This is a genomic window from Vibrio nitrifigilis (assembly GCF_015686695.1).
Taxonomy (GTDB): domain Bacteria; phylum Pseudomonadota; class Gammaproteobacteria; order Enterobacterales; family Vibrionaceae; genus Vibrio; species Vibrio nitrifigilis.
Window position 1 is genome coordinate 2191518 of record NZ_JADPMR010000001.1, and the last position, 115343, is coordinate 2306860.

At 42.5% G+C, this 115343-nt stretch carries 97 protein-coding genes and 1 riboswitch (1 of these 98 only partly in view); of the genes, 50 read left to right on the forward strand and 47 right to left on the reverse strand.

All coding sequences use genetic code 11. The annotated features are described in order from the left end of the window. The 3 genes from I1A42_RS09725 to I1A42_RS09735 all read right to left on the reverse strand — a co-directional run. Positions 1 to 312, reverse strand: the 5' end (the start) of a protein-coding gene (locus tag I1A42_RS09725; protein ID WP_161157777.1) for a response regulator transcription factor. Its footprint begins 354 nt before the window's first position; only the first 312 of its 666 coding nucleotides appear in the window; its start codon is at positions 310 to 312; the stop codon falls past the left edge of the window. A 463-nt stretch (positions 313 to 775) separates the two neighbouring features. Then, a complete protein-coding gene (locus I1A42_RS09730) occupies positions 776 to 2146 on the reverse strand; it encodes a hypothetical protein (protein WP_196123354.1) in 1371 nt (456 codons plus the stop codon). 252 nt (positions 2147 to 2398) lie between these two features. Then, positions 2399 to 3037, reverse strand: a complete 639-nt coding sequence (locus tag I1A42_RS09735) for an HAD family hydrolase (RefSeq protein WP_161157779.1) — start codon at positions 3035 to 3037, stop codon at positions 2399 to 2401. A gap of 373 nt (positions 3038 to 3410) precedes the next feature. Here I1A42_RS09735 and I1A42_RS09740 point away from each other — a divergent pair, with 373 nt between their 5' ends. The 6 genes from I1A42_RS09740 to I1A42_RS09765 all read left to right on the forward strand — a co-directional run bounded on the left by I1A42_RS09740 (position 3411) and on the right by I1A42_RS09765 (position 9589). Next, positions 3411 to 3695, forward strand: a complete 285-nt coding sequence (locus I1A42_RS09740) for a putative quinol monooxygenase (protein ID WP_161157780.1) — start codon at positions 3411 to 3413, stop codon at positions 3693 to 3695. A 237-nt stretch (positions 3696 to 3932) separates the two neighbouring features. Further along, positions 3933 to 5219, forward strand: a complete 1287-nt coding sequence (locus I1A42_RS09745) for a paraquat-inducible protein A (protein WP_196123355.1) — start codon at positions 3933 to 3935, stop codon at positions 5217 to 5219. Beyond that, positions 5182 to 6837 (forward strand): intermembrane transport protein PqiB, encoded by a 1656-nt coding sequence (gene pqiB, locus I1A42_RS09750; protein ID WP_196123356.1) that lies wholly within the window; start codon positions 5182 to 5184, stop codon positions 6835 to 6837. The genes I1A42_RS09745 and pqiB overlap by 38 nt, the downstream gene beginning before the upstream one ends. Next, positions 6837 to 7451 (forward strand): PqiC family protein, encoded by a 615-nt coding sequence (locus I1A42_RS09755; protein WP_196123357.1) that lies wholly within the window; start codon positions 6837 to 6839, stop codon positions 7449 to 7451. The genes pqiB and I1A42_RS09755 overlap by 1 nt, the downstream gene beginning before the upstream one ends. Before the next feature lie 93 nt (positions 7452 to 7544). Next, positions 7545 to 8870 (forward strand): DASH family cryptochrome, encoded by a 1326-nt coding sequence (locus I1A42_RS09760; protein WP_196123358.1) that lies wholly within the window; start codon positions 7545 to 7547, stop codon positions 8868 to 8870. Continuing rightward, positions 8867 to 9589, forward strand: a complete 723-nt coding sequence (locus I1A42_RS09765; RefSeq protein WP_196123359.1) for an SDR family oxidoreductase — start codon at positions 8867 to 8869, stop codon at positions 9587 to 9589. The genes I1A42_RS09760 and I1A42_RS09765 overlap by 4 nt, the downstream gene beginning before the upstream one ends. A 52-nt stretch (positions 9590 to 9641) precedes the next feature. Here the strand turns inward: I1A42_RS09765 and I1A42_RS09770 are convergent, their stop codons facing one another. Continuing rightward, positions 9642 to 10568, reverse strand: coding sequence for a LysR family transcriptional regulator (locus I1A42_RS09770; protein WP_161157786.1), 927 nt, complete (start codon positions 10566 to 10568; stop codon positions 9642 to 9644). A gap of 87 nt (positions 10569 to 10655) precedes the next feature. Between I1A42_RS09770 and I1A42_RS09775 the strand changes: the two genes are divergently transcribed. The 8 genes from I1A42_RS09775 (at position 10656) to I1A42_RS09810 (ending at position 23606) form a co-directional block, all read left to right on the forward strand. Then, the gene (locus I1A42_RS09775; protein ID WP_161157787.1) at positions 10656 to 11570 is read left to right on the forward strand and encodes a DMT family transporter; all 915 of its coding nucleotides are present in this window, start codon (positions 10656 to 10658) and stop codon (positions 11568 to 11570) included. A gap of 340 nt (positions 11571 to 11910) precedes the next feature. Next, positions 11911 to 12357 carry an ArsC/Spx/MgsR family protein gene (locus I1A42_RS09780; protein WP_196123360.1) on the forward strand — a complete coding sequence of 149 codons (447 nt, stop codon included), beginning with the start codon at positions 11911 to 11913 and terminating at the stop codon, positions 12355 to 12357. Between the two features lie 233 nt (positions 12358 to 12590). Next, entirely contained in the window at positions 12591 to 14432 is a 1842-nt protein-coding gene (locus I1A42_RS09785) for a sensor domain-containing diguanylate cyclase (RefSeq protein WP_196123361.1), read from the forward strand. 219 nt (positions 14433 to 14651) lie between these two features. Then, complete coding sequence (locus tag I1A42_RS09790; protein WP_161157790.1) at positions 14652 to 16337, forward strand: sensor domain-containing diguanylate cyclase; 1686 nt, start codon at positions 14652 to 14654, stop codon at positions 16335 to 16337. Positions 16338 to 16911: 574 nt separating this feature from the next. Further along, entirely contained in the window at positions 16912 to 17484 is a 573-nt protein-coding gene (locus I1A42_RS09795; protein ID WP_196123362.1) for a sugar dehydrogenase complex small subunit, read from the forward strand. A gap of 39 nt (positions 17485 to 17523) precedes the next feature. Continuing rightward, the gene (locus I1A42_RS09800; protein WP_196123363.1) at positions 17524 to 19116 is read left to right on the forward strand and encodes a GMC family oxidoreductase; all 1593 of its coding nucleotides are present in this window, start codon (positions 17524 to 17526) and stop codon (positions 19114 to 19116) included. A gap of 3 nt (positions 19117 to 19119) precedes the next feature. After that, positions 19120 to 20550 (forward strand): cytochrome c, encoded by a 1431-nt coding sequence (locus I1A42_RS09805; RefSeq protein ID WP_196123364.1) that lies wholly within the window; start codon positions 19120 to 19122, stop codon positions 20548 to 20550. A gap of 341 nt (positions 20551 to 20891) precedes the next feature. Then, entirely contained in the window at positions 20892 to 23606 is a 2715-nt protein-coding gene (locus tag I1A42_RS09810) for an ABC transporter substrate binding protein (protein ID WP_161157793.1), read from the forward strand. 43 nt (positions 23607 to 23649) lie between these two features. Here I1A42_RS09810 and I1A42_RS09815 read toward each other — a convergent pair whose 3' ends face one another. Continuing rightward, positions 23650 to 24165 (reverse strand): TIGR00645 family protein, encoded by a 516-nt coding sequence (locus tag I1A42_RS09815; RefSeq protein WP_161157794.1) that lies wholly within the window; start codon positions 24163 to 24165, stop codon positions 23650 to 23652. A gap of 113 nt (positions 24166 to 24278) precedes the next feature. Next, on the reverse strand, positions 24279 to 24590 hold the full coding sequence (locus I1A42_RS09820) for a hypothetical protein (RefSeq protein WP_161157795.1): 312 nt from the start codon (positions 24588 to 24590) through the stop codon (positions 24279 to 24281). 176 nt (positions 24591 to 24766) lie between these two features. On the opposite strand from I1A42_RS09820, the gene I1A42_RS09825 reads away from it, so the two are divergent. Continuing rightward, positions 24767 to 25114 (forward strand): DUF4870 family protein, encoded by a 348-nt coding sequence (locus tag I1A42_RS09825; protein WP_161157796.1) that lies wholly within the window; start codon positions 24767 to 24769, stop codon positions 25112 to 25114. A gap of 147 nt (positions 25115 to 25261) precedes the next feature. On the opposite strand, the gene I1A42_RS09830 is transcribed toward I1A42_RS09825, so the two are convergent. Both I1A42_RS09830 and I1A42_RS09835 read right to left on the reverse strand, forming a co-directional pair. Continuing rightward, positions 25262 to 25768, reverse strand: coding sequence for a GGDEF domain-containing protein (locus I1A42_RS09830; protein ID WP_161157797.1), 507 nt, complete (start codon positions 25766 to 25768; stop codon positions 25262 to 25264). Between the two features lie 292 nt (positions 25769 to 26060). Beyond that, positions 26061 to 28076, reverse strand: a complete 2016-nt coding sequence (locus I1A42_RS09835) for a fibronectin type III domain-containing protein (RefSeq protein WP_202436526.1) — start codon at positions 28074 to 28076, stop codon at positions 26061 to 26063. Positions 28077 to 28748: 672 nt separating this feature from the next. On the opposite strand from I1A42_RS09835, the gene I1A42_RS09840 reads away from it, so the two are divergent. Then, on the forward strand, positions 28749 to 29321 hold the full coding sequence (locus tag I1A42_RS09840; RefSeq protein WP_161157453.1) for a hypothetical protein: 573 nt from the start codon (positions 28749 to 28751) through the stop codon (positions 29319 to 29321). Positions 29322 to 29404: 83 nt separating this feature from the next. Here I1A42_RS09840 and argC read toward each other — a convergent pair whose 3' ends face one another. From argC to I1A42_RS09865, 5 genes are all read right to left on the reverse strand, one after another. Continuing rightward, positions 29405 to 30334: an N-acetyl-gamma-glutamyl-phosphate reductase gene (gene argC / locus I1A42_RS09845; protein ID WP_161157454.1), complete on the reverse strand. Its 930-nt coding sequence runs from the start codon at positions 30332 to 30334 to the stop codon at positions 29405 to 29407. Positions 30335 to 30501: 167 nt separating this feature from the next. Then, positions 30502 to 31293, reverse strand: a complete 792-nt coding sequence (locus I1A42_RS09850; protein WP_196123365.1) for a CLCA_X family protein — start codon at positions 31291 to 31293, stop codon at positions 30502 to 30504. A gap of 169 nt (positions 31294 to 31462) precedes the next feature. Further along, positions 31463 to 32998 carry a DHA2 family efflux MFS transporter permease subunit gene (locus tag I1A42_RS09855; RefSeq protein WP_161157456.1) on the reverse strand — a complete coding sequence of 512 codons (1536 nt, stop codon included), beginning with the start codon at positions 32996 to 32998 and terminating at the stop codon, positions 31463 to 31465. Between the two features lie 16 nt (positions 32999 to 33014). Next, positions 33015 to 34205, reverse strand: a complete 1191-nt coding sequence (locus I1A42_RS09860) for an HlyD family secretion protein (RefSeq protein ID WP_196123366.1) — start codon at positions 34203 to 34205, stop codon at positions 33015 to 33017. A gap of 12 nt (positions 34206 to 34217) precedes the next feature. Further along, on the reverse strand, positions 34218 to 35669 hold the full coding sequence (locus I1A42_RS09865) for an AdeC/AdeK/OprM family multidrug efflux complex outer membrane factor (protein WP_196123367.1): 1452 nt from the start codon (positions 35667 to 35669) through the stop codon (positions 34218 to 34220). A gap of 106 nt (positions 35670 to 35775) precedes the next feature. Here I1A42_RS09865 and I1A42_RS09870 point away from each other — a divergent pair, with 106 nt between their 5' ends. Continuing rightward, positions 35776 to 36375, forward strand: a complete 600-nt coding sequence (locus I1A42_RS09870; protein ID WP_196123368.1) for a TetR/AcrR family transcriptional regulator — start codon at positions 35776 to 35778, stop codon at positions 36373 to 36375. A gap of 98 nt (positions 36376 to 36473) precedes the next feature. Here the strand turns inward: I1A42_RS09870 and I1A42_RS09875 are convergent, their stop codons facing one another. Next, a complete protein-coding gene (locus I1A42_RS09875; RefSeq protein ID WP_196123369.1) occupies positions 36474 to 37235 on the reverse strand; it encodes a DeoR/GlpR family DNA-binding transcription regulator in 762 nt (253 codons plus the stop codon). 255 nt (positions 37236 to 37490) lie between these two features. Here I1A42_RS09875 and I1A42_RS09880 point away from each other — a divergent pair, with 255 nt between their 5' ends. The 7 genes from I1A42_RS09880 to I1A42_RS09910 are packed head-to-tail and all read left to right on the forward strand — an operon-like array spanning position 37491 to position 45289. Beyond that, a complete protein-coding gene (locus tag I1A42_RS09880) occupies positions 37491 to 38588 on the forward strand; it encodes a DctP family TRAP transporter solute-binding subunit (protein WP_329604816.1) in 1098 nt (365 codons plus the stop codon). A gap of 23 nt (positions 38589 to 38611) precedes the next feature. Continuing rightward, positions 38612 to 39127: a TRAP transporter small permease gene (locus I1A42_RS09885; RefSeq protein ID WP_196123370.1), complete on the forward strand. Its 516-nt coding sequence runs from the start codon at positions 38612 to 38614 to the stop codon at positions 39125 to 39127. Between the two features lie 21 nt (positions 39128 to 39148). After that, positions 39149 to 40429 carry a TRAP transporter large permease gene (locus I1A42_RS09890; protein ID WP_196123371.1) on the forward strand — a complete coding sequence of 427 codons (1281 nt, stop codon included), beginning with the start codon at positions 39149 to 39151 and terminating at the stop codon, positions 40427 to 40429. A gap of 20 nt (positions 40430 to 40449) precedes the next feature. Then, positions 40450 to 41154, forward strand: coding sequence for a type 1 glutamine amidotransferase (locus I1A42_RS09895; RefSeq protein WP_196123372.1), 705 nt, complete (start codon positions 40450 to 40452; stop codon positions 41152 to 41154). Positions 41155 to 41207: 53 nt separating this feature from the next. Further along, positions 41208 to 42623 carry an NAD(P)/FAD-dependent oxidoreductase gene (locus I1A42_RS09900; RefSeq protein WP_196123373.1) on the forward strand — a complete coding sequence of 472 codons (1416 nt, stop codon included), beginning with the start codon at positions 41208 to 41210 and terminating at the stop codon, positions 42621 to 42623. Then, complete coding sequence (locus I1A42_RS09905; protein ID WP_196123374.1) at positions 42616 to 43854, forward strand: NAD(P)/FAD-dependent oxidoreductase; 1239 nt, start codon at positions 42616 to 42618, stop codon at positions 43852 to 43854. Before I1A42_RS09900 ends, I1A42_RS09905 begins: the two co-directional genes overlap by 8 nt. After that, the gene (locus tag I1A42_RS09910) at positions 43847 to 45289 is read left to right on the forward strand and encodes an FGGY family carbohydrate kinase (protein ID WP_196123375.1); all 1443 of its coding nucleotides are present in this window, start codon (positions 43847 to 43849) and stop codon (positions 45287 to 45289) included. Before I1A42_RS09905 ends, I1A42_RS09910 begins: the two co-directional genes overlap by 8 nt. Positions 45290 to 45526: 237 nt before the next feature. On the opposite strand, the gene ltrA is transcribed toward I1A42_RS09910, so the two are convergent. The 3 genes from ltrA to I1A42_RS09925 all read right to left on the reverse strand — a co-directional run bounded on the left by ltrA (position 45527) and on the right by I1A42_RS09925 (position 50177). Then, entirely contained in the window at positions 45527 to 46999 is a 1473-nt protein-coding gene (gene ltrA, locus I1A42_RS09915) for a group II intron reverse transcriptase/maturase (RefSeq protein ID WP_161154336.1), read from the reverse strand. 1136 nt (positions 47000 to 48135) lie between these two features. Further along, the gene (locus I1A42_RS09920) at positions 48136 to 49134 is read right to left on the reverse strand and encodes an ornithine cyclodeaminase family protein (RefSeq protein ID WP_196123376.1); all 999 of its coding nucleotides are present in this window, start codon (positions 49132 to 49134) and stop codon (positions 48136 to 48138) included. Between the two features lie 47 nt (positions 49135 to 49181). After that, the gene (locus I1A42_RS09925; protein ID WP_196123377.1) at positions 49182 to 50177 is read right to left on the reverse strand and encodes a threonine ammonia-lyase; all 996 of its coding nucleotides are present in this window, start codon (positions 50175 to 50177) and stop codon (positions 49182 to 49184) included. 200 nt (positions 50178 to 50377) lie between these two features. On the opposite strand from I1A42_RS09925, the gene I1A42_RS09930 reads away from it, so the two are divergent. Continuing rightward, the gene (locus I1A42_RS09930; RefSeq protein ID WP_230389372.1) at positions 50378 to 50818 is read left to right on the forward strand and encodes a LysR substrate-binding domain-containing protein; all 441 of its coding nucleotides are present in this window, start codon (positions 50378 to 50380) and stop codon (positions 50816 to 50818) included. 181 nt (positions 50819 to 50999) lie between these two features. Here the strand turns inward: I1A42_RS09930 and I1A42_RS09935 are convergent, their stop codons facing one another. From I1A42_RS09935 to I1A42_RS09955, 5 genes are all read right to left on the reverse strand, one after another. Further along, positions 51000 to 51536, reverse strand: coding sequence for a GNAT family N-acetyltransferase (locus I1A42_RS09935; RefSeq protein WP_196123379.1), 537 nt, complete (start codon positions 51534 to 51536; stop codon positions 51000 to 51002). Positions 51537 to 51677: 141 nt separating this feature from the next. Next, positions 51678 to 52352 carry a haloacid dehalogenase type II gene (locus I1A42_RS09940; RefSeq protein WP_161157471.1) on the reverse strand — a complete coding sequence of 225 codons (675 nt, stop codon included), beginning with the start codon at positions 52350 to 52352 and terminating at the stop codon, positions 51678 to 51680. A gap of 265 nt (positions 52353 to 52617) precedes the next feature. Next, on the reverse strand, positions 52618 to 53076 hold the full coding sequence (locus I1A42_RS09945) for a GNAT family N-acetyltransferase (RefSeq protein WP_196123380.1): 459 nt from the start codon (positions 53074 to 53076) through the stop codon (positions 52618 to 52620). 67 nt (positions 53077 to 53143) lie between these two features. Beyond that, a complete protein-coding gene (locus I1A42_RS09950; RefSeq protein WP_196123381.1) occupies positions 53144 to 53896 on the reverse strand; it encodes an SDR family oxidoreductase in 753 nt (250 codons plus the stop codon). A 127-nt stretch (positions 53897 to 54023) separates the two neighbouring features. Further along, a complete protein-coding gene (locus I1A42_RS09955) occupies positions 54024 to 54767 on the reverse strand; it encodes an SDR family NAD(P)-dependent oxidoreductase (protein WP_196123382.1) in 744 nt (247 codons plus the stop codon). A 372-nt stretch (positions 54768 to 55139) separates the two neighbouring features. Here I1A42_RS09955 and I1A42_RS09960 point away from each other — a divergent pair, with 372 nt between their 5' ends. The 6 genes from I1A42_RS09960 to I1A42_RS09985 all read left to right on the forward strand — a co-directional run bounded on the left by I1A42_RS09960 (position 55140) and on the right by I1A42_RS09985 (position 62315). Then, on the forward strand, positions 55140 to 56678 hold the full coding sequence (locus I1A42_RS09960; RefSeq protein ID WP_196123383.1) for an ABC transporter substrate-binding protein: 1539 nt from the start codon (positions 55140 to 55142) through the stop codon (positions 56676 to 56678). Positions 56679 to 56734: 56 nt separating this feature from the next. Then, a riboswitch (TPP riboswitch) is annotated at positions 56735 to 56832 on the forward strand. A 105-nt stretch (positions 56833 to 56937) separates the two neighbouring features. Further along, on the forward strand, positions 56938 to 57831 hold the full coding sequence (gene thiD / locus I1A42_RS09965) for a bifunctional hydroxymethylpyrimidine kinase/phosphomethylpyrimidine kinase (protein WP_196123384.1): 894 nt from the start codon (positions 56938 to 56940) through the stop codon (positions 57829 to 57831). Continuing rightward, positions 57828 to 58646: a hydroxyethylthiazole kinase gene (gene thiM, locus I1A42_RS09970; RefSeq protein WP_161157477.1), complete on the forward strand. Its 819-nt coding sequence runs from the start codon at positions 57828 to 57830 to the stop codon at positions 58644 to 58646. Before thiD ends, thiM begins: the two co-directional genes overlap by 4 nt. Positions 58647 to 58796: 150 nt before the next feature. Then, positions 58797 to 59492, forward strand: a complete 696-nt coding sequence (locus I1A42_RS09975; RefSeq protein ID WP_161157478.1) for a pirin family protein — start codon at positions 58797 to 58799, stop codon at positions 59490 to 59492. A 166-nt stretch (positions 59493 to 59658) separates the two neighbouring features. Then, a complete protein-coding gene (locus tag I1A42_RS09980; protein ID WP_196123385.1) occupies positions 59659 to 61092 on the forward strand; it encodes a 6-phospho-beta-glucosidase in 1434 nt (477 codons plus the stop codon). A 164-nt stretch (positions 61093 to 61256) separates the two neighbouring features. Further along, the gene (locus tag I1A42_RS09985; RefSeq protein ID WP_161157480.1) at positions 61257 to 62315 is read left to right on the forward strand and encodes a LacI family DNA-binding transcriptional regulator; all 1059 of its coding nucleotides are present in this window, start codon (positions 61257 to 61259) and stop codon (positions 62313 to 62315) included. 221 nt (positions 62316 to 62536) lie between these two features. Here I1A42_RS09985 and I1A42_RS09990 read toward each other — a convergent pair whose 3' ends face one another. From I1A42_RS09990 to I1A42_RS10005, 4 genes are all read right to left on the reverse strand, one after another. Further along, positions 62537 to 63727 (reverse strand): sugar transporter, encoded by a 1191-nt coding sequence (locus I1A42_RS09990; protein WP_161157481.1) that lies wholly within the window; start codon positions 63725 to 63727, stop codon positions 62537 to 62539. A 194-nt stretch (positions 63728 to 63921) separates the two neighbouring features. Then, positions 63922 to 64467: a glutathione peroxidase gene (locus tag I1A42_RS09995; RefSeq protein ID WP_196123386.1), complete on the reverse strand. Its 546-nt coding sequence runs from the start codon at positions 64465 to 64467 to the stop codon at positions 63922 to 63924. A 192-nt stretch (positions 64468 to 64659) separates the two neighbouring features. After that, positions 64660 to 65427, reverse strand: coding sequence for an ABC transporter ATP-binding protein (locus tag I1A42_RS10000; protein ID WP_196123387.1), 768 nt, complete (start codon positions 65425 to 65427; stop codon positions 64660 to 64662). Further along, complete coding sequence (locus I1A42_RS10005; RefSeq protein WP_196123388.1) at positions 65427 to 66479, reverse strand: FecCD family ABC transporter permease; 1053 nt, start codon at positions 66477 to 66479, stop codon at positions 65427 to 65429. Before I1A42_RS10005 ends, I1A42_RS10000 begins: the two co-directional genes overlap by 1 nt. 182 nt (positions 66480 to 66661) lie before the next feature. Here I1A42_RS10005 and I1A42_RS10010 point away from each other — a divergent pair, with 182 nt between their 5' ends. Beyond that, positions 66662 to 67771 (forward strand): ABC transporter substrate-binding protein, encoded by a 1110-nt coding sequence (locus I1A42_RS10010; protein WP_196123389.1) that lies wholly within the window; start codon positions 66662 to 66664, stop codon positions 67769 to 67771. A gap of 78 nt (positions 67772 to 67849) precedes the next feature. Here I1A42_RS10010 and I1A42_RS10015 read toward each other — a convergent pair whose 3' ends face one another. The 13 genes from I1A42_RS10015 to I1A42_RS10075 all read right to left on the reverse strand — a co-directional run bounded on the left by I1A42_RS10015 (position 67850) and on the right by I1A42_RS10075 (position 85607). Then, positions 67850 to 68629, reverse strand: a complete 780-nt coding sequence (locus tag I1A42_RS10015; protein WP_196123390.1) for a dimethyl sulfoxide reductase anchor subunit family protein — start codon at positions 68627 to 68629, stop codon at positions 67850 to 67852. Then, positions 68622 to 69251, reverse strand: a complete 630-nt coding sequence (locus tag I1A42_RS10020) for a DMSO/selenate family reductase complex B subunit (protein ID WP_196123391.1) — start codon at positions 69249 to 69251, stop codon at positions 68622 to 68624. Before I1A42_RS10020 ends, I1A42_RS10015 begins: the two co-directional genes overlap by 8 nt. 4 nt (positions 69252 to 69255) lie before the next feature. After that, the gene (locus tag I1A42_RS10025) at positions 69256 to 71673 is read right to left on the reverse strand and encodes a DMSO/selenate family reductase complex A subunit (RefSeq protein ID WP_196123392.1); all 2418 of its coding nucleotides are present in this window, start codon (positions 71671 to 71673) and stop codon (positions 69256 to 69258) included. Positions 71674 to 72358: 685 nt separating this feature from the next. Beyond that, positions 72359 to 72829 (reverse strand): YhcH/YjgK/YiaL family protein, encoded by a 471-nt coding sequence (locus I1A42_RS10030; protein WP_161157335.1) that lies wholly within the window; start codon positions 72827 to 72829, stop codon positions 72359 to 72361. 145 nt (positions 72830 to 72974) lie between these two features. After that, entirely contained in the window at positions 72975 to 74879 is a 1905-nt protein-coding gene (locus I1A42_RS10035; RefSeq protein ID WP_196123393.1) for a sensor histidine kinase, read from the reverse strand. A gap of 4 nt (positions 74880 to 74883) precedes the next feature. Beyond that, positions 74884 to 77130 (reverse strand): EAL domain-containing protein, encoded by a 2247-nt coding sequence (locus tag I1A42_RS10040; protein WP_196123394.1) that lies wholly within the window; start codon positions 77128 to 77130, stop codon positions 74884 to 74886. A 580-nt stretch (positions 77131 to 77710) separates the two neighbouring features. Next, the gene (locus I1A42_RS10045; protein ID WP_196123395.1) at positions 77711 to 78871 is read right to left on the reverse strand and encodes a M20 family metallopeptidase; all 1161 of its coding nucleotides are present in this window, start codon (positions 78869 to 78871) and stop codon (positions 77711 to 77713) included. Continuing rightward, a complete protein-coding gene (locus tag I1A42_RS10050) occupies positions 78868 to 80280 on the reverse strand; it encodes a M20 family metallopeptidase (protein ID WP_196123396.1) in 1413 nt (470 codons plus the stop codon). The genes I1A42_RS10045 and I1A42_RS10050 overlap by 4 nt, the downstream gene beginning before the upstream one ends. 84 nt (positions 80281 to 80364) lie before the next feature. Beyond that, the gene (locus tag I1A42_RS10055; protein ID WP_161157340.1) at positions 80365 to 81192 is read right to left on the reverse strand and encodes an ATP-binding cassette domain-containing protein; all 828 of its coding nucleotides are present in this window, start codon (positions 81190 to 81192) and stop codon (positions 80365 to 80367) included. After that, the gene (locus I1A42_RS10060) at positions 81192 to 82184 is read right to left on the reverse strand and encodes an ABC transporter ATP-binding protein (protein ID WP_196123397.1); all 993 of its coding nucleotides are present in this window, start codon (positions 82182 to 82184) and stop codon (positions 81192 to 81194) included. Before I1A42_RS10060 ends, I1A42_RS10055 begins: the two co-directional genes overlap by 1 nt. Positions 82185 to 82196: 12 nt before the next feature. Further along, a complete protein-coding gene (locus tag I1A42_RS10065) occupies positions 82197 to 83102 on the reverse strand; it encodes an ABC transporter permease (protein ID WP_161157342.1) in 906 nt (301 codons plus the stop codon). Between the two features lie 12 nt (positions 83103 to 83114). After that, positions 83115 to 84032 (reverse strand): ABC transporter permease, encoded by a 918-nt coding sequence (locus I1A42_RS10070; protein ID WP_161157343.1) that lies wholly within the window; start codon positions 84030 to 84032, stop codon positions 83115 to 83117. A 57-nt stretch (positions 84033 to 84089) separates the two neighbouring features. Further along, positions 84090 to 85607, reverse strand: a complete 1518-nt coding sequence (locus I1A42_RS10075; RefSeq protein WP_161157344.1) for an ABC transporter substrate-binding protein — start codon at positions 85605 to 85607, stop codon at positions 84090 to 84092. 313 nt (positions 85608 to 85920) lie between these two features. Here I1A42_RS10075 and I1A42_RS10080 point away from each other — a divergent pair, with 313 nt between their 5' ends. Beyond that, positions 85921 to 86856 carry a LysR family transcriptional regulator gene (locus tag I1A42_RS10080; protein WP_161157345.1) on the forward strand — a complete coding sequence of 312 codons (936 nt, stop codon included), beginning with the start codon at positions 85921 to 85923 and terminating at the stop codon, positions 86854 to 86856. 113 nt (positions 86857 to 86969) lie between these two features. On the opposite strand, the gene trhO is transcribed toward I1A42_RS10080, so the two are convergent. The 3 genes from trhO to I1A42_RS10095 form a co-directional block, all read right to left on the reverse strand. Beyond that, entirely contained in the window at positions 86970 to 87950 is a 981-nt protein-coding gene (gene trhO, locus I1A42_RS10085; RefSeq protein WP_161157346.1) for an oxygen-dependent tRNA uridine(34) hydroxylase TrhO, read from the reverse strand. A gap of 243 nt (positions 87951 to 88193) precedes the next feature. Next, positions 88194 to 89387, reverse strand: a complete 1194-nt coding sequence (locus I1A42_RS10090; RefSeq protein ID WP_329604817.1) for an amino acid aminotransferase — start codon at positions 89385 to 89387, stop codon at positions 88194 to 88196. 297 nt (positions 89388 to 89684) lie between these two features. Continuing rightward, positions 89685 to 90152 (reverse strand): Lrp/AsnC family transcriptional regulator, encoded by a 468-nt coding sequence (locus I1A42_RS10095; RefSeq protein WP_161157348.1) that lies wholly within the window; start codon positions 90150 to 90152, stop codon positions 89685 to 89687. Positions 90153 to 90630: 478 nt separating this feature from the next. On the opposite strand from I1A42_RS10095, the gene I1A42_RS10100 reads away from it, so the two are divergent. Then, entirely contained in the window at positions 90631 to 91410 is a 780-nt protein-coding gene (locus tag I1A42_RS10100) for a BUD32 family EKC/KEOPS complex subunit (RefSeq protein ID WP_161157349.1), read from the forward strand. Between the two features lie 55 nt (positions 91411 to 91465). On the opposite strand, the gene I1A42_RS10105 is transcribed toward I1A42_RS10100, so the two are convergent. The 3 genes from I1A42_RS10105 to ulaR form a co-directional block, all read right to left on the reverse strand. Beyond that, a complete protein-coding gene (locus tag I1A42_RS10105) occupies positions 91466 to 92080 on the reverse strand; it encodes a sugar O-acetyltransferase (protein ID WP_161157350.1) in 615 nt (204 codons plus the stop codon). Between the two features lie 324 nt (positions 92081 to 92404). Continuing rightward, on the reverse strand, positions 92405 to 93472 hold the full coding sequence (ulaG, locus tag I1A42_RS10110; RefSeq protein ID WP_196123398.1) for an L-ascorbate 6-phosphate lactonase: 1068 nt from the start codon (positions 93470 to 93472) through the stop codon (positions 92405 to 92407). A 156-nt stretch (positions 93473 to 93628) separates the two neighbouring features. Continuing rightward, a complete protein-coding gene (gene ulaR / locus I1A42_RS10115) occupies positions 93629 to 94384 on the reverse strand; it encodes an HTH-type transcriptional regulator UlaR (RefSeq protein ID WP_196123399.1) in 756 nt (251 codons plus the stop codon). Positions 94385 to 94748: 364 nt separating this feature from the next. Here ulaR and I1A42_RS10120 point away from each other — a divergent pair, with 364 nt between their 5' ends. From I1A42_RS10120 to I1A42_RS10150, 7 genes are all read left to right on the forward strand, one after another. Next, complete coding sequence (locus tag I1A42_RS10120; protein ID WP_196123400.1) at positions 94749 to 96509, forward strand: PTS ascorbate-specific subunit IIBC; 1761 nt, start codon at positions 94749 to 94751, stop codon at positions 96507 to 96509. A gap of 62 nt (positions 96510 to 96571) precedes the next feature. Continuing rightward, on the forward strand, positions 96572 to 97051 hold the full coding sequence (locus tag I1A42_RS10125; protein ID WP_196123401.1) for a PTS sugar transporter subunit IIA: 480 nt from the start codon (positions 96572 to 96574) through the stop codon (positions 97049 to 97051). A 9-nt stretch (positions 97052 to 97060) separates the two neighbouring features. Then, the gene (locus I1A42_RS10130) at positions 97061 to 97753 is read left to right on the forward strand and encodes an L-ribulose-5-phosphate 4-epimerase (RefSeq protein ID WP_196123402.1); all 693 of its coding nucleotides are present in this window, start codon (positions 97061 to 97063) and stop codon (positions 97751 to 97753) included. 6 nt (positions 97754 to 97759) lie between these two features. After that, positions 97760 to 98581: a Cof-type HAD-IIB family hydrolase gene (locus I1A42_RS10135; RefSeq protein WP_196123403.1), complete on the forward strand. Its 822-nt coding sequence runs from the start codon at positions 97760 to 97762 to the stop codon at positions 98579 to 98581. Between the two features lie 4 nt (positions 98582 to 98585). Then, positions 98586 to 99236 carry a 3-keto-L-gulonate-6-phosphate decarboxylase UlaD gene (locus tag I1A42_RS10140; RefSeq protein ID WP_196123404.1) on the forward strand — a complete coding sequence of 217 codons (651 nt, stop codon included), beginning with the start codon at positions 98586 to 98588 and terminating at the stop codon, positions 99234 to 99236. Between the two features lie 9 nt (positions 99237 to 99245). After that, positions 99246 to 100127 (forward strand): L-ribulose-5-phosphate 3-epimerase, encoded by an 882-nt coding sequence (locus I1A42_RS10145; RefSeq protein ID WP_196123405.1) that lies wholly within the window; start codon positions 99246 to 99248, stop codon positions 100125 to 100127. A gap of 199 nt (positions 100128 to 100326) precedes the next feature. Further along, positions 100327 to 100749, forward strand: coding sequence for a hypothetical protein (locus I1A42_RS10150; RefSeq protein WP_196123406.1), 423 nt, complete (start codon positions 100327 to 100329; stop codon positions 100747 to 100749). A 65-nt stretch (positions 100750 to 100814) separates the two neighbouring features. Here I1A42_RS10150 and I1A42_RS10155 read toward each other — a convergent pair whose 3' ends face one another. Continuing rightward, entirely contained in the window at positions 100815 to 103259 is a 2445-nt protein-coding gene (locus I1A42_RS10155; RefSeq protein ID WP_196123407.1) for a TonB-dependent receptor plug domain-containing protein, read from the reverse strand. Between the two features lie 140 nt (positions 103260 to 103399). Between I1A42_RS10155 and I1A42_RS10160 the strand changes: the two genes are divergently transcribed. From I1A42_RS10160 to I1A42_RS10200, 9 genes are all read left to right on the forward strand, one after another. Continuing rightward, positions 103400 to 106108, forward strand: coding sequence for a M16 family metallopeptidase (locus I1A42_RS10160; RefSeq protein WP_196123408.1), 2709 nt, complete (start codon positions 103400 to 103402; stop codon positions 106106 to 106108). A 75-nt stretch (positions 106109 to 106183) separates the two neighbouring features. Continuing rightward, entirely contained in the window at positions 106184 to 106801 is a 618-nt protein-coding gene (locus I1A42_RS10165; RefSeq protein ID WP_196123409.1) for a MotA/TolQ/ExbB proton channel family protein, read from the forward strand. Then, entirely contained in the window at positions 106794 to 107213 is a 420-nt protein-coding gene (locus I1A42_RS10170) for an ExbD/TolR family protein (protein WP_161157354.1), read from the forward strand. The genes I1A42_RS10165 and I1A42_RS10170 overlap by 8 nt, the downstream gene beginning before the upstream one ends. A gap of 1 nt (position 107214) precedes the next feature. Next, positions 107215 to 108042 carry an energy transducer TonB family protein gene (locus tag I1A42_RS10175; protein ID WP_196123410.1) on the forward strand — a complete coding sequence of 276 codons (828 nt, stop codon included), beginning with the start codon at positions 107215 to 107217 and terminating at the stop codon, positions 108040 to 108042. Positions 108043 to 108643: 601 nt separating this feature from the next. Then, positions 108644 to 109678 (forward strand): phosphate ABC transporter substrate-binding protein PstS, encoded by a 1035-nt coding sequence (gene pstS, locus I1A42_RS10180; protein ID WP_196123411.1) that lies wholly within the window; start codon positions 108644 to 108646, stop codon positions 109676 to 109678. Positions 109679 to 109754: 76 nt separating this feature from the next. After that, positions 109755 to 110675, forward strand: coding sequence for a phosphate ABC transporter permease subunit PstC (pstC, locus tag I1A42_RS10185; protein ID WP_161157358.1), 921 nt, complete (start codon positions 109755 to 109757; stop codon positions 110673 to 110675). Between the two features lie 2 nt (positions 110676 to 110677). Next, the gene (pstA, locus tag I1A42_RS10190) at positions 110678 to 111517 is read left to right on the forward strand and encodes a phosphate ABC transporter permease PstA (protein WP_196123412.1); all 840 of its coding nucleotides are present in this window, start codon (positions 110678 to 110680) and stop codon (positions 111515 to 111517) included. Positions 111518 to 111552: 35 nt separating this feature from the next. Next, positions 111553 to 112341 carry a phosphate ABC transporter ATP-binding protein PstB gene (gene pstB / locus I1A42_RS10195; protein WP_202436503.1) on the forward strand — a complete coding sequence of 263 codons (789 nt, stop codon included), beginning with the start codon at positions 111553 to 111555 and terminating at the stop codon, positions 112339 to 112341. Between the two features lie 199 nt (positions 112342 to 112540). Next, entirely contained in the window at positions 112541 to 113380 is an 840-nt protein-coding gene (locus I1A42_RS10200; RefSeq protein ID WP_196123413.1) for an aldo/keto reductase, read from the forward strand. On the opposite strand, the gene I1A42_RS25200 is transcribed toward I1A42_RS10200, so the two are convergent. Further along, entirely contained in the window at positions 113368 to 115230 is a 1863-nt protein-coding gene (locus tag I1A42_RS25200) for a sensor domain-containing diguanylate cyclase (RefSeq protein WP_196123414.1), read from the reverse strand. The two genes, I1A42_RS10200 and I1A42_RS25200, sit on opposite strands and share 13 nt — an antisense overlap. Positions 115231 to 115343 lie beyond the last annotated feature (113 nt).

Below are 115343 nucleotides of genomic sequence, written 5' to 3' on the forward strand. Positions count from 1 at the left end.
AAAAGGCTTAACTAAATAGTCATCCGCACCATGACTAAATCCTTGCAACTTATCATCTAGCGTATCGCATGCTGTTAACATTAATACTGGTGTTTCAACACCTTGAGCACGTATACGCTCACATACAGCAAGCCCTTTAATTTTAGGTAAATTGAGATCAAGCACGATCACATCGTAATTATTGCTGACAATTAAGTTATACCCGACTTGTCCGTCTGCCGCATAATCGCACTCAATGTCCTCTAAAGACATGTAGTCGATTAATGCCGTGGCGAGATCCAGATCGTCTTCGACTAAAAGGGCTTTAAACATAACAAGTTACCACTCAATTCACTGCTACCATGAGTCATGTTATCTCTGCGACTCAAACCTTAAAATGAAGTTGCCATAAAATAATATCCCTGATCATAGAACGCTTATGACAACCAAGCCAAGCCTATGATTACAAGTCTCACACTCATACAAAACAGATGAATGCGAGGTCAATTCAATGATGGGGAAGACAAGTAACGACGTTGCAGGTCATTTGAGTATAAAACGTTCGATAAAATGGGAGACAACTCTGCAGTCATTAATTCGTTCGTGTAACTATAAAAATAGCACGGTTAAACTAGGGTTAAATTGTCCGAGCCAGTGCACAAACTGAACCATAACGGGGCCACAATTGAACCATTGCTTTTCTATATAAGACGATATTAGCTACAAATGAATACCCTACCTAATAGTAAATACATTCCCGCTAAAACAACACCTTAAGATGAGTAAGGCTTAGATTCTATTCGGATGACTTAAGCAGTAATGATTGGAATTCCTGATTATTGACATTAAGTGCGCCATGAAACCAAAGATGTTTCTCATCACTCACACTCACGGTTAACTGAGGTTCGCTGTGCTTAGCGAGCTCGGGGGCAGAAAAAGGCATAAGGAGCGTTTTGTTTTCGCCTTTCTCGCTAAAGTGCATCATCAGTATGCTGTGCTTCATATCCGGATTAAAGGTCAAATTACCTTGTAATGGCACACCACTCACATGATGCCATTGCTCGGCGGTGTTCCCTATCGCATGGTAAGACGCATTAACCAGCGCCTTTTGCACTTCAGCCTGATAGCCTTGCAATGTATGTTTAATAAACTCTTGTTTTGCTTGCGCTGTTTTTACAAACTCCAGTTGTTCACTAACCGCATCATACCCTTGCTCTACCATGTGATAATTCATCTGCAAATTAGAGAGTTTACCAATAGTTTTTTGCGCGTCGAGCCTGGTGGTCAATAGGGTTTGCTCTGCTTGTGCTTTTGCTCCATATAAGGTGCCTTGCTGCGGTTGCTGCAGTGTACCGAGCTGCGTTTTTATCGTGAGATATTTAATCAGTAATGCTTGCCCTTGACGATAAGAAGGCTTGCCTAATAACGCCTTATCGGCAGGTTTTAGATAATAACAGTTGTGATTAAACAGCAGCCCTTCAAGACCACCTTGTCGCACTTTTTTGCACGAGCGAAACTGAACTAAGTCTTTTCGAGTATAAAAATCAAATTCTAGTGGATGACGGAATTCGTGAATCGACAGCGAATAAGTCAAAATATCGTGGTTACTTTCTTCGGTATAGTTTTTCTTTAACTCTTCCAATTGCTGTTTAGCGCGGCTAATCGCGTCTTGAACATCAATAAGATGTTGGCGCGCTGGGTAAACTTTCTGCTGATAGAGTGAAATCTGGTGGCGAGCTTGTGTTAATGCCTGCTCTTCAATCTCTAACTGAGCGGATAAAGATTCAATGTGTTGACTTTGGTAAGCCAACCAATCTGAATCGATCGATTGATAACGTTCTAGCCACTTAGCTTTCTGTTCTAAAGCCGCCTTTTGCAAAGTGTCATCGCTAATGTCGGTAAATTGGGTCGCCGCTAAAGTGTTTGGACTGGCGAAAGGGCTAACCGCCAATTTAACCATATTTTGAATAGATAAAATGGTGCGATAATTGGTGTTTGAAAGTTGGTATAGGTCACCACTTTTATAAGTTAACGCGTTGGTTTTTACTGCCTCGTAAACATAGTAGCTCGGTTTAACTTTTACGTCTTTATCACCGCATGCGGCTAATAGACAAGCTAACACCATAACGGAGATTAACTTTGCCCAACGAGTTACCCAACTGCTCATTACAATCCCTTTGCTCTACTGAAGCGATGTTATCGAAAGATGCTTCACCAACCGTTCACCCGCACCATCAATGTGATCGTTTTTTGGGATAAAACCGATTAGTAAAATTTTGCAAAGGCGAATACTACCTTAGCAAGAAGAAAAACTGTAGAGCATTGTGTTAAAAGAGATACTTGATGCCCAATAACAGCGCAAAACATCTTGACGAAGATAAATAAGAGCATCCTCCTCTTATTTAAACTATTCAATCATCTAGAAATGTAAACCTCGCTGTTTGAGCTCTATTTCAGCTTGCTCTGCACTATAAAACTGAATTGCATCCATGCCACACGCTTTTGAACCCGCGACATTGTGTGGCATATCATCCAGAAAAACACACTCTTGAGGTTTCAACTGATAACGCTCAAATAAGCAATGATAGATCTGCTCAGAGGGCTTCATACACCCTTCTTCCGCCGACACAATCGCACCATCAAACAGTGACCAAAAATCGTATTTATCTTTCAGATAAGCAACAATTTCATTGACGTTATCAGTAAGGGCATACACACCGTAGCCAGCGCTTTTGATTCTTTCCAATAATGCTTGTGAGCGAAATAAAGGAATCAGTGATTCTCTTACATAATAAAAAAGGCGCTCTGCGTCATCCGCACTCAAGCCAGACTGTTGCTGGTATAGCTGTTTGACTTTCTCTTCCGTTACCTGACCTTTGTTTAACGCGATCCAAAAATCTTCACGGAATAGTTTTTCGCGAAGCGCTGCTGGATCCGTATGTTCAGGAAATGCTAAGCGTGCAATTTCCACCGGTGACCAGCGAACCATTACATTACCAATATCGAAAATGACATGTTTAATGTCTGCCACATTGTGCTCCTTCCTTAGATGAGTCATTACCGGGGAATACTCCCCCTGCGATATTCAGAGTAAAACAAATAATTCACCCATAACGTGATATATACCCAATATCACCGCCCATAAAAGCGTATGATGGCTTGGTAAATAGGTGTGTTAACCTGCTGTAATTTAAAGCATACCCTTTGTAGATGTCCTAACAGGATGTTCGACGAGAGCCCTTCTTAAAGACCGACTCCCACCCAATCTTGTTTCTTACCACGAGACTTATGCCGAAAAGTCTGAACCGTACACTCTAGCAGTATTCACTGCCTTTAGAGTTTCAGGCTAGGTTACGACACGCTATTCATTCGTACAGGCCTTGTGTTGAACCATTATGGCCCTGTTTATTTATCAATTGGGGAGTAACTCTATGAGTAATAATACGGTGACTTGCATTGCAGTTTTAAGTGCTAAAACAGGTCAAGAACAAACATTAAAAACCAAACTTGATGATCTGGTCATTCAAACCCGCAAGGAACCTGGTTGTATTTCCTACGAAGCATTTGTAAGTAACGAAAGTAGTAAGCGTTTTCTTGTTCATGAAGTTTATAAAGATAAATCAGCCTTCGATCATCACTCCAGTTCCCGTTATTTGCGTGAGCTGAAATCAAAACTGAGCGAATATGCCGAAGAAGTCGACATTCGTTCTTATTAAGCGGCTATAGACTAATTATATGGCGCATTGAATGCGCCATTGCGCGACATCACTTTCCCCGGATATTTTCTTCCCTACCCCGCTTTAAAATATTAACCACAATTTAACTAACCTATCGTATAGTTAATACACTGAAAATGGGCACAACATCACTCACACACTACAGCTATATGTCCATTTTATGCGGATAAACATAAACTTGCGGATACAGACGCGAAATAAAGGTTTCAACGCACTATGAAAAAAGCCTCTACTACAGATAACAGTAGTGCACGTTACTTTGCTTGCCCTCATTGTGATTGGGTTACACACTCCCCTGTTCCTGAGGCAGGTGTTATTCGCTGCCAGCGGTGTCATCATCGCTTATCGACCCGAACGACAGACCAGACGATGGCACTGAAGTGGTATTCTCTATCGGCATTACTTTTGCTGAGCCTCTCTGTGGCGTATACCTTTATCGGTTTTTCCGCTAAAGGGATTGAACATAAAATTAACCTACTCGATACCATTACGGTCTTAATTCAATCTCACTTTCTGGTGCTGGCTATATTAATAGCTATCTTTGCGACACTGCCCGTCGTTTATTTGCTTATTGTCATTTATGTCACACAAGCGGTAGAAAAGCAGCGTCACTTCCCCGGCCTCAAAACCTGTTTACGAAGTCTCGAAGTCATCGAAAATTGGTTAATGGTCGATGTGTTTCTCGTCGGGATTCTCGTCGCATTAATAAAACTACACGGCATGGCCGAGGTAGAGATTGGCCTTTCATTCTGGCCATTTTGTGGATTTGTGGTCGTTCTGGTAAAAGTTCTTTCACTCTGCGACCGCATCTGGCTATGGGATACGTTATTCCCACCCACCGAAATCCGTCATTTAACCTCTGGGGTTGCACGCGCCCAAGGCGTATCAGTTTGTCATCATTGTGGCTGCATTAGCCATGGTTTAAGTGGCTTCTGTCCACGCTGCCATGCACGAGTTGAATCTCGTCAACCTGTACACCAACATACTACGGTTGCTTTGTTGCTAGCCTCATGTGTGCTGTTTTTCCCTGCTAACTTGTATCCCATTATGGATACCAGTTTTTTGGGAAGTGCACACCATTCAACAATTCTTGGCGGGGTAATCTTACTTTGGAGTACCGGCTCTTTCCCAATTGCGTTAGTTGTGTTTATCGCCAGTATCTTCGTGCCGATATTTAAAATATTGTTATTGAGTTGGCTCTGCTGGCAAAGCAAACACATTCAGACTCGATCAGCCAAACAATTACAACATTTTTATCTGTTTACTGAATTCATCGGCCGCTGGTCAATGATTGATATTTTCGTCGTTGCAGTACTGAGTGCATTAGTCCAATTGGGGGGATTAATGCGTATAATTCCAGGCCCAGCTATTATGGCATTTGCCGCTGTTGTTGTGTTAACTATGCTTGCTGCACAAGCGTTTGATCCTCGCGTTTTTTGGGATCAACAAGTCAAGGAGATTGCCGGTGAAAGAACCGACTCTACAACCGAATCAAACCGATAAATGGTCATTCAACCCAGTATGGATCATTCCTCTACTTGCGATTTTCGTCGCGGGCTGGATGCTATATCAAGATTGGAGTAGTCGCGGTCCAACGGTGACCATAGTGACGAATAATGCTGATGGGATAGAAGCGGGTAAAACTAAAGTCAAAGTGCACAACGTCGACGTAGGTGAAGTCTCTCAAGTGAAACTATCCAACGACTTCGAACACGCATTGATCACGATAGAAATGGAAAAAGGCACAGAAAAAATGCTGCGCCAAGATACCAAATTTTGGGTCATTAAACCTCGCGTTGGTACCGAAGGAATCAGTGGATTAGGTACGCTATTGTCGGGCTCATATATTGAAGTCGAGCCAGGTTCTAAAGGCGAGATACCGTCGCGCTATACCATGTTGAAGCAGCCGCCGCTATCCACTGCGGAAGACCAAGGATTACGCTTAAAGCTAGTCAGTAAAGACATTCCCAAAATGTCCGCGGGAACCCCCATCCATTTTCATGGCTTTGATGTCGGGCATATAGAAAGTGTTGATTTTGATACCCAAAATCAACGTATTACTTATCGTATATTTATACGGGCTCCGTTTAATTCATTGGTCAATTCATCAGTGCAATTTTGGGTTACGCCAGGTCTAGCTATCCAGAGTTCATCAAAGGGATTAGCGGTAAAAATGGACTCACTAGAAACCTTAATTACTGGTGGTATATCCTTTGGCGTGACCGCTAACGAAGATAACGGCCATGCAGTCTCTGATATGACACAATTCACGTTATATAGCTCAAAAGAACAAGCAACGGACAACCGCTATACGCAGTTTATAAACTATATGTTTTTGTTTGACGGAAATATCGGTGGATTAGAAGTCGGAGCGCCGGTTGAGTTCCGTGGTATCCGCATCGGTACTGTGACTCAAGTTCCCTATCATGGCCTGGGCTTTTCTGAGTGGAATAAAACCTTACATACCCCGTCTATTCCCGTGTTGGCACGCTTTGAGCCGCAACGTCTAACAGGCATCAGTGGTGATGATGATATGACGATTGATGACTGGAAAGCCATGTTTAAAAGCCAAGTTGAACTTGGCATCCGTGCCAGTCTATCCACTAGCAATCTGCTAACAGGTAGTAAAATAATTAGTGTTGATTATGTCGTCGATCCTAAACCTTACGCATTAACCAAGGTGGCGGGGTATCCGGTATTTCCTACAGTACCAAACGGATTAGCCAGCATCGGCCAAAAAGTATCAGCCCTGTTAGATAAATTAAACTCACTGCCATTAGATAAGACAGTTTCTTCACTCAATAGCACATTAACCAGCGCCGACAACACCTTAAAAACGTTGAACAAAGCGACGAAACAGCTGGACGACTTGCTCGCTTCAGACAGTACGAAAGCGCTACCTGACGATTTGGTATCAACCCTACGCGAACTTGAACGCACTCTGCAAGATTACCAAGAAGAAGGCAGCATCGGCGGAAAAATTAACAATAACTTAGCGACACTAGAGCGAACCTTGAACGAACTACAACCGGTAATTCGTCAGTTACAACAAAAACCAAATTCGCTTATTTTTGATACCAGTAATGCACCCGATACGATTCCAAGCAAAGGAGCCAAATAATGTTCAGTAAAAAAACACTTGTCACCTTGGCTTGCTGTGTCAGTGTATGGGGGTGTTCATCTGCTGTGCCAACAGCTAATGAATATTTAATGATGGGGCCTAGTGTTAAGTCCTTTTCGACCACCTATAACGCGACCACCGTTATCCCCAAAGTAGAAATCCCGCTCTATTTGGTAGGAACAGGAATGGTATTAGTGAGTGATAGCGGAGAAGTGACACGGGCACGCCAGCATTTATGGGCCGAACCTCTCGACAGCCAATTACAACGGATTACGCTAGCGCGATTACAGCAACGTTTACCTAGCGCCAACTGGTTAACGCCATTTGATTCTCAATCAAATATTCAGCCTCACCTGTTAATCAGTGTGGAGCGTTTTGATGCTAGCCCCAGCGGACACACCTTGATGGAAGGTCATTGGTTACTACGCAACGCACAAGGTAAGCTGCTTGAATGTGGCCGTTTTAAGCATCGTGAGCCGCTCAATAAAGAGGGATACAGTGCCATGGCTCAGTCATTGACCACAAGCTGGCTCAATGAAGTGGTCGACCCGATTGCTCAAGCGGTAAGCAGTACACCATCACATGGGGCGCTGCAAGACGCCGATTGCCAATAGTCAACACCATGCCAAGGTATTACGGTTGAGTACCTTGGCATTTTTCGACCTAGCGTCAATACTGTTTAAACAGTGTAAAACTAAGGTCATTCAGTGAAACGTATTGGGGTTTATTGGTTTACTCATGATTTACGAGTAAACGACAATCAATTGCTACATAAAGCAGCTCAAGAAGTGGACGAGCTCATTTGTGTGTATTGTGTCCCTAAGGTGGGTGCTTACCTCCAACGTTTTTCCCAGCAATCACAATTGAGTTCAGCACGGCAACATTTTCTCCACCAATCGGTTCACGACCTTGCTCTGAGTCTAAAACGTTACGACCAGACACTGCTCGTGATTGAACGCTCGCCTATCACCGTTCTTAAACACCTTATCGAAGCACATCATGTCACTCATCTTTATTGCGATCAGTTTGCCGGATATGATGAACAGCAAGTCTGCCAGCACCTAGCTCAAGATTATCCAAGCGTCAGCGTTTCCCAATTACCTAATAACACTCTGTTTGATGAAAGCCAATTGCCCTGCCAATTACACCATCTCCCGAGTACTTTTAGTCAATTTCGTCGCGAAGTCGAGTCCCTTGAAATCATGCTGCCATGCTCGCGACCGGTGCAACTACCTCCCCCTGAGCCTGTTCCATTAAGCTCTGTTCACTTGTCCTTATCCAACACAGAACACACCCTGTTTAAAGGTGGTGAACAAGCGGCTATTGCACATTGCCAACACTATTTTTCGACTCAAGCTGCATCATGTTATAAAGAAACACGTAACGCATTAGACGAGCCATTATCATCCACTAAGTTCTCCCCGTGGTTAGCACTCGGCTGCGTATCCCCCAAAACAATCATTGCCATGTTGCGCCATTACGAGCAGCAACACGGACAGAACGAATCGACCTACTGGATTCAATTTGAGCTGCTGTGGCGAGAATACTTTTACTGGTATGCCAGATGTTACCAAACGAAATTATTCCAGTTTGCAGGCATTAGTAAACACCGTCCTCTGACGAGTTTTTATGCCTCTCGTTTTCGGCAATGGCAACAAGGTCACACCCCCTATCCCATCGTTAATGCCTGTATGAAACAGTTAAATGCCACAGGTTATATGTCAAATCGAGGACGACAGTTAGTTGCAAGCTGCTTAATCCATGAACTTCAATTAGATTGGCGTTATGGCGCTGCCTATTTTGAAACTCAATTGATTGATTATGATGTGGCTTCAAACTGGGGCAATTGGCAATACCTTGCTGGTGTGGGTGCTGACCAAAGAGGTTCGCGGCAATTTAACTTAGATAAACAAACCGAAATGTACGATCCGAAGCAGAGCTTTATCAACTGCTGGCAGGGAAATACCACCACGACCTCTATTGATCATGTGGATATGGCAGATTGGCCTATTATGCCCAAGGAGAAATCATGAATAATAGCCCCCAAAATATTGTGTTAGTCGGTGGCAACGGAGGGATTGGCCTTGCCATGGTCAAACGCATTTTGAGGGTTTTTCCTTATGCTTGTATACACGCTACCTATCATCATAGGTGTCCACCATTACATTCTCCGCAGCTAACCTGGCATCAACTTGATCTCTCCAAACCCCATCAAATTGATGAATTTGGACGTTCATTCGATCACCTTGATTGGCTCATCAATTGCGCCGGGGTATTACACACTAGAGAACAAGGCCCAGAGAAAAATGTCGAATCAATCAACCCTCACTTTTTTATGCATAATATACAGCTAAACACCTTACCTACTTTGCTATTGGCCCAGTCTTTTTTTAATGCACTTAGAGCATCGCCAGCGCCCAAGCTTGCTGTACTTTCAGCGCGAGTAGGGAGTATTAGCGATAACCATCTAGGCGGTTGGTACAGCTATCGATGTTCAAAAGCTGCACTGAACATGGCGGTAAAAACGCTGGCAATAGAATGGCAACGACGACTAAAACAGGCTACTGTACTCGCTCTTCACCCTGGAACAACAGATACTCAGCTCTCAAAGCCCTTTCAAGCCAATGTTCCGACAGACAAACTGTTTCATGTTGATGAAGTTGCCACTGATTTATTGGCGTTGATTATAGCCAGTACCCCCAATGACAGTGGCTCATTTTGGGATTACTCTGGGCAAACGATCCCTTGGTAGAGATTTAGGTTATGGTTGAATTGATTATTTCTATTTAACAACACCATTAAAATCAAACGCTAGCTCGGTTTAATGGCGCACGATCACTCAAAAAATCTAAAAATCCCTTTATTTGCTGCGGCACATAACGAGACTGTACATATTGCGCAACAATATCGCCTTGATAACGTCCGCCTAACTGCCAATCCGGTAACACTTCCACCACTTTGCCATTCGCAATATGGTGTTGAATAGTAAAATCAGGAAATAATGAAATACCAAGGTGATTAAGAACGGCTTCTCGCCTTATTTCACTGTGATTAACGGTTAAGTGACCACTCACATTCACAGCAGCTTTTTCGCTATGTTTGGTAAAAGACCAAACACTGTCTTTAGGACTTTCTCCGAGACAGATGCAAGCATGTCGATTTAAATCACTGGGTACTTGCGGCATCCCATTTTGTTCAATATATCGAGAACTCGCACATAACCGCATTCGACACGGACCTAGCGACCGTGCAACCAGTCCAAGGATAGGTGTTTGCGTAATGTGAATAACGACATCCACATCATTACTCACCGGGTCAACAAAGTGGTCTTCAACCTTCATATGCACTTGAACCTGTGGATGAATACGCATGAATTCAAACACTAATGGCATCAAGACTTGCTTAGATAGTGCCTTTGGCGCAGCGACTCGCAAACTCCCGGACAAAGCTTGTTTATCTGCATAAGCCGCTGCGACTGCGAGATTGGCAGCCTGAAGCATTTCTCGACATAAAGCGAATACCGCCTCTCCCTCTGGAGTCAGCGACATTTGCCGTGTAGTCCTCTGCAATAAACTGATTTCTAATGTGTTTTCCAATCTAGAAATCGTACGACTGACTGATGATGGAGCTGTTCCCAAGTTTTCGGCCGCTTTAGAAAAGCTCCCTAACTCGACAACTTTAACGAAAGTGCCCATTTCAGACAGTAACGGCAACAGTTTATTTGTATCCATAACGCAAAAGTCCTGTGCGTGTAAGCCTATTTTTCCTTTCAAGTTACTAATCAATACTGATAGCGTCAACTCCAAGAGGAACAAACCATGGCCTTACCGACTCCAACACGTTCAATCCTTCAGCCTATACAACGTATGCCCTATATAGAAATGCTCTTGCTCTTAGTCGCGATATTTTGGGGGACCAGCTACGCTGTGACTAAACAAGGATTGAATTACACCGATGTCATGATGTTCATCGCATTACGCTTTTCCATTACCTTCATTTGTTTATTACCCGCACTGATTCGCGATATTCTCCAAGCCACTGATTGGCGCTGGGTAAACATAGTGCCAACAGGCGTCATCCTTGCCACTATCTTTTTCTGTGAGGTATATGGCGTTGCCCATACATCAGCATCAAAGGCCGCTTTTATAATCAGTCTCTGTGTTATTTTCACTGCCTTACTTGAGCCGATTATTAATCGCCAACGTGTCTCGAAAAGATTGATCGTCATGGCTTTAATATCAGTATTGGGCGTTGCATTACTGACCGGGATACAACCCTATTCAGCATTTGAACTTCAGCAAGGTGATGGATTTATTTTGCTGGCAGCGTTACTACGAGCATTGATGGTGACAACAACCAAACGTTTTTCGACCAAGCAAAGTCTTAGTAGTTTATCTATTACCGCAATTCAATCTGGTACGGTGAGCATGTTAGCCATCGTGAGTTGCTGGGTGGGCAATCATGACTTTTCTTTACCGGCAGCACCAAACTTTTGGTTTATTATTATCTATTTAGTGTTGGGCTGTACCTTATTTGCCTTTTTCATTCAAAACTACGCGATACAAAAGACCTCCCCAACAAAAGTCGCTTTGCTGATGGGCAGTGAACCTCTTTTTGGCGCTTTATTTGCTATGGCTTGGCTAAATGAAACCCTTACGATTAATCAAATCATTGGCGGGATACTTATTTTAATCAGCGTGTTAATCACGTCACGCGAGCAATCAAACCATTAGCGAATAAGAACATGTGATGATTAGCCACATAGAAACAGCAGGGATAATTACCGGGACGATTTAATCACAAATCCTTCGGTAGTCACGCAGACCCTTAAAGTGACAGCGTCACTACAAATTAAAACGTAGTCATCATTACAACCCAGCGGCTTAATCTTGTAACAAAGGTGACACTTCATGTCAGCTTGACCAGTACACCTTAAAATAAATAACCCTTTTAAACAAATAGTTAATAATACGACCCGCTCCAACCAATATAAATAAACCGGCATATATTTTGAAAGATAGAAACGCTGAGAGAACAATAATGTTTAGTCTGCGCAGGTAAGGATCAACGAGCATGGCACATATCCACTTTTTTCAGAAACCAGGGTGTATCAACAACGGCAAGCAAGTTAAATTACTTAAAGCCGCAGGACACGACGTCATTGAAGACGATCTGTTAACTCATGTATGGTCAGTTGAAATATTGAAAACCTTTTTTGGTTCACAACCATTAAGCGCTTGTTTTAATCAGCAAGCTCCAGCAATAAAGAGCCAAGAGCTCGATCCAACCAAATTAACCGATGAGCAAGCCCTAGAGCTTATGGTGAACCATCCCATTTTAATAAAACGCCCATTGATGATTATTAATGAAGAGCATTTTATCCAAGGGTTTGACCAGAATATGCTGGCAGAACTGATTGGCCTTGAACCAATGCACGGAAAAGAGACCGTAGTACAAAATCTTCGCCAACAAGATTTAGAGCACTGCCCTAACGACAAAAACATCACGACGTGTGATTAAACCTCTCCCCTAGCAGTTCTCTTTTCTCCTCTAAGGAAGAGAGCTGCGCCCCTCAATTTAGTACTACAATCCGACCCTTATTCCATAAAACGCTCACGATTCATTACCTTACAGATACAGACAATATATCTTGGTGGTAACTCGTCTAAAAACCGGTAACAAAGCTCTACTTATTACTGTTCTCAACTATATTTAAGTAATACTTTTCAGTATGGCGAGCCAAAGGAAACTGAATGAATGACAAGCTTATGGTAACGTCTTGTGAGATACGAGAGGTTAAAGAGCAAGCATTTAGCAAACTCAAGTCTACTAATATTGGCGAACTCAACGAATTAGATAGTTTACTGGCTGTCGTCTCTTTCCAATTTCAATCCTTGATGGTTCAAGTCACCCTGTTCGATGTGGATAATGATGTTCTTCAGCAGTATCCTATTGCCATTTATGGTCAAACTCTATTAGAGCCACCTCGCATATCCGCGTTCAATCAAACGGTGTTAAAAGCGAAAATACTGACCCAAGCAACGTTAGAACCAGGGCCAATCTATGCATTTGGACTACCGCTTCATATTACAGATTACGGTGATGTTGGCGTTCTCACTCTTATGCTCAGGACAAACATAGAGTTATCAGATCAACAAATCGAGTGTTTATCCCTATTCTCTCATGCCATTGAACAAATTTTAACGACACGCCTTAATCGATATCGTTCGGATATTATTTCACTTTCTATTGCCAAAAACGCCGAGCAAAAAGCCATCACTAGGCACATGCTATTACTAGAAGAAGTGGCGAAAGTATCCGGTGTGGGGGGATGGGAATATGACTATGCCACTCAAGAGCTTTATATAACTCAAAGGACACGTGAAATTCATGAGTTGCCAAACGATGCGCAAATTTCACTGGAAGATGCCTTTAACTTTTATGCACCAGAAGCTCAGGATGACATTCGCCAAGCTGTTGAACAAGCCGTCAACGTCACCGGAATTTGGTTTTGTGAATTACCCTTTATCACAGCAAAAGGGAATCGCATTTGGGTTCGCACGTCAGGGAAAGCAGTTCGAGAAAACGGCGCAGTGGTAAGACTTAATGGGGCATTCCAAGATATCACTGCTATTCGTGAACAAGAAAAACAGCTCAAAGAGAGCGAGCAATTAGCGAAAGAACGGAGCTCTGAATTACAGACTATTTTGGCAAACATGAGCCAAGGTGTAGCGGTATTTGATAAACACTCACGCCTTAAATACTGGAATACACCGTATGTCGATATCTTAGGCCACGATCCTAAACAAATACATCACGGCAAATTACATCTCGACTTGTTAAAAGAGACGGTGCGTGAACATGCTCAACACCTCGAACCTCAGCAACTATTTGATGAGATGCAAGATCACTTCCAACGAGGAGACCCCTTACGGACTAAGCGTGAATTACTCGATAACCGCATCGTGACTATTCTGTACTCTCCGTTACCTGATCAAGGCTGGATCATCACAGTAGAAGATATTACTGAACGAGAAATCGCCACATCCAAAATAGCTCATGCGGCTCATCACGACACCCTAACCGGCTTAGCGAATAGAACACTTTTCAATGAGTCATTGGAAAAAGTTGTTCTTTCTGAAGAGCATCATCAAAACAAGTGCAATACGGTGTTGATGTTGCTTGATTTAGATAAGTTCAAACAAATTAATGACACCCACGGGCATTTGGTTGGAGACAAAATATTAAAAGCCGTTGCTCAACGTCTCGTCCATGCCGTGAGATGTACCGACGTGGTAGCTCGTCTAGGTGGTGATGAATTTGCCGTTATTCTATCGGGTCACGACAAAATCTATGAGATAGCGATTTCAACGGCTAAACGCATCCAACAAACCATCTGTAAACCTTATCGAATTGATAAATTGCAGCTTAAAATTGGCATCAGTATCGGCCTATCTCTGGTTAAAGAAAGCGATGAATCCATTAGTGATGTGATTAATAGAGCCGATCTTGCCCTTTATGCGGTGAAAAATTCTGGCAGAAACCATTTTCTTTTTTACGATGAAACGCTAGAGCGAAAAACCAACACAAAATAGCCACACTCGCCCAATGATATAAGCGAGTAAATCTGTTGTTATTCTATATATGAATCTCTATTCTTATACGTAGCCGTACTCAAATAACCTACAGAGCTAGGATGCAACATTTTGCGGTGACATGAGTATGAAGAAAAGTCTGATTGGACAAGTTTATTACAAGGATTAAATAAGTGCTCAATCATTGGTCTTGGCGATTTTTACGTTGGCAGATAAGCAATGATGGTAAATAAATATCTCATAATCATGGTGATATTGTTATACAGCCAACTATCACATGCTTTACCTTCGATTCCCTCTTCAAGTGGAATGAACTCCCACCTCATCTCTGCTATCGAATACGTACAACTTCCCCAAGATAGCGACAAAGATATCAATAATATCGAGCAATATTTCGAGAGCCACTCGGTCAATCACGCCTCAAATAGTTTACTTTCACTTGGCATTAGCCACCAGATTACTTGGGTCAAACTATCACTACATAATCCGACGAAAGACACACTCACTCGTTATCTAACCGCAGGGAAAACGTGGATAGACAGTCTCGATGTATACAGTATTCAAGATCACCTTCCCCATCACCAACATGCTGGCGACTACGAATTTGCCAGCCATCATTTAGTTCCAGGTGTCGGCTTTGTATTTCCGGTTACGATTCCTCCAGGGAACAGTCACATATTCATTCGTGCTCAATCGCTGGATCCAATGACACTACCTATTGATTTACAGAATACCGGCGATGCGCGTGGCTATCATGCCTTAGTGCACATCACATCAGGCTGGGTATATGGGGTATTGATGGCACTGATTGGGTTCAATCTGGTGCTGTATTTCACTGTTAAACAAAGTTACACACTCTATTACTGCTGCTATATCGCTTGCTTTATCATTGTAAACCTCTCGTATAATGGCTTTGGGTTTGCTTGGTTCTATCCCCATTCGCTGTACATCCAAAACTATTGCACTCTGGTATTTATGGTGCTTCATGGCGTCAGTGGCTTAATATTTATCGCCAGCTTTCTCTCCATTAAGCGCAATATGCCATTCATTTATAAATTCGTCGCCGTGTATTGTACAGCGGGTGTGATTACAATGAGCATCCTTATAGTGCAAAAAGCACACATTATGGCGACCCACATAGCCTTTAACTATTTAACTCTTGCCACTCTCTTGATGATCGCTATCGCCGGATTAAGTATTGGTAAAGTGAAAGATGCACAATACTTTTTAGTGGCCGTGCTATGTAGCATGCTTGGTTTATTAGTGACAACTCTCTCTGTGAGGGGAAACCTTCCATATAATTACTTTACTTTTAACAGTGCAGTTTTTGGTGTGGTGTTAGAAGCGATTATTCTTGCCATTATCGTAAGTATACGATTAAAAGCGATAGACAAGGAACGTATTACTGCACAATACCTCTCCGCGTATGATCCACTAACCAATATTTTTAACCGGCGGTCATTTTTTAACGTCGGCCAAAAAATCATTAAAAACGCGACAAAAAATAAAACTCCGCTCTGCTTTGTCATGATGGATATTGATCACTTTAAAAATATTAACGATATTCATGGCCATTATGTCGGAGACCAAGCATTAACTCATATAGCATGCCTGTTAAAGAAAAATATTCGGGTAACAGATATCCTAGCGCGCTGGGGCGGAGAAGAAATAGCCATTCTGTTACCAAAAACCAACCTGGAGCAAGCTCTCGCTTGTACTGAACATTTACGCGCCACTATCGAAGACACCCCATTGATTGTTAATGGTGAAGAGGTTGTCATAACCGCTAGCTTTGGCATCGCTGTTGCTCATCATAATGAGCCGCTGGATGAATTATTCAAACGTGCTGACAAGCAGCTCTATAAAGCTAAAAATCAAGGCCGTAACCGCATCGGTTGTGAATAATTTACATCCCCAATAATTAACAATTACGTTATTTACATTACATCAATAAACTGTGATTTATATCTTATTTGAGCACATTAGGAATCATTAAATTATTTGAACCGTGCTTTTTATATGATGATTTTTCATTATATAACACATACTTATTCCTTATTTATATAAAATTAATCACTCCAGCTATGTTCTCACTAACCTCTCATAACAACTCGAATTATTATTCATTAATACTATCTACTTACCTCATTTTTATTCAAATTTAATATTAAAAGTTAACTAAAAGTTAATATATGATAACCAAAGATGTTACAAAATATTAATCAATAACAATATAAATTAACATGGTAACTCACCAAATCCCCCGTTACTACTGGCATTATCCGTCTGTTCTCGACTCAATGGTCCTATCACCACTGTGACTTAACAGTGTTGTTCATAGAGCGGTCTTTTTCATTTCGCGTTTATTTAGATACCTGACTATCGCTTGTTAGCGAGCTTGGTAAGACAGGAAATAACGGCCGATAAGTGTCATGTAATTACGTGTGCGGGTATAACAATAATCACTGGAGGTAACATAGTGAAAAATCGTGTTCACGTTCAGAACTCAAATTCATCTGAGCTTTCTGAATCTAATATGACCCGACGTCGTTTTTTATCGTCAGCCGTCGCTACCGCTGTCGGTGGATATGTCATGCTCTCGGTACCTAAGGTTAGCTTTGCAGCTGACTTTGGCTCCTTATCCCCCGAGTTACAAAAAATCGCGGCTTTGCTAACTGCGAAACCTATTGATCCCGCGCTGGCCGCTCGTGCTAGTGAGGCATTAGCGAAAGTTGATCCCCAGTTTCCCGCCCATTTTTCGGATCTCGCTACCTTTCTAAAGGATCACCACATTACCAGTTTGGAAGAGTTAAAAGTTCAACCGGCATTTACAGGCCAAATAAAGACGACCGCACAAAGCATTATCTCAGCGTTCTATCTTGGCTATGTGGGCACACCGGTCGCACATTCCTCTGAAGACAACGTCGAATTTGTCACTTACACCCAAGCGCTGACTTACCAGTTAACTAAACCGTATACCCCAATTCCAAGTTATTCACGCTGGCAAACCGGCTATTGGGAGCACGTGCCTAACACGCCATCATTCTCATAAAAATAAAACAAAATAACGCAGTATTAAGGAAGTATTATCGTGGCTAAACAGTATGATGCAGACGTCATTGTTGTCGGTTCTGGCGCCTGTGGTTCAAACGTTGCTAATGAATTAGCAATGAAAGGAAAATCCGTTATCTTGCTCGAAGCAGGACCCAATGTTCCCCGTTGGAAAATTGTTGAAAACTTTCGTAATTCCGGTCGTCACTACGATCATAATGATCCGTATCCAAATACCCCTTGGGCGCCCACCAGCTATCAACCCGGTTATTTGGCCAACGATGGTAATTTTGCCGAAATTCCCGGAATGTTGAAATTGGTTGGTGGTACAACATGGCACTGGGGTGGCGCGACATGGCGCTATATTCCAAATGACTTCAAACTAAATTCTCTCTACGGTGTGGGTCGCGACTGGCCAATCAGTTATGATGATTTAGAACCGTATTACGTACGAGCAGAATATGCCATTGGCGTTGCGGGCTCGGATGTGGAAGATCAATCGGGTAAGAATCCAGGGCTCTCATACCCACCGCGTTCTAAGCACTACCCTGTCACTTCAGAAGCCGACGTGTTCAGTACATCCCTGATTCGTGAAAGACTGCAACCCAAAGGTCACGTGGTCATTCATGAGCCCACCGTACGAACCCACAAACCTTATGATGGTCGCCCAGCATGCCAAGGCAATAATAACTGCGACCAAGTCTGTCCTATTGGCTCCCTATACAATGGATCTATCCATGCAGACAAAGCCGTACGCAATGGAGCCAAACTGATTTCAGAAGCTGTGGTGCATAAAATTACCAAAGGTGCTAATAACAAGATTGAGTCTATCAGTTATTTAACCCCAGAAGGCAAGGAACATACCCTTAAAGCAAAAGCCTTTGTATTGGCCGCACACAGTTTTGAGACGGCAAAATTGATGTTAATGAATGACATTGGTAACTCTTCTGACATGGTGGGTCGTAACCTCATGGACCACGTTGGGATGAGCTTTACCTTTCTTGCCGATCAACCGGTTTGGTCGGGTCGTGGCCCAGTTCAACAAGCCACTATTATGTCATGGCGCGATGGTCCTTCACGTGCCAAATATTCGGCCAACAAACACGCTTTTGCCAATAACAACCCACAAATCGATATCGCGAAACGAGCCATTGCCGAAGGCCTGATGGGGCAAGAACTGGACGACCGTATTATGGATTGGTCTTCTCGCTGGTTGTACATGTACGCCTTCTTTGAGCCATTACCGAATCCAGCTAACCGCGTGCAACCCAACCCAAATTGGAAAGACAGCTTAGGCATTCCTGGCATTAAAGTGCACTTCGATATCGACGATTACGTCAAAGTCGGTGGTCAACATGCGCTGCAGCAATACAAAGAGATTGCGGAACTAATGAACGGCAAAATTATCGATGTGAACTCAGACTTCGAAAACCACGATCACCTGATGGGCACCATGATCATGGGCGCAGATCCTAAAGATTCCGTGGTTAACGGCGAATGTCGTACATTCGACCACGACAATTTATTCGTGGCCTCCGTAGGGGTGATTCCAGCAGCTGGCGTGGTTAACCCAACATTAACCGCTGTCGCACTGGCTATTCGTACCGCTGACATCATTGCGAAGGAGGTGTAAATCATGAAAACATTCACCTTACTCTTACTGTGTGCCATGGGTATAACCACAGCAGCAAGCAGCGTCGCCGCCGATCAATCCAATCTCATTCAGCGAGGCCAATATTTGGCGACAGCCGGCGACTGTACCGCTTGTCATACATCAAACGAAACCAAACCCTATGCGGGCGGTTATCCGTTCAACATGCCGATGGGTAAAATCATATCCAGTAATATTACCTCTTCGAAGCAATTTGGCATCGGTAACTGGACAGAACAGCAATTTGCTGACGCGGTACGTAAAGGGGTTCGTCCTGATGGTTCTCAGCTTTACCCTGCAATGCCTTATACCTCTTATTCCAATATTACTGATCAAGACATGCAGGCACTGTATGCGTATTTTCAATCTGTTCCTGCCATTGATGAAGCGCCAAAACAAAAAACAGAGCTCTCATTTCCTTTCAATCTTCCTGGCTTAATGTGGGGTTGGAATTTAATGTTCGCTCATGGCACACCATTTAAACCTGATGATACGTTATCGGTCGAACAAAACCGCGGTAAATATTTGGTCGAAGGATTAGCACACTGTTCAACATGTCATACACCTCGTAACCAAATGATGGCCGAAGACAGCAGTGAATTTTTAGCTGGCGCGCATGTCGATGGTTGGTTTGCACCAAACATTACATCGGACAAAATCAGTGGCATTGGTGGCTGGAGCGACGCGGAATTAGCCAGCTATCTAAAAAATGGTCACGCCGTAGGTAAAGCGCAAGCAGGTGGTCCAATGGCTGATGCTATTCAGCACAGTTTCCGTTTTATGACAGATAACGATATTCATGCCATCGTATCGTATTTGAAATCCGTTCCAGCGCATCGCATTACAGGTCAAAGCGACGCATCGTGGTCTGTGAGTAAAGCAAAACCAGTGAGCTGGACTAAGTATGAACCTGGTAATTCAGCGAGTAATACCAAGGCATACACCGATTTCTCAACCACCAACGGAGCAAACTTATACAGCGATAACTGCGCGGCATGTCATGGAGCTAATGGCGAAGGATCAGATGATCACACTATCCCATCGTTAACCAACAATACGGCTGTGGGCGGTAGCGATCCAACCAACTTAGTGATGGCAATTACTCACGGTATTCACCGTCAAGGTGCTGATGGAAAAGCGGTTATGCCAGCTTTTGGCGAACAGCAGCAGGTGATTCACTCTTGGCTTACCGCCGGCCAAATCGCCGCCATAGCGAATTATGTCACCGACCACTTTGGTCAACGCAATGCGTCCCTAACTGCACAACAAGTAACAAACATTCAACAGGGCAGCGGCGATATTCCATTCTTGGTACAAAATGCTAAGGCTATCACTATCATTGCCATCGTAATCGTGCTCGTGATTATTGTAGTGTTAGTAAGAAAGTTAAAACGCAATAAAGAGCAAAACGGATAAAAGGCACGATGTTACTCTCGGTAGGTATCACTCGATACCTACCTTTTCAAGCCCTACCCTACTTCCATTACTAACAGTAAAAGACTCGCACATTCATTTACTTAATCAATCTGGTTGCATAAAACATTTTCACCTTCAACTGTTGAACTTATTAATTGCTGTCTATACTGCGTTATAGGTATGTTAAATTCAGAAGTTGATAACAGGTGGTTACTATTCGTTGTTTTAAAATCATGTGGATTGCAATACTGCTTAATTTGTTACCTTTGTGCAGTAGCGCCGCAGATCTTTCGAAAAAAAGGGTTCTGTTAATTAACTCCTATAACCCGACTTTTCATACCATGGCAAAAATCAATCTCGGACTCACTGAAGGGTTTGGTGATCAAAGTCCTGATATTGATATTGAATATATGGACAGCAAGCGTCTCATCAATCAACGCAGCATAGAACTTTTTTATCAGTTTTTATCCTATAAACTCGAACACCGCCCCCCCTATGATTTAGTCATCACCAGTGATGACAATGCTCTGCAATTTGCCATGCAATTTCGCCAGCAATTATTCCCTAATATTCCGATCGTTTTTCTTGGATTAAATAACCAAGATTTAGCGCAACAACTGGTTCAAAACCACGATGCAAATATTACAGGGACAGTCGAAGCAGTATCGATCAATGATAATCTTGCGCTTATTTCCAAACTACGCCCATCAATCAAGAATCTCTATTTAATTACTGATGGCACCACAACCGGTCAAGCTGATTTAAACAATGCGCTCTCTTATCGTGAACAATTCCCAAACTTCTCACTCAAAATATTAGACCTATCTCGGCTTACTTGGAAAGAACTCAGTGAGAAACTGAATGTTGCTGATGACACAGATGCTGCATTATTATTGTCAGCGTTTAATGACAAAAATAAAGTGAATTTAACCTTCAATGAATCGTTAAAACTTATTGTTTCAGCGTCTAAAGTCCCCGTTTTTCACCTCTATGATCAAGGTATAGGTAAAGGATTGGTTGGCGGTGTATTGGTGACTCACCAGGAACATGGACGTTTAGCCGCGTTACAAGCGACCAGAATTCTAGAAGGAACGCCGGTAAAACAAATCCCTATCGTTTTAAAAAGTCCCAATATTCCGATTTTCGACGAGCGTATCTTAAATAAGTTCAATATTGATGAGAGCTTACTGCCACCTAACTCTCACATAAGGTATAAAATCCGTAATAACTCATTGCTCTATGTTTATTGGCAAGAACTTCTGGGTATTGCCATCATTATTGGGCTGCTCATTGCTTTAGTCATAGTATTAGCCCACCAAAACCGAGTTAAAAGGCGCCACAATATCGAGTTGGGTGAAAGTCAAACCCGTTTAAATATCATTTTGGATAATATCGATGCTTATATTTATATGAAGGATGCCAAAAGTCGCTACTTGTATGCAAACAAAGCATTTTGTCGTACTGCCGAACTGGAACTGCGTGACATCATGATGAAAACGCCCACCGAGCTTTACGATACTGATATGGCGTTCGCCTTTACAAAAGCGGATAACCAAGTATTTGAAACCAAAAAGCCTTATCGTCAAGAAGAGTGCTATTGGGTAGAAAAGCATCAAACCTACAAATATATAAAAACCACTAAAATTCCGTTAATCAACCAGGTTGGAGAACTCTATGGTTTATGTGGTATTTCATTTGACATCACTTCGGAAAAGAACCACCAAAAACAGCTCAAACACATAGCAAACTTTGACCAACTGACTGATTTACCCAACCGTCTTTTATTCTTAGATCGTTTGCAGCAATCCATGTCGTCTGTAGACAAAAATGGTGGTCGAATCACCGTGATGTACTTTGATTTGGACAATTTCAAATACATTAATGACCGTTTTGGTGCTGCGTTTGGTGATAGCGTATTAAAAATAATTGCCAATCGAATCAATGAATCACTGAGCAGTGATGACACGCTATCAAGACCTAGTGGTGATGAATTTATTTTGCTACTCCATCATCTAGAAAGCCCTGAGCAAGAGCTCAGTCTAGTTCACCAAATTTCAGCGTTGATCAATCAACCCGTCCAGCACAACGGACATACTTTATCGATCACAGCCAGCTTCGGCATCACTAGCTACCCTCAACGTCAACCTATCGAAGCCGACAAGTTGATTCGTCAAGCTGACCAAGCGATGTACTACGCCAAAAGCCGTAGTACTGAGAATTTCCATTTCTTCGACTCCAATGCAGAAGACGCCGCGCTGCAATTAGAAGAGATGATTATTGATGTTCAAACAGGGCTCAATAACCAAGAATTTGAGCTTTTCTATCAGCCTAAAGTGGATTTAATTAATGGTGATATCATTGGCATGGAAGCCTTAATCCGATGGCGTCATCGTAATAAAGGGTTATTAGCACCAGGGCTGTTCCTGCCACAAATCGAACGACATAACATTATGTTGGCGATTGACGAATGGGTGATTAGTGATGCCGTGCGCCAGATTTATCAATGGAGCCAACAAGGTATTGAAATCCCAGTAAGTATTAACCTTAGTCATCTCTATTTTAATCGTGATGACTTCGTTGATGCTATTGCCCAACAATTGAAAAGTTATCCTGACGTGAATCTCGCTCTATTAGAGCTAGAAATTGTCGAAACACAAGAGCTCAGCGATTTGCATGCAATCGCTGAAAAAATTACCCAATGCCAATCCCTTGGAGTACGTTTCTCACTGGATGACTTCGGCACGGGGTTCTCCTCAATGACCTATTTAAAACAGCTCCCAGTAAACCAGATCAAGGTCGACAGCAGTTTTGTCATCGACATGCTTGATGACCAGGAAGACAGAATGATCTTACAGGGGATACACGCACTGGCTCACGCCTTTAATATCGATGTGATCGCGGAGGGAATGGAAAGCCATCAGCATCGTCGCGAGTTATTAGAGATAGGTTATCGTTATGCGCAAGGCTATGGCATTGCTAAACCTATGCCAATGAAAGAGATGGAACAATGGATTAACCAGTGGACAATGCCAGCAGAATGGAACAACGATGCGTAATCACGCAATAAAAAGGGCAGCTCTGAGCTGCCCCGATAAATCATTAATCTGTGGTTGAGTAAGGTTCTTTACCCTTCTTGGTGATTTTATCAAGGTATCCCATGACAAACGCTGAAGCGACAAACGTAACGTGCAATAAAAGATACCATTTGATCTTTTCACCATCGATCGATTGAGTGTTCATAAACACTTTAAGTAGGTGTATTGATGAAATGGCAACTATCGACGCAGACACTTTGTTCTTTAATGAACTGGTATCCATCTTACCAAGCCATACTAATTTTTCTTGATTCTCATCGACATCAATTTTTGATACGAAGTTTTCATAGCCAGAGAACATGACCATTACAATCAAGCCACCCACCAACGAAATATCAATTAAAGACAGAGTAGTCAGTACTAAATCGACTTCTTTGATCGATAAAATATTGGGCAAAATGTGCAAAACTTCTTGAAAAAACTTAATCGCCAACGCTACAAGAACTAGGCTCAACCCAAGATAAACAGGTGCCATAATCCAGCGTGCAGCATACAACAGTTTTTCGAAAATACGTTCCATTGAAGCAAAAACCTTAGTGATAGATAGAACGCTACTCTACACCGATTCACCACTTACCCACTAGTGTTTTATGCCATTCTCTAAGTAGAACGACTCCATCTTCAAATCAGTGCTCACTTACACGCAAAAACATTTTCACTGAAACGGCCAATGGCAGTGATTTGAAGATAACAGTAAGTTAAACCGAGGAATTTAAAGCGTGCCAACATCCATAAATAAAATAGAATAAAGCACTTATAGCGGCAAACACGAATGTCCATTTCACTACCTTCACCCAACGCGCGGTTTTCTTTACCACAATATACGATTTTTCTTGATAGCTTTTTACTGCTAACTCTTTTACATAGCCAACTTGCGTATTCATCACCGACCCCATTTAACCAAACAACAGACGAACCAGAGTTCAAATCATCACGATTTGGCATAGGCTAATTCCTCAAGTTAACTTGAGGTCAACAGATAAATTTTAATATTTTCAGATAATAAGTAAGTACGATGTGGGATTATTTATAAGATTTACTTATAATATCACTAATTAGAATATGATTTACCGCATACCTAAATACAATCAATTGGCTAGATATACTGCTAGGAAAGACTGATGAATAATGAACTATACAATCAACCACCTCAGCCCGATACCACTCGAACTCACGCGATCATCGCATACGTGTTACTTGCCATCGGCCTTGCGAGTGGCGGATTCTTTACCTTAGTTGGTGTGATATGGGCTTACGTAAAACGAGGGGATGCAGCACAAACAATATATTATTCACATTTTGAAAATGTCATTAGTACCTTCTGGATATCGTTAGTACTGACGATTGTTTCGTTCTTACTATGGTTCTTTGGGATCGGTGTTTTACTATTCTTCGCGGTGTATATTTTTAATATTTATCGCATTGCCAAAGGCTTAATTAAAGCTATTGATTACAAACCTTATTTTTAATCATTAAGCCCAGTGCTTTTTGCACTGGGCTATTGTGTCAATGCTCTATCTAACCAAACAAGTCATCGACAGGCTACGCTTTTTTCGGCGGCAAAATAGGGAGTAAAATCCATTACGATCAATTGAGTTACTCAGGCAATGAACAGATTATCGACGCCCCATATCGCTCAGGGCTTCTTCAACCATATGTTCAGACAGATGTTGATTATCAGCAAAATTACGATCAAACTCGGCTAGGCCAATGGCAATTGTCACAGGCTGATTTCGAAAAGATAAACGCCCTTCCAACTTCGCATTAATCCGATTAGCCACGATGTGTGACTGCTGATAAGTACAATTGTAAAGCAGTAAACCGAAGACATAATCATCAAAATGAGACAAGGTATCACTGTCTCGGGTAATACTTTTCAGTAAGTCGGCACTCTGCTTAATAATTTCTTGCGCTTCATCTATTTCAAGATGGGCGGTGTCAGAAACGTGCTCCAAACTGACCATGGCTACCGATACCGGCATCCTTTGGCGTAACGATATCTTAAGCAACGAATTAGACACTTGAAGAAATAAGTGTCGATTATATAAATCGGTTAATGGATCAAAAATACTCGCCATTGTTTGAGTATTTGCGTTCACCATGTTGGATTGATTGGAATACATGACCGCCTCATATCATTCATTCACACTACCGATAAAGCATAGTTGGAAATAAACCGTGTATATGACTTAGTGTTGTTATACAGCAAAAAAATCGGATCAATTCATAATTTGAGTGAAAATGAGCTGCAAGATTTAACATAAATTTCGCTATATTCAATCATATTGAAAGGGAAGCACGACTCTTTCCCTTGTTAAGCTTATTAATAAAGCTCCGAATCAGTCTTCTTGAGGTTATTTAGTGTAGAAAAAGCACCTCGACTGTATCGAGGTGCTTAGCGGTAAAAAACTTAGGTTAATAATCGGATTCAAACGCGCCGATATCTGGAGCGTCTCCTTCGTAATCTAAACCGACATCGGTACCTGCATCAATTAAATCGCTACCACTCACGAGATGGAAGAATTCAACATCAGGCAAACTCCCATCGGATTGACGGTCAGCAAGAAGATCATCGATATCAACACTTTCAAAGTCACTGCTACTGACCGATACACTGCCTGACCAGCTATCATTTGAGATACTGGTACTGGTTGCTTTGTATTGATCTGAATCGTCACCTTTATAGGAAATACTGTTTTTAATGGTCAATTTCTTCAATGGATTGGTACTACTAAAGCCAAAGTTACGGCCGTTTTTATACCCAACACTGTTATAAATAGTAACAGTGCCACGGTTACTGTTATGATCGAAACCATCTTCAGCATTACCTGCAGCAATACTATTGGTATAAATGGCGTTGTGTTTTAGATCCTTATCGTCACTACCACCGGTTTTGAATCCATTACCATCGCCACCACTGGCGTCACCACTTTCCAGATATCCATTGCGAATTGCCCAGCACTGTTCATAGGTTGTGGTAATGCCATCGGCACCACGCAGATAGCCATCATAACCATCATCTAAGTTGTTCCAAGCGCGACAACCATAGAATTTATTGCCAGTACCAATACCAAGCTTCGCGGCAAATCCATCGGCATTTTCTAACGATGAATCGGCATTATAATAAGAGTCAACGTTCTTAATTAAGTTATAAGAAGCGCCAGTATCTAACTGTAATCCCGTATCAGCACAGTGAGAGAACGTAGAAAATTCTACAGTATTGTAATTACCGGTAATATGCATACCATTATCGCCAGCATATTGAACATCGATACCATAGATATACCAATAGTTACCACTAAGTTCTAACCCACGGTTGCTGGACTTTTCTGATTCACTTGAGAAATCAAACACAGGTCGCGCAGAATCGGTTGGGTATTTACGCAGCGTGATAGTACTACCAGATTTGCCGTTTGCGGTGAGCTCGATAGGTTCACTGAAATAGTAGGTGCCACCACGAACATAAATCACATCACCTGCCGCTGCATTCTCAACCGCAGAGATGATTTCACTAGCACTATCGACAACTGTTGCATCTTCATCAATATCCGTCGAGGCTGCTGGAGTGACGGTTGCTGATGTAGAATCAGCATAATCACCATCAGAGTCGCTATATTTTACCCAGAACCAATAAGGTGTACCGTTGGTTAACCCCGTTGCGGTATAGCTCAATGTTGAAGATCCGACAGAGTCTAAACGAACACGACCTTTAGGATTGCTATCCGTGTCGTAATAGATTTGATAGCTAGAACTTGTGTCTGAACTTGTCCATGAGAGATCCGCTTGACCATCTCCTGCCGTTGCCGTCAACACCACCGATTCAGGTGTTGCATTAAACGCTGTGGAGTTAGCATCATTCCCATCAGAATCGGTATATTTTACCCAAAACCAATATTCTGTATCGTTGGTTAATCCCGTTGCCGTATAACTTGTTGTACTAGAATTGACGGTTCCTAAACGCACGCGACCTTTAGGGGTGCTGTCTGTGTCATAGTAGACTGCATAATTGCTATCAGAACCAGAATCGGTCCAAGATAATGCCACCTGCGCGTTTCCTGCCGTACCACTTAAAACCACATCTTGTGGCGTCGCACTAAACACACTCGAGTTCTGTGAATCACCATCAGAATCGGTGTATTTAACCCAGAAATAGTAAGTGGTTGCATTGGTTAAACCGGTAGCGGTGTAATGCAACGTACTCGAGTTGACGGTGCCGAGTCTAACACGACCATCAGGATCGCTATCGGTATCGTAATAGATGGCGTAATTTGAATCAGCACCAGAATCATTCCAGTACAAGGCGACCTGATTATCACCAGCAGTGCCGGTTAGAGTGACATCTGCAGCCTGAGCATAAAACGGGACGCAAAGTGCCGCGACGACCCAAGACAGCTTTTGGCGCTTAAATAGCCGAATTTTATTAAGGTTCACTATGATATCTCCTTAAGCAGAAAATATAAGAATTTATACAGCACAGTGTTTTTATATTTACCGCATAATGAAAAGAAACATTTAATTACATTCATTAATGATGATATTAAATTAAATTGCACCTAAATAGATTGCCAAGGGATCATGACAACTTATTTACACACTTTCTGTTATATCGATACCAATTATTAAAAACAAGGCTAGTAACATAATGTGAAATAATACCAACAAAACAAAACCATTAATAAAATATCGTAAATACAATAAGATATATTGATTAATGAGGTAATTAAAAACCAAGAGTTATAAAATACCCCATTTAATGTCGGTCTTACTGGCAGATAACGTCTTAAAAAACATGACAAATAAAATATTAGTTCAAAAATTATAAATATCATTTCCTAATTTAGCAACATGAAAATAAATACATTATTAAATTACAATAAAACCAAATAAACATCTGAAATATGTTAATTCGAATTCTTTGAACATCTCATCATCTGCTCTTTTAAGGAATAGTCTCAACATAACCCCGAACTAAACAATAATTTAGTTAATAATTTCATTCATATTTGGGAACAATAATCCACAAACTGTTTTTACCAGTTACCCGTTTTTTCCCCATTCTATATGCTGTTCATCTTCAGTTGGCTAAATAAAGATAACAACCACATGAGTTTATTTTCTCGTATCAATCCATTTAAGAGCGCAATGTACAATCCGCGCGATCCCCATGTCCGTTGGTGGATGTCACTTACAGCACCACACATTTTCGATGTACCCGATTATTTTGATATTTGGTTACCCGGAATGAAACGTAAAGGCACTCCCGATACAAAAGCAGAATGGAAGCAAGACATTCAAGAAGGCCTAACCAAAGACTTTTATAATTTTTATGAGCCAGAGATTATTTATTCTTTAACCCAAAGTCAGTTTGAGGATCTTACTCCCACGCAAGGTATTGACCTGACACGTGGTGATAAAGAGCATCGCCGCTTTGTCTTACCCGCATACTATATGGCGTTACAACTTCGTTATGCAGTAGACATGGAAACCATGGATAAAAGTGCTACGGAGGCATTGTTATATTGGCAAGATAAAGATGAACATGATTGGCGCTCTCATGCTGCCCATATCTTGTTAGCCACATACCTTTATATGTTAATGAATTGGCGAAAAATACCTGAACATGAGATCTATGAAAATTACGTCGTAACCTCAATCAATACAGAGGCATTTGATTAAGAGAAACGCATCAAAGAGATCGTTGTTAAAGGGCAGGTGTCGAACCCTGCCCATTTCCTCATTTTAAGAGGTTTCTAGTCATACTAAATCTCTACGCAGATACTTTCATCAAGACCCAGCATAATATTCAAGTTCTGTACGGCTGCACCAGATGCGCCTTTACCTAGGTTATCAAACTTAGCCACTAAAAGGGCATTGTCAGCACCATCAATGGTAAACATCGAAATTTCAACCGAGTTTTTGCCTTCGACACCGTGAGGTGTGATGAAACCGAAATCGGTATCAGCATTTGCAACATTAAGATCATTCACAGTAATGAACGGCTCATTGGCGTAATGCTCACAGAATTTGTTATGGATTGCGGTAGCCTTGTCGGCAGTGACATGTCTTAACGGCACAAACACCAACATACCTTGCTGGTAGTTAGCTACAGAAGGAATAAACAGAGGAGCAGACTCTAGATTTGCCCATTTCATAATTTCAGGGATGTGTTTATGGCTCTTGTTAAAACTATAAACCCCGTAAGCAGGACCACCATTTTCATATTTAGCAATCAGTTGGTTACCACCACCACTCACACCAGAAATCGCATTGATGGTGATATCATCCAAGCTCACCAACCCTTCGAGTGGTTTCAACAGTAAAATAGCCCCTGTTGCGTAACAGCCTGGGTTGGCCACTTTACTCGATTGACGAATAAGATCGCGCTGATTAGCAGTTAGCTCAGGTAAACCATAGACCCATTCATCATTAATACGGTGAGCAGTACTAGCATCAAGAACGCGACAACCTGCTTGCTCAGCTAACGCAGCCGACTCTTTCGCTGCATCATCGGGTAGACATAATATTGTCACATCAGCTTCTTGCATTAGCTTAAGCTTGGCTTCTTTACTCTTTCTTAACTCGTGTGCCACCGTTAATATGTCGATCGAAGGATGAGAACTGAGCCGTTCCAGAATTTGTAATCCGGTTGTTCCTACTTGCCCATCAATAAATACTTTGTACTTGCTCATCTTCCTTCCTTAAATTGTTACAACAACAGCATGGGTAACTTATATCATAGACCACTTAATATTTCTTCATTATTTTTACATAAATAGTCACTTTAAAGCAGGTGGTTTGAATATAAATCAGCATATATCCCGCTAGCATCATTCTAATATTGTCGAGATAAATGAGGTTACCGATTCAACGCCTCTCCTAGAGGTCGAAAATAATCCTGGAGTGCCTCGTGAATGATATATCGATGGCTCAATTCTGGATATATAGCGAGGTTTTCATTGCTCATCGTACCGGCCACTAAGTAGCTATTGTCAATCCCAGAGCAGGTCTCAATCACCGCCTCAAATGCTCTTGCCATCATCTCCGTCGGCCTAGAAAAATATCTGGAGTTGAGTGCCTTATCTGCGTTAACACTGCGCGAGACGTAATCGTGAACATCCTGCCCGCCTTCGCTTAACAAGGTCGCGTCAAATATCTTCATCAAACGTACATTTAAAGGATGAGTGTGCAACTTGGCGTTCGTTAACCAGCAATCACTGGCAAAGAGTATCGAGCGTTGTGGCGCAGAACGATCGCCAATATCGAACGCTTTATCGGCAATATAGTGATCAAAGGCATGCCAAAACTCATGAGCAAGCGCGCCTGCTCCAGCATTCTTTGCTAACGCCAATTCACGTAAATTAGGAGCATAATGTGCCTGCACCCCCTTGCGCCCCCCGGTACCAAAGGCCAAGTTCAAATTACCTCTCAACCCGATGGCTTGTGGGGGCAGTGCCAAAATAAACGCTAAATCCGCTAATGAATCAAAAATCACATTCGCTGCGAGTGCTTTCTCTTCAGCATTGACCCATTTTCCAACCCGAATGCTCCCTATGCCGAACGTTTGTTTTATATCGATAAACGACACAGACTCCCCGTGCCGGTAGTCCGGCCCCTTACGAGTTTTGTATTTAAAGCTGGTTAACCGCACAATATTTCTTCGTCTCTAGCCACATCCGCTAATTATATAGGAACCCTACCCCATGGGCGAAAATGAAATCTATACCTCAATCACTATCGATAGCAAAAATAACAAAAGGCGGAGCAAACCATGGGTCTGTTCCGCCTTGATCTATTAACTTATTTCATCACAGGTATCACTAATGAGCGGCACCCGCCTGCACACTGGCTTTAATTTTAGGCGCAAGCCAAATAAGGAAAGCAGCCCCCACAAATACAGCAGCAATCACCATAAAGAGTTGGTTGGTCGCCACCATCACACTCTGTTTTTGCACCATATAATCGACCGAATTTCTTACCTGATCAATCGACATACCAGACTGCTGCATCATATGAGTGGCCACGCCCGATCTATCGGTCAATCCTGCAAGTTCGGAATGCACGTAACGACCTTCATCTTCCCATGAGGTATTGACGAGCGATGTAGCAAATGCCCCAGCAAGACTACGAATGAAGTTCATTAACCCAGCAGCAGAATCCATCTCAGATTCTTTAACACTCCCTAGTGCTAACGCTGTTAACGGCACAAAGAACAATGGCATTCCGATCCCTTGAAAGAACATCGGCCAGCTGATTTGCGAAAAAGTCATATCCAAATTGGCAAACGCACGAATAAAGGTCCAAGCCCCCAGCCAAACTACTCCAAGGAACACCAGAGGCCGTGGGTCCATCTTGGAGGAAAGATTAGCTACGACGGGAGCAAGGAAAACGGCAAGAATCCCCATTGTTGCCGTTGAGTACCCAGCGATGGTGGCGGTATACCCCATAAACTCTTGTAACCAAAGTGGCGTAATAACTTGAATCGCAAAGAATGCGCCAAACGCTAACGCCAAGGTGATCATACATGCGGTATAACCGCGGTGGCGGAACACTTTCAAATCCACCACAGGATTACCATCGGTCAGTTCCCAGATTAAAAATGATAGGAAACCAATAACGGCAACACATGCAAGTACTGTTATTTTAGTGGAAGAGAACCAATCCCAGTCTTTACCTTTATCCAGCATGATTTGCAGCGCAGCAACCCATACGACTAATAAGCCTAAGCCGACTTTATCAATCCGAGCTTTAATGCTTTTTGTTTCAAAGCGTTTGAGTAATTGCCAGCAAGCAATACTTGCGATAATGGCGAACGGTGCCTTGATAATAAATACGTATGGCCAACTGTATTGGTCACACAAAATACCACCCAGTATAGGGCCAGTAATTGGCGCAACCATCGTCGTCATACTCCAAATCCCGATAGCAGCGTGCGCTTTATTACTGGGGAAAATTCTTATCATCAAGGTTTGCGATAAGGGCATCAACGGACCACCAGAGAATCCCAAAAATACCCTAAAGGCCACCAGCATCGTCATGCTTGTCGCAAGGCCACACAAAACAGAGAAAAAGCCATACATCAAGAAACACACAACAAAGACCCGAATGGATCCAAAACGTCGTGTTAACCAGCCAGTCAGCGGCACTGAAATCGCTTCCGCAACCGCATAAGAAGTAATGACATACGTCCCTTGACTGGTGGACGTGCCCAATGCTCCAGCAATATTGGCAACAGACACATTCGCAATCGTTGTATCCAGAATTGCAAGGAAGTTAGCCGTTGCTAAGCATAAGGCACCCAAAAACAGCGCCATACCAGTAAGCGGTTGAATGTCATTGTCATTTGTTTGACTCATGATTTCACCCTAGGCTCTAATCAGCCAACATTGCAGTGCGGTACTCAGCCAATGTTTTATCATCAACAATGGTATCGGTATCCACCGTGACTTCCATAGAAAGCCCGACGTGCAGTGGATGTGCCTTAAGATCATCTTGGTTAAGTTGAATACGTACGGGCAAGCGTTGAACCACTTTGATCCAGTTGCCCGTTGCATTTTGGGCAGGAATCATAGAAAACGCAGATCCAGTCCCCCCCGACAGGCCAGTAATCACACCGCGGTAGACAATATCATCACCATACAGATCGGAGGTAAGTTCAACAGGCTGACCAATCGTTACTTTTTCTAGCTGGACTTCTTTAAAGTTGGCATCCACATAGATATTTTGTGTCGGAACCACTGCCATTAACTGCTCACCTAAGTGAACACGTTGGCCGATTTGCACATGGCGTTGTGCAACCACACCATCGATAGGTGCACGAATGACAGTACGATCCAAGTTCACTTGTGCTTGTTCATAACGCGCTTTTGCCGCCAATACTTCAGGGTTATTCGCCACCGTTGTGTTGTCGATTAATGCGGCGTTCGCTTTTTGTTTACCAATGGTGGAATATTTATTGGCATGAGCTTGCGCTGCGGCCGCTTTCGCTGCATTTAAATTGGCTTCAGCTTGATCATAACCATTTTGTGCATTAGTCAGTTCTTCACCAGACACAGAACCTGATTTAACGAGGTCTTGACGACGTTTCAAATCAATTTCTGCACGATGAAAATCGGCTTTCGCTGCTTCTAATTGCGCATCAGCGCGTTTAGCATTTTCTTCTTGAGCATGCACTAAGGCCGTTAAACCTTCATCGTTTGCCAGATAACTGCGCACATGACGTTTTGCTAATTCATAGTCGGCTTTCGCACGATTAAGAGCAATCCGCGCATCGGTATCATCGATGCTGACCAACACATCGCCTTTATGTACGGCTTGAGTATCAACCACATTGACTTTTTGTACGATCCCACCGATGGCAGGCGTTACTCCAGCGACATCCGCTTCGGCATAGGCGTTATCGGTATTCACATAGCGCGAGCCATAGAAATACCAGTAAGACCCATAACCACCCGCAGCAACCACAATAGCGCACGCTAGTGCCAAAAAGCCTTTCTTACGTGAGCGTTGTGCATGTGCTGCTGTAACATCATTGATTTCTGTTTGAGAATTATCGTTACTCATTATTAAAACCTTTTAAGACTTTTTAGGTTGATAGCCTGCGCCGAGTGCATGCACCAACGCGAGGTCAAGACTGAATGCGCGGGATTGGAGATTCACCAAAGCTCGCTGGTTATTAAGCAGTGCTTCTTCTGCGACTAACACATCTAGATAAGTCGATAACCCGCCTTTATAGCGGTTATTGGCTATGTTGTAGGCCTGCTGAGCAGCATCGACCGCTTCTTGCGTTTTGTTGATTCGAGCATGCAGTGCGCGGCTGCTGGTGACCACATCAGCCACTTCATGCAGCGCATTGGTCAACGTTTGGTTGTAGCTATTCACTGCTTGCTGGTAGTGAGCGCGAGCAGAGGTCAGTTGTCCATCTAATCGTCCCCCCATAAAAAGAGGAAGATAAATGGCAGGCCCTATACTGCCAGCATCATTACCTGAACGAGTCAGGTTATCGAGACCAAACGCTTGATAGCCAATAAATGCCGAAATACTGACATCTGGGTAATATTGCGCCTTTGCGATTCCTACGCGTTGGGCTGCGGCTTCGGCACGCCATCTCGCCGCTGTAATATCGGCACGATGACCAAGCAACCCTACCCCGACATTACTTGGCAACCCGTAGCGAGTCCCCAACTGAATCTGTGGCTCGGTAATGGATTTAGCGCGGTCTGGACCTTGACCGACTAGCGCTGCGAGCGCGTTTTTCTGGAGGGCGATGGCTTCTTTAATCCCCAAGAGTTCGGCTTCAACACTGGCACGAATCGATTTCGCTTGATTGACCGAGCCAAGTGTTTCCAGTCCATTTTTGTAACGTTTTTCGAGCAATTCTACGGTTTGGCTACGTAGGCTAACGGCTTCAGCCACAGTGTGCTCATTTTTGTACAAACGTGCTAACTCAGCGTAAGCATTCGCAATAGACGTCGCTAACATCAAACGTGCAGAAATGGTTTCAGCTTTCGTGGCAGCCAGCTCATTAGTGGCAGCAATGACCGCAGCTTTGTTTTTGCCCCAAAAGTCGAAGTCATAATTGAAATTGAGCGTTAACGTACCGTAATCATTCCAATCGGCTGGCGGCGCATAAGCTTGGTATTGATAACTAACCTTACTTTCAGACGCAGTGGCACTTAACCCAACTGTTGGCTTTTTGGTTGCACCAATCTGTTGAGCGATCCCTTGGGCATCACGCAACCTAGCTTGGGCAATTTTTAGATCCGGCGAGTCAGCAAATGCTTGTTCAATTAACTGATCAAGTTGCTTATCTTGATAACGAGTCCACCAATTCATGGTAGGCCAGTTAACCTGCTGGCTGTCGGCAAAACTTTGTTGATAGTGAAGCTCACTCATTTGTGCCAATTTCGGCGTGGCTTCATCATTCGGTGCGACACATCCGCTGAGTATTGCTGTGCTTAGTGCTGTTAATGCAAAACAACCGCGGTGTTTAGTCACGAACCTTGAATATAAAGCATTGCTTTTCACGTTAGATTACCTTATAACTAAACCGTACTGTACAGTTATACTCTTGACAACGAACAACCGTCAAGGGAAACTTACCCGGAATTTTTGATGGGATATCGAGAGACCTATGCGTGTAAAAAGCGAAGAAAAACGACAGGAAATATTGGATATAGCCAAGCGTTCATTCACTCAACAAGGGTTTGAACAAACGTCTATGTCTTATATCGCTAAAGAGCTGGGGGGATCGAAAGCCACGCTATATAACTACTTCAGTTCAAAAGAAGAAATTTTTTCGGCCGTGATGGAATCATCTGCTACCGAACAAATAGCGAATGCGTTTCTTTCGCTCGATCATCATGATGATCTAGTGGCCGCATTACCGGAATTCGGCTTTAACTTTTTACAATCGGTGTTAAAGCCGGACATCATGGCCATCTACCGCATGGCGATGAATGAAGCAGAGCGTTCGTCCATTGGTCGACATTTCTATGAAAATGGCCCGAAGAAAGGTTGGCTTCACCTAAGTGGTTACCTACAACACCAAATGGAAAAAGGCCACTTACGCGCCGCAGATCCGTGGTTAGCGGCTATGCAGCTTAAAGGATTGCTTTCTGCTGAATTTTTCGAACCTTACGCGCTTCGAGCTATTGATATACCAGACGATAATCAAATTAAACTCGCGGTAGAAAGAGCCATTGGCGCCTTTATGGCACTGTATAAACTGTAATGGTGATATACCCAAATAACCTCAAGATACACTCTTGCTGAAACAGCATCTTGACGTTACTTGGGTATATAGCTCGGCAAATGATTTTGCCAGGCTATTTAATCAGCGAGATGCAAGTTTAATGAAGATTGCTCGACCTTCTCAGCAATATCAGTCGACAAGGGTTCATCAGTAACCAAATGGTCAATTTGATTAAATGACAATACCTGAAACATCGCACTGCGATTGAATTTGGAATGGTCGGCGACCACAATGACCTGCTGAGCTTGTTCTGCCATTGTCTTAGTCAGTTCTGCTTCTTCTAACGTAAAATCTGCAGCACCATTACTGTCAATCGTCCCAATAGTTGAGATCAAATATTGCGCATTAAATAGTTTAATCTGACGGGTTGCCATCAGTCCTAATGATTGTGATGATTCAGGATGAAATTCCCCGCCAAGCAAATACACTTGATGATCGTATTGAGCAAACTCAGTGGCGATTTGCGTCGAGCTGGTAATCACGGTTAGGTGTTTTTTTGCTTGCGCAAGTTCTTGCGCCAACAATAGCGTGGTCGTCCCCGTGTCCATAAATAAGCTTGAACCATCTTCAATTAAGCCAACCGTATAATGGGCAATGCGCTTCTTCTCATCGATCGCTTCACTTAAACGTGTAGTAAAACCGTTTTCTTTCTCCAAAATAGGGGGGAGCGAGGCTCCGCCATGAAATTTACGCACTAACCCCTTTTTCGCGAGCACATTCAGATCGCGCCTAATGGTCTCTCCTGATGTATCAAACATTTCCGTCAGTTCATCAACAAATACCCGTTCTTCTTTTTCTAGCTGTTTCAGTATTGCTTGCTGTCTTTGTAATGGACGCATCGTGCCCCCTGCTACGTAGTTATGATACAAAATTGGGCAATTGCACACATTTGATCCATTGCCAATGCCATTTTATGCCCCATTTCAATTACTTAACCGATTGAAGTGTCACTAATTACTTAATGTTGATTTGGTCTATTTTAAACTATAAACACCCACAATTACGACTATTTAGTCATTAATAAGACAAAAATAAACACAAAACCCACAATTTGGCATAAGACTTGCTCTCTTGTTCGTAAGCAAACGTTAATAGTGTCTCACGTTGAGTGTCATTCATTTTCATCTCAGACACCAACCATACCCAATAACAACACATATCTTATTGAACATCCTAAGGAAGGGAGTAACTGCATTATTCGTTCACCATGGATCAAAACCTTTACCAAATTGACGTTATCAATCGGACTCACTGCAATCGCAACACAAGCTTCTGCACTAACCATTAAAATCGGCCACTTTGGCAATCCAAACACACCTTTTGATGATGGAGTAAAAATCTTCGCGCAAAAAGTCGACCAATTATCCCATGGCGATATTAAAGTCGTTGATTTTCCAAGCGGTCAATTAGGCAACGAATCCCAAGAGATTGCCGCCCTACGCGGTGGTTTACAAGAGATGCTCATCACGTCTTCATCAAACTTGACCCGTTATTCCAAACCACTTCAAGTACTCGACCTACCTTTCCTATTCGCTAATGATGCACAAACTGACAAAGTCCTGTTAGGACCAACCGGCGATAAGTTGTTAACAGGACTCAATGGCAGTGGACTCAAAGGGCTGACTTTTTGGGACAACGGCTTTCGCGATTTATCCAACTCAAAACACCCCATCACAAAGTTATCCGACTTTAAAGGCTTAAGTTTTCGTGTGATTGGTCAGCCGGTCTACATCGATACTTTCAAAGCATTAGGCGCAAATCCGGTGCCAATGCCTTTCCCTGAAGTGTATTCAGCGCTTGAAACCAAAACGGTCAGCGGTCAAGACAACCCGCTATTAACTGTACGAGACGTGAAATTTTACGAAGTGCAAAAATACCTGACACACTCTCGCCATGCTTATTCTGCAATGATCGTATTAGCTGGTAAGCCATTCTGGTCTCGCCTAACTGATGCTCAAAAAGAGATTGTACAAAAAGCAGCACGTGAAGCAGGGATTGAGCAACGCAAAATTATGCGTGATGCTGTAGAAAAAGCAGAGAACATGCTGAAAAAACATATGGAAGTGGCTGATGATTTTGCACCGGGCGAACGTGCAAAAATTACCAAAGCAGTACAGCCCGTCATCAACAAGATGCTAACGGATGAAACTCGTCCCTTCTACAAAGAAATCAAAGCAGATTTAGCTAAGTAATCAGTATTGGATACCCCTTCATTATGCGATTGATACATAAACTTGAATCCATGCTGGAAGCGTTAGTGGCGATACAACTTCTCGCCACTATCCTCACGGTATTTTCCAATATCGTACTGCGCTTTTTCTTCAATAGCGGCATCCCCGTTACCGACGAAATATCGCGCATTATCATGGGATCATTGATATTTACTGGTGCGGTGCTCGCCTTATCTCAAGGCAGCCATATCAGTATGACGCTGGCAATCGATAACCTGTCGATAGGGAAGAAGAAAGCAGTTGCTGTCATTGTTGCAGCTGCGATGATTTTCTGTGACTACCTTCTCGCCTCTGGTGCTTGGTCTCAGGCAACGATCAACATGAATAATAACTACCCATTATCAGGCTTACCTGCCTGTATTCCTTATGTGGTGGCTTTGATCTGTGGTGGCGTTATGGCGGTGCAAACCTTCTTGATGCTGCTGTTCGTTTTACTCGACAAAATGCCGGTTGATCGTTTTTCTCCCGGCAAAACACGCAAGACACCGACCCCACGCTAAAGGATTAAATCAGGTCTTATTATGACAGTAATTTTATTTTTGGCCGTGTTAATTGTTTGTATTGTGCTTGGCATGCCTATCGCTTGGTCTTTGATGATTTCAGGTGTAGCACTCATGCTGCATTTAGACATGTTTAATGGTCAAGTGATTGCCCAAAACATGATTTACGGCACCGATAATTTCATTTTTCTCGCCATTCCAGGGTTTATCTTGGCTGGAGAATTGATGAACCGTGGCGGTTTATCACAACGTATTATCGAAGTTGCAATAGCAGCATTCGGCCACATTAAAGGCGGACTGGGCTATGTCGGGATCTTTGCTGCATTGATTATGGCCTCTCTTTCCGGATCCGCCATCGCGGACAGTGCTGCCCTCGCAGCTATCTTAATACCCATGATGCGTATCGCAGGCTACCCTGAAGGTCGTAGCGGAGGATTACTTGCAGCCGGTGGGGTTATCGCCCCCGTCATTCCTCCCTCCATTGCACTGGTCGTTTTTGGCGCAGTGGCTAACATCTCGATTAATGGTCTATTTATGGCCGCTATTGTTCCGGGACTTCTAATGGCTGCAGCGTTGGTCGCAATGTGGGCATGGTCTTCACGCAATGGCGATTACCAAACGCTAGAAAAGCAAAGTGGTAAACAAATTCTTACCGCCATCATTAAAGGCCTACCCGCCTTAGTTCTGCCTATTGTCGTCATAGGTGGTATGCGCGTTGGTATTTTCACCCCAACTGAAGCGGCGGTCATCGCGGTGGTTTATGCTGCGATTATTGGCGCATTTGTCTATCGAGAACTGAGTTTAAAAGCGTTCTACGAATCACTGGTTGATGCGGGTAAAACGTCCGCCGTGGTGATGTTCTTAGTCGGTACTTCCATGATCTCTGCTTGGCTGATTTCTATCGCTAATCTACCCGCGGATATTGTTAAGTTACTCACGCCATTATTAGACCAGCCAAAACTATTGCTCGGTGCCATTCTATTTTTAACATTGGCACTAGGCATGGTGCTCGACTTTACCCCATTAATGTTGATTTTAATGCCGATCATGATTCCACTTTGCCGCGCTGCTCATATCGACCTCACGTATTTTGGGGTGGTATTTACCATCGCAGGAGCGCTCGGCATGCTTACCCCACCCGTGGGTAATGTTCTAAACGTGGTCTCTGGTGTCGGAAACATTCGCACTCACAAAATCATCGTCGGCGTAATGCCCTTTCTGTTGGTTCAGTTTGCCGTGCTCGCTCTGCTCGTTATTGTTCCGCAAATCATCACCATTCCGCTCTCTATGCTCAGCGATTAATTAATAAGGATCGTATTGTTATGACACCTCGTATTCATTATTTACAAAACCTTGATACCGCTGGGGTTGGCAACATCACGCAGTGGGCACAAGCACACGGCTACCCGCTAACTGGGACGCATCTATACGCAGGGGAACCTCTGCCTAGACTCGAAGACTTCGATATTTTGGTCATCTTAGGGGGAGTGCCACAAGAGTGTAGTGAGTGGCTAGAAAGTGAAATTCTCTTTATTCGCCAAGCTATTGATGCCAACAAAGGCGTGGTCGGCCTCTGTTTAGGTTCTCAACTTATCGGTTGTGCTATGGGGGGAGAGCTCGTTCCACACACTTGTGCTGAATCTGGTTGGCTTAATGTTGAATTGGCTGAGAAACCTAAAACGCACCCACTGCTAAGTGGTGTGGATTCACGAAAATTGTTTTTCTTTCATCGTAATACCATTGTTCTTCCACCTGTATTTGAACTGCATGCAAGCACAGAAGGCTGCAAAAATCAGATTTTTACCACTAGCGATAGAGTGATAGGCATTCAAAGCCATCCAGAAATGGTGGCCTCTTCTATTGAATATTTGGCAACGTATAAAGCCGACAATTTACCTAAAGGCCCTTACACCACACTGGGGCTTATCGATGCTAGCCAAGACGAATTGCTCACTCAAGCAGCGCAATTTTTAGCCACGGTATTAAATAATCTCGTCACTATTTTGCAGCAAGACTACCAGGAATAACAGTAATTGAATTTGGTACTTCCAATAGGAAGTCCCATTCAGGACAAATAGTTATGGAACAGACTGAAGTAACACGTTCAATCAAACAACAAACGTTCGATGTCGCGATTATCGGCGGCGGACTCGTCGGCTGCGCAATGGCCAGACGATTTACCCTTGAGGGAGCACGAGTTCTCTTACTTGAACGAGGCTCAGATATATTATCGGGCGCAAGTAAAGGTAACAGTGCCATTTTACATACCGGTTTTGATGCACCGCCAGACAGCATTGAACTGCAATGCGTACAGAATGGCTATCAAGAATATATGGCGATTCGTGAAAGCATGAATCTACCCGTGTTAAAGACCGGTGCGCATGTGGTCGCTTGGACTGAGAACGATCTTGCTCAATTTCCCAAGATTTTGGCTAAAGCCCATCAAAATGGCATCACGAATGCAGTGGAAATTGGTCAATCGGAATTATTATCCAGAGAACCAGGGCTTGCTAAACATGCCAAAGGGGCGATTTGGGTACCTGATGAATTTTTAATTGATCCATGGTCTGCCCCCCTCGCCTATCTTCAACAAGCTGTCGATAATGGCGCCAACCTACTCTTAAACTGCGAAGTAACAGATGGAGAGTTTGATGGTCAAACATGGCAGCTCAATACCAGCAAGGGCCAACTAAAAGCCACTTCTGTTGTAAATTGTGCTGGCCTACGCGGCGACTGGTTGGAAAAAAATCTATTAGGTGACTCTGATTTTGAGATTCGCCCACGTAAAGGCCAATTTGTTGTTTTCGACAAAGCGGCACATCACCTGATCGACAGTATTATTCTGCCGGTGCCGAATGAAATCACCAAAGGCATTGTCTTGACTCGCACTATTTTCGGTAACCTTTTGGTTGGCCCAACCGCTGAAGAACAACCAGACCGAGATCATGCTGCGCTCGACAACAAAACACTAGAAACTCTGCGTCAGGCCGCTATTGAACATATTCCAGCTCTTGCAAACATTCCCGTTACCGCAACCTATGCTGGATTAAGGCCGGGCAGCGATGAAAAAGAGTACCGAATTCATGAGCATTGGGATAAACACTACATCACGGTGGGCGGTATTCGTTCGACAGGGTTAACTGCGGCTTTAGGTATTGCTCAATATATTTACCAAAAGTACCGCTCGCATTTCTCTCATCAACCCATTGCCGAGCCAAGCACACCGCACATGCCGATATTAGCCGAGCATCTTAAACGTGACTGGCAAACACCAGGCTATGAAGAGATGGTATGCCATTGTGAACTGGTTACGAAAAGAGAGATCGAAGCAACGTTTAACACCTCAGTGCCACCCGGTGATTTCGGTGGGTTAAGACGCCGCACTCGCGCCTGCATGGGGCGTTGCCAAGGCTTCTACTGCAGCAGTCGCGTCGCAGAACTGGCTGGCGATAAACTGCGCATTCCGCTTACTGTTGAGGAGCACAATCATGACTGAGGTCATTCATACAGATGTCGCCATTATTGGCTCAGGTCCAGCCGGATTGTCCGCAGCAACCGAACTAAAAAAGCGAGGCATTACCAATGTGATGGTCTTAGAGCGTGAACAAGTCGCTGGTGGCATACCACGCCATTGTGCTCACCCACCCTATGGGGTGCTCGAATATCATCAATTGATGACAGGCCCTACGTTCGCAAAGCGCAATGTTCAAGAGGCTCAAAAAGCAGGTGTCGATATTAGAATCGGTACGACGGTTATTGCGCTAAATCCCGATGGTGAATTAGATGTGATGTCGTCATCCGGTCCATACAAAATAAAAGCACAACGCGTACTGTTATCGACCGGTGTTAGAGAGACACCTCGTTCAGCTAGATTTGTCGGTGGTGACCGCCCTATTGGTGTGTACAACACAGGGGCATTGCAAAACTTTGTTCATCTGAAAGGCAAAAAACCCTTTCTTCGACCGCTAATTGTTGGCACCGAGTTGGTCAGCTTATCGGCCATTGCAACTTGTCGAAAAGTGGGAATTAAACCAGTTGCGATGATAGATAGCCAAAGCTCAGCCACAACGTATTCGGCGTTGATGATGTACCCCAAATTAAGCGGTGTTCCTGTTTATTATGGTGCGAATCTAGAATCCATTCATGGTATTGGCCGAGTTGAAGGCGCAACATTACGTTTTGCTGATGGTTCAACACAGGATATTGCGTGTGACGGGATTCTATTTACTGGCAAATTCACCCCAGACTCTGCTTTGATTCGCCCGAGCCATTTGCTGCTCGATAACGGCACGGGCGGTCCACTGGTGGATCAAAATGGCCGTTGTAGCGATCCTAGCTACTTTGCAGCAGGCAATGTATTACGCCCAGTAGAAACCGCAGGCTGGTCATATCGCGAAGCTAAGCGCATTGGTCGTTTTATTGCTCAAGACTTAGCAAAACCACCCGCTTCCCCCGTTTCTAACATTACAGTAGAAGTCGAACATCCCATTCGCTTTTGTGTTCCACAAAAGCTGGTTCTTAACACCACCGCAGCCCTACCTCATTTGCAACTAAGAGTCGCTCAAGCGGTGCGTGGACATATTGAAGTTAGCTCTAACGGCAATGTGCTCTACAGTAAAAAGGTGAACACTCAACCGGAACGGCGCATTCTTATTCCACTGGATAAAATCGCGCTGGAGCATGTGTGCAACGGCAAACTTGAGATTCGAGTGACAGATAATGGGTGAGAATAATTCACAACGTTTTGCTGCGATTGATCAAGGGACAACCAGCACGCGTCTCGTCATCACAGAGGCAAATGGCGCGGCCAGTGTCCCCTTTTCGGTGCGTCATCATACCACTTACCCGCAGCAGGGATGGGTTGAACAAGATGCCAATGAGCTACTGCATAACGTTCAATTATGCCTTACACACGCCGGCGATATTGCGGCGATTGGTATGGCTAACCAAGGTGAAAGCTGTTTGGCTTGGGATGCCAAAACAGGCGAACCACTTTCGCCGGTGATTGTTTGGCAAGATAATCGCACCAGCGGCACCATTGAAAGGTTGCGTGCCCAAGGCTTAGAACAACTGACGCTCGATCGGGCAGGCTTACCGCTAGATCCTTATTTTTCGGCCAGTAAGCTGCATTGGCTTGTTGAAAATATTCCCGCGGTTAAACAAGCCTACCAAGAAAAGCGCCTGCATATTGGCACCACCGACGCCTTTTTTCTAGAACGCCTAACGGGACGATTTGTAACGGATGTGACCACAGCATCTCGCACCTCGTTAATGAACCTCAGTACCCAAACATGGGATGACACGTTATGCGCACGGTTTGGGGTACCACTTGAGTGTTTGCCAACTATATCGGCCAGTGTTGCCAACTTTGGCACTCTAGCAAACGGGGTTCCGATCACAGCATCGTTAGTTGATCAACAAGCATCATTGTATGGACATGGGTGTCGCAATCCTGGTGATATCAAAATGACGTTTGGCACTGGGGCATTCATGCTGATGGTAACAGGAGATCAGCGCCCGAATGCGCCAGAGGGCTTGCTCGCAACCACCGCTTGGCAAATGGATAATTCGCTCACTTACGCCTGCGAAGGGGGGATCTATCATGCTAGCGCTGCTATCGAATGGGCCAAAAAACTTGGCTTATTTCATCACTACCAAGAGATTGAACAGTTTGCACAGCCACCCGCTATCGAAAGAGAGTTAGTGTTTATTCCTGCCCTTTCTGGGCTTGCCGCCCCTTTTTGGGATCGCTCAGCAAGCGGCTTATGGATAGGGATGGATGGCGGGACAAGCGCATCTTGTTTATGTCAGTCGATTCTCGAAGGTGTTGCTCTTAGGGCGGCCCAAGTGATTAATGCCATGCCACATTTAGAAAATAGCCACGCACGTTTATCCATTGATGGTGGATTGACTAATAACCCCTATTTTGTGCAATTTCTCGCCGACGTTTTACAACGCGACGTCATTACCTCCAGTTTCACAGAACTGACAGGTTTTGGCTGCGCTGCGCTAGCCGCATACGGAGCGAACGGATCTAACCTTGTCATCCAAAACGATGAACATATCTATACGCCGCAAATATCGGGGCAATTAGCACAAAAATGGCTCGCCACTTTCGACCGAGCACTCACCTTCAGCCGCGACTGGAAAAAAACACCTTAGCAGTCGAATAATAACGTCGTATTCAAAGCCTAATAGCTCTCATATCTATAACGATGTGAGGGCTTTTATGCGTTTCGTTAGTACTGTATATGCCAATAAATATTACTCAAGATCTAACTCAGTTTTGTCGGATAGGCGACACCTGTTACCAAGTGCCGCCCTCCTAAGAACCGTACGTGCAACTTTCACTGCATACGGCTCAAGCCTCCACTAAGGCGTATTACGTTACCCAACAACCTAGATAGCAGTTAAAGCAGGCTCCAACCATGAGTGACGACTTTCCTTTTTCGATTTCCTCTTTGCCAAGTAATCTTGGTATTGGGGGTCGAATGGTGTAGCCGCACTTCGGATCTTCACATGTCTTTTAATCGGCGTTTTCGCTATTTGAACTAAGTTGTAATGACAGTCCATGTTCGCGATTTTCTGCCAACCGTGAAATTGCCAACCACCACTTCTATTCATGTAGTATTTGCGCCTGACCCAGTCTTTTGGCTTAGTAGGATGGCGTCTAACCGCCCATCGCCAAAGAAGCCAGAAGATTTGATGACCGAGATAGCCGAAGGTTCGTTTTGCAACGCAGTGACGATAATAATTCGCCCAACCTTTCAGTTTAGGATTCAATAGTCTAATAAGATCATTGACTGGCATTGTTGCGTGCTTCTTGATGAGTTCACGCAAGTTTCCCAAGAAAGAGAGAACGTTAGTTTTACTCGGTTTGATGAGCAATTTACCTTTGTACTTCCTTAGGTTAAAACCTAAAAAGTCAAAGCCATCATCTATATGAGTAAGGTGTGTTTTCTCTTCAGAGAGTACCAACCCTCTTTCTTTTAGAAAACCAATTAACCGAGGTTTGATTTCATTAATAAGAACATCTTTTGATGATCCGGTTATTATAAAATCATCCGCATAACCGATGAAGTTAACTCGTTCTCCCGAGCTCTTGCCTACTTCCTTTACAAGCTTTTCTAAGCCCGCAAGTGTCAGTAACATAAGTGTTGGAGAGATAATTCCGCCTTGCGGAGTTCCCTCCGATGTTCGGTAAAACAAACCTTTATCAATATAGCCTGAGCCTAGCCACTGCTTTAGCATTCGTTTGTCTATTTGAACATTTTCAATTAGCCATTCATGCCCGATTTTGTCGAAGCAAGCTTTAATATCCCCCTCCAAAACCCATTTACCTGAGCGCTTAAGACACAAACATTTAAAGCATTGTGCTATAGCGTCAGCAGTACTGCGATTCGGGCGAAAACCGTAGCTGTTAGGATCAGCTATCGTTTCCGATATCGGCTCCAAAGCAAGTAAATACAGAGCCTGTTGCGCTCTATCTATCATGCATGGAATGCCTAGAGGTCTAAGTTTGCCGTTCTTTTTCGGGATGTAGATGCGTCTGAGTGGTTTGGCTCGATAACCTTTACGATTCAATTGATCTACTGCGGTCATCCGACGAGCATCTGTATTCCAGATGACTCCATCTATTCCGGGTGTGTTACTGCCTTTGTTTTGAGACACTCGCTTCACAGCCAGTAGTTTAGCTGATCTTGAGTGTGTTAAGATCCACTGCAAAGCTCTCGCTTTACTGTGTTTTCCCTCTCGGGTTGCTTTTGCAATGCGCATTTGAAGCTTTAATACGTGCAACTCGACAGTTTTCCAATCGATGGATTGCCATTGAATGCTGTTAGGAGAGGCACTAACTTCTAATGAAGCCACCATTTGCGTTTCTCCTTAAATAAAGTTCTTCAAATCATCTTGCAACGGGAGACCAGTTAGAAGTCAGCTCGCTTTCGCGCCAGATATAAACCTGTATCCACTTCATTACAAAGCGGCATTTGCTTTTTCTAACCTCCTTTACCTGCACACCTATCGGCAGTCTTCGCAGACTACTTTCCCGAAAGGGAGATATACAGGCTTACCCTGTTTCGTATGTCGCGTAAAATATCAGGTTAGATGCCCACTATAGTGCGGAGAGCACATCGATCACGAAAGAGTACTGTCCAACTTCTTTCCGGCTCTCATTGCCTTCTTGGCCACAGCGTACAAACCACTTCCGCTGCTTCATCGTATAACGCGCCTTACATGGATTCACTTACGTTCATCATACTGACACCCTAGCACTTACCCGATTTGTGGTTATCAGGAGGAACGTTCTCTCACGATTCAGTTCCCACTCAGTCTAACAACCGAGTTTCGTTACATTGTCGGATTCGCTGCTTTATTCAGAATCCTAGGGTCACCTGGTGATACAGATGGTTCACTCTTATCGTGGTGAACAACGCTCCATACGACTTCAGGTCGCACGGACAGAAACGTGTTAGTAGTTGTGCTCTAAAACGCTTCTGTCGAACTAGGAAAAGTATGTTTATACTTTAATCGTTTGTTATTAACAATTTCACGGATACTTTCTGTCATAACTGGATTTTGACACATAACCAATATGCCCATACAAACCTTAGTTCCAACTGTTGCCAACGATACCAATACACAATTATTTTTTTTGGCACCATTTGGCTCGAGAACAATACATCACTTTAATAATAGATAATATTTAAAATAACTACTTTTATTTAGATAATTGAACTCATCAATTATCTAATTTATTAATTTTTTAAAAGCTCGCTTTAGCCAGTATTTCAACTCTGATTAGAATGAATATCTATGCTAAAAATATCTATATTTCATCACTTGGTAAAAATTCTAACTCAGGTCGTGGTGGTATAATGAATTTGCTCACCTGATTAGTTGCCTAGACAACATTAAACTATTACATAAATTTTTATAATCAGATATTAGAAAATGCTTAATTTATATGTATCCTTAAACACTTCTACAGAATGATTTGCAGTCTCTAACTATTTGATAAAGTTATAAGATGTACCTATACATCTTTCTTTTGCCATTTCAAATAGCATCGCAACCATCACATTATCTTGTATTGCCATACCAACCGTGTCAAAAATAGTAATCTCGTCGTTATTGGTACGTGCTACTTTTTCACCTAAAATGATCTGACCTATTTCTGCATAAATATCACTTTCTTTTAAATACCCCTGCTCAACAGCATGATGAGTTTCACCATTTTTCACACAAAGCTTACAGCTATCATTAACTACTTTGGCATTGGCAAAAAGGCTCGCTTCAATTTCTTGTTTATCAGGCATATCGGAACCAATCGCCGCAATATGAGTACCAGGTTTTACCCAAGTTTCTCTTACAATTGGTCCATCGGAATAACGTCCCCTTGTTGTGGTAATAAGCACGTCAGCATTCTCAACAGCTTCCTTTGCACTCTTACACTTAAAGACATTAAGATCACTCTGCTCACTCACTTCATTATAAAAATCATTTAAAAATTCACTGCTGTTGCCCCATAAATATACATTTTCAAACTGCTTAATCTCCAGAGCAGCATAAAGCTGCCTTCTTGCTTGGCGACCAGTGCCGATAATGGACAGACTCTTTACATCATCTCTAGCTAAATATTTGATTGAAATTGCGCCAGCCGCTGCAGTACGACAACCAGTGATCCATGTGCCATCCATAATGCATTTAAGTAAACTAGTTGATGCTTCATAGAGCAACACAGTGTTCATACCTATTGGCAAGCCGACACTGGGGTTATTATCATAACCACCTGATGAAGACTTCATCGATATATAATCACCACGAATATCAAGTCCAGCTTTAAAATCAATACCTTGATGAGTTCCTGGCAAACTTACAGCCATAAAATCAGGTTGAATAACCAAACCATTTTGAAAAGACTTATAACCTTCTTCGACTGCCAACAAAATTTTATTCAAGTCGATGAGCTCTGCAATTTCACTTTTGTTGAGTAAAAGTGTGTCCATGTATAATCCTCCACTAACATTTTAATATCAAAATACCTTTTAATTTTTCAAGTGGCGATATTTCCTTCAACTATTTCACCTTTATAAATTTGTCCTAACTTATTAAGATCCCAGTTTCCAGAAGAAAGAACCAACGCGACTTTCTCGTTGCGTTTTAGAAATATTTTCTTTGCCAACAAAGCAGCAACAACTACACATGAAGTCGGCTCAGCAATGAGTTTAACTTCTTTAGCAATCAATTTTGTCGCATGTAGAATATCTTCTTCTTCTACTACGACAATTTCATCAACGTACTCTTCTATAATTGGATAAGGGTTATCTGACGGATAACTACATCCAATACCATCAGCAAGTGTCGGTGTGCACTCAACACGAGTTTTTTCTCCTTTTTCACGACTAACATAAAAGGCACAAGTGGCAGCGGCTTGAACCGCAATAACTCTGATGTTCTTATTTTTCCCCTTAATGGCGGTAGCAACACCAGAAGCTAAACCACCACCTCCTAATGGAACAACAACCGTTTCAATATCTGTCTGAGAATCAAGTATTTCTAGTGCTATGGTTCCTTGCCCTGCCATCACGGCATAATCTTCATAACCATGAACCATAGTATAGTGATTTTCAGCAATTTCATCGGCAACCTTCTTCATACGAGAGGCATACGATCGCTCCCATGTAATAACGTCGCCACCTAATCTCTTTGTATTGTTGATTTTTATTTGAGGTGCATCTTCAGGAATCACGATTACCGATTTCATATTCAGTAGTTTTCCTGCATAAGCACATGCCTGCGCGTGATTTCCTGACGAACTACAAATTATCCCATTAGAACGCTCTTCAGGCGATAGCACTAAAGCTTTGTTAAGCGCACCCCGAATTTTAAATGAGCCAGTGAGCTGGAGCATTTCAGGCTTAATATAAATTTGAGCGGCTAAAATATCGTCAAGATATTCCGCCCTAAGCAACGGGGTAACAGTGATATACGGGGATATGCGCTCTGCGGCCTGTTCAATATCTTTTAGGGTTAATGGTGATGTATTCATATTTAATCATCCTTAAAAACTCATACCCCTAAACTACCTTATTGAATAAGATTATTTATCGTTAGTTTAGTGGATAAACCATAGATGTTGTTTTTATTAAAAGCCCAAACAGTATTTTTTACCGTAATAGTCACTGATGGTCATAGAATAATTATAAGGTACTGGAGAGGTCGAAGTTTAGTTAATAACTTGTCAAGGCCTTGTTTTATGATAACTTTGTTAGTGTGGTTAGAAAAGGACACCCACTTGATCAGTGTAAAAAGGTAACGGCTCAACAATATTGTCTATTTAGTCATATTATCGCCTCCCGAAGAGGGGATTTTTCAGGACCTGTTGATGAAGAACTGAAAGAACAAGGATTAGCTCGACATATTGTTGCAACGGTACCCAGTTTCCCTGCTGCACTTGAAGTAGCCAAGCATTCAGATTTAATCGCATTAGTGCCATCATCATTTTTGCTGAATGAACCATTAAGTTCAAGCAACGCTCTCTTATGGGCATTTGAACTGCCAGTTCACACTAACAAAATTACAATTTCTATGATGTGGCACCCTCGTCTCCAATCAGATTCCTCTCACATATGGCTTAGAGAACAAATAGAAAAAGTCTGTCAGGAAGTAATGCAAGAGCGTCGATTTTAAGCGAATGAATTAAGGTCAAAATACATAACGTGACTTTTAAATTGCTAGATGGATTACCTAAATTAAGTCAACGCAGTACTTATAGAAATGTTATGAGCTGATACTCTAACGCATAATGGGGCAAAAACGTTCTACCCGAGTAGGCCGAAACAAAAATAGACAGAAACGAGCCAGTTTTTCTTTATACCTTGTGCCATTCACTTCGAAGGACTGCCAAAACTACTGTATCCCACCACTGTCCTTTAAAAAAGCGATGCTCTTTAAAATGAGCTTCTTGACGCATACCTAAAGACTGGCACAGCTTAATAGCAGGAAGATTTTTGCTGATTGTCTCCGCATAGATGCGGTGAACGCCTAATTCCAAAAAACCAAAGTTTGCGAGCGCTAAGGCGGCTTCATGACTTAACTTATTACCCTGAGATGACCTTGCAAACGCACAGCCCATTGAAGCTTGCTGATTATCCTCTAGGCGTAAACAGACAGTTCCGATGAACTCTCCTGACGATTTACACTCAACAGCTAATTGGTACGACTTTCTTGGCGTCTCACCAGCCTGGGCAATAAATAAATTGGTTAACTCTCTGTATTTATTAGGATCACAGTCACTCTCGTCATAGAAACGCTGATATTTAGCATCTTGAGACATAGCAACAAAGTCGCTTTCATCATCCGGAGTCATGTCCCGAATGATCAAACGTTCGGTCTCAATTTTAAACATCAAAAGTTCCTCTTTCTTCATGAGGTAAAACGTTTAAAGTACAGGCGTGGCTTTTTCACATCCATACCTTTACTGAGTAACTCAGTGCTGACTAGGTTGAAATACGACTTAAGTCGTTTGTGTCAGATTATGGATATAAAGTTAGCCGTCTATGGAAATGATTCTATTAACAATGGATGCCATATTTTGTTCAAGAATATCTGGTTTAAGATATAAAGGGTTGTAGATAGCATTCATTCTATTTATATACGCAGCTTTCATACCTACAGACATAGCACCATGAGTATCCCAATCATGTGTAGCAACTAGTCGCAGATTGTTGACATCACAGTTCAGTTTTTCTGATGCATATTTATACGCAATCGCGCTTGGTTTAAAAGTGTTGACTTCCTCTACGGAAATTATTTCATCAAAGTATTCATTTAAATCAGCATTACGGATCTGTTTTTCAATTAGTTTTTTTGATGAGTTAGAGAACGCAACAACTTTAAACCCTTCCGATCTTAATCGTTTAAGCGCAGGTTTTATGTCCTCATGAGGAGGAAGCTCTGAAAATGTATTTAATAAGTCATCCGCTTTTTCAGATAACAATTCAACATTCACTTTCGCAGCTAATGACTCCAGTGCAATTTTAGATAATGTTCCAAAATCTGTATGAACTGATGTTAATAGAGAGACTGTTGATAAGTGAAGCAGCATAGCAAACCACGTATCAGTGTAATTCTCATCCCCAAAAAGTAATTTAAATTTTGGTCTTAAAGCACCAAGATTCAAAACCGTTTCGTTAATATCAAACAATACAACCGTTTGTTTCACGACAGATTCCTTAATGTTATGTAAGCCTATGAATATCTAGCACATAACAGACTACTCCTATTCAGAACTTTAAACACTAGTGATTACGCCAAAAAGCTGTCATAAGAAAAACTAGGACAAGTATCGCAAGCGAAATGGTTCAGCTTCATGCGGCTAAATTATTTAGGAGCATAGGTAACTCACCACAGATTGACGGAATCAAAGATGAATATAACGTTAAAAATCAGGGACGAACGACTTTGGGGAATAACTAAAATTGGGCCAGCTAAAAGTAAGCCGATAGTGAACTTTCACCAACTGAATGGTCTTTTGTAGTACACATACAATCCGAGCTATTTACACTGACAAAACCAAGATTTTCGTAATACTCATGCCCAATATCACTGTGCAAGTAAATCGCTTTACAGCGTCTACTCTTGAACAACTCTGTTTTAACCAAGTTGATCAACGCCGAACCATAGCCATTGTTTCTTTGTGCGGGAGTTGTCGCTAACGAACCAATGCCAAAACACCCTTCCGTTAGGTTAAATAGCCCACTATAGACGATAAGAGAAGAAACAATTTGCTCGTCTTCGACTAACACATACCAAGTGCCAGATTGATATTTTTTACTGTTTCGACAATTAACCAGATATTCCTCATAGGACTGACAGCCATTCCAAACATCAAAACCCATTGAGTAGACAATATCTAACTCAAAGACCTTGGCTTTTCTGATGTACATTCTTGGAAACTCCTTAATTTAATACAGGCATATGCCATTATTAGGAATAAGTAGCTCAATTAATGAATCACAAACCACCAGTTACATCCAGATAATTACCCGTTGAAAACGTAGATTTCTCAGATGCTAACCAATAGATTGCTTCAGCGACCTCTTCAGGTAAGCCACCTCTTTGAAGTGGAATTTTACTTTTAAGTCTTTCAATCCTGTTCGGCTCTCCACCGTCAGAATGCATGTCAGTGTAAATTAACCCAGGACGGACACAGTTAACTCTTATACCTTCAGCAGCAACTTCTAACGACAAACCTTTCGTTAGGGTATCTATCGCTCCCTTTGACGCAGCATAATCAATGTACTCGTTTGGAGAACCTGAACGAGCTGATCCAGAAGAAACATTAACAATAACACCACCTAATCCACCATTTTTGTTCGACATTCGTTTAACAGCTTCACGGCTGCACAAGAAGTAACTTGTAACGTTATTTACTAAAATGCTATTAATTCTCTCAGCACTCATTTCTTCTAAACGCATTTGTTTCTGCAATATACCGGCATTGTTGATAAGCACGGATATCGTACCCAACTCTTTATCAACCACATCAAACAAACGAAGCACACCAGCTTCTTGAGAGACATCAGCCTGAACTATAATGCACTGCCCCCCTTTAGCTGCAATTTCCTCAGCTAAGCTACTTGCAGCTTCAACGTTAGATTTATAGTTAATACATACTGCATAACCATTTTGAGCGAACAGTTTTGCAGTAGCGGCACCAATACCTCTGCCACCACCGGTGATAACCGCAACTTTTCGGGCTTCCATATTTACCTTGTGAATTTGAATGAACTATTGGTCTATCCTAACCAACGTTGTTACTGAATTGTAAATTATTTAAAATTCCACATCTGACTTCGGATACGTTTGGTAGGGCAAGTTCGGATTGAAAACCTCAAGCACCTGTCAGTGAAATCCCGCCATCAACCACCAGCGTGTGGCCAACAATATAACTGGCTTTCTCCGACAGAAAAAATTCTATGGCGTTGACCACTTCTTCACTGTGAGCAAAGCGCTCAATTGGCACCACATTCGAGACTTCTTGGCGAATATTAGGGTGGTTGGTTTGCTTCTCTTCCCAGCGCGGGGTCCAAGTTACTCCGGGAGCCACACCGTTAATGCGAATCCCATCTTTAATATTTTCTAGCGCCAGTGAGCGAGTTAAACCTTCCATCGCATGCTTAGCTGCACTATACATTGATGCGCCTGGAGTTGGTCTTAAGCCATTCACAGAGCTGATATTGACGATCGCCGCGCCCTTTTTCATCAGTTTAATTTCGTGTTTTAAGCACAATGCTTGAGCCCAAAAATCAATATTAAGCGTATCTTTTAATAATGAGTTTTCCACCTGATGAAAACGTCCACTAGACGCTATCTGTGGTGATGCATTATTTACTGCGGCATGAAGTTCGCCATAGGTCTCACTCACGTAGGTAAATAACTGTTCAATGTCACTATCAATAGATATATCGCTGATTTTATGATCGACATTAGCTAGATCTGGATACAGATCAAGCGCCTCGTTCCAACTGGATTTTGAGCGTGAGCAAGTCACCACCTTATAGCTTTCAGCCGCTAAACGGCGTACCGTTTCAAGCCCAATGCCACGTGAACCACCAGTAACCAATGCTATTTTCAATTTGGACTCCTTTCCTATTAATATAATGATTATTCAATCAGTTAAATCTGCTTTAGTCTTTATCCAATCTAGCACGTAAAATGGGCGATGACTGTATAAATCTGATCAGATTCTAATATCCGACTTCACATCTTAACGCGATGACCAAAATGCAACTATTTGCTTACCACTTTTATCCCGACATTAATCTATAAGCCTTTGTTATAAAAATTGTAAGTAGCCATTACCTTCACTATAGTTAGTCTGGACATAACAGATGTTCTCAGCTTGAATAACCCGACCCATTACAAGATGCACAACAAGGCTCTTAACGGTGTTTGTGGCGATTCACAGGCAGATATTGAGAGGCTGTAACTTAGGACGATCACTCGAATGAAGAAGTGGTTTTTGGTAGCAATCGTATTGATAGCTGCTGGGTTAAGTTTTTGGCCCACAACAGAGAAAAGTACCGCAAAACAGGCCATTAGCATATCTGGGCCATTTGAGTTTCATAGCCGTGAACTTTCAACCAATGGCTACGTATTCAGCCGTTTACAAATCGTTGAATCATTGGTTGCTGTCGATGAAAAGGCCAATCCTGAACCTTTGCTAGCGAAAAGCTGGATGCAAAGTAAAGATGGGTTAACTTGGTCTTTTATGTTGAGACGCAAAGTCACCTTTCATAATGGCACCGAACTGACTCCACATATCGTCGTCAATGATCTTAAGCGCGCGCAGCAACATTCTGGCGTACTTCAACAAGTCCCAATCACCAACATCACCCACGATGATGAGCAGGTGATCATTCGCTTATCACGGCCGTATCGTCCATTACTGTTTGTATTAGCGCACTATTCAACGGCAATTCTTGCACCTGAATCTTTTGATGATAATGGTAACATTACCCAGATAATTGGCACGGGTCCTTACGAGATAACAAACTTGCAGATGCCTAATATTGTTAAGGCTACCGCTTACACCACTTACTGGGGTAAACCTGCGAATATCCCGCAACTCAATTATCTCTCAGGTCATCGCCCTGAAAGTCGTGCTTTACTTGCACAAAGTGGCCAAGCTGATATCGCGTATTCCATTGACCCTGCCAGTATGGAGGCTCTAAAAAACAGTAAAAACCTCCATATGAAAGTGGCGGCTATGCCTCGTACAGTGATGTTAAAACTCAACAACGCCCATCCTTATCTCAATAATGTTAAGGTACGCCACGCACTAAGTTTAGCCATTGACCGACATGAAATAGCCAATAAAGAATTAGGTTTACCGGGCTCGGAAGCTTATCAACTTTTTTCTCCTGCATTAGGCGCATGGCATATCGATGGATTAGAGAACCGACACCGCAATTTAGCAGAGGCTCGCAAACTATTAGCCGACGCTGGATGGCAATTAAATTCGCAAGGCGTACTACAACGAGATGGAAAAACTTTCACTCTCAATTTAGTAACCTACGCAGATAGGCCGGAACTTCCGCTGATTGCCACCGCAATTCAAAACCAATTGAAACAAGTCGGTGTTGTTCTCAAAGTCCAGATTATCGATGCGCAAGTCATTCCAGCGAAACAGAATGATGGCACTCTAGACATGGCATTAATTGCTCGTAATTACGGCATGTTATCCGATCCTCTGCCGATATTACTTAACGACTTTGCCGAGCACACTAATTCTGCATGGGGACCGATGAATTGGTCTTCACCTAAATTGCTGGCTCTATTAAATACACTCACCAGTGAAACGGATAAATTTCAGTACCAGCGGAATGCTCAACTTGCTGCACACTTGTTAGTGAATGAAATGCCGCTTATACCGATTACGTATTACCACCAGATCATCGCAGTAAATAAGAGTTTGCAACACTTTAGGTTTGACCCATTCGAACTTAACTATCGTGTTGCAGAGCTCACCTTAAAATCTCATTAGCACACACATAATACGTAATTATCGATTGCTTAAATAAATGAAGTTGCTAGGATACTTGGTGATAGTCGGGGTGCCTTTAGGCTGAGATCGCAATGCGAGACCCGTTGAACCTGATTCAGTTAATACTGGCGTAGGGAACTATGACTGCGGTAACTCGTATTGGTACCCAAATGATAAGAGTTACTCTCAATCACAAAACCTCTCCTTTGCATAGTTAGTGGTTTTGTTTGTTCCTGATGTCGTGTATTAGGAGCAAACCATGAAACCTAAAACAGACATTTCTTTTATTCCAAATATCCTGACCATAGCAGGCTCAGACAGCAGCGGCGGCGCGGGAATTCAAGCCGATATAAAAAGTATTTCCGCCAATGGTGGATATGCATGCAGCATAATTACCGCTTTAACAGCGCAGAACACGCAAGGTGTGCTGGATATCCTACCTGTGCCGGAAACGCATATTGAACATCAATTAGACGCCGTCTTCCAAGACATCCACATCGATGCCGTCAAAATTGGCATGTTGCCTAACGAGGCAAGTATCGCCATCGTCGCGCAAAAGCTGCGTCAGTATCAAGTCACCAACGTTGTTCTGGACCCCGTTATGGTGGCAACAAGTGGTGACGAATTACTCGCATCTACCGCAGTAAGCACCTTAATAAGAGAACTCTTCCCTCTTGCCACGGTCATCACGCCTAACTGGCATGAAGCTGCGGTCATATCCAAGCAACCGGAACCTAAAACTGACCAGCAATTCGCGGAGTTTTGTCAGAATTTAAGAACACTAGATACCCCGATTTTACTCAAAGGAGGCCACAGTTTTTCTCAACATGATGCCTGTGATGTTCTACTAAATAAGGAGAGTCAGTTTACCTTTCACGGACAACGAATCGATACCAACAATACTCATGGTACGGGATGTACACTCTCCTCGGCGATAGCAACCCACCTAGGACATAAAGAACATTTAGTGAATGCGATTTCACTCAGTAAACACTATATTACTCAGTCATTAAATTATGCTGACCGTCTCTCTGTCGGGCATGGACACGGGCCGGTGAACCACATGTATTTGCATCCTAGCCAACGCTCTATAATGTTCCCCACCAAAAAGCAGAGTCGCGTTACCAAGCCGCGTCATGAGGTACAACTATGATGACTCATGACATTATTACGGCTCTGCACAAAGTACGACAAATACAACCATTAGTGATCAATATGACCAACGATGTGGTGACCAACTACTGTGCGAATGCATTACTCGCTGTCGGCGCCTCCCCTATCATGGCGAACTCACGACACGAAATGGCTGAGTTGATCAGCATGGCCGGCGCGTTAGTGGTCAATATCGGCACACTCAACGAAACGCGCGTCAATCAAATGCATTATGCCATCGAATGTGCCAATCATGCGGGCATCCCTGTGGTACTTGATCCCGTGGGATGCGGAGCGACGAAATATCGAACTCAGGTTAGCCAAACCTTTTGCACGCTTGCTGAAAATCTCATTATTCGCGCGAATGCCTCTGAAATTAAAGCGTTAAGTGGCATGAAAGGGAACACTAAAGGAGTCGATAGCACGGCAGAGTCCACTGACGTCATTGATGCGGGTTATCAACTTTTAAGGCCTGGGGTTTCAGGGATTGTGATTTCCGGCGCCACCGATGTCATTATTAGCCCAACTCAACAGGTTCACCTCTACAACGGCAGCACGCTCATGCCTTATGTAACAGGTACTGGCTGTAGTCTCAGTGCTATGGTGGGTGCATTTGCAGCCGTTGGTGAAACGTCAGGATTCGCTGCCACAGCAATTTGGGGAATCGCAGGGGAAATTACGTCACATAAGGCGCAAGGCCCTGGTAGTTTTGCCGCTTTAATGCTCGATAACGTGTACCAATTGGACAATAATCAGATAAGCAACACATTTAGAGGTGACGTTATCGCTAATAATAGTGCGATGAATCTAGTTTAGATCATCACCGCTGCACACAAAAAGTGAATCATGTGCAGCGGAATTCGTTCAATTTTTTTGATGATTACCAACGAGATTTGCCAATTTTGCATTTTGACAGTTGATTTAAAATAACAAACATCTCTAAAAAATTTGAATGAAGGACACTCCATGATCGAAAAAAGGGCGGCGCAAGAACGAGGGCATGTCGATTTAGGCTGGCTTAATAGTTATCACACCTTTTCCTTTGGCCAATATTACGATCCTCATCATATGGGATTTTCTGCTTTACGCGTGATTAATGATGATACTGTGCAACCTGATCAAGGTTTTCAAACCCACGGTCACCGCAACATGGAAATCATTAGTTTTGTGTTAGAAGGCACTATCGCGCACAAAGACAGTGGCGGCAATATTGAAACGTTGCCACAAGGCGAATTCCAACTGATGTCCGCAGGCCAAGGGATCTACCACAGTGAATTTAATCACTCATCGACGAATCCGTTGCATTTCTTACAAATTTGGATAGAACCCAATCAAACCGACACTCGGCCTAGTTACCAACAAAAACCATTTAATGTTATTCAAGGCTTAACGCCGATTGCCACACCTGATGGACAATACGATTCGTTTACCATCAAACAAGATGCTTCACTGTTCCAATTAGTGCTTGCAGGACAAACGCAGCAGCGCTACGCAATCGCAGAGTCTCGCCGCGTATATGTGCACCTCATCTCTGGATCATTACAAATTAACGACCTGTCTCTCTTACCTGGTGATGGTGCGAAAATTTCTGATATTGACCAAATCGATCTAATTAACGAAGGTAGTGAACAAGTTATCGCTTTAATGTTCGATCTGCCCTAGCCCTCCTCCATAGTAAGAGTCAAACTCTTACTATTTTCAGCTTTGTAACCGGTTACAGAAACCGGTTACAATTTTCTTTTGATTGATCTAGAATAGTCACTATTGATCCTGAGTGAATCGTCATGTTGGTCAGGATCCGTTTATTCATTTCCAATCGAGGAATATTATGTCTACGTTAAGTTTCCCAAGTGATTTTTTATGGGGCGGAGCTGTCGCAGCGCACCAAGTTGAAGGTGGCTGGAATAAAGATGGTAAGGGTCCAAGTATCGTTGATGTTCTAACCAAAGGTGCCCACGGCGTTCCTCGCGTGATTACCGATACCGTTGAAGCCGATCAATTCTATCCAAACCACGAAGCTGTCGACTTTTACGGCCGTTATAAACAAGATATCGCCCTATTTGCGGAAATGGGATTTAAATGTTTTCGTACATCGATTGCGTGGACACGTATTTTCCCCAAAGGTGATGAAGAGACACCAAATGAAGCAGGACTGCAGTTCTATGATGATATGTTCGATGAACTGCTCAAATATGGTATCGAACCTGTTATCACATTTTCTCACTTCGAAATGCCGCATCACTTAGTCAAAGAATACGGCGGTTGGACAAACCGTAAGGTCGTTGATTTCTTTGTGAAATTTGCTGAAGTGGTACTCAAACGCTACCAAAACAAAGTGAAGTATTGGATTACCTTTAACGAAATCAATAACCAAGCCAACTGGAAAGCACCGCTATTTGGTTACTGTAATTCAGGGGTGATTTATCTTGATCACGACAACCCAGAACAGACACTTTACCAAGTCGCTCACCACCAATTTGTTGCCCATGCGAAAGTCGTAAAACTTGGTCACGACATTAATCCAAGCATGCAAATCGGTAGCATGATTCACATGATGCCGCTTTACCCTGCGTCATGTCGCCCTGAAGATATGCTTAAAGCACAAGATATGATGCGCAGTAAGTATTTGTTCAGCGATGTTCAGGTACGTGGCTATTACCCAAGCTATCTACTGAAAGATTGGGAACGCAAAGGCATTCATGTACAAATGGAAGAAGGCGATGATGAAATTCTGCGCCAGGGCTGTTCCGATTATCTCGCTATCAGCTACTACATGACCAATATTGTGTCTGCCGAGCCAGTTGAAGGTGATTCGGACAGCTTGTTTGGAGAAAGTCGTCTCAATCCTCACCTTCCAGCTTCCGACTGGGGCTGGCAGGTCGATCCTCAAGGGCTGCGCTTTGCCCTCTCTGAACTTTATGAGCGTTATCAGAAACCAATTTTCATCGTCGAAAATGGTTTAGGTGCTCTAGATAAGGTTGAACAAGACGGCTCAATCAACGACGACTATCGCATCGAGTACCTCGGTGCTCATATTCGTGAAGTAAAAAATGCTATCGCTCTCGACGGGGTTCCTGTGATGGGCTTTACCCCTTGGGGTTGCATCGATTGTGTGTCATTCACAACGGGTGAATATCGCAAACGTTACGGTTTTATCTATGTCGACAAACACGATGATGGCAGCGGCACAATGGAACGTTCGAAGAAGAAAAGTTTCTTCTGGTATCAAAATGTGATTAGTACCAATGGAAATGAGATCTAATTGATTGATGATCCCAGGCAGATTTTAGTGCTATCACCTCGTCGTGATTCTCAATACACATGAATCGCAATGAAAGAGTAAATATCTACTCTTAGTCTCATTGAAAATTGTGGTACTCTCGCCGCCCTTAGACATTTGGGCGGCGTGATCTTAGAGGACATTTCATGGCAACAATCAATGATGTATGCAAAACAACAGGCTTATCTAAAGCGACGGTTTCCCGAGTCATCAATGGAAGCGGACAAGTGAAAGCCGCAACTCGAGAACGAGTGGTTGCCGCAATGAAACAGCTCAACTACCACCCAAGCAGTGTCGCCCAAGCGCTAGCAACCAATATTTCCAATTCTATTGGCTTGATACTCCCCCAATTTCAAAGCAACTATTTCGGCAGCATTTTGTATCATGCTGAGCAAAGTGCCCAAACAGCAAATAAAAAACTATTAGTCGTTAACAGCAAAAACAGTGCTCAAGGGGAAACAGAAGCCGTTGAAACACTTATCTTTCAACGCTGTGATGCAATTTTGCTGTATAGCCGCCATTTAAATGAAGAAGCGTTAGTGAAACTGCAACAGCAAGCTAACGTGCCCTTAATCGTACTCAATCGCCAATTAAATTCGGCAACAGTTTCTAGTTTTGGCTTTGAACAGGTTCAATTAGCCACCATCGCTGTCGATCATTTGATTCAGTTAGGACATAGAAATATTGCCTGCATTACCTCACCATTAGACAGTGAAACAGGACGATTACGTTACCAAGCTTATCAAGATGCACTTACAAAGCACGATATTACAGTAAATAAACACTTGGTCACACAAGGGGAAAATACATTAGAAACAGGTTATCGAGCCACTCAGCAGTTACTCCAAAATCTCGGCCATCAAACAGCACACTCTTGCCCATTTAGTGCTCTGTTTGCCTGTAATGATGATATGGCAATTGGCGCGATTCGCGCTCTACACGATGCAGGCTTAAAGGTACCTCATGATGTTTCCGTCATTGGCATAGATAACGAACCAGCAGCCGCTTATGCGCTGCCCAGTTTATCCAGTGTCTCTTTGCCTATTCATTCACTAACCATTGACGCAATGAATCTAGCTATTAAGCAAATTCCAACAATGAATAACACAGTAGCAACACACAAAAATTATCAAGGAAGCCTTGTCAGCCGGGAATCTTGCACAAAATTCCACTCAGTTAACACTTCTTTCGCAACGCGAATGTAACATTACGCACTCAATATCATATGATGTTTACTTTTTAATATTATGCATTAAAGATAATATAATTATATAAATGATAATCGTTGCTATCCATAAAAATTAACTGTAACCTAAATCCCGCTATTGGAATGTGATTCCTGCCTCCCCAAAATTGGGATCGCCTTTTAATAGCAAAAAAAAGCGCCACAGGACGTGGCGCTTTCCCCCTTATTTTCTAAAGGAAATTATCTTAGCTGTGGATAGCGTCGTAACAAGAAGACGATAAAGCCTAAACCAACGACCCCAAATGCCACTCCAGCAACACCAATCCAAGTCACACTCGACATTTGAATCACTTTAGCACCAATCAAAGCACCTGAGCCGATGCCGAGGTTAATAATGCCAGAGTACATAGATTGAATCATATCCGACGCTTCTGCATTGATATTCAATACTTTTACCTGCATACATAGCGATATCACCATCAGCGCAGCGCCCCAAACAATCACATCAACAATGATTGACCAATGGAAGGTAACCGATGCCACTAGAGCCGCCATACATACGATCATCAGTACCACATTGCCATAGAGCAGAGAGGTGTTATGTTTTTCACCTAAGTAACTGAAAATGATACTACCAAGAATACCAGCGCCACCAAACGCAAGAAGAATCAATGTCGTGAATCCAGGACTAATATGAGCCACATCATGCATGAATGGTTCAATATAGCTGTAAGCAGTGTAGTGAGCAGTAAACAACAAGAAAATGAACAAGTACAAGCCCATCAACATTGGATTACGTAGCAATGTTGGCAATGTTTTCATTGAGCCAGTAAATAAGCTTGGTAATTTTGGCAATAAACGAGCCAATACCAATAATATGATGAATGCGACCACACCAATCACAGCAAAAGTAATACGCCAACCAAATGCCTGCCCGATCATACGGCCAAGTGGAACCCCAAGCACCATCGCAAGTGATGTCCCTGTCGCGAGCACACTTAATGCCAACGTCTTTTTACCTGGAGGGGCAACACGAATCGCGATAGAGGCGGTGATCGACCAGAAAACAGCGTGAGCAAAAGCGATACCAATCCGGCTTATCACTAATGATGGAAAATTCCACGCAAATACGGAGCCGACGTGGCTGATGATAAATAAGCCAAATACCCCCATTAACAAACCTTTGCGCTCTAACTTACTCGTCACCATCATCATAGGCAGTGACATTGATGCCACAATCCAAGCATAGATAGTCAACATCCAGCCAGCACTGGCAGCGGTGATATCAAAATCTCTTGCAATATCAGTCAGTAACCCTACTGGAACAAATTCAGTAGTGTTAAAAATAAAAGCACTGAAGCCTAGCGCGAAAACGCGCATGTACTGAGAATGGCGCGTCACCGTAGGCGCCGTTGCGGTGGTTTGGCTCATAACGACTCTATAAAATTAAAAACATTGATTTCAAGGACGCGGCGATTGTCGCGCGTTTTATACAGAAAAGATAGATGGATCACAAAATTTTTCAAGTAAACCATTTCTGTTTCTTAAAAGCTGAGAAATTGAACAAAAAAATCCGAAGCCAACAGCCTGACTTCGGATGATAATTTTTACAGCGCCGGGGGAGATTATTTAGCTAATGCTTCATCCAATGCTTTAGTTAAAATTGGGTGATCAGGCGTCATATCTGGTGCAAAGTGACCAATCACTTCACCGTCTTTGCTCACTAGGAATTTTTCAAAGTTCCACAGTACATTGCCGTCTTTCACTTCAAAACCATAACCTTTCAGCTTTTCAACAAAACCGCTATCTGGAGCTGTAGTACGTTCTGGAATCGCAGAGAAAAGTGCTTGGTATAAAGGATGACGACCTTCACCATTCACTTCTACTTTACTGAACATTGGGAATGTCACACCAAAACGAGCAGTACAGAACGATTGAATTTCTGCTTCTTCACCTGGTTCTTGCGCACCAAACTGGTTACAAGGGAAACCTAGAATTTCCAAGCCTTCTTCTTTGCGAGCTTTATAAAGATTTTCTAACGCTTCGTATTGTGGTGTTAGGCCACATTCAGACGCGGTATTCACAATCAATAGTGCTTTGCCTTTGTAATCAGACAATTTTTGTTGTTTACCTTCGATGGTGACAACGTCGATATCGTAAATGCTACTCATTAGATGTTCCTTTTTATTCGTTATGGGATTCCTTGTTGACCAATTTGGCCAACGCAATGACAATACAATAGCGCACAATTATATTGTGTACAATCAATTAGTTTCAGTTTTGTGTAAAAACTATCCGTACAACACAAGTATACCCAAGTAACCGTTGTACGGATGAACGACATCATTCATTAATGAGAAAGATTAGGCGTAACGGAAGGTTCTGACAAAAGGAATACCATCAAGGTCATAGGAGACCTGAGCGGGCACACCATACACCTGCTCTATCAACTCAGCAGAGAGCACGTCGGTAGGCTTCCCTTGTGCCACGACCTTACCCTCTTTCAAGACAATCAAATTATCCGCATATTGAGCGGCTAAATTGAGATCATGTAATACCATTAAAGCCGTCCAGCGATGTTGTTCAGTCTGTTCGATCAAATGGCCAAGCATCACTTGTTGAAAATGAAGATCCAAGGCACTGACAGGTTCATCTAACATCAAAACTTGCGGACTACGCAGTATCGCTTGTGCAAACAATACCATTTGGCACTGTCCACCACTTAATGTGCGAATATCTCGATCAGAGAGATGAGCAAGACCGATTTGATCCAGTACCTCAATCGCTTCGCGCAGCATCTCTTCATCAACACGCCAGCTCAATTTGTCTAGCTTACCCAGCAACACCACTTCGATAACAGTCAGGTTCGCATCAAGGCGAATATCTTGTGGCATGTAACCAATACGTTCGCGCCATTGAGTTAACTGTTTATAGTCAAGTGGCTCACCATCAAATGAAATCTTGCCCTCTTTCGGCTTGATGTCGCCAAACAACGTTTTGAGTAGCGTACTTTTCCCTGTTCCATTCGGGCCAATAATAACGTTCACTTCGCCCTGCTGAAGGGACAAGTTCATTTGATCGGCCAGTAATAGTTGATCAAGTTGTACGGTTAAATTATCAATAGTTAACATTAGCGCCTCCGAGCGATGATCAACCAGAAGAAAAACGGAACGCCGATAATAGCGGTTACAATACCGATAGGAAATAGCGCTCCCGGCACAATGACTTTTGATAAGACTGACGCACTTGATAATAAGAACGCACCAACAACAAAAGACAAAGGTAAGAAAAAGCGTTGATCTTCACCGACAATCATCCGAGCAATATTCGGCGCCACAATGCCAATAAAGCCAATGATACCGACAAAGCTCGTTACCGTTGCGGTCATCAAAGCGACGATAAACAAGATTTTTAAGCGCAATTTCGATACATCAACCCCCAGACTTTTAGCTCGTTCTTCCCCCAAGCGTAATGCAGTTAATTTCCACGCATCTTTCATCATTGCAACAAAGCTCCCCCCTACCACTACTGTGATAATGGTCAGGTTCTGCCACGTTGCTTTAGACAAACTACCAAACAGCCAAAATAGAATTTGCTGGCTCAATTCTGGAGATGAAATGAACTGCACCAAAGAGAGTAACGACTGAAACAAAAACAGCAGAGCAATACCCGCTAATATTAACTGCCCTGAGGTGATGTGGCGCATCATCGCTAACATAAACAGGAAGGTTGCTGAAAGCATACAACAAACAAACGCGCCTATCGGCACAGCGTAGTCTGCACTCATCCCCAACGCACCGACATATAAAGTGAGCGCAGCACCAAAACCAGCCGCTGCGGCCATCCCTAATGTATAAGGGCTTGCCATGGGGTTATTCAGTAATGTCTGCATTTCAGCGCCGCCTATACCTAAACTGCCTCCCACCACAATCGCCATAACAGCGATAGGAAGGCGTAAATTAGCCACAATAACTTGGGTTGTCGGGTCAACGCTGAGAGGAAAACCTACAAAGTTTAATAACGCATACGTGACACTAATGACATCGAGCATCGAAGGGCCTGTCGCAATATCAAACAAAAATGAGCTAAGCAGTAACATGCCCAGCAGCATAATGATTCGCCACCGACGCTGTTCACTTTTTCTTTGTTGCACAATGGCGTTTTCTATAGCTGACGCTGTCATGATAGTCCTTAATTAAATCACTCTTCGCTACACTTCACAGCGTTTAACCACACTCTTCTACATCAGAAGACTCTGAATTATATAGAAACACTATGAATGATAATTTCATAAATTATAAGTTGCGCGATTATACAGTAATAAATATGATAATCATTATTATTAGCTACATAACATTAACTTAAATGAAAAATTTACTGATTTTCTGCACACTACTTTTTGCTATTCCGAGCTGGGCAGCCCCAGCGCAATCAAGCAATACCCAAACCATTACTGACGTTTTAGGGCGTTCAATTACTTTAGAATTACCTGCCAAACGCGTTGTTATTGGATTTTATGGTGAAGATTACATGGCGATCGGGGGTGAACAATCGTTCGACCATGTCGTTGGTATGTCGAAAGAGATTTGGCAAAAATGGCGACCAAAAAACTGGGCACTGTATGTGAAACACCGCCCATCATTAGCGACACTGCCAGAAGTGGGTAAAGTGGACACACAAACCTTTTCTGTTGAAAAGGTCATCAGTTTAAAACCTGACGTACTGCTATTAGCTGACTGGCAATATCAAGCACTAAAAAGTGAAATACCTCGTTTTGAAGCGGCGGGAGTTCATGTTGTCGTCGTTGATTACAATGCACAAACACTCGAACGCCATATGAAAAGTACCCAAGTCATTGGTGAACTGACAGGCCAAGTTCATCGTGCAGAGGTCATCGCCGAACAGTATAAAGTAGATACACAATTAGTGTTTGATCGATTAGCAAAAGCCAATCTACCCCAACCTAAAGTGTATGTAGAATACGGTTTCACTGGCCCACAAGAATACGGTTACACCTTCGGGGCAAACATGTGGGGACGTATGGCGATGTTAGCTGGCGGAGACAATATTGCTGCACCATTTATCAAATGGTGGGGACATCTAAATCCGGAGCAAGTTATCGCAGCCCGACCTGATGTTATTTTCTTGACCGGTACCGAATTTGGTAAAAACGAGCAATCAACGTTAATAGGTGAAGGCGTATCGAAGTCCGTTGCTCAACAGCGTTTAGCCGGATTTGAACAACGCATGGGCTGGGCAAGCCTGCCAGCGGTTCAAAACCATCGAATTTACGGCATGTATCACTACGGCTCACGCTCAATTATGGATGCGAGTATGCTGCAATTTATGGCTAAAGCGATGTATCCAAAACTGTTTGCAGATATTCATCCTGAACAGAAATATCGCGATTTTTACGCCAAATATTTACCAGTTACGCCAACCGGTACATTTATGGTGTCATTACAAGATAAGTAACGCCTTGATTAAGAAAGAATAAAATAAGCCAAGGCGAGAGCCTTGGCTTCATTATTCTCTACTTACTGCGTATCAGCATTACATACCGATAGACCACAAATCGTAAAAGGCGATGCGTCCCGCTAATTCAGCCACAATAAATACGACCCCGCTGCTTAAAGCCACAGGTACGATACGCTTCTTGTAACTGTAAACCGCCAAGACTAACGCCACAGCATAGAGCGCCAATTTTGCATCGAAGAATCCCATTCCTTGCATGAGTATCTTTGGTGATGAAGCACTTAAATGCGCCATATAACTCGGAATGATTAAAAAACCCAAAGCAGCAGCGAATACGGTGATAACCATATTCAATCGAGTTGGTTGCCAAATCAGAGCCAATGCACCGCCAGCGGTAAATGCGGCCAAGATCATTTGGTAACTGGTGAAATGAGTGTCCCATTGAGGAATCGTTATTAGCGTGTACACGCGCGGTATTAGTACAATAAGTACCACTGCTGATACTGCCGTAATCACACGTAATAGTAGCTGTAACCCTTTCAATTTTGGGCGTAAATACATCACGGCCAAACTGATAAACAGCAAACCACCATAAACGGCACAACTCACAATTTCGTTACTCATTGGAGAACGCCCAGTACCAAACAGGGCATTCATTGCTCTGAAGGGACGTCCTAAGTGTAATATCGCACTACCGCCCGCCAACGCAACCAGAACCAAACAAGCGACACCCATTTTGAACAAAGCCTGATCAGTGGTTGCTTTACGATTAATAAGTTGATTAATCACACTTAAAATCAATAGCCCCGCAGATGCTTGAGCTAAAACGGTAAAGAAAACTAACGGTAACTCATGCATGTTTCACTTCCTTAGGGTTTTGTAGCTCCCCTAACTGATGTTCTTTATTAGATACGGCTTTTGGATGCGGCTTAATAATCAAGTTCGGATGAGTCAAACTTGAAGATGGCAGAGGAGCAATATCACACTCATTACCATATTTCGCACGTAGCTCATCGATTGGGCCAAACTCAATCGCACGTTGCGGACAAGATTCCATACACACCGGGTTCAAACCTTGTTGCAGACGATCTAAACAACCATCACATTTCGACATCACTTTTTTCTCTTCGTCGAATTGTGGCGCACCATATGGACAGCGCATTTCACAGTAACGACAACCGATACAAACGTCTTGGTTGACCAATACAATGCCGTTATCTTCGCGTTTGTGCATAGCGCCCGTTGGGCAACCTTTTACACAAGCTGGTTCATCACAATGGTTGCATGAGATGGATGCATAATAAGCAAAGGTATTGTTTTGCCATGCATTGCCCTGTTTTTCCCAAGTACCACCGCCATATTCATAGACGCGGCGGAACTTACGACCAACATCAATATTATTTTTATCTTTACAACTCACCTGGCAGGTTTTACAGCCTGAACAGCGTGAAGTGTCTATGTAAAATCCTAATTGTTTCATTTACTTAAGCCTTCTCAATTTCTACCAGGTTAGTGTGTTGTGGGTTACCTTTTGCCAATGGAGTCAAACGATGGCTGGTGATTGCGTTAATACAAGAGCCAATATCGATACCATTTTTGTAAACCGACCAAGCACCTTCAGGCATTGCAGTCACACCAGGTAAAATACGGTGAGTCACCTTCGCTTCGATTAACACCGTGCCGCGATCATTGAATACTTTGACCATGTCGTTATTAGCAATACCACGTTCACCCGCATCAATCGGGTTCATCCAAATTTGGTTCGGCACAGCTTCTTTCAACACACCCACACTGGCATAAGTTGAGTGGGCATGACCTTTGGTGTGGAAACCGGATAACTGCAAAGGATATTTCTTATTCAGTTTCTTATCCCAAGGGGTATCTGGCACGGCTAGGAATTCAGGAATTGGCGGAATACGGTCACCCTCAGGAAGAATCCAGTTATCCTGTAGCTCTTGCAACGCTTCAGAGTAAATCTCAATTTTGCCCGATGGCGTACCAAGAGGATTCGCTTGTGGATTTGCATAAAACTCTGCATGCGCCGGACGTTTAGATAACGGTGATAAGTGTTGATCCAATACACCCGTGCCACGCACTTTGGCAAACGGTGGTAAGTGAGGACGTTCTTTACGCACCTGTTCGTAATGATGTTCTACCCATTGCGCTTGAGTACGGCCTTGAGTAAATTCTTGTTCGATATCCAGTTTACGCGCGATGTCAGCGCACACATCATAAGTGCTGCGACATTCCCACATTGGTGTGATGGTGTTTTCCATCGAAATCATATATTGGTGCGCCCCCGCGTGAGAGTTACCCACCAAATCACTGGCTTCTAAGTAAGACGTTTCAGGAAGTAAGATGTCCGCAAATTTCGCAGTCGCCGTCATGTGGTTATCAATCACAATGATGGTTTCACACAGTGAATCGTCTTCCAATATTTTACGAGTACGGCTTAGTTGGCCATGTTGGTTAGCGAGCACGTTACCGGCTTGGTTAACGATCATTTTGATGCCAACGTTAAGCTTATCTGCACCCTGCAAATCATGCGTTTTTGCTGTGATCGTTTCAGGGTGAGCTATCGCATCAGTCCAAGCGTAAACAGGAATCTTAATACCAACTTTATTTTCTTCTTTTGGTAAATAAGGCACTTTGTATTTTGGACCGTGTGGCCAGTTACCATTGTTGGTACCTAGGCGACCGAACTGGTTTGCGATAATGGTTAGGCTTTGAATCGCACGTACGGTTTGTTCACCATTACCATGACGTTGAGGGCCCCACCCTTGACAGATATACGCGGCTTTCGCGGTGGCGATTTCACGTGCTAACTGTTTGATTCTTGGAGCAGGAATCCCTGAAATATCCGATGCCCAATCCGCTGTTTTTTCGATGCCATCATCGCCATTACCCAACACATAATCTTTGTAGCTTGCGTTTGCTTTGGCAGAAGTTGGTAATGTGTCTTTAGTAAAACCAACCGCGTATTTATTGATGTGCTCTTCATCGATCAAATCTTCTTTGATCATGGTATGCACTAAACCGGCAACTAACGCAGCATCGGCAGTCGGACGAATAGGTAACCATTCTGCGTGGCCAACTACTGTCGAGTCTGTGTATCTAGGGTCGATCACAATGACACGAGCTTGAGATTTTTCTAATGCGCGGCGTAATTCTTCAACTTGGCCACCACCCGACATGCGAGTTTCAGACAGGTTCAATCCAAACAGGACAACAAGGTCAGAATCTTCAACTTGAGTGAAGTTTGCCCCTTCGTATTTACCAAACGTATAAGAGTTCGCTTTCGCAATTTGTGCAGTTGAATAGGTGTTGAAGTAATCTAAATAACCACCTGTGCATGTAAGAAGGCGCTGCCAAGCTGGGCGACCTTGGGTGTGGTAATACGCCCCAGTGCCGTATTGGTAAAAAATAGCATCGCTACCATATTTGCTGCGAATACGTGCAATTTCATCGGCAATAGTTTGCGTCGCTTCTTCCCAAGAGATGCGTTTAAATTTCCCCTCACCGCGTTTACCTACCCGTTTCATTGGGTATTTCAAACGGTCTGGGTTATACACACGGAATTTGTTTGAACGACCACGAAGGCAAGGGCGAATAGTATGTTCACCGAACACACTTTCATCTGTTGGCAGTTCTGGTTGCACCTGCACAATACGGTCGTTATCAACCGTAACACGCAACGCACAACGGCTACCGCAGTTTACAAGACATGCACTGTGTTTAAACGTTAGGTTACTTTGCGACTCAACCGATTTAGCGAGCGCTTTTTTCGAAAAAGGCAAAGTCGTTAGCGTAGAAAGCAATGCGGAACCCAATCCGATCTTTCCTGAATATTCAAGTAGCGAACGTCGTGTGGTTTCGACGTTTAAGAAGGACAACTTGCTCATGGAATGCTCCAGTAATTAACTCCAAAAACATAGTGAAATCAAAGAATCAACACTATGTATGAACAGATTGTGTTTTCTAACGACAAGTTATGACATTTTGTCTTATTTTGTTTTTGTTATGAAGAAATATGAACAATCCGTATACAGATAGACTACCGATGAATAATGATAGAAATTATGATTTAGATCATTCGCGTACGAATTAAGGGGTTATTTTTTATATTTAATTGAGTTGTTGATAATTAAAATCATTTCATTATAGATTTCATATAAATATTGATGCACATAAAATTTAACGTAATGTATATATAAAAGATATTATTGCTATAAAATATATTTATTAACCGTAAACTACTGATTTTTAAGAGTGTGTGATATTTAGGCTAAAAAGTGATTTTTATAATTAAATTGAGAACGTTCCCTTTTTTAATATTTATCACTTTATAATCAATATAAATAAAACACTCATTACTTATAAAGTAACCGCTATTAAAATATTCAATTAATAATAATTTTATATGTTTTTTATCGAGGTAATTATAAAAACTATCAATAATGCACTTATGTCCATATTTTTATGAAATTAATAGAATATAAATAAAAAACGATACCTAATTGAAAGTATCGTCTATTGGGAGAACGGGGTTGAAATCAACCTTCTTTGGATCATCAATACTAAGAAATATTACAAAATATCTTTATGTACTTTAATAATGACTTTTCGTATCGGTGCCGGCGTATCACGAACAGCAACAAGTGGGCGGTGTGGTTGACCTGGATAGAACACAACAAAATCCCCAGCACCTAGCGTGATAAAACGTTCGTTTTTAAGCTGATTACTAAACGCTAAATCTTTTTCTGCAAGGAAGTCTTGTTCCAAAGCGATAAATGTTTCTGTGCTATAACCAAACGTTTCTTCCCCTTCAAGTAGCAGTTGCACATCAAGATACTGCTGATGACATTCAGGGGTACGTTCTTTAATCAAATGCGTTTGATCATCTACTAACATGAAAAAAGCATTGTCGTCTGCCAATTCATATTTGCCGTTGGCTAACGACTCGTTAGCAAGACGAGTGGTGACTTGTTGAATCAATTTTACTAACGTTGGAGACAGCGCGTTATGGAACGAAGGTTGTGCAATATTTCCTATAAACATGAGCATATTCCTATGGTTAAGTTGGAATACATCATAAACCTATCAAGGTAATTTGCGACAGGATCAAGTCAAAAACGAGTGTAAGATAATACATTTTCATCAGGCAGCATGTCTAAATCTCACCCGAAGGGCTATAGACATGCTGTTAATCGTCTGGCAGAACTAACGTCATGGTTTGCGGTATATTGATCACAAAGGTCGTTCCTTTGCCTAATTCCGAGTCTACTTTTATCGAGCCATTTAAGGTACGCGTAACCCATTGATGTACAAAATGCATTCCCAACCCAGTACTCCCTTGGGACCGCTTACTTGTCACGAAAGGTTCGAATATTTTAGCGGCAATATCACTGTGCATTCCTTTACCATTATCAGCAACTTGTAAAATGACTCGCTCATTTTGACAAGTTGCACTAATGGTTACTTTCCCGCCTATTTCAGGTTCAAAAGCATGCACGATAGCGTTAACCACTAAATTTTGTAGAACCTGAGAGATGATGCCGGGAATACCCATCATCTCGATACTTTCGCTATGAAGGTCTATGTCGACATTAGCCACTTTTAAACGATGGTGTAACGTTTTTATGAGGTCATCGATAACTTGTTCGACATTGAAGGCAACAATATCTTCTCTGGCTCTGTCGATCGCTAACCGTTTAAAACTTCGAATGAGTTGCGCGGCTCTTTGTTGATTACTTTCAACAAGCTCTAAGCCCTCTTTAGTTGACTCAATATAATTTTGTAACTCTTTCTTGGTCAGCCCCGTAACAAAAGACTCAGATAACGCGTTATGCTCTTTTTTGATGGTTGATGATGCCATTATTGCCGCGCCTAACGGGGTATTAAGCTCATGAGCCACACCTGCCACCATCATTCCTAATGCAGACAATTTTACCGACTCTATTAAATCATCTTGTAAAAGCTGCTGTTGAGTTAACAACTTTCGGGTCGATTCTGCAGATTGTTCTAACAGAATTTTATCGTCGGCCAATTTGTGATTCACCTGAATCAACTGCATACTCATTTTCCGTTCACGAGAAATCGCCCAACTTGAACAAAAGAACAGCAGAACGCTTAAACTTATCGAAGGTATCGCAATGCTCATCTTCTGATCGTTAATAATGCTTTTTGGCGTATTGGCAATAAAGCACAACTTCGAATTCTGGGTGTCTTTATTGTAATAGAATCCCCGAGAGACATCAGTACACTTGTAAGTAACTAAACCAGAGGGGACTTCAATACTTTTCATTTCATTTAATCGTTGTATCTGCTGCCAAACCGTAGGATTAATGATCTGAATGTTTTTACTTTTATTGTCTAAATCATACCCCCACTCATAAGATCTGTTTGGGTGCATCACCCAGTAACCACGCTTATCGACGATCTGTAGTTGCACTTTTTCATTATTAAATTCACGCAAAGAGTTCAGTAATGCGCCAATATCGTAATTGAGAATAAATAAACCAGATCTTAAATGCTCATCAGCATCCGTTCTTAACGTGACACGAATCGTCGGCCGGTAAGGTATTTCAATTTTGCCATGTTCAATATTAAGATCTAACGCGGACAGATAAACATCACCTTTATCTGCTGCTATACCCTCCGAAAAATAATAGCGGTTACTTTTATCCTGAAGATTCTTCTCATCAATGACGATGGCATCACCACCTTTCCCATCAACCCTGACTTGTTCTTTACCTTGCTTGTCTAACCATCGAACCTGCATCAATGGCTCATAGGTTTTAATAAACGAAACAAAGGTTTTCTCTGCCAGCTCTCTATTTAATGGCGAATTAAGCTTTAATGAAGACTGCATGGAAGGCGTATCATGAAGAAGGTTAATTGTATCTTCCATACTCTTTATTTCATGACTAAAAATCACCAGTGATTGCGTAATATCTTTTTGTTGAACCTGAATAATACTATCAAGATATTTGTTGACGTTGATGGTATAAATCGTCCACCCAAGAATAACGCTCCCCATCATTCCTAAAATAAAAAGAATTAAGGTATAGCTTCGCGTATACGGTTTTGATAACTCATCAACTTGCATGATGCTAGCCCACGATATCTTGGGGTTGATGTTGTTTTAACCAATCGATTAACTGACCTAATGGCATTGGCTTAGCATAGAGGAAACCTTGCCCGATATGGCACCCTTTTTTCAATAACGTTTCTTTTTCTTCTTGCGTTTCAATACCTTCAGCCACCACTGAAAAATTAAACAGTGAAGCAAGATTAATCACCAACTCAACAACCTGTTGATTAGCTCTGTTTTCTCTCAGATTCGTCACAAATGTTTTATCAATTTTGATCGTATCTGCGGCTAATTTAGAGATATGTGCCAGTGATGAATAACCCGTACCAAAATCATCGATACTGACGTGTACATGTAAATCATGTAAATGCTCTAAGATAGGATTAACTTTGGCGTAAGAATCCATGGCTTGAGTTTCGGTAATTTCGACATCAAGTAACTCTGGATCAATATGTTCAACGGCAATGGCATCTTCGATAAGCTGTATATAAGAAGATTCATATAAATCTTTCACGGTTGCGTTAAATGAAATTGGCAATTTATAACCGTGTTTTCCTAGCGCTTTAATTGCCTCTAACGTCAAATTTAGCGCAATCGCATCCAATTTAGTGATAATGCCTGAATTTTCGGCAATTGGAATAAAGGTGTCTGGAGGAATCACCGCTCCTTGCTTTTTCCAACGTAACAGCGCCTCTAAACCAACTGGCCGATCATTGTGAAGATCGATCTTAGGTTGCAGTTCAAGAAAAAATTCATCTTCTTCAATGGCTGCTTTTAAATCATTAAGAATCTGATATTCCGTTAATAATCGTTCACGATACCAAGCACCATAGGCCATAAAACCGACGCCTTTTTGACGTGCGTAATAAAGCAGACTTTTTGATAGATATAGTATCTGCATAGCCGAAAAAGATGACATATGTGAAAGGTCAACTTTAATAATCGTTAACGTATAATTACGTAATTCACCATCAACCTCATTGATCTGATTGGTAAATTCAACCAGCTCACTATCATCGATAGCCTCATTCTTATTACATAAGACAGAAAATATACTCGATTCAATCCGGCTAAATGCCATGGGGTGATGATATAACTCTGAAATTTTATGATAAGTATGAGTAATCACCTGAAGCAAAGAGTCTTCACTTAAAGTCAGGGCTTGCGAATCAAAATTATCAATGGAAAAGATGACTAATTGCGTATTATTCCGGTCAACACTATTCATGTTTTGCAATTCACGTAATAACCAGTTCTGGTTATAGATTTGCAGTTCTGAATCCAAATAGGCGAGATTAGAAAGTTGGTTTATAAGTGCAATTTTCATAAATCCAGAGCTGATATTTTCACCAAACACTTGTAAAAGGTGAATGCTATATTCACTTAAAGGTTGCTGTCCCTCTGCCAGAATAAAATAGCAGTTAGATTGTTGTTGCTCGTTAGAAAAACAGAGAATCGATAAGTTATCATTAAACTTATGGCTATGTTCTGATATTGCTTCCTGATACAAGTCACCGAATTTATCAAGCAAGACAGGAGGTAACGGCTTGCCAACAGGTACATTTTCATGTCCGGAATAAGCAAGGACATAAGACTGTTCTAGCGAATCATTGGTGACGTGAGTCGCGACACAGAGAGTGGATTCTCCCTCTCCCCCATCAATTATTGAAGCGACTTGCTTAAGCACTACTTGGATGAAAGACTTTTTATCATACTGGCTGGCCAGTTGCCGTGATGCGTCTATCACCAATTGCAGCCCTATTCTTGCTTGCTCTAACTGATACATTGACCGCCACGAACGGAGATTAGAGGCAACCACCGCTTTTAATATGTCATAATCAATCTCTGATTTATTCCAATATTCGTCAATATCATACTTCTGCATGACATCTTTGCGCGGTGCAACACCGGGTTGTCCTGTCAGCAATACAATCCTAACTAATGAGTTTCCTTGAATATTACGAATAGTCTCGACCAGACGTAAACCTGCATCATCGTCTTCCATCACGACGTCTAACAATATCACCGCAATTTCGTCATTTTGAGCAATCATTGTCGCCGCCTCAGAGGCAGAATTGGCAGTCAATATTTCCTCAACATCCCCTTTATCAACAAAGTCTCTTAAACTGTAAAGGAGAGACTGCTGATAACTTAAATCATCATCTACAGATAGAATCTTACCGATTGTTTTTATTGTTGAATGCGTCTTTATCTTTTGCGGAAAATCCGTTGGATCTTCCATAAAAATAAATTTTTCATCACCCATAGAATCAAGTTCCTTATCCACGACATTGAGTAACGTCCGGTCACTACTCTTTAAGTAGTATAGGTATAAAACCGATTGCACTAAGGTTATGACGGATATTTTTCATTGTTTAACGAGACTGTCGCCATTGTCTCATGTATATCCTTGTGACTTTCTTATTCTCAATACATTAAGAAATAACAAATTTATTCGATGGATAGAGCAGAGCAGATATGGAATGAAGAGGACAATATACGGAAGAGTGACCGCATTTAGGCATGAGTAGGAACATCGCCTACTCACACCTCTCTGAGATCATTTGGCTATAAGATAACTATACCCAAATGACCTCAAAATGCAGGATTCAGAGCTTCATCAACGAGCCAAGGTCAAGCTCAATCACGGTAGGAATGGTCATTCCCTTTCAACGTGATTGGGCGCAGAAATAGGTTTGTTGATGAGCTCCCAAAGGGCGAGTTGTATTCGCTCCTAGGCTGTGTTACTGATTTTTAACGTAGAATGACTATGTCTTCAAATCAGTGCCTTGCCTAAGAGCGAATATATTCTCGCTGAAACAGCATCTTGAGGTTACTTGGGTATATTATAATGCGCAGCAACATCGAGCGACAATCAGCGCTTTCGAAACGAAGGTTGAAAGGTCACAGAATTCTCGATCGGTATGAGCATAGCCGCCAACAGGCCCTGTCGCACATAAAGTGGGGATTTGCATCGCGCACGTCCAACCAGCATCGGAGCAGCCGCCAGTAAACTCACCATCGACTTCGATTCCCATGGCTTGCGCTTCTTCCCGGTACAAACTCAGTAGTGAGCGACTCATCGGCTCTTCGAAGGGTAAGAAACCCACTTTTTTCTCCCATTCAATGGTCGCACCATCGATCAGAGCATTATTAACACAAGTTTCAAGTTGCTGTTCCAGCCATGCACCTTGTTCAGCCGTTAAATAACGCACATCCAGAGTTGCACTTGCTTTCTCTGCGACGGTGTTCGGTGTGGTTCCCCCCGAAATTAAACCGATATTGGTGGTAATCCCTTTATCGTAATCTGTTAGCGCATGTATTGATTGAATTAAATTGGCGAGAATGCCAATAGCACTAATCCCATCTTGATGGCAGACGCCCGCGTGTGCCGCGCGACCAGTCACATCAAAGGTATAAGTGCTCCCCCCTTTACGGGCTTTCACAACATTGCCAGTAATGCGTCCGGGTTCTGCATTAAATACCGCTTTGGCCCCTTCGACATGCTCAGCAATAATTTTGCGCCCATTCGGTGAGCCAATCTCTTCATCACTGGTTGCTAAGAGCATTAACTGAAGTGGCAGAGGCTGACCCGACTCTTTTTGATACTGATGAAACGCTTTGAGAATAAAGCAGTTCATGACAATGCCTGATTTCATGTCAGCAACACCCGGACCGAACGCTTTATCGCCGTCTTGAGTAAACGGACGTTTTACTACTTCGCCGGTCGGAAATACAGTATCTAAGTGGCCCGACAATACCAGAGGCGCTTGAGTTTTGTCGCCAACACATGCTTTGACTGAGTAGGTGTCGTGAGTCGTCAATAATTGTGCGTCGATACCTGAGTCGACTAATTCTTGATGCAAGCGTGTTGCGATCTCTAAACGTCCCGCATCGTTATGGCTATACGAATCTATATTGACGAACTCTTTCAACAGTTCCGTCATCGATTGGCGTTGATCAGCTAACCAGTTCGTAACGAACTCTCTCATGTTTTCTTGCATCATTGACGCTGCTCCTTAATGTGTAATCCTTGTTCGGCGAGGTCCCAAAACACGCCTGTCATGATTTGCAGTGATTGCTTCATGACACTGCCTAAACAGTGCTCGTTAGGCCCATGTTGCAAACAAGCTGGATAAGAATGTGGAATCCACAAGGTGGGTAACCCTAGCGTATTAGCAAACGTGGCATTAGGTAATGAGCCACCTAAATTGGGAATCAGAGAAATATCTTCGCCAGTCGTACTTTTTATCGAGTCTTTCGCCCACTCAACCCAAAGGTCATCAGGGTCTAGACGGGTAGCTTCCATTTGTGAAGCACGTGACGCACACACTTTAACATCGTCAAAGCCATGCTGCGCTAAATGTTCACTGATAATCTCGATAAAACGATCGCTTTGGCTACCGACCACATAACGAATTTGACCGAACAATTTAGCACTGCCCGGAATAGCGTTAGCTGGAGCATCTGGGTTTCCCGCGGTGCAGGCTAAAATTTCCAGCGTATTCCAACCGAAGACGCGCTCGGCTGGTGTTAGCCCAGGCTCACCCCATTCTAACGAGAGTTTGGGATCATGTTCACCAGCGCCAACAGGAATGGTTTTTACTGCATCACGCACTGATTCTGGCAAGCTTTCAGGCAATAACTTAGGCACCAATATACGGCCATTTTCATCGACTAAACAGCTCCACGCGTTCATCAACCGAGTCGCTGCGTTCGACAGCAACCCTCCCCAGTTACCAGAATGGTGTGAACCTTCACGAGCGTACACATCCAATTCAAAGTTAAATGAGCCACGCGAACCTAGAAAAAGAGTGGGATAATGAGCGCCAACGCGAGGCCCATCAGAGGCAATAAATAGGTCCGCTTTTAAGCGTTCTTTATTTTGCTGACAAAACAAATCTAAACCTGGAGACCCCGATTCTTCCCCCATTTCAAATAAAATTTTGACGTTAAAACCTAACTGACCTTTCAGTTCTAACAAAGTTTTTAATGCGGCTAAATTAACACTGTGTTGCCCTTTGTTATCAGCAGTGCCACGTCCGTACCAAAAGTCACCATCCACCACTATCTCCCATGGCGAAAGGCCTTCTTTCCACTGGTCATCATAACCACGTACCACATCGCCATGCCCATAGGTTAATAACGTGAGTAATTCAGGATCTTCAATCCGTTCAGCCACCAAAATAGGCCAAGCTTGTGGGTCATCAGCACCGGGATTAGTAAAAATTTCACAGTTAAATCCCATTTGCTTAAGATAGGGAATCATCTGCTGCTCAAGGTACACGGCAAGAGCGGGATACCCCGTTGGCGTTTGACTTTCCGAACGGATCGCAACCCGTTCAGACAACAAGGTGAAAAACGCGCCCGAGTCAAAATACTCAGTAACACTATCAATAGCTAATTGTCGACTCATAAACACTCCTTTTTTAGGCACGAAGACGCCCTGCTCTGCATGATGCAGAACGCCTTTTAATCTAATGAAAACAGGTAAAGCTTGTTAGCTGGCTTTGGACCAGACTAAAGATTGTGGATCAGGCAGACCTAAGTCAGGATCGGGGGTCAGAATAGACGCCAACAAGGTTTGAGTGTAGGGATGCTGCGGATCATCAAAAATTTGGGCACGTTCACCCTGTTCGACAATACGCCCCTGATGCATAACAGCGACCCGATCAGAAAGGTATTCCACCACGGCTAAGTTATGACTGATGAATAAATAGGTCAGCCCAAGTTCTTTTTTCAATGACATCAATAAATTGAGAATTTGTGCTTGTACCGAAACATCTAATGCAGAGGTCGGTTCATCGCAAATCAAAATACTCGGTTTTAAAATCAAGGCACGAGCAATAGCAACACGCTGCCGTTGCCCACCAGAAAGCTGGCCGGGGAACTGCTCCAGTAAGCGATCGGGCAAGCCAACTTTACGCGCAATATCCACCACTTCTCTTTCCTGCGTCGCTTTGTTACCCATTTTATGCAGAACCAAGGGTAAACGGATGATGTCTTTCACACGTTTGCGTGGATTCAATGATGAATATGGGTCTTGAAAGACTGGCTGAATGACTTTTGCCAGCGCCATTCGGTCACTTAAATCGATTTCTTTATCATGAATTAATACGTTGCCTTCGCTAGGTGCGAGTAACCCTAATACCATTTTCGACAAGGTACTTTTACCACAACCAGATTCGCCCACCAGCCCTAGCACTTCACCAGGTCGCAGACGTAAATTCACTTTATTAACAGCAGTGAATTGACGTTTCTCTTTCCACATCCCTTTGCTGACTTCAAAGTGACGAGTCAGATCACACAGTTCGAGCGCATAGTCCATTATGACGCCTCCTTAACAGGGTATAAGGTGATTGGGCAGCGAACCCAATGTTGTTGACCACGTTTTTCCAGCTGCGGATTACATTCTCGACACTGGCTCATGGCTTGTTCACAGCGGTTAGCAAACGCACACCCTTGAGTTTTACCAATCAAGCTTGGCACAACACCATGAATTGTCGCTAACTCTTCACCCGGCTTTGTCTTTCCCGGAATAGGAATACAACTCAATAATCCACGGGTATACGGATGTTTAGGCTGAGAATAAATTTCTTTAACTGTCGCGGTTTCCACGATCTGTCCGGCATACATTACTGCCACGCGGTCAGCGATACGCGCAACCACACCCAAATCATGCGTGATAAAGATAACGGCAGTACCAAACTCTTGTTGCAGTTCGCGAATCAAGGTCAGAATTTGCGCCTGAATCGTCACATCCAGTGCAGTGGTCGGCTCATCGGCGATGATTAAATCCGGTTCACACATCAATGCCATAGCAATCATGATACGTTGACGTAAACCACCAGACAGTTCATGCGGATACTGATTTAAACGCTCTTCTGGATAAGGAACGCCTGCGCGTTTTAATAAATACAATGCACGCTCATTAGCTTGCTGACGACTGATTTTCTTGTGGGCCATAATCCCTTCAGTTAATTGGTCGCCCAGCTTAAATGACGGATTCAGCGACGTCATCGGCTCTTGGAAAATCATCGACATATTTAATCCACGCAAGGCATTACGCTCTTTCTTGCGGATTTTTAGTAAGTCTTTGCCTAAAAACTCAATTTTATCTGCAGTGCACTTCGCTTTTTTCGGTAACAGGTCCATCAAGGCCATTGATGTCATCGATTTACCACAACCGGATTCCCCCACAATACAGAGCATCTCACCGCGATTGACGGTAAAGTCGATACCTCGTACCGCATTAAGGGGGCCATTTGCCGTTGGCAAACTCACTTGTAAGTTACGGACATCCAAAATTGTCTCTGCCATACTGCCTCCTGATTAACTGCGGTTTTGTGGTGCGTTCAAGTCACGTAGACCATCACCCACTAAGTTGATTGCCATGACGAGAACCATTAAAGCGATACCGGGAATAGCAATAACCCAAGGTTGGAAAAACATATACGCTTTTCCTTCGGCCACCATCAACCCCCATGAAGGTAGCGGTGGTTGTACGCCTAAGCCAAGAAAAGAGAGTGTCGCTTCAAGTAAAATCGCGTGTGCCATTTCTAAGGTAACAACGACAATCAAAGGGCTCAAAATATTCGGTAACAGCTCACGTAATAAGATGTAAGGTGTCGATGCTCCTAGCACTTTTGCCGAAGCAATAAATTCTGCGTCGCGTAACTGTTGCGTTGTCGCCCGGGCAACAACCGCAAAACGATCCCACAGCAACACCCCCAGCAAGATGATCACCATTTGCAATGATCCCCCGACTAAAGAGGCCATTGCCAACGCCACCAAAATGACTGGCATGGATAGACGCGTCGTAATTAAGTAGCTGATAAAGGAATCGGTTTTACCACCAAAATAACCAGCGATAATACCAAGTGTGGTACCAATCACACCGGAAAGCAGCGCCGCCGCTAAACCGATAATCATGGAGATTTGCGCACCATACAGTAAACGGCTTAGGTAATCACGGCCAAGTTTGTCCGTGCCCAACACGTGGTCCCATGAGCCTTTTTCTTGCCAAACTGGCGGAATCATTCGCTGTGTGACATCTTGAGCATACGGATCATGTGGCGCAATCAAAGGCGCCAGTAATCCACTGAATAAAATAACCAGTAACAGTACTGCTCCAAGCGTTAAGCTATGGTGACCTAGGACTCGGTTCAATCCTTTACGCCATGGCGGAATTTCTGGCATGGCGCCCTCTAGGGTATTCATAACGGTTGCAGACATCATTGACCTCCTTGTCTAAGCGATGCGTAATTTTGGATCAAGAGCCGCATTGAGCATATCAGCCAAGAATGTCAGCACGATATAAAACAAGGCGATAATCAGTACAATGGCTTGCACAACAGGATAGTCGTTACGAGAAATCGAATCCCAAGCCAGTTGCCCCAATCCTTGTAAGGAGAAAATAGACTCCACCACCACAGAACCGCCGAGCATAAAACCCAGTTCAACGGCTAACAATGCAACAACTGGAATCACTGCATTACGCAAGGCATGTTTTAACACCACTTTGGTTTCGCTAATTCCTTTAGCGCGAGCCGTACGAATATAATCAGACCCTAACACTTCGAGCATTCCGGTACGTGTTAATCGCATGATGGAAGGGGTCGCGTAATACCCTAAAGCAACCGCGGGTAACACGAAATTTTGCCATGAACTATTACCTGCAACGGGTAACCAATGCAGTGTCACAGCAAAAATAATAATGAGAACCAGACTAAAGAAGAAACTCGGCATAGCCTGCCCTAAAACGGCGATAGCCAGAGCTAAACGGTCAATCCAAGTATCTTGTTTAATGGCTGCCACAACGCCAAGAGGGATCGCAATAAACGTGGCTACCGCCAGAGCGATACCTCCTAACGTCATGGTGATAGGTAAACGTTCGGTGACAAGGTCACTCACTGATTCAGTGAAATAATAGGAGTTACCAAAGTCGAAATGTAATGCCCCCCATAACCAGTGAAAGTACTGAACTAAGATAGGCTCGTTCAACCCAAACTGAATTCTTACTTGTTCCACTTGTTCTGCGGTTGCTTCAGGCCCTGCAATAGATGTCGCTAAATCCCCCGACAAATGCAGCAGCATGAAGCACACTATGGATACGGTGAAAGCGACGCCAATCGCCATACACAACCTACGTAACATATATTTCAACATGTGAATCTCCTTCCCTGAAGTCACGTTTACAACTTTGTTAGCAACAAAAGGCTAACTCTACTTCCAGCTTGCTTCCCAAAAACGTGGGAGCTCATCGGGGTAGGCTTTAAAATTCAGATCTTTGGTAAAGGCGTAGTTACTTGAATAAGTAAACATCGGAGCCCAATACGCATTTTTGGTGATCTTATGAATGGCTTCACCATACAGTTTTTGACGCTCTTTCGGATCCGTTGATGTATCCGCTTGATCCAACCATTTAATTACTTGAGGATCTTTATCTTCGTCATCTGCACCACCTTTAAAGTAGACACTCACAATCGCAGAGGCGTCGTTAATCGAGTAAGAGCCCCATGTTTGGAAGGCCATTGGTACTTTGCCGGAGCGAGCTTGATCACGCAGCGCGGCATAACTCATGTAGTGCAACTTGGCGCGAATCCCCACTTTACGTAAATCACCAATGACCGCTTCAACATAATCACGATCGCGGTACGCATAAATATCGGTATCAAACCCATCTGGATAGCCTGCATCCGCTAACAGTTGTTTGGCTTTTTTCGGATTATATGGATATTGAACCGCATCTTGCGCTTCACAACCAAATTGGTCAGGGAAACATGGTGCACTTAAAGGTCGACTACCACCACGAACCAAAGCACTTGCGAGTGCTTTACGCTTAATGGAATAGTTTACCGCTTCACGTACTTTGACATTTTTAAACGGTGAATCGGCTTTACGGCTATTCAACGTTAAGAAACCGACCCGCATGGTTTCGCTACTAAGCACATCGACGTTTGGCATCTGTTTAAGCTGATCAGCTTGGTCCGACGGTACACGCCAAATCCAATCCACTTGACCTGTCATTAACTGCGCTACGCGGGTATCAGGGTCAGGAATCAACACAAATTTAATTTTGCCAATTTTTGGTTGACCAATTGGGCTCTCTTTAAAGTAGTGCGGGTTTTTCACCATATCGACTTCTTGACCATTCACTACTTTGGTAATTTGGTATGGACCAGTACCGATCGGTGCTTTATCAAAGCCAGCTAAACCGACTTTTTTAAAGTATTTCTCTGGATAAATAGGTAAAGGACCCGCTAGGTATTCAATCGCCGCTGGGAAAGGTTTATTGAGCTCAAATTCAACGGTGTAATCGTCGATTTTATTAACATGTTTAATCCAAGAAATATTTTGCAAGGTCACAACTTTAGAACTTGGGTCTAGCGCATAATTGAATGTGAACGCGACATCATCTGCACTAAAAGCATCGCCATTTTGGAACTTCACGTCTTTACGTAAATTCAAAACTAAATGAGTGGGATCTTTCCACTCCCATTTAGTCGCCAGCATCGGCTTGTATTTACCGGTGTCAGGATCGCGGTAAATGAGGGTATCCCATGCCAAGTGACCTAAGATCACACCTTCACGTAGGTTATTGTGATAAGGACTAATATTTTCTGGCCAACTGTTTGAGGCATACGTGAGAGTATCGTCTGATTTGCCAGCAAAAGCGCTGGTAGAGCTTACTGCGAGTGTAGAGGCGATTAAAAGTGAAAGTCCATGTTTAACCAGAGACATAAGCATTTCCTTATACTTGGGTACTCGTTAATCCATCCCTTTGCACATATCGGCTATTGTTGCATGAATAGACAACCTTCCGATAAGACGACGCTATATGGGAGCGTAAAAAAGCGAACAGTTAAGGGTCGTTAGTCATGGCAAAACAGTCAGTTATAGGTTCTTTAAGCCAACCTTAACCATTCACTTTCATTTCATACTATGGTAATAAATGCATTGCCACAATTATTAATTTGGCAACAAATCATTGCCAATTCAGCAATTAAGTTGCTTCAAAAACGGGCACCAAAATGGTGAGAATCACGGAGGATTTATGGCACTGATACATCATTTAACCGCACCATCCCTACGTTACTTCTTAGCAGTGGCAAAATTTGGGTCCATCAGTGAGGCCTCAACGCACCTAAATGTGGCAAGCAGCGCGATTAGTCGGCAAATATCTGGACTAGAGGAACAATTAAACACCCCATTATTTGAACGAAGATCACGTGGAATGACACTTAGTGCGGCTGGTGAATTGCTTGCAGCCTATGCAAGAAAGGTATCTTTAGAGACAAACCGAGTTATGGGGGAAATAGATGCTTTAGAGGGCTTAGAAAAAGGGAAAGTGATTATTGCCTCTACAGAAGGCTTTAGCATGGAATTTCTGCCTTTCTGCATCAAAGAGTATCAGGAAAAATTTCCCGGGATACATTTCCAAGTGGATGTTTACTCTCCCAAAGACATCTCTAAAGCGATTCAAAATGGCGAGGCCGATATTGGATTAGCATTTAGTTTAACCCCAGTCCCGAATATCCGCGTGATCCATTCTCAACCAGCCCCTATTCGAGCGCTGATTCCTAACAATCACCCTTTAGCGAATAAAAAACGCGTCTCCCTTCGACAGATCTGTGCCTATCCACTTGCCCTGCCCTATGCCGATACCACCATACGTCAGTTGTTTGATATTTGCGCCAGTCAGCAGGGATTAGAGTACGAGCCAGCCTTTACCAGTAATTATATGGCGGCACTGAATCAGTACACCGTATCTGGAGCAGGTATCTCACTGGCTGGGGAAATATCGGTACGTTTGATGTCGCAGCATCATAAATTAAAAGTAATACCGATTAGCGATAAAGGTATGGGGATTCGTAATCTAGAAGTTCAAGTGCTTGCGGGACGCACCCTGCCCAAAGCGGTCAGCTCGTTTAGCGACTTTGTTATTGAACAAGTGCGCCAAAGCAATAGTGCGATTCCCGAACACGATTAACGATACCTAAATAACCTCAAAATGAGCGATCGCTAATCGCTGAAACACTATCTTGAGGTTAATCGGGTATATCAGCCCCTTTAGGAAAATTAAGGGGCTGATGTTTCAATCAGTTATTTAGTTTGTCGTTGCTCAGCTTTACGCGCTAACTTTTCTTCGCGGCGCTTAGCGATGACTTTATCCGCTTCACCACCGACGTGAGTCTCACCACGTGCTAATGCCAGTTGCACTTGTTTTTCACGCTCGCGGAAACGCGCTTTCTGCTCTTCCGTGTGTTTATCGATACATTTCGGGCAACTTACCCCTTTTTCAAAGGCATCCGATTCCATGTCTTCTTGAGTAATCGGTAAACGACATGCTTTACACAGTTCATAATCGCTTTTCTCTAGCTGATGATTCACAGCCACACGACCATCAAATACGTAGCAGTCACCTTCCCAAAGGCTCTCTTGTTGAGGGACTTCTTCTAAATATTTAAGAATGCCACCTTCTAAGTGATAAACCTCTTCAAAGCCCTGCTCTTTCATATAGGCAGTGGATTTCTCACAACGAATGCCACCAGTACAGAACATGGCCACTTTCTTATGTTTCTTTGGATCAAGATTTTCCGCAACATACTCTGGTAACTCACGGAAAGTCTCTGTTTTCGGATTGACTGCGTGCTTAAACGTACCGATTTCAATTTCGTAATCGTTACGAGTATCAACCACAAATACTTCAGGATCGGAAATCAGATCGTTCCACTCAGTAGGTTTTACGTAAGTGCCGACAACGTGGCGAGGATCAATGCCTTCTACGCCCAGAGTCACGATCTCTTTTTTCAACTTCACTTTAGTACGATTGAAAGGCTGCTCACTATCATGCGATTCTTTATAAACAATGTTGGCCAAGCGTTCGTCTTGTTTAAACCAAGCTAGCAAAGCATCAATACCTTCTCTGCTTGAAGCCACCGTGCCATTAATGCCTTCATAAGCAAGCAGCAAGGTGCCACGAATTTCGTGTTCTTCCATCAGTGCTTTAAGAGGTTCGCGTAATTCAACGTAATTTTCAAGGCGCACAAACTTATATAATGCGCATACAACGTAATCTGTCATGGTGTTTCCTCAGCGTTCTGGAGCGTAAATCCAGTGCTTAATGGGTGATTTGTGCGGAGTATAGCCTACTGAAGAGGTGACAAACACAGACAGAGTTTGGGGTTAAATGAAAAGAATGGTATTTAAAAGCATACAAAATGCAGGGAATTAACCGACTAGATAAGATAATCGCCTGATGATAAACAATAAAAAAGCGACCTAATCAATAGGTCGCCATTCATACCAAGAAGAGAGTTGGTATAATTATGCAACGGCAGCAAATGCAGTCGCTACTTTTTCTAAATTCGCTTCATTCAAACCAGCAACACACATACGGCCACTAGCAATTAAATAGATGCCATGTTCTTCACGTAGTGCATCCACTTGTGCTTCACTAAAGCCCGTGTAACTGAACATACCATTTTGTTTCACTAGGAAGCTGAAGTCTTTTTCTGGACAAAGCGTTTGTAACCGTTCATAAAGTGCATGACGAACACCGCTCATACGGGCGCGCATTTCTTCTACTTCTGCTAGCCATTTGGCTTTCAAATCTGACCCTAAAACGCCAGTAACCAGTTGCGAGCCATATTTAGCAGGGCTTGAGTAATTACGGCGCACAGTTGCTTTGAGCTGACCTTGTACATTTGCCGCAACGTCCGCATTCTCACAAACAATCGATAAGCCACCGACGCGCTCACCGTACAAAGAAAATGTTTTAGAAAATGAGTTACTAACAAGAAACGTCGCTGTGGTGTTTTCTGCCAATGTACGAATCACATACGCATCTTGATCAACACTTTCGGCGAATCCTTGATAAGCCATATCAAAAAATGGAATCAATTGACGTTCAACAACCACATCGATCACTTTGTCCCATTGTGCGGTATTCAAATCCACACCCGTTGGGTTATGACAACATGGGTGCAATAACACAATTGTTTTAGCGGGTAGTGTTGAAAGAGCCGCTAACATACCATCAAAATTCAACATCTTCGTTTCATTATCAAAGTATGGATAAGTCGCCGTCTCGAAACCTGCACCTTGGAAAATCGCGTGGTGGTTTTCCCAAGTTGGGTCGCTGACGTAAACTTTGGAATCAGGGAAATAGTGTTTTAAGAAATCACCACCAATCATCAATGCACCAGAACCACCTAAACTGTGGATTGTTGCTACGCGCTGTGCGTTGACTGCTGGATGATTGTCGCCAAATACCAACGATTGCACAGCACTGCGATAAGCTGGCACACCATCCATTGGTAGATAAATGCATGGTTCTTCAGGTTGGCTATTCAGAGTTTGCTTTGCAGCTTTTACAGATTCCAGTGTCGGAATAGTTCCTTCACCATCGTAATAGAGTCCAATACTCAAATTGACCTTACCGTCTCGCTCATCAGCGAAAAACTTTTCCATTAAAGACAGGATAGGGTCGCCCGCATATGGGCTCACATGTTCTAACACAGTCATACTCCTTACTGACTAGGCTCTATACGATCGTTGCGGTGATTTAACGCAATAATAAGATGCCGGCAATCTAAATCACTGCACGGCTAAAAATTGGCGCAATAGTAACACTGCCTTAGATAGGACACCATACTGATTTAGCCCTTACGGCTATCCATTCTAAAGTAGGATTACATCCTTACATTTGTAGGTAAATTAAACATGCTCGTAACACAAAATCAAGTAATATTGCGCCACGTATGCATTTTAAATGCATACGTGTCGATAATACGCATGAATTATGCATTGGTGCCGTTATTCACCAATAACGATGCCGTTTTCTTTTACTCGATCTAAAACCACAGAGGTTTTTATATGAGAGATAGCCTTCGTTCCGAATATACGATTAATCAGATCGTTTAGACTATTGAGATCAGATACGACGCACCGCAAAGTATAATCCCCATCTCCTGTGGTTTTATACGCATCGAAAACCGCTGATTCACTATGAATATAAGATAAAAATCGCTCAGCTTTTTCTGTTTCATGGCTCAATAGTTTTACTTCAACCATTGCCACTACTTCTTGTTTCAGAGCCTGTGGCGAGAGCCTGGCTTGATAACCGAGAATAAATTGCTGCTGCTCAAGCTGGATACGGCGGCGAGAACACTGTGAGGGCGATAGCCCAACTAAATCACTCAGCTCTTGGCTGGTTAGTCGACCATTTTCTTGTAGCAGTGTCAGTATTTTTATGTCGTATTGATCAGTTTGGTAAGAAGTCATGTGTTGTTAATCCTGTACATCCTTTGGATTGTTGATGCCACCTTCCATTTGATAGCATTTGACGTTGCGATAAGAAATGAAATTAGACGATAGCTGACAAAGCATTGCAATACACGCAACACATTTTCTCGCACAGTACTACAAACCTTTTACATGCCATTCATCAAGTTGAATACCCACACTATATAAGTGGTTACCAATATAACGATAACTTTGTTATTTATTTAACCAAAGCGATCAAAAAACAAAGCAATTTTTATATTTAGCCCACAAAACCATTTATTTTATAAATATATCAATATGTATCATAAGATTTGACAAAAACATGACATATGTTTCAATGTGTTTCAGAGTATTATGACAACCTAATGAATGAACAGTGTACAATTACAATTAAGTCACTGGTTAGATACATCTGAAGATAATACCAAACGACTGTTGACTAACATATTTACCCCCAATTGGCTTTGAGGACCTCATGAGTAATAAACACCGCCAAGTGTTTGTTTACATGCTAAAAGAATTCGAGCAATGTGACACGACTTATTGGCTAAAAAAATGTGGTGAAGATAAACGCAATGTCTTAAATAGACTGGTGAATTTTTACTTCAAACATAGAAAAAACCGTGCCCATCTTATTTTGACCAGTGGTCTTACCCCAAAAGAGCGCTTTAATAAAGAAGTGTCTGTTTTAGAGTATGCCAGCAACCATGGCCTATCGACCCCAGAAGTTGTTTTTAAAGGTCGCTCAATGTTTGTAACCAAAAATGCAGGTACGCCAATTCATCGCCAACCGGAAGATAAGCAAAAAGAACTCTTTTGGAAAGCCACCGATGTTTTATGCGATTTTCACCGTAATGGATTAATTCACGGGCGTCCCGCCATGCGAGACATCGTAGTGAATGAAACGGGTAAAGTGACATTTCTGGATTTTGAAGAAGCAAGATTAACTAGCACCCCCTCTTTGCGCACGCGCGACTTCCTTTTATTTTTGCTAGATTCTTACCGTCTCAAAGGGATTACCCAAGAAATACGTTTATCTGTACTCATGTATTGGTATCAAGAATTTGGAGAAAATACGCAACGCACTTTCCATTGGGTTGAAAGTGTATTAAATCGTCTTGGTTGGATTGCAAAACTCGTACTCATGTGCCGTAAAAATCGATTATCAACACAATTACTGGCTTTACGTGAATTGCTAAGAGAATTTGAAGTAAAAAAGCGCAATCTCGAACATTCAGTGGCTTTAGATCACTAAACCATCACCACCACTGAATTAATTCATTTCATATTAGAGTAACCCAATCCACTGCCTAGAATGTCTGCAAGGATGCGACATTCTCAGGTAATCGATGGGTTGTTCTGTCACTATCCGACACCTTATCAGATAGAACTCGACACGGATTACCAGCCGCAACCGCGCATGCTGGGATATCATGAGTAACAACTGATCCACTCTCGATAATGGCGCCATCACCAATCGTCACGCCACCTAAGATCGTACAGTGATCACCAATCCAAACATTATCACCAAGCTTTATTGGTTTGGCATAAGCCAAGGCATTTAAGCGCTCATCAACGACCAGAGAGTGGCTAGAACAGGCGAAACACACTCCCGTTCCGATATAAGCATTATTACCGATTTCTATTTCAGCGCTATCAAGCATAGTGCAATGAGGTTTCACTACTGCACCACCGCGAAAATGAATATTGAAACCGAAATCACATTGAAATTCTGGTTCAATCACCGTTGTTCCCTGACTGTCTCCAAGTAACTCTGACAACAATAGAGTTCGTTGAAGTTGCTCGTCTGCAGAAGTTCGGTTGTACTGATACGTTCTCTTATAAGCTTTTAATTGTAAGCGTTGTAGTTCGGGATCCATCGCCGGGTACCACTCGCTGCATATTTTTTTTTGTCGCTCACTCAAGGTAAATCTCCTACCTTATTGTCGATCTGTTAATCACATCGATCCGCTAGTGACCAATGTAATAGTCACTATAGCGCTAAACAGAATAACAACTTTGCGACCTACTGAACAAGACTGCACCAAAAAAGACCGACGAATTATCGAACCTGGTCGATATTGGAGCATAGCTCGCTACATAATGGTGCTTATGTAGTGAATTTATAGCCAAATGAGCCAAAACGCCTCACAATACGTTATTCCCTAAATTAAAAAACCGCAAGCGCAAGCACTTGCGGTTTGGGTAAAGAAAACAAATGTGAGCAGGTTTATCTTCTTTATTAATAATTAAAGGAATGCTTTATACGGCAATTCTGGCTCATCAGTAAAGATATCGCGGAACCCTCGGAAATGCTGATAATGCATAGTTTCACGATCAGTTGGATAAGTATACTTACCGCCAACTTGCCAGAAAAATGGACTGAAATGATAGTGAAGACGATCTTTTTTCATATTCCATAACATCTCAATTTCACGCGGATCATTTTGGAAATTGGCCCAAATATCATGGTGGAACGGAATGACAATATCGCAGTCCAACGATTCCCCTGCACGTAGTATATCTGATGACGTCATCTTATCAGTCACACCTCGTGGATTCTCTCCATAAGATAATAGAGCAACATCGATTTTGTAATCATTACCATGCTTCGCATAGTAATTAGAATAATGTGAATCACCAGAGTGATATAAATTACCGCCACTGGTTTCAATTAGATAATTGACGGCACGTTTGTCCATACCATCTAGTATCTCTTTATTATATGAAGAAACGCCCTCTGGTAAGGTCACCAATGCAGTGCGGTCAAATGAATCGAGAACATTAATTTTTACATCTCCGACTTCAATAACATCCCCAACTTTTGCAACGACACAGCGATTTTCAGGAACCCCCCAACTTAGCCAAAGATCTACACACGCCTGTGGACCAATAAATTTGACATGATTATCGCAGTTTTGGAGTACAGCCGCCGCCACATTAGGATCGATATGATCAGCATGGTCATGAGTAGCAAGCACAGCATCTATTTCTTTAATTCCAAATGGATCCAAAACAAAGGGTGATGTTCTCAAGTTTGGTTGTAATTCTCGAACACCTCCCATTCGCATCATTTGGTGCTGTTTTTTCATCCATGCATTTTTTTGTGTTTTTTTACCCGTGCCGCACCAAAAATCGATGGTAAGGTTAGTATTTGCCTCTGTTTTTAACCAGATACCAGTACAACCTAACCACCACATTGCGAAAGTATTAGATTGAACTTCTGTTTTTTCAATTTCTTCATTCAACCAAGTACCCCATTCGGGAAAAGTATTTAAAATCCAAGATTCACGAGTAATTTCATCAACTTTGCTCATAACCATACCTTTTAGTTTCACCGCGAATAAACGCGTTTTATTAAATTTAAGATGTAGGGTTCCTACGCCTTACCTTAAGTAAGGCGGAAGATTTAAATCCGAATTAATTATTAGAATTGGAAGTTAATATGCATATAAGTTTTGGCTACTATCAGGTCATACTAAAATCACCTGAGTGCCATTTTTCTCTAACGTTTTGATTACGTCTATATCTGCATCTTTACCTGTGACTAATATATCGATTTTTTCAGCGGGACAGAAAAGCATCCCCGTTCTCTGCCCAACTTTAGAACTGTCTACGACAACGACAAGTTTATCGATTTGTTCAAGCATTTGTTGCTCAGCAACAGCAGTAAGCATATCGGCTTTATATAGACCATTTTCAGTCAGCCCTTTACCACTAGTGAACATCCAGTTGCCCGCATAACCGTTAAGTGAATCAGGGGCTGGATTAAGAAAAATATGCTGAGCCTTGTTGTACTGACCACCGATAATAATAACGTCATCATGATCCTCGGTAATAAGGTAACTTGCCAGAGGAAAGTAATTTGTCACAATTTGAACATCCTCACCGCACAACTGCTGACCTAAAAGAAAGGCTGTTGAACCGCAGTTAATCACCACACTATCTCCAGGTTGACATAAAGCAGCCGCTTTTATCGCGATACGCTCTTTTTCCTCATAGTGCTCAGTACTATCGATATTTAAAGGTGTCCACCGTCTTCTTTTTACTTCAACTCTTTCAGCACCATTGCGAATTTTCTTTAGCTTTCCAAGTTCATCTAACTTAGAAATATCACGCCGGGCGGTCGCTGGAGAGACATGAAATTGTTCAATGATGTTATTAACGTTGATGGTCTGTTTTTCTTCCAGCAACGAGAGAATACCGTTATGTCTCTGTACTTCGTTCATTTTATCACCCTTATGATAACAAGTGATTACTTTTTGATTAAATTTGATTTGTTTTGATTCTATTAATCATAGGAATGATTGTCAAACCATGACTCAATAAAAACGTAATAAACATCACAAAATATATTAACACACTGTTTTTATTTGAATTAATAACCATACAAGTGATCTGGTTATCAGTTTTAAACCTAACCTGACGCTAATTTTGACCTTTGTCAAAGTAATCATAAACGAGCATTGAATGATTATTTATGATTGATATTGTTTGCTACGTGAGCAAACGTTGAGCATTTCTCGCGACATATTACGAGAATTTCTCTGACCTACATCTAATAAAAATGACAAAATAATCAGGGGTAAAGATATGGAGACCTTGTATAACATCTTCTATATTTTTTACAGCCAAGTGATGACCAAAGCCCCGCTACTTTTGGGTTTGGTTACACTAATAGGCTACTGGCTACTTAGACGAGATGGCACAACCATTCTCAAGGGCACAATCAAAACCATTGTAGGGTTTATGCTGGTTCAGGTTGGTGCTGGAACCTTAACTGCAGGGTTTAAACCTGTTATCGAAAAGCTGGCTGAATACCACCATTTAACTGGCTCAGTCATTGATCCTTATACCACTATGATGGCAACTATGGATGCGATGGGAGATGACTATTCTTGGGTTGGTTATACCGTATTACTCGCTTTGGCGATTAATATCGTATTAGTACTTTTTCGACGTATCACCGGCATTAGAACCATTATGTTAACTGGACACATCATGTTCCAGCAGGCTGGTTTAATTGCCGTATTTTACTACATCATGGGTGTAGGTATGTGGGAAACCATCATTTACTCGGCTGTTTTGATGGCGCTTTACTGGGGTATTTCCTCAAATATTATGTTTAAAGCGACCGAAGAAGTTACTGGGGGAGCTGGTTTTTCTATTGGCCACCAACAACAAGTTGCGTCTTGGATTGCTACAAAAGTAGCACCCAAATTAGGTGATAAAAATGAGAGTGTTGACCACTTAAATCTACCTAAATGGTTACACATCTTTCATGACAGCATTGCCTCTACGGCGATCGTGATGACCGTATTCTTTGGCATCATCTTACTTTCCTTTGGACTTGATAATTTGCAGTCAATGGCGGGTTCTACGCATTGGAGCATCTATATTCTCGAAACTGGTTTGAAGTTTGCTGTAGCAGTACAAGTTATCGTCGTTGGTGTGCGAATGTTCGTTGCTGAATTATCTGAAGCATTTAAAGGTATTTCTGAACGCGTTATTCCTAATGCAGTATTAGCCATTGACTGTGCCGCCATTTACGCGTTTTCACCTAACGCCATGGTATTTGGTTTTATGTGGGGTGCCTTAGGACAGTTTGCAGCTGTACTTTGTCTGCTTCTTTTCAAAGCGCCAATCATGATCATCCCTGGTTTCATTCCAATGTTCTTCTCCAACGCAACCATCGGTGTTTTTTCAAACCACTTTGGTGGCTGGCGTGCTGTGATGAAAATCTGTTTTGTTATGGGGATCATTGAAGTATTAGGTTCAGCATGGGCTATTCATTTATTTACTGTCTATGGTGTTTCGTTTAATGGTTGGATGGGGATGGCTGACTGGTCAATTGTTTTCCCACCAATCATGCAAGGCTTAACCTTCTCTAAAATGTTCTTTTTTGTCATTGTTGCTCTCGCTTGTGTCTACATGTTCTTCGCTTCTAAAAAATTACGAGCTGAAGAAGATGCACAAGGTGTCATTAACATTTCAGATGAACCCGGTGTTATTGAGGCTGTAGCTCAAGCAATTGAAGCCAGTGATGGAGTGCGACCTGTCAGTATCCTTGCAGTATGCGGAAACGGGCAAGGCTCATCTATGATGATGAAAATGAAAATTGGCAAATATTTAGACAAAAAAGGAATACCTCATGTTATGGATTCCTGTGCGCTATCCGATTACAAATCAAAATTAGCCAGTACCGACATTATCGTTTCATCAAAGCATCTATCTGGTGAAATGGATCCAGGGGAAGGTAAATTCGTCCTCGGTGTTCAAAATATGTTAAATCCGAATTCTTTCGGTGATGAGCTACTCGACATCATTGACAAAAATTTCGTCCACATCAAATAACTACCCTACTACTTTACCAATTGGTGCTGGACTAAAGTCTGGCACCTAATGGAGATATAAAAATGGCATTAAAACAATCTCTTATCGAAAATAAATCTATCTGCCTACAAGCGGAAGCTTCCGACTGGAAATCTGCAATCAAAATTGGCACTGACATGCTGATCAAATCAGGCGCTATTTTACCTTCTTATCATGAAGCAATTATTAGCAGTATTGAAAAATTGGGGCCTTACATTGTTATCGCGCCCAGTCTAGCCATGCCTCATGCTCGTCCAGAAAATGGCGTGGTAAAAACAGCGTTTGCACTAGTTACTCTCAAAGAACCTATTTTCTTTACAGGTGAAGATAGCCCAATCGATGTATTAATCACTCTTGCTGGCAGCAGTTCAGATCAACATATGGAAGGATTGATGGAAGTCACTCAAGTTCTTGATGACGATGACAGTGAAACCGGTGTCGATTTAGACAAATTGCGCCGCTGCCAAACTCCCGAAGATGTTTATGCCGTCATTGATGCAGCTCTTGCTGAAGAAGCAGCTTAGGAGGGCGTTATGTATCAAGACCTAAAAGAAAGAGTATTAAATGCAAACCTTAAGCTCCCTGAATACGGACTTGTCACTCTTACATGGGGTAACGTATCAGAGATAGATCGTAAACAAGGTGTTGTTGCCATTAAACCATCCGGTGTCGAATACGATGCTATGACAGTTAATGACATCGTTCTTGTTGATCTTGACGGCTATATTATTGATGGAAAATTAAACCCATCCAGTGATACAGCTACTCACTTAGAACTGTATAAATCGTTTCCTCAACTCGGGGGAATTGTTCACACACACTCACACAATGCGACAGTCTGGGCACAAGCAGAAAGCGATATTCCAGCACTAGGCACAACACATGCTGATTATTTTTACGGTGATATCCCCTGCACTCGCTTACTTTCTCCGACGGAGATATCCACGGAGTACGAAAAAAACACAGGACTAGTCATCATTGAGGAGTTCCAGCGCCGAGACATCGATCCAATCGCAGTTCCCAGCGTCATTGTTGCAGGTCATGGTCCTTTTTCTTGGGGTAAAAGTGGACTAGACGCCGTTCACAATGCCGTTGTATTAGAAGAAGTAGCTTCTATGGCTATTGCGACTCGTTCAATAAATAATGGCGTTCATATTAAAAAAGAACTCTCTGACAAGCACTATTTAAGAAAACACGGAGTTAATGCTTATTACGGACAGAGGTAACCGACTATGTACAAAGTATTAGCATTGGATCTTGATGGAACGGTTCTCAACGATCAGCAAACCATTCATCCAGAAGTGAAGCAAGCGATTCGAGAAGCGCAAGAATGTTGCCACGTCATCATAGTAACAGGACGTCATCACACTGCTGCTAAGCCTTATTACCAAGAGCTAGGGTTAACCACCCCAATCATTTGCTGCAATGGCACTTATGTTTACGACTATGAAGCTAACAAGGTACTGAAAGAGCATTCGATTAGACGCGAAGATGCCCTTGATTTTATTGACCTTGCTCAGCAATACCAAATGAAACTAGTAATGTATGAAACAGAAGCAATGACTTACTCAAAATGTAATCCAATTGCTTATATGAAAGCACTAGAGAAATGGGCAGAACAATTTCCAACTCAACAGAGGCCAAAAATTAAGCGCATCGCGTCATTTATCGAACTAGCACGAACAACACAATACATATGGAAATTTGTCATAGAAGGACAACCTCATTCTATCGAACGGTTCGCCAACCAAGAGTGGATCAAACAAACCTTTAGTGGTGAACGCTCATGGTCGAATCGGATTGATTTTTCTGCACAGGGGAACAGCAAAGGTTTGAGGCTTGCCGAGTATGTAACAGAGCTCGGATACGATGCAACCCATGTTATAGCCGTCGGTGATAATGAAAATGATATGTCGATGATTCGCTATGCCGGATTAGGTATTGCGATGGATAACGCCGCTAACAACGTCAAGCAGAGTGCCAACCTAATCTGCGCTACAGATAATAATCAAGATGGCCTAGCCCATCTGATACGTGAAAAAATTCAAGGATAACATCATGACTAAACCTCTTATTCAAATTGCCCTAGATCAAACATCATTAGAACCAGCACTACAAGTTGCTAACAACGTCGAAAGTTTTGTTGATGTGATAGAGGTCGGTACCATTCTCGCCTTTGCCGAAGGTATGAATGCCGTCCGTACATTGCGTAAAAATCATCCTAATCATATTTTAGTTTGCGATATGAAAACCACTGATGGCGGCGCTATTTTAGCTCGCATGGCATTTTCAGCTGGTGCAAATTGGATTACCGTATCGGCAGCTGCTCATATTGCAACCATTACCGCATGTAAGAATGTCGCTGATGAATTTGGCGGTGAGATTCAAATCGAAATTTACGGTCGCTGGACCATAGAAGACGCTCAAGCGTGGGTTGATCTAGGTATTAAGCAAGCCATTTATCACCGCTCCCGCGACGCTGAGTTAGCTGGTGTGAACTGGACTGATGCTGATCTGAAGAAAATGCGCCAACTGTCTGATATGGGTATCGAATTATCGATTACTGGCGGCATTGTTCCGGAAGACATTCACCTATTCGAAGGTATTCAAGCCAAAACCTTTATTGCTGGACGAGCTCTAGCCGGAGAAAAAGGAGCTGAAACTGCAGCCGCAATGCGTGAACAAATTGATCGTTACTGGAATGAATAAGGAGGCTGTATGTATCAACCTTTACAGCGTCAACGCATAGGGCTTTACGAAAAAGCCCTACCTAACACTCTCAGCTGGGAAGAAAAGCTCAAAGCAACAAAGGAAATGGGCTTTGATTTTCTAGAGATTTCAATCGATGAATCAGATGAACGTCGTAGCCGGCTAGACTGGGATGACGAAACTATTTATGCATTGCGCCATCTTTGTGAAAACGTTGGATTACCTTTGCAATCTCTGTGTTTAAGTGCTCATCGCAAATACCCTTTTGGATCAGCTGATCCTGATATCCGACATCAAGCCGTTCTTCATATGGAAAAGGCGATCACGTTGGCTTTCAAATTGGGCATTAGAACTATTCAGTTAGCGGGATACGATGTTTATTACGAGCCTGCAAATAAGGAAACACACCAACGATTCATTGAAGGTATGCAACAAGCCGCCAAAATGGCCGAAAGAGCGGGTGTTATGCTTGCCGTTGAAATTATGGATACCAATTATCTCAACTCTTTGAGTAAATTTGAGATTCTTAATCGGGCAATCAATTCCCCATATTTTACTGCCTATCCAGACGTGGGCAATATTTCTGGTTGGAACTACGATGTGTGTACAGAACTGGCACTGAGCAAAGCTCACATTACCCAGATACACCTAAAAGACACGCATAAAGTGAGTCCGGGGTACAAAGGACAATTCCGAGATCTCGTGATCGGAGATGGTGAAGTCAATTTCGACGCCATCTTTCAAACATTAAAAGATACCGACTGCGTTGTCCCTATGGTTATCGAAATGTGGGCTCAAGATGAAAACTGGAAAGAGAATATCCTGTTGGCAAAACAAAGGCTAAATCAGGCATGTGACCATGCACAAATGCCACGGTTATTTGCTGCATGATAATAAATAAACCAACATAGACTAGCTAACCTAATTCAGTACTCGTTAACGCTCCTTAACGAGTATTGATGTTGTCATGGTTACCTTTTATGGGACGTGCGGTGTCATCCCCCGTAGACATCGCATTCTTTCCTCCTAAAGATTTGACATGTGTTGAATCAAAGAGCAAATTACCTTTTTCTTTAACTTACGGATATCCATGAAAAGACTCCACTTACAGCTGTTTTGGTACGAAAAGCACCACACACTCCTAGAAATGGAAGATCTACCTGAGTTATCCCCCACTCAGCACAATGAGCTTGCCGAGTGGATAAAAGGCCGTCGTAAAATTCTTAAATTTGAGGTACACCAACACCCTTGGGTTAAAGTAAATATCGAAGGTGGCTCTTCTTGTTTGCGCTTGCTACCTAACGGCAAACTCAGTGAATCCGATTTATTTAGTGATCGGGCACTACAAGGAATATGGAAGGTCGTCGATGGTTTTCTTTTTATAAAAGTGATCAGTGGTGAACTAATCCAGGAATATCATATTGTCGGTAATGCCAAAGATAGTATCCACTGTGGCATTGAATATATTAACGGCCGTATTAGTACCTATAGTAAGTTTGTCCAGACACAATAAAAAACCGCAAGCGCGATCACTTGCGGTTTTAATATCATTTGAAATGTTCGTTGAATAACGATGAGTTACATGTAGTAACTAAAGCCTAACCAAATTGCACGGCCTTTTTGGTAACGGGCACCTGATGCTGTATCTGTATCAGGCAACTTATTAAACAAATTTGTGACCTCAGCTTCAATATTAAGTTGCTGGGTATCTGTATCAATAAGTTTATACATTGCTTTCATATCTACGCTGGTAAACGCATCGCGTTCAACTTCGTCATAAACATTATAGTAACCACCATCTACTTCGATTATATCATCGGTATCTTCAAGGGCATTATATTTACCGCGATATTTTACAGCAGTATTGGTAATTAAACGTTCATTAAACCAATCTGCTGTCCAAGAAATCGTCGCAGTCATAGGAGCAGCAAAGTTAGTCGCCTCCGCTGAGGAATATAGCTCAGATTCTGTCATCAAATCACCGTGGTAATACACTGTATCTGAATACTCTACATTTGAATCATAGTCTTCTTGACCATATGACTTAGTTTTAGACCAAGTGACTTGGGCACCAAACTTATGATGTTCAAAACCGCCGTTCCATTTGATCGTATAACCTTGATAGTCCCCTTTCCCATCGTTAGTCATGTTGTAGTAAGAGCCATCATCATCGGTAATTTTATCACTTCTCGAAAAGCGATCTCTGTAATGACGGAAATTAGCTTCTAGAGCGACTGTACCCTCTAAGAAAGTAGGAACGATAAACTTCAAGCTGAGCTCGTCGGTATGAGGCGTTTTCAAATCCGAAACATTGTAATTTGTTGTACTACTGGTTGTTACCTCTTCCCATTCTCCTATTTCGCCTGTAGAGCTATTAACCGTTCTTTTATAGCGGGTAGTGGCAGCTATTTTATCTCTCAGTGCGTAAGTTAATTGGTTGTTAGAGTAATAACGGTTTAGACCAACGTTGAAATAAGTATCTGGCATGAACTCCCAACTTATGCTCGAACGTGGAGATAAATTATAGTTATCCAAGTAATTATCGTGATCCAAGCGTAACCCCAACCTAACTTGGACGGGACCAATTCCTCTCGTATATTCAGACCAAAGCGCTTGAGTGGCATAACCTGCAGATGTGTAGTTTTCTGGATAGAGAAGTGCATAGCGGTCGACACTGCCAGAATTACATGAAACGTCCCCATCATCACAATCCCAATCTCCAGCCAACGGAGAGTAATAGCTGTAAAAATCGGACAACCGATTACGCTGAACTTTGGTATATTTTAACTCGGAACCTGCTGCTAAATTGCCCCCTAATACCGGGGTATCAATTTTAAATGTCCATTCATAATCTTTCTGACTAATGTCGAGATCGCCATACCCGCCAGATCGGCAAGTTGTCGATGTACACCAGTCTACCGAAGTACCTTTATATATCGCTTGGTAATTTTCAGATCTTTTTCCAAGTTCACTATCTGTCGCAGCAAATTTGGACTCCCATGTCGTCAAGCCAACATAACCATTTGCTTTAATATAACCTTGAAGACCATCCGTCTTATGAGTGGTGTCATTATTGATTCGGTTAGCATTCGCATAATCTGAACGATAAGGGCTGTATATTATCTGGCCTCTAAACGTAAGGTCGTCTCGATATTCATATAACCCTTTTAGTAAATAGATTTCTGATGTGTCGCCATTATGATAACTACTACCGCCATAACTTTCATCTTTAGTGTATTTAACTGAAGATTCACCTCTAGAATAAGAAGCCAATAACGAAAGTTTATCCGTTACTGGTAAGTCAAAACTGACTGTCCCTTTATATTTACTGTACTCTGGTGGATCCGTAATTGTTTCGTCTTCAGCTAGATCACTCTTGTTATAAATGTAATCAACGAAAGAGTCATTTTGGTATTTACCAGACATAGACATATGAAATTCTTTCTTGGGATCACGAATTTCATAATTCACCGCACCGCCTAAAAAACTACCGTATTCAGCAGAAACATTCGATGTCATGACATCCGCTCTTTCCAATAATGATGAATCAACATACATGGATTGAGCGGTAATACCTGCTACATCTTCTATAGAACCATAGTTATTATTACTAACATCTAATACGGAGTTTACTCCGATGCCATCAATCATGATGTTATTTTCGTAATAGTTACTACCATTAATTGCAAAATCAGCGGGACGCAAAGATTGAATATTTTCTTCATTCACCTGGTCGTTATTTACGTCCAACTGGACGCCAGGAAGACTCTCTATAACTTCTGTTGTATCGAGCCCTGTCATGGTACTTTGCTTAATGGCATCTTGGCTGATAACGGTTTTCCCCGTATCGATAGGATCGTAACTTTGGATCGGTGCGGCTGCGCCTTTTTGTCCTACTTTTGATTCGGTTTTTTGCGCGGTATCGACTACCTCAATACTACCTAGATCAATAGGTTGTGATTCCCCTAGTGCGTAGAAAGGTAGCGCTGCAACCACTGCTGCGCTAAGAATAGACTTTTTCATTTTTTATAATTTCTTTGTTTGCTGTCAGAGTTGGAACTCTGTATCATAACTTTGGAAACAATAATGATAATGAAATTAATTCTCAGTAACAATATATTGTTACACTTTGAAATAATATTTATACAATTCTGGTCTATTCGATGCGCACCTATATTTTTTTGCTATTAATATTTATATCTACTAATGTACTTGCCAACCCAAAATGGGATTCTAAATTAGTAGTTGGTAATTTAGATAACGGGTTAAAATATGTTATCTACCCAAGTAAAAATAAAGCTGAACCCTTTAATCTGCGTTTAATTGTTCATGCAGGATCAATCGATGATTCTATTCCAGGGATTGCTCATATTCTTGAGCACATGTCATTTCGTACTAATACGGTCTATGGCACCACTGTCCATCAATATCTAGATAAAATTGGTTGGAAAACGGGTAAGCAAGTCAATGCTCTTACACGCGCAGCAGAAACTCAATTTATGATTCGTACTCGCCCTGATGATGCAATTAACCTTCATCAGTCGATTCAGATGTTAGCGAATCTATCCCTGCATTCAGCAATCTTATCTCGTGATTGGCATATTGAACGTAAGGTGATCTTAGAAGAATTACGCATGGATGAAAGCGTAGCCAAAAGAATTAATGATCAAAAGAAAGCGATTATTCGCCACAACTCGCATTACGCGAATGGACCAACGATTGGGTTTCGTAACACCATTAAAAAAATAACGGCTGCTGATATTCGTGCTTTTCACGATAAATATTACGTGCCTGACAATATGACCTTAATTATCAGCGGTTATGTTGATCCCAACAAAGCAACAGAGTGGATTAAACAATCGTTTTCTGGGCATTACCACGTAGCACCTCAACGTGATTATCTTGAACTGCCTCTATTTAAAGAACTTTACATGGGCAAAGTACAAGATCCACAAGGTTCATCTTCTTACGTTACGTTTGGTAATCGTTTAACACTGGCGAGTAAAAGTACTGATTTAGGTATTGAGCAGCGTCTACAAAACTACGTGTTGCGTAAATTGATCCGCCTGCATATGAATCGGGTCAAGCAAGCATATAAAGATGATCCAGCCATCAAATCCATCTTTATGACGATTAAAGAAGCGACACCAGAGCGAATCATCGTTGCATTGCGTATTCGTAGTAAACACCATGCGAAAGCACTAAACATTGCGCTTAAAGAGTGGCAACGTTTATCTCAAGTAGGCTTTAACAAAGAAGATCTTGCGACCGTTCGCGCACAAGCGCTACAAACGCTGGTAAACAATGAAGCATTGATTAAACAGCGCCGCTATACGGATTGGGAAGACAAAATCACCTCGACCATTATGCAAGAAGGAGTATTAGAAAGTTATTCTGACAGTGAACCGCACCTACGCCGGTTACTCCATGCGATGACCGTTGATTCCTTAAATCAACGACTACACACCTTACTTTCTAGCCAAGATCAATTTTTGATCTACCAAGCGCCTCAATCGGTTACTTTAACGCTGCCAACAAAAGAAGAGGTGAAAAAAACGCTTAATGACTACGCTCAGGCTAAATATTCTCCTTTGCCATCAGCGACAGAATCAATAAAAGCGACAACTTCGCCCCAAGCGCCTAAATTACCATCAATCAAGTGGCCTAATTTAAAAGCGTCGACACATATTGCAAGCAAGCAAGTTTGGAGCTCCGCTAACGTAACCCGCTGGTCGTTAAAAAACGGTGATGAAGTCGTTTGGCTGAATCGTAAAAACAGTGATAACGCACTTTATATCAAAGTGCTGTCCAATTCTGGATATGCAAATACCCATAAACCATCATGGCGCGCTCAAACCGCTGCACAAATTTGGCAACAGAGTGATGCGACATTTGCTTCCCAAAAAGCAATTAAGCAATGGGCTGAGTTAGAAAAAACAACATGGCAATGGAAACAGCAAGAAAACGCCTTAGATCTGAGCTTACGGGTAATGCCTGCACATTTGGATCAGGCTTTTCGTCTCTATGCGGCGATGCATCATACAATAGCTTTAACAGATGCTGAGTGGCTACAAACACAGCATGATTTGCTACAACAAACCTCTTTAGCCGAGCAAGATAAAGACAGTATTCAGCAGACCACAGCTGCTGAGCTACGTAATGATATTGCTGATATGCAGGCGCAACCCAACACCATCTACATTGTTGGCGATTTGAATGAGCAGCAAATCCAAGAGAATATCTTGCCTTATCTCTCAGCACTAAAACGTGACACAAAAACAGCTATTACACCATTACGTGACACGATAAAACCGGTGAATTCAAAGCAAATTGAGCACGTATTTCACACCAATAAAGCCGTGGTGGAAATAAAGGGCCAAACCCCAATGCCATGGACCCCGGAAAAGAGTTTTAGTCTTTCGAGCCTTAATCCCATTATTCAACAGGCTTTAAAAAACGAACTTCGCCACAAGTTGGGAGGCATTTACAAGGTTGATTTTGAGCTTACCCTGTCACGTGACAATCTTGTGCATACTAATATGAGATTCTCATGCGATCCTAATCGCGTAGAAGAACTGATCGCCGCAAGCCGTCGCGTCTATCACAACCTAGCAAGTAGCATTACGCAATACAATTTGCCTCAACTTCGTTCTGATATCGATTACGCGGAGCGCATGCGTTTGTCTAGCCCGAATACATGGTTAAACCGCTTAGCATTGAGTTTTGAACGTTACCAATCACCACAATATTTGCAGTCGATGAGTACTCTTAAACAACACATCACGGCCGCTCGCTTAGTTCAATGGGTGCAGGAGATTTTTCCACAACCAACTCATCAAATAACGATAAGTCTTCCTTTAGACAAGGCATAACACTCAATAAGCGCCACTAAGAAAGGCGCATCACTAGCCAAATATGGCATTAAATACACATAGGGGTATCTTTACATGTTGAATGACACTTGGACTTTAGCGACCGCAATCCCGCTGATTCTATGTTCATTGATCGCACTGTCATTGATTTTTGACCGCGGATTTGCTGTTCTAGGCCACAGAGCACTGGGCGAGACTAAGCATCAAGAGGTATCAGACCTTCTCAAACAAGGGCAGATTGAACAAGCTAAAACAACAGTGAGCGACTTTTCAAAATCTTATCAACACGCTATTGGTGAATTAAATGCCACCAGCAAGCTTGATAAACACCTACGTGAAGAAGCGCTCAGCTTATGGTTAGGTCGTTATACCAAACAGTTACGCCGACGTTTATCCGGTTTAACAACCGTGGCCACTCTCGCACCAATGCTCGGACTATTAGGCACAATTGTCGGTCTTATGCGCTCATTCCATGATATTGGTTTAAGTCATGGCCCGGTCGAACCCGCTATTGTTGCTGATGGTTTATGGCAAGCGTTATCTACGACGGCGGCGGGAATGGTCATCGCGGTGATTTGCGTCATGTGTCATGCCCTATTTCAATCACGTATTCGTTATCATTTGAGTGATGTTACCGACCTACTCAATCAATTTACCTTATCTCAAGAAATTCACGAGGTAAGCCATGATTAAGAACCCTGCTCTGGAAGAGGAGCAACAAGCCTCTGAGCCGCTCACGGCTATGATTGATGTTATCTTTACGCTGATCGCTTTTATGATGTTAATGATCAACGCTCCCTTAGTAGGGATGGATGTCAAGCTTCCAAGTACCGAGCAACATGCCCAAAGTATCAACGTCAATCCACATACGGTCACGATTTCCGTTTTAAAGGAGAAAAGCGTCTGGTTTTTAGATGATGCCCCGCTGAACTCCGAACAACTAAAAGCAAAGCTAACCGAATTGAAGGCGGCTCACCCTGATACAAAAGTGATCGTAAACAGTGATAACGATGTGCCAATGCAACGTATGGTCACCCTATTTACTTTAATGCAGTCAGTGCCACTGGATGTCACTCATATCGCCTTAAAAGAGGCCGCGAAGTAACATGGCCAGCTTAACTCAACAAAGATTTCATATAAGTTGGGGGCTTTCTATTGCAGTCCACTTGATCATCGCTATGGGTGTGTTGTGGCAAGTGACGACACATACGAGTTTGACTAAAAAATCCGAACAACGTTTGACCATTTCATTGGGTTTACAAGCAGCGTTGGCGGGTGCAAACCATACTGTCGCTCACACTGCGCAACAAAGTGCCAAGCAAGTGAGCCCTAAAGAAAAGCCCATTAAGCCGATAAAAGAACGGGTAAAACCACAACCAGAAAAGAAGATCGAACCACCCAAAATAGTGAAGCACGCTGTGGTGAAAAAAACCCAGCAGCCGCCAAAAGAGCAAGAGAAAGTCGTTAAGAAAGTTCCCAAAAAAAAGCCCGAACACAAAGTAGTAAAGGTACAAACAAGCCAAAGGGCTATTGCCCAGCGTGCAACGAAAGAAACACAAAGTGGCTTAAAGGGAACTAACGGTTCGAAGAAGTCTGCCGATACACGCAAAGAAACGGGAACGGCAAACAGTGCGGCTGTTGCGAATGCTGAACAACAATATGATTATTTGGTTCGTCAGCATCTCCTTTCTCACAAGCGTACACCTAAGCTTCTTAATTCGGGGCGAACTCGAGGAGCGGTAACGTTACACTTTATATTAAATAAAGAAGGCAAAGTCATTAAAGCTGAGATTACGAACCCATCTCGGATTAAAGCGTTTAATAAAGCTGCGGTAAAAATGTTGGCTCATGCCAATCCTTTTCCTAAGGCACCTTCTGAAGTCACATGGTCACAGCGCGATTTTCGCATCGTGATTACTTACGATATCCGCTAACGCGATACTCTCCCCATATCCCGTAACAGGGAACTTCTGTTACGGGATATTCCTCTAATAATAGTGTCATCTATATTGACCTATGACTGCACCCGAAACCATTCTGATATGCATATTGTCTTATTGTTATCAATAGAGCATGTTTTCCACGTTATCTATATACAGTTTGCTGTCGGAATCTATATACAGTTTGCTGTCGGACTCATGGCATAAATACCAAAATGACGATAAATGCTGGGATGAAAAAATAGCGTCGATATTCTATTTGAGAATGACAAACGACGTATAAATAATCACTCTCTATATACCCCTTACGAGTGGTGATTTTTTACCCAAAAAGAATAAGAACTTTAAATGTCATCTATGTTACAGAACGATGACACAGAATAGCTTTCAGCTATTAAAATCAGAGATAGATTAGACACAAACCTATCAATCACGCCTTTTAAATACCCTACAAATATTTCATTAATATTTCAAAACCGCAAAATTAGCCCCTCAATAACGGAAAGTTATTTTTAAAAATGAAACTTTATCTTCTAAAAATATGGCCATAACATCCCTTCTCGAAACAACAAGTCAATCTTTTAGGGATTCAAAAATGAAAAAATTCGCTGTATTAGCTGCTTCATTATCCATGCTTTCTGCGGGCGCATTCGCTGCAGATACTATCAACGGTGCAGGTGCAACTTTCCCATATCCTGTGTATATGAAGTGGGCTAAACAATATCAGTCAGAAACTGGCATGAAACTGAACTATCAAGCAATTGGTTCAGGCGGCGGTATTAAACAAATTTCAGCAAAAACTGTTGATTTCGGTGCATCTGATGCCCCTCTCAGCAAACAACAACTAGACAAGCTTGGTCTAGTTCAGTTCCCTGCAGTGATGGGCTCAATTGTCCCTGTTGTTAACGTAAAAGGAATTAAAGCAGGCGAACTTAAAATCTCAGGTGAACTTTTAGCCGACATCTATATGGGCAAAGTAAAATACTGGGATGCAAAAGAAGTGAAAGTAGATAACGCATCTCTAAAACTTCCTCACCAACCTATTGTTACTGTTCACCGTTCTGACGCATCTGGTACTTCTTTCAACTACACAGGTTACCTTACTAAAGCAAGTAATGACTGGAAAGAAAAAGTAGGTCAAGGCAAAGAAGTGGTATGGCCAAAAGCGGCGATGAACTTAGGTGGTAAAGGTAACGCTGGCGTTGCTAACCTAGTTAAACGTACTCCAGGTGCTATCGGCTATGTTGAATACGCATATGCAGAACAGAACAAACTGATCTACACAGCAATGAAAAACAAAGCTGGTCACTTCGTTGAGCCTTCTTTGAAATCTTTCCAAGCAGCTGCAGCTAACGCAGATTGGAAAGCAGCTCCTGGCTTCGCGGTTGACCTAAATAATCAACCTGGAGCGGAATCATGGCCGATGACTGCAGCAACCTTCATCCTAATGTACAAAGACCAAACTAACGCAAAAACTGCGAAAGAAGTATTGGATTTCTTTGAATGGGGTTACGAGCATGGTGATCTAGCTACAGGCCTAGGTTATGTACCAATGCCAAAATCGGTTGTTTCAATGGTAAACGACATGTGGTCTAAAGACATCAAAGCAAACGGCAACGCTGTTTACTAAGTGTCAGAGTTTATTAAAAGTGACCTCTGGCAGAAGCTAGGGGTCTTATTCCATCTAATAAAAACGGTATGAATCTGTGATTGCTTCTCACGCTATTTATGATCGTTGTTTTAAACAAGGTAGCTTTTCTAGTGCCTTGCTGATTACCGTAATGATGGCGGCGATTTTTGCTACCCTAGTGGGTGGCGCAATGCCAGCAATACGAGAATTCGGTCTTTCTTTTGTTTTCAGTACGTCCTGGGATCCTATTAATTTTGTTTTCGGTGCGGGTAACGCACTTTATGGTACTCTTGTTTCTTCGATCATCGCGGTAATTATCGCTACCCCTATCGGTATCGCAATTGCCATTACACTTTCTGAATTATTGCCTAAGTGGGTGTCTTACCCAGTAGGCCTTGCAATTGAACTGCTCTCAGCCGTGCCAAGTATTATTTACGGTATGTGGGGATTGTTCGTGTTTGCACCTTGGTTCGCTGAAGGCCCGCAATTGTGGATGCTTGAACATTTAAGCACCATTCCTGTTGTAGGTACGTTATTCAGCGGTGCGCCGTTAGGCCAAGGCTTATTAACCGCAGGTATCATTCTTGCGTTTATGATTTTGCCAATCCTAACGTCTTTAATTAAAGATGCTCTTTCAACGATACCTAACGTATTACGCGAATCGTCATACGGTATTGGTGCCAACACGTTTGAAGTCATCAGTAAAATTCTTTTGCCTTCGATCAAAAGCTCTATTTTCGGCGCTTTCATCTTGGCTCTAGGACGCGCATTAGGTGAAACCATGGCGGTTACTTTTGTTATTGGTAACTCGCAAGACATCAGTTCATCGTTATTTATGCCAGCGACCTCTATCTCTGCAACCATAGCAAACCAATTTAACGAAGCAGACGGCATTAAGATGTCATCTTTGATGGCGCTTGGCTTGGTTCTGTTCGTCGTCACCTTCTTGGTGATGGGTTATGCACGTTTGCAGTTTAGAAAAAATAAGGCGGCGTAATCATGAAACTAAGAAAGTTTAAAAACTGGCTGTTTAAAGCTGCTTGTTTCGCAGCAACGACCATTGGTCTATTTATTCTAGCGGCCATCATGTATAGCCTAATTAGTAAAGGCACTGCAGCACTATCTCTCGATGTCTTTACTAAATCACTACCTGCACCAGGCGACAGTGACGGCGGGTTAGCGAATGCTATCGTTGGTTCATTGATGATCAGTGTGCTGGGTATTCTCATTGCCATTCCGATTGGTGTAATGGCAGGCACTTGGCTTGCAGAGTTTGGCAAAGACTCTGCTATCGCTGATACCATTCGTTTTATGAACGGTATGTTGATGTCTTCACCATCGATCTTGATTGGTCTGTTTGTTTACTTAATTTTTGTTGCTCCATTCCACCACTTCTCAGGTTGGGCTGGTGCGATTTCACTGGCCATTATTGCCCTACCAATGATCATTTCAACAACAGAAGAAATGCTGAAATTGGTACCCCCTAGCCTACGTGAAGCAGGCGCAGGTATTGGTGCACCGGTGTGGAAAGTAACAACAGCACTGAGCTACCGCAGTGTCGGCGCAGGTATTATTACTGGTATCTTGCTATCGTTTGCGCGTATCTCAGGGGAAACAGCACCATTGCTGTTCACCTCTCTAAGTAACTCATTTATGTCTTTGGATATGGCAGGCCCAATGGCTAACCTTCCTGTGACAATATACAACTTAGCTATGAGCCCATATGAAACGTGGAATAACCTCGCCTGGACAGGCGCATTAATCATCACGACCAGTATTCTGGCACTTAATATTCTTTCACGTTCCATCCCAGCAATTATGAATAGGCGGAAAATATGATGACCACGTTTGCTGAATCAGAGACAATCAACCCGATGAATGTTGACACAAACTCACAAGCGCTTTCCGAAAAACGCATGAGCGTTGAAGGTCTAAACTTCTTTTACAACGAAAGTGTGCAAGCGTTGTACAACATCAACATGCCTATTTATAAGAACCGCGTGACTGCGATCATCGGTCCATCAGGCTGTGGTAAATCAACGCTACTACGTACACTGAACCGTATTTATAAGCTTTATCCAAAGCAGTCAGCAAAAGGCAAAATCATCCTTGATGAGACCAACATCTTGGACAATAACTACGACCTAAACCAATTGCGTGGTGAAGTCGGTATGATTTTCCAAAAGCCGACACCATTCCCGATGTCTATCTACGAAAACATCGCATTTGGTATTCGCTTAAAAGAAAGCCTATCGAAAAAAGAGATGGATGAACGCGTACAACAAGCACTAGAGCAAGGCCGTTTATGGAAAGAAGTAAAAGATAAGCTGCATACCGATGCATCTGGTCTTTCCGGTGGCCAGCAACAGCGTTTGTGTATTGCCCGTGCCATTGCATTAAAACCTGAAGTTTTATTGATGGACGAACCAACATCAGCACTCGACCCAATCGCAACACAAGGGATTGAAGAACTGATCACTAAATTACGTCGCGACTTTACGATTGTGATCGTAACCCACAATATGCAGCAGGCTAAGCGTATTTCCGATTACACTGCCTTTATGCACTTGGGTAAACTGATTGAGTTTGATCGTACTGAAACCATCTTTAACGCGCCTGCAGAGCAGATGACTGCAGATTACGTGGGTGGCCATTTCGGTTAACCATACTCGACTGACTTGTTATTTCGTTTCTTTAAAGGTGCTAGCAATAGCACCTTTTCTTTTTCCATTCCTCATTGACGCTTTGTTGTACAACACATTGATACGTCAATTTTTCAATACAATATTGTGCATCTGCCCATAGGATTCACTGCAACTCATCTTTACAATAAATGATCAAATGACGGTTGGAGGAAAATTCATGGCAGATATTACATTACCTAGCGGTAACACTATACCTAACCTAGGTTTAGGCACTTGGTATATGGGAGAAGGACGTTCTAGCAGACAACAAGAAGTCGATGCACTGCGATTTGGTATCGAGTACGGCGCACGCTTAATTGATACCGCAGAAATGTATGGCGAAGGTGAAGCCGAACGAATTACCGGTGATGCCATGCAGGGGTTGCGCGATCATGTTTACCTCGTCAGTAAATTTTACCCACATAACGCAGGCTACAGACAGGTCATTCAAGCCTGTGAACGTAGCTTACAACGCCTACAAACGGATCATATTGATCTCTATCTTTTACATTGGCGAGGATCGGTTCCCTTCGATGAAACACTCGAAGCGCTCTATCAGTTACAAAAAGATGGCAAAATACTCGAGTACGGCGTGAGTAATCTTGATGTCGATGATATGGAAGAATTTGACCAATACGATATCAAAGGATTGTGCGCAACTGACCAAGTGCTTTATAACCTAGCTCGTCGCGAAGCCGATTTCGCACTCAAGCCGTTTCTTGATCAACGCAACATCTCCATGATGGCCTATTGTCCATTAGACCAAGGCGGACTGCTGAAAGATCGCTTGCTCAATCAGATCGCACAAGCACATCAAGCAACACCAGCGCAGATCGCTCTTGCATGGTTACTGCAACGTCCTAGTGTCATCGCCATTCCAAAGTCGAGCCACCAAGATCGAGTTAAAGAAAACCTTGATGCCGCCAACATCCAACTCTCAGCTTCTGAGATCACTCTGTTAGATGAAGCCTATCCAGTGCCGCAATCTGCTCGTCAGGCTAGAATTCACGTTCGGTAGCGACGCACTGAAATAGAAGTGACTTTTGATTCACGACTGGCGACGCGATTGCGTCCCAGTTTTTTCGCCTCATAGAGATACTTATCAGCTTCATCGATCGTTTGCTCTAGGGTTTTATCAACATCATAAAGCGCGATCCCCAAGCTCACTGTAATATACCCTACTTCAGGAAATACATAACGCTCAACAGCAATCCGCACTTTTTCTGCCACCGACACCGCTTCATCTAAACTCGTTTCAGGGCAAACAATCATAAATTCTTCCCCACCCCAGCGGCCAACTTCATCAATCACTCGCGTATTCTTATTCAGCATAATCGCTAATTGGTGCAAAACCTTATCGCCCGTTAAGTGCCCATAGGTATCATTGACTCGTTTAAAGAAATCCACATCCAATAAAATAACGGAGAAATATGTTCCGTAGCGCTTAGCACGTTCTTGCTCTTGTATCAGACATTTGTCGAGTTTAGCGCGATTATACAACTCAGTTAACGAATCCATTTCTGCCAAAAGTTCGAGTTTTTTCTTTTCGGTTTTATCAGTAGACACACAAATATAGTGATCTATTTTACCGCGCTTATGAATTGGAATAACGGTACTAAAAAGCCAAAACTCTCGTCCGGTTTTACTAACATTGTGAAACTCGCCCTGCCATGGTAAATGCCGCCGAAGTGCATCCCACATGTCCTTAGATTGACCATCGCCTCGATTAAAGCTCAATATCGAAGCAGGTTGACCTCTTAATTCCTCTTCCGAATAACCACTTAAAATGCTAAATGCGCTATTACAATGGGTGACATGACCATAGGGATCGGTCTGCAATACCGGTACATATTTGTCCATTATTTTCATATATTGGTTGCGCTGCTTAGAGACTCTTTTCAAGCGAGATACGGTACGAGAAGGGCCTATAGCCACTAAAAAACCAAAAATGATCGAAAAACCAAGCACGACAAGTACGATATTAAACAGATAATGATGCAACTCTTTCGTACGCGTCGTTATATAGCTGTCTGCAGCGCGACTATAGACAGCAATCCCTTGATGGTTATTAAAGTAATTCACTTGATAACGAGTGAGTTCATGAGAGCCTAACTGATCGGGGGAATGAATGTCCGTTAGATCAAATCGTTGCTGCAGCGTTGGTATGCCATGTTTTGTTTGCTCTGATGTCGCGATAATCATGCCATCTTTATCAACCACATACAGATCGAGATTATTATTAGAAGTCATCACATTTAGTATCGGCGTCATATTTATAAACATACCGACATAACCGATTATTTTTCCATGACCATTTTTATAAACAGGCGTAATCATCTCCATGACTTGAATCTTGGGACCATCAGGAAAGAGATAATTTTGCGCGCCTATAATCTGAGTAAAATAGACCGGATGAGAAGGGGTGAATGTCAGCTCACTGGGAACAAAACGCTGTATACCATGTGAAGACTGATCTTGTCTAATGTGTTGATATGAATTGGTAAAGTAAGAGATGCGAACCGCACCACTTTCATCATATAGCTCGATACGATAGTGACTCACAGAAGCAGCAAGAATACTTTGCATCCAACGATTTAACGTTGCATGATCTTCTTCATCATAAGCTTGTAAATAACGATTCATCTCCATACTGTCCGCGATTCCAACAACAGGTTGTACCGCCGCTTCCACCATATAATTTAAAGCACTATCAATACGTCGGTGCTGGAACTGGGTACTCTCTTCGACAGAATGGCGAATATAGGATTGCGCATGCTGATTAAGAAGGAACAAAGCAATGGAAAGTACGCATGTTCCAAACAGCAAAAAATAAGCGCTAAATTTCCAATAGATACGTTCTTTAAACACACTCTCCCCTTGAAATCCTTTCGCAGTGGGCTCGGTGTTATTGCTTGCTAGTGACAATTAAGCGGGGAATAAATCGCATCCTGCGTATATTCGAAATCATACCGAGCGGTAAC

What these genes read in the sequence shown, in the direction of transcription:
- I1A42_RS10030 (WP_161157335.1), bottom strand. Translation starts at nt 72,829, where the DNA reads ATGTTTATAGGAAATATTGCACAACCTTCGTTCCATAACGCGCTGTCT.
- I1A42_RS10040 (WP_196123394.1), bottom strand. Translation starts at nt 77,130, where the DNA reads ATGGGTGATGAAAAATTTATTTTTATGGAAGATCCAACGGATTTTCCG.
- pstA (WP_196123412.1), top strand. Translation starts at nt 110,678, where the DNA reads ATGAAACTAAGAAAGTTTAAAAACTGGCTGTTTAAAGCTGCTTGTTTC.
- I1A42_RS10130 (WP_196123402.1), top strand. Translation starts at nt 97,061, where the DNA reads ATGTATCAAGACCTAAAAGAAAGAGTATTAAATGCAAACCTTAAGCTC.
- I1A42_RS10165 (WP_196123409.1), top strand. Translation starts at nt 106,184, where the DNA reads ATGTTGAATGACACTTGGACTTTAGCGACCGCAATCCCGCTGATTCTA.
- I1A42_RS09815 (WP_161157794.1), bottom strand. Translation starts at nt 24,165, where the DNA reads ATGGAACGTATTTTCGAAAAACTGTTGTATGCTGCACGCTGGATTATG.
- I1A42_RS09910 (WP_196123375.1), top strand. Translation starts at nt 43,847, where the DNA reads ATGGGTGAGAATAATTCACAACGTTTTGCTGCGATTGATCAAGGGACA.
- I1A42_RS10155 (WP_196123407.1), bottom strand. Translation starts at nt 103,259, where the DNA reads ATGAAAAAGTCTATTCTTAGCGCAGCAGTGGTTGCAGCGCTACCTTTC.
- argC (WP_161157454.1), bottom strand. Translation starts at nt 30,334, where the DNA reads ATGAGCAAGTACAAAGTATTTATTGATGGGCAAGTAGGAACAACCGGA.
- I1A42_RS09805 (WP_196123364.1), top strand. Translation starts at nt 19,120, where the DNA reads ATGAAAACATTCACCTTACTCTTACTGTGTGCCATGGGTATAACCACA.
- I1A42_RS10025 (WP_196123392.1), bottom strand. Translation starts at nt 71,673, where the DNA reads ATGAGCAAGTTGTCCTTCTTAAACGTCGAAACCACACGACGTTCGCTA.
- I1A42_RS09755 (WP_196123357.1), top strand. Translation starts at nt 6,837, where the DNA reads ATGTTCAGTAAAAAAACACTTGTCACCTTGGCTTGCTGTGTCAGTGTA.
- I1A42_RS10070 (WP_161157343.1), bottom strand. Translation starts at nt 84,032, where the DNA reads ATGTTGAAATATATGTTACGTAGGTTGTGTATGGCGATTGGCGTCGCT.
- I1A42_RS10035 (WP_196123393.1), bottom strand. Translation starts at nt 74,879, where the DNA reads ATGCAAGTTGATGAGTTATCAAAACCGTATACGCGAAGCTATACCTTA.
- thiD (WP_196123384.1), top strand. Translation starts at nt 56,938, where the DNA reads ATGAAACCTAAAACAGACATTTCTTTTATTCCAAATATCCTGACCATA.
- pstS (WP_196123411.1), top strand. Translation starts at nt 108,644, where the DNA reads ATGAAAAAATTCGCTGTATTAGCTGCTTCATTATCCATGCTTTCTGCG.
- ltrA (WP_161154336.1), bottom strand. Translation starts at nt 46,999, where the DNA reads ATGGTGGCTTCATTAGAAGTTAGTGCCTCTCCTAACAGCATTCAATGG.
- I1A42_RS10125 (WP_196123401.1), top strand. Translation starts at nt 96,572, where the DNA reads ATGGCATTAAAACAATCTCTTATCGAAAATAAATCTATCTGCCTACAA.
- I1A42_RS09900 (WP_196123373.1), top strand. Translation starts at nt 41,208, where the DNA reads ATGGAACAGACTGAAGTAACACGTTCAATCAAACAACAAACGTTCGAT.
- I1A42_RS09950 (WP_196123381.1), bottom strand. Translation starts at nt 53,896, where the DNA reads ATGGAAGCCCGAAAAGTTGCGGTTATCACCGGTGGTGGCAGAGGTATT.
- I1A42_RS10135 (WP_196123403.1), top strand. Translation starts at nt 97,760, where the DNA reads ATGTACAAAGTATTAGCATTGGATCTTGATGGAACGGTTCTCAACGAT.
- I1A42_RS10170 (WP_161157354.1), top strand. Translation starts at nt 106,794, where the DNA reads ATGATTAAGAACCCTGCTCTGGAAGAGGAGCAACAAGCCTCTGAGCCG.
- I1A42_RS10050 (WP_196123396.1), bottom strand. Translation starts at nt 80,280, where the DNA reads ATGAGTCGACAATTAGCTATTGATAGTGTTACTGAGTATTTTGACTCG.
- I1A42_RS09925 (WP_196123377.1), bottom strand. Translation starts at nt 50,177, where the DNA reads ATGAATACATCACCATTAACCCTAAAAGATATTGAACAGGCCGCAGAG.
- I1A42_RS09770 (WP_161157786.1), bottom strand. Translation starts at nt 10,568, where the DNA reads ATGGATACAAATAAACTGTTGCCGTTACTGTCTGAAATGGGCACTTTC.
- I1A42_RS10015 (WP_196123390.1), bottom strand. Translation starts at nt 68,629, where the DNA reads ATGCATGAGTTACCGTTAGTTTTCTTTACCGTTTTAGCTCAAGCATCT.
- I1A42_RS09785 (WP_196123361.1), top strand. Translation starts at nt 12,591, where the DNA reads ATGAATGACAAGCTTATGGTAACGTCTTGTGAGATACGAGAGGTTAAA.
- I1A42_RS09745 (WP_196123355.1), top strand. Translation starts at nt 3,933, where the DNA reads ATGAAAAAAGCCTCTACTACAGATAACAGTAGTGCACGTTACTTTGCT.
- thiM (WP_161157477.1), top strand. Translation starts at nt 57,828, where the DNA reads ATGATGACTCATGACATTATTACGGCTCTGCACAAAGTACGACAAATA.
- I1A42_RS09885 (WP_196123370.1), top strand. Translation starts at nt 38,612, where the DNA reads ATGCGATTGATACATAAACTTGAATCCATGCTGGAAGCGTTAGTGGCG.
- ulaR (WP_196123399.1), bottom strand. Translation starts at nt 94,384, where the DNA reads ATGAACGAAGTACAGAGACATAACGGTATTCTCTCGTTGCTGGAAGAA.
- I1A42_RS09985 (WP_161157480.1), top strand. Translation starts at nt 61,257, where the DNA reads ATGGCAACAATCAATGATGTATGCAAAACAACAGGCTTATCTAAAGCG.
- I1A42_RS10055 (WP_161157340.1), bottom strand. Translation starts at nt 81,192, where the DNA reads ATGGACTATGCGCTCGAACTGTGTGATCTGACTCGTCACTTTGAAGTC.
- ulaG (WP_196123398.1), bottom strand. Translation starts at nt 93,472, where the DNA reads ATGAGCAAAGTTGATGAAATTACTCGTGAATCTTGGATTTTAAATACT.
- I1A42_RS10075 (WP_161157344.1), bottom strand. Translation starts at nt 85,607, where the DNA reads ATGTCTCTGGTTAAACATGGACTTTCACTTTTAATCGCCTCTACACTC.
- I1A42_RS10010 (WP_196123389.1), top strand. Translation starts at nt 66,662, where the DNA reads ATGAAAAATTTACTGATTTTCTGCACACTACTTTTTGCTATTCCGAGC.
- I1A42_RS09920 (WP_196123376.1), bottom strand. Translation starts at nt 49,134, where the DNA reads ATGGACACACTTTTACTCAACAAAAGTGAAATTGCAGAGCTCATCGAC.
- I1A42_RS09830 (WP_161157797.1), bottom strand. Translation starts at nt 25,768, where the DNA reads ATGTATTCCAATCAATCCAACATGGTGAACGCAAATACTCAAACAATG.
- I1A42_RS09870 (WP_196123368.1), top strand. Translation starts at nt 35,776, where the DNA reads ATGCGTGTAAAAAGCGAAGAAAAACGACAGGAAATATTGGATATAGCC.
- I1A42_RS09890 (WP_196123371.1), top strand. Translation starts at nt 39,149, where the DNA reads ATGACAGTAATTTTATTTTTGGCCGTGTTAATTGTTTGTATTGTGCTT.
- I1A42_RS09820 (WP_161157795.1), bottom strand. Translation starts at nt 24,590, where the DNA reads ATGCCAAATCGTGATGATTTGAACTCTGGTTCGTCTGTTGTTTGGTTA.
- I1A42_RS09980 (WP_196123385.1), top strand. Translation starts at nt 59,659, where the DNA reads ATGTCTACGTTAAGTTTCCCAAGTGATTTTTTATGGGGCGGAGCTGTC.
- pstB (WP_202436503.1), top strand. Translation starts at nt 111,553, where the DNA reads ATGAATGTTGACACAAACTCACAAGCGCTTTCCGAAAAACGCATGAGC.
- I1A42_RS10020 (WP_196123391.1), bottom strand. Translation starts at nt 69,251, where the DNA reads ATGAAACAATTAGGATTTTACATAGACACTTCACGCTGTTCAGGCTGT.
- I1A42_RS09780 (WP_196123360.1), top strand. Translation starts at nt 11,911, where the DNA reads ATGGCACATATCCACTTTTTTCAGAAACCAGGGTGTATCAACAACGGC.
- I1A42_RS09975 (WP_161157478.1), top strand. Translation starts at nt 58,797, where the DNA reads ATGATCGAAAAAAGGGCGGCGCAAGAACGAGGGCATGTCGATTTAGGC.
- I1A42_RS09775 (WP_161157787.1), top strand. Translation starts at nt 10,656, where the DNA reads ATGGCCTTACCGACTCCAACACGTTCAATCCTTCAGCCTATACAACGT.
- I1A42_RS09945 (WP_196123380.1), bottom strand. Translation starts at nt 53,076, where the DNA reads ATGTACATCAGAAAAGCCAAGGTCTTTGAGTTAGATATTGTCTACTCA.
- I1A42_RS09735 (WP_161157779.1), bottom strand. Translation starts at nt 3,037, where the DNA reads ATGACTCATCTAAGGAAGGAGCACAATGTGGCAGACATTAAACATGTC.
- I1A42_RS10065 (WP_161157342.1), bottom strand. Translation starts at nt 83,102, where the DNA reads ATGATGTCTGCAACCGTTATGAATACCCTAGAGGGCGCCATGCCAGAA.
- I1A42_RS09790 (WP_161157790.1), top strand. Translation starts at nt 14,652, where the DNA reads ATGATGGTAAATAAATATCTCATAATCATGGTGATATTGTTATACAGC.
- I1A42_RS10160 (WP_196123408.1), top strand. Translation starts at nt 103,400, where the DNA reads ATGCGCACCTATATTTTTTTGCTATTAATATTTATATCTACTAATGTA.
- I1A42_RS10145 (WP_196123405.1), top strand. Translation starts at nt 99,246, where the DNA reads ATGTATCAACCTTTACAGCGTCAACGCATAGGGCTTTACGAAAAAGCC.
- I1A42_RS10060 (WP_196123397.1), bottom strand. Translation starts at nt 82,184, where the DNA reads ATGGCAGAGACAATTTTGGATGTCCGTAACTTACAAGTGAGTTTGCCA.
- I1A42_RS10140 (WP_196123404.1), top strand. Translation starts at nt 98,586, where the DNA reads ATGACTAAACCTCTTATTCAAATTGCCCTAGATCAAACATCATTAGAA.
- I1A42_RS09860 (WP_196123366.1), bottom strand. Translation starts at nt 34,205, where the DNA reads ATGAGTAACGATAATTCTCAAACAGAAATCAATGATGTTACAGCAGCA.
- I1A42_RS09960 (WP_196123383.1), top strand. Translation starts at nt 55,140, where the DNA reads ATGAAGAAGTGGTTTTTGGTAGCAATCGTATTGATAGCTGCTGGGTTA.
- I1A42_RS09855 (WP_161157456.1), bottom strand. Translation starts at nt 32,998, where the DNA reads ATGAGTCAAACAAATGACAATGACATTCAACCGCTTACTGGTATGGCG.
- I1A42_RS10080 (WP_161157345.1), top strand. Translation starts at nt 85,921, where the DNA reads ATGGCACTGATACATCATTTAACCGCACCATCCCTACGTTACTTCTTA.
- I1A42_RS10200 (WP_196123413.1), top strand. Translation starts at nt 112,541, where the DNA reads ATGGCAGATATTACATTACCTAGCGGTAACACTATACCTAACCTAGGT.
- I1A42_RS10005 (WP_196123388.1), bottom strand. Translation starts at nt 66,479, where the DNA reads ATGACAGCGTCAGCTATAGAAAACGCCATTGTGCAACAAAGAAAAAGT.
- I1A42_RS10000 (WP_196123387.1), bottom strand. Translation starts at nt 65,427, where the DNA reads ATGTTAACTATTGATAATTTAACCGTACAACTTGATCAACTATTACTG.
- I1A42_RS09740 (WP_161157780.1), top strand. Translation starts at nt 3,411, where the DNA reads ATGAGTAATAATACGGTGACTTGCATTGCAGTTTTAAGTGCTAAAACA.
- I1A42_RS10095 (WP_161157348.1), bottom strand. Translation starts at nt 90,152, where the DNA reads ATGACTTCTTACCAAACTGATCAATACGACATAAAAATACTGACACTG.
- I1A42_RS10120 (WP_196123400.1), top strand. Translation starts at nt 94,749, where the DNA reads ATGGAGACCTTGTATAACATCTTCTATATTTTTTACAGCCAAGTGATG.
- I1A42_RS09730 (WP_196123354.1), bottom strand. Translation starts at nt 2,146, where the DNA reads ATGAGCAGTTGGGTAACTCGTTGGGCAAAGTTAATCTCCGTTATGGTG.
- I1A42_RS10175 (WP_196123410.1), top strand. Translation starts at nt 107,215, where the DNA reads ATGGCCAGCTTAACTCAACAAAGATTTCATATAAGTTGGGGGCTTTCT.
- I1A42_RS10045 (WP_196123395.1), bottom strand. Translation starts at nt 78,871, where the DNA reads ATGATGCAAGAAAACATGAGAGAGTTCGTTACGAACTGGTTAGCTGAT.
- I1A42_RS09895 (WP_196123372.1), top strand. Translation starts at nt 40,450, where the DNA reads ATGACACCTCGTATTCATTATTTACAAAACCTTGATACCGCTGGGGTT.
- I1A42_RS09875 (WP_196123369.1), bottom strand. Translation starts at nt 37,235, where the DNA reads ATGCGTCCATTACAAAGACAGCAAGCAATACTGAAACAGCTAGAAAAA.
- I1A42_RS09935 (WP_196123379.1), bottom strand. Translation starts at nt 51,536, where the DNA reads ATGTTTAAAATTGAGACCGAACGTTTGATCATTCGGGACATGACTCCG.
- I1A42_RS10100 (WP_161157349.1), top strand. Translation starts at nt 90,631, where the DNA reads ATGAGTAATAAACACCGCCAAGTGTTTGTTTACATGCTAAAAGAATTC.
- I1A42_RS09765 (WP_196123359.1), top strand. Translation starts at nt 8,867, where the DNA reads ATGAATAATAGCCCCCAAAATATTGTGTTAGTCGGTGGCAACGGAGGG.
- I1A42_RS09905 (WP_196123374.1), top strand. Translation starts at nt 42,616, where the DNA reads ATGACTGAGGTCATTCATACAGATGTCGCCATTATTGGCTCAGGTCCA.
- I1A42_RS09840 (WP_161157453.1), top strand. Translation starts at nt 28,749, where the DNA reads ATGAGTTTATTTTCTCGTATCAATCCATTTAAGAGCGCAATGTACAAT.
- I1A42_RS10150 (WP_196123406.1), top strand. Translation starts at nt 100,327, where the DNA reads ATGAAAAGACTCCACTTACAGCTGTTTTGGTACGAAAAGCACCACACA.
- I1A42_RS09810 (WP_161157793.1), top strand. Translation starts at nt 20,892, where the DNA reads ATGGCAAAAATCAATCTCGGACTCACTGAAGGGTTTGGTGATCAAAGT.
- I1A42_RS09825 (WP_161157796.1), top strand. Translation starts at nt 24,767, where the DNA reads ATGAATAATGAACTATACAATCAACCACCTCAGCCCGATACCACTCGA.
- trhO (WP_161157346.1), bottom strand. Translation starts at nt 87,950, where the DNA reads ATGACAGATTACGTTGTATGCGCATTATATAAGTTTGTGCGCCTTGAA.
- I1A42_RS09995 (WP_196123386.1), bottom strand. Translation starts at nt 64,467, where the DNA reads ATGAGTAGCATTTACGATATCGACGTTGTCACCATCGAAGGTAAACAA.
- I1A42_RS09990 (WP_161157481.1), bottom strand. Translation starts at nt 63,727, where the DNA reads ATGAGCCAAACCACCGCAACGGCGCCTACGGTGACGCGCCATTCTCAG.